Genomic DNA, 111,857 nt, shown 5'->3' with positions numbered 1-111,857 from the left:
ACCGTCACCGCCGAGGCCGACCGCGGTTACAGCGTCGACACCAGCGCCGCAGCCAGCATCAGCCTCGACGCCATCGCCGGCGATGACATCCTCAATGCTGCCGAAGCCGCAGCGGACGTCGCCGTCAGCGGCAGCGTCGGCGGCGATGCCCAAGAAGGCGACACCGTCACCCTGACCATCGGCAGCGAGACCTACAGCGGCGCAGTGCTGGCCGGCAACACCTTCAGCATCAACGTGCCGGGCAGCGTTCTGGCCGCCAACAGCAGCGTCAACGCCAGCGTCACCGCCACCGACAGCAACGGCAACACCGTCACCGCCGAGGCCGACCGCGGTTACAGCGTCGACCTCAACATCGCCCCCACCGGCACCGACGGCGTTATCGCCCTTGATGAAGACAGCGTTCACCACTTCAGCGCGGATGACTTCGGCTTCACCGATGTCAACCTCGGCGATACTCTTCAGGCTGTGCGTATCGACAGCCTGCCGACAGCCGGTTCACTGCAGTTCAACGGCACTGCGGTGAGCGCCGGCCAAGTCATTGCCCTGACCGACCTTAACAACCTGACGTTCACGCCTGCGCACGACGCCAGTGGTGACAGCTACACCGCACTGACCTTCTCGGTCAGCGATCAGGCCGGTCAGTTCGCGCTCGCGCCGAGCACCCTCACCTTCGATGTGACGCCTGTAGCCGATGCCCCTATCGTCACTATCGAACTGGGCGCAGCCAACATCAGTACTACAACTATCAACACCGCCAACGTCACGGCCAGCGGGCAGGGCTTCACCGTCAGCGCCTTTATGCTCGACGGCACTCCAGGGGTGATTTCCATCAACGGCAGCCCCGTTGGCTTTGGGGTCGTGGGGGATGCTTCCGGTGCCAACAACGAACTGGGTCAATCTGACGGCCAGTCCGAACGCATCGTCGTGGACTTCGATGCTCCGGTTGCAAGCGCGACCGTTAGCTTTGCCTGGCTGCACACTGGCGAAAGGGCGACCTATGACCTGTTCGACAGCGCCGGCAACCCCATCGGCAGCGGCACAATCGCCGGGCTGACCGATGCCGTCGACCCGGCCATCACGCTGACCAGTAGCACCGGTGCGGCGATCAGCCGTATCGAGTTCAGCGCTCCGGGCGGTGGCGATAACGACTACCTGATCAACTCGATCGAGTTTGTCTCCAGCATCGACTACCCGTTGACCATCACGGCCACGCCGACGGACATCGATTACTCCGAGTCGATTGCCAGCATCACGGTCGCGGTCCCTGCTGGTGCCAGCCTGTCCGCCGGTACAGCTAACGGTGACGGCACCTGGACGCTGCCCCTGACCAGTGCGGGTGGCTATTCCGTGGTGGTCGATCCGAGCACTAAGGCGGTGACCATCACCGGTCTGAGCATGACCATCCAAGGCAACCCGGTTGGCGATCTGAGCGTGACCGTGACGGCTACGGCTCAAGACGGTGCGGACAGCGCATCGACCGCCACCACCATCACCCTCGGCGATACGGGCGCCCCCGAAGCCGGCGATGTATCCGTCGTCGCCAATGAGGATTCCGGCCCTGTTGCCATCATCCTGAATGCGACCGATACCGCCAGCAGCATTGCCAACTTCACCATCACCAGCCTGCCGGCGAACGGCACACTCAGCTACAACGGCCAGGAGGTGCTGATTGGTCAGGCCATTCCGGCTATCGGCAATCAGGCCAGTCTGAGCTTCACACCGAACGCCAACTGGAATGGCAGTACCGACTTCCAGTACCTCACGAGCGATGTCGCCGGCAACGTGGACCTGACACCAGCTACCGTCTCCATCCTGATCAACGCCGTAAACGATGCGCCGGTCAATCAATTGCCGGCTAGCTACACCACCGATGAAGACACCACGCTCAAGCTGAGTGGACTCTCGGTGAGCGATGTGGACGCCACCACGGGCCTCATCTCGGTAACCCTGGCGGTTGCCAGCGGCACACTGAGCGCGGCCAGTGCCAACGGCGTCGATGTGGCCGGTTCGGGTACTGGCAGCATCGTGCTGAGCGGTACGCTCGATGACATCAACGCCTACCTGGCTGCACCAGCCAGCCAGCCGAGCTACCTGCCAGTGGCGGACGCCAGCGGCTCAGTCACCCTGACCATGACCAGCAGCGATGGCGGCAATACCGGAGCTGGTGGCGTGCTGACCGATAGCGATTCGATCAACATCACCATCAACCCGGTAGCCGATGCGGTACCGGGCAGCGATGTATCCGTGGTGATTGGTGCCCCGATGACCAACACGATCAACTTCGGCAGCAACATCTCCGGGCTGGATGGCCAGTCCAGCTACACCTTCCCGAGCGGCATCACCCTTTCCACGGGAGACTCCGGCAAGGTATTCGACTGGTCGACGGGCAGCCTGCTGTCAGTTCAGACCTCAGGTGTCAATGGCGACAATCGAATCGAAGGCTCGGACACAATCGAGCTGACCTTCCCCTCCGGCATGCAGTACCTGGCGCTGAAGCTGAAGAACGCGGGCGATGACACGGTGCTGATCCGCAGCGACCTGGAAGTTGGCGACCTGACCAGCGGAACGCTTTCCGGGACCATAACCTCGTCGTCGGGGCTTACTGTCTCGTCGTCGAATCTCAAGGTCGACCTGGTGCTGGAAGTGCTCAACGGCGGCACCACCAGTATCGTTACCCAGGCCGCCACGGTGAACCCGGGAGGCATCTGGTCGGTTTCCTACAGCGGCGTGATCGGGACCATTACCCAGGCAACCGTGGTGTCAACCATCGACGGCGACCTGTTCAATCAGGGCGGCAACACCTCGGCGAACGTGAGCTACTCCATCAGTTCCGACATGCAGAGCCTGTCGATCGCTCAGGACACTGCCAATACCTTCTCCGCCAGTCAAACCAACAACGGCTTCCAGATCGAATACATCGCGGTGGACGCCAGCCCAACCGGCCTGACCAGCTACAGCTACCCGGTGGACATCTATGCCGCAATTCAGGATACGGTTGGAACGCCCGAGTCTTTCACCAGCCTGGCGCTCAGTGATCTTCCTGCAGGTTCGACCATCAGCGTGGTGCATGCTGATGGTAGCTACGAGGAAATCGCTCCCAACACCCAGGGTGAGTACGACCTGAGCGCTTACACCTCCTTGCTGAGCACCGAGACGACCCTATCGGGCACCGACAAGCTCTATCTAGTCACCGTCTCGGAACTGCCCAGCGGTTTCGCCCCGACCCTGACACTTGAGGTCAGTGACGGGGCGAGCGTCGCCAAGACGATTATCGGCGGGTCCGGCAACTCGACCTTCACCGGCGGCGCCGGCAACGACTACATCGGCGGCGGCGCGGGCAATGACAGCCTCGATGGCGGTGCGGGTAACGACACCCTGGACGGTGGCACCGGCAACGACATCCTCATCGGCGGAGCTGGCGACGACATTTTGCTCGGCGGAACTGGCGCCGATACCTTTACCTGGAACGCTGGTGACACCGGTCACGACAAGATAGCCGACTTCAACATTGACGAAGGCGATCGCATCGACCTCAGCGACCTGCTGCAAGGCGAAACCGACGGTACTATCGACAACTTCCTGCAACTGGTCACCAGCGCAGGCGGCACCTCGAGCCTGCTGATCAGCACCGAGGGACACTTGAACGATGTCGGCGGCACGCCGGCTGCCAATGCCGACACGTCCATCGAACTCACCGGAGTGAATCTATCCAGCAGCAGTATCAACTCGCTGATCGCCGGAGCAGACCCAGTCATCAAAATCGATCACGCCTGACGGGCAAAACCCCGCTAACATCGGTTAGCGGGGTTTTCGTTCAAGGGAAGCCGTTGATGCTAAGGAGTGATCGATGCTGTATGTGAAACGCGATACCTGGGGCAATCTGCAACAGGTTCAGGCATCACCGTTCGAGGGCATGGATGGTGAGCTTGCCGCCGATGATCAGGAAGCGCTGGCCTGGTTTGCCAATCAGACGGTAGAAAGCAGCCTGCTGCAGCTCAAGCAGAGCGACCTGGACATGATCCGGGTGCTGGAAGACTTGATCACCGTGTTGATCCAGAAAGGGGTTGTGCGCATCACCGACTTGCCCGAAGCGGCGCAAACCAAACTGGTCGGTCGCAGCAAGGCACGGGATGCCCTTGGCGGGTTGAATCGGCTGATCAATGACGACGAGTCCGGGTTGATCTGAGCGTCTCCCGGTTTACCGCCTGTATTCCTGAAGGATGGGGCGAATCCTTTCGCGGACAGGTCCGCGCCCACGGGGTGGCAGTCCCGTAGCCCGGATGAAATCCGGGAATATTTGTTGGTATATCCATCGCTCCCCGGATTACGCTGGAGCTAATCCAGGCTGCTGTCTTGCGAGCGATCCCTGACGGGAATCGCCTCAAGCCCAGGGACCCGGTTCGCCAAACAAGCGGCCCTGTACGCCCTCGATACCCATGTCACGCAAGGCCTGCCACTCGCCATCGGTTTCGACCCGCTCGGCAATCAGTGGCAGATCGATGCTGTTGGCAGCCCGCTGCATGGCCTCGATGAACAGGCGTTTGTCGTTCTCGGCGTCGATGGCGCGGATATAGCTGCCATCCACCTTGAGGTAGCTGAGGCCGAGCTTGGCCAGGTTGCCGATCATGCTGAAGCGTCCGCCGAAGTGCTGCAACCCCAGGCCGAAGCCGAGGCTGCGCAGGCGCACGGTCAACGCCTCCAGGGCCGCGGCATCGGGCAACTGATCTTCGTCCAGCTCCAGGGTCAGACGCGCGCCCAGGTGCGCATGCTGACGCAGCCGTTCATAGAGGTGCTGCAGTGCCTGCGGATCGCGGATGGTGCTGCCGGAGAGACTCAGCGCGACACTGCTGCTGTTGCTCTGCAGCTGCGCCAATACCCAGTCGAGCATGGCCAGGTCGAGACGGGTGGCCCAACCGAAACGCTCCAGCCAGGGCAGGAAGCGCCCCGCCGGTACCGGGTTGTCCTGCTCATCGAGCAGGCGCGCCAGCACCTTGAGGTGCAATACCCGCGCCGGATCAGCCGCACTCACCACCGGCTGCACATACAGCTGGAAACGCCCCTGATTGAGCGCCTGATCCAGCAGAGCATGCCAGCTCTGCCGCTCATCGGCGGCAGGCCGCTGGGCGTCGTGCTCGCTGCAGGCCCAGCTCTGCAGGCTCTGGCTGCTGGCCTGAGCCAACGCCGCATCCAGCGCGGCATAAATAGCCGCGAGCTGATCGCCCGGGGCGAAGGCCGTCATGCCGATATGCGCGACCGGCAAGCAATCGCTGGCGCCGGTCTGCTGCAGGCTGGCCAGGGCGCCGTCCAGACTCTCTGCCAACTGCTCTGCCTCACTGCGATCGAGGCCGGCGGCCAACACGGCAAACTCGCCGCCCCGGTTGCGCGCCAACAGGTAGCGACCCTGGCTGAGTTGCTGCAACTGCACGGCGATGGCCTTGAGCAACTGGTCGGTACGCTGGCCGCCCAGGCGCTGGTTGAGGCCGGCCAGGTCGTTGACCCGCAGCAGCAGCACGAAACCGCTACCGGCGTGCTCATCGACACCCACGCGCGCCTGCAGCTGCAGATCGAAGTAGCGCCGGTTGGCCAGCCCGGTGAGGCTGTCCTGATAGGCCTCGGCACGCAGTTTCTCGCTGCGCGCGGCCTCCTCGGCGAATAGCGCCTTGAGCTTCTCGACCATCTGGTTCATGGCATTGACCACCCGCCGGAACTCGGGGGTCTTGGGCAGTTCGGGCACGCTGAGAAATTCACGCCGGGCGATGGCGTTGGACTGCTCGACCATATAATCCAGCGGCCGCAACTGGCGCTTGAGCAGCAGTACGCCCAAACCGATGCAGAACAGCCCACTGAGTGCCAACCAGAGCAGCACACCGAGGGCGCTTTGCCAGAGTTTGCCGACAGCGAACAGCGGATGGCTGACCACTTGCACCCGCGCCGCCTGACGCCAGCCGTCGCTGACGATGGCATCGCCGCTGGCGGGTGCCAGATCCACCAGGTTGGCGAACCATTGCGGCGCTTCCCCGCTGACCGGCACCCCACTGCGCTCGACTATCACTTGCCCATTCGCCGGGTCGAGCACCCTGATGCTCTCGAAGTAGCCACTGTCGAAAATCGAGCTGACCATCAGTTCGATCATCGCCACATCCTTGACATGCGGGCTCAGCGATAGCCCCAGCGCGGTCGCCGCATCCTGGGCGTGGGCACGCAACTGGTTGACCTGCTGCTCCCGCGAACTCTCCACGCTGACCAGAAAACTGCCGGTGAAACTCACCAGCATCAGCACGCAGATGGCGATAAACAACTGCTTGAACAGTGACATCAGTGACCCCCACTAAGCGCGCTCAAGGGAAACCCTCGGCGCGCATTTTTTTCAACAGATCCTGCCAGCGCGACAGCCGCTTGCTGTCCCCGACTTGCTTGCCACCGCCAGCACCGGACAGCCACAGCCCCTCGGCGTTGAAGGCATAGACCGGCACCAGGTCGCTACGCTGACTGGCAGGCTCGATGGCGTCGATCAGGTTATCCAGCACCAGCGGCATGGCCTGGGGGTGCTGGTAATAGGTAAGCACCATGTGCGCCTGATTCAGCCGCACCGCCTTGACGTAGGTGATGCGCAGCTTCTCACTCGGCACACCCAGCTGGCGCAGGCTGAAGTACTTGGCGAGGGCATAATCCTCGCAATCGGCGGCACCGCGAAACAGCGCCTCGACGGGCGTGGCCCAGTAATCGTTGACCTTCCATATCTGGATATCGTCGCGAAAGCGCAGGCGCAGGTTGAAGAAGCGGTTGACCGCTTGCAACTGCTCCATTTCGCTGACGCCGGCTTGCTCCTGCAGCAGCCTCTGCCAATCATCGATGCGGCCGCGGCCCTGACCAAGCGGCCCGTACAGCTGCTCGGCGCGCTTGCTGATCAGGTTGAAATCCCAATTGGCCTGCAACGCACCGCAGGCCAGCAACACGGCCACCAGCCCGGCCGCCACCCATGGCCAGCGACGATACGCGCGCACAACTTCGATACGACCGGTCTGCAAACTGAGGATTCCACACATCAGGCCCGCGCCATGTTGCGGGCGACGCAGGCAAAACACAATTGCCAACTGCCATCATTCAGGGAATGCGTAGAAGAGGGGTGCACCGATCCCTCCGCCGGCGCAGCTGATGCGCGCAACAAAACGGTCAGGTCGAGGATATGAAGATGGACGAAGCGCCAGGACTGGCGCCGTCAAGGGCTACCGAAACAGCGATGCGATAGTCGAGGTCAGAGGCAGGGGAATATCGAAGGCCATCGCGAGGGCGTCTCCAGGTGTTCGTAGCGCAGGCGAGGTCAGCTGAACCGGCCCCCTGCCCGCAGAACGCACGCTACGGCTCGACCGGTAGCATGCGCTGCGGCAGTTCAACTGGTTGCTAGTTGCGCTGATTTTCCCAACCACGGCGATCACCGCTGCGCGAGCCCTGGTCACGCTGTTGCTGGTTCGACGAGCGCTGTTGCTGCCTATGCTGATTGTTCTGCCTGCCGTCCCAGCCCTGGCGCGATTGCGCTATGCGGTGGTCTTGGCCGCGCTGATCACGACGCCCCTCATGACGCTGATCGCGGCGCCCGTCATGGCGCTGCTCTACGCGATGGTCGTTGTTGTAATAACGCGGCTGCGGTGCAGGCAGGTAGCGGCGCTGGTCATGCCGACGATCATCGTAACGGCGCTGCTGGTAACGGGAGTCACCGTAGTAATGCCGCGGGGTGACATACACCGGGTAGCGCTGCACCCGATAGTGGCTGTCCGAATAATAGTGGCGGTCATAGCCAGAGTAACGGTGACCGTCGCCATACACCGCACAACCGGTTAGGAACAGCCCCAGCAGGGCAACAAGCATGGCTTTATGGAGCATGGAGACCTCCGTGAGCACGATAAGAGGAAGGCCAGCGACTGCTGGCCTTCCGGGTACTCTCTTGGAAAATTGGACAACTGGCCTGGGCAGAAAGTGCCAGATTAGCAGCGGCCTTTCTTGGCCTGCCCTGGCGGGCAATGTGACGGGCCGCCGCTGTCACCGATATCGATGCCAATCCCCGGCAAGCGCAGGCTGCAGGCCTGCAAGCTGACGGCCATGAATGCGACGAGCAACAAGCTCAAGCAGGTTCTCATTAGCAGCGCCCCTGCATACGCAGGCCCGGCGGACAGAAACCTCCACCATGGCCACCTTCATAGCCACCGACATGTACCCGCAGCGGCTCGCCAATGCGAGCATGCACGCCAGGAGCACTGACGCTGCAACCGCCAAGCAGCAGCACTAAAACCATCACAGTTAAAATACGCATTTGCACTACTCCCCGGATATGCCGCAGGCCTCAGGCACTGCGGTTGCTGTTGCTGCATTGAATTGCGGTAATTACCAAATCTGACCCTGAATGCAGCCAGACGTTCCCGCCCCGCAATACAGCACGCCACGGAAATCTCGCACCATTCCAGCGCACAGCAGTGCAGCATCGATGAAGAGTTGGCCGGCGCACCCCGCATGCCAGAGCGGCGGGCACAACTGGCACGATGTTCGCTTAGTCTCAGGTGTGCAGGAATTCCCCGTAGCGCATTCGGTGCTACGGGATCGCGGCACCACAATTTGCAATAGCCGACTAGGGTTCCGGCTCGTTCGATGCGAAAAGCATGAACGAGTGACTGGTCCGAGAGTTGGCGACCTCCTTCGAGGTTACACGGCGGGATAAAAGCCCGGGAGAACGCGCCCCAGTAATGGGGAAACCGCCGCGCACTCCTGCCCGCCCTTTCTCGAACTGGAGGTTCCTTATGCGTACGCCCCGTCTGTTCTCCGTTCTCGCCGCCGGCCTTGCCGCCGTCATCAGCCTCACTAGTCACGCCGCGCCTAAAACCGACTTCAGCGTCTGCTGGACCATCTATGCCGGCTGGATGCCCTGGGAATACGGTGCCGCCGAAGGCATCGTCGACAAGTGGGCGAAAAAGTACGACATCAATATCGATGTGGTGCAGATCAACGACTACGTCGAGTCGATCAACCAGTACAGCGCCGGCCAGTTCGATGGCTGCAGCATGACCAATATGGACGCCCTGACCATCCCGGCAGCCGGCGGCATCGACTCCACCGCACTGATCATCGGCGACTTCTCCAACGGCAACGACGGCATCGTGCTCAAGGGCGAGAAGAAGACCCTGGGCGACCTCAAGGGTCAGCCGGTCAATCTGGTCGAGCTGTCCGTCTCCCACTACCTGCTGGCTCGCGGCCTGGATAAAGCAGGCCTCAGCGAGAAGGACCTGAGCGTGGTCAACACCTCGGATGCCGATCTGGTGGCGGCCTTCGCTACCGACGACGTCAAGGCCGTGGTCACCTGGAACCCGCTGCTGGCCGAGATCGAAGCCACGCCAGATGTGACCAAGGTGTTCGACTCCAGCCAGATCCCCGGCGAAATCATCGACCTGATGGTGGTCAACAGCGCCACCCTGAAAGACAACCCGGCCTTCGGTAAAGCCCTGACCGGCGCCTGGTACGAAATCATGGCGACCATGAGCGCCGACACGGCTGCCGGCAAAGCGGCCCGCGAACACATGGCCAAGGCCTCCGGCACCGATCTGGCCGGTTACGAAGCGCAACTGGCGGTGACCAAGATGTTCTATTCGGCCAAGGATGCCGTGGCCTTCGCCAACAGCCCCAAGCTGCCGGCGACCATGAGCAAGGTGGCAAGCTTCTCCTTCAGCCACGGCCTGCTCGGCGAGGGCGCGCAAAGTGCCGACGCCATCGGCATGAGCTTCGCCCGCGAAGTGGTTACCGGCGACAAGGGCAACCTCAAACTGCGCTTCGACCCTTCGTTTATGCAGATGGCCGCCGACGGAAAACTGTAACCGGATGCCTTCGCGTAAACGGCCCCTCGTAGGGTGGATGACGCTTCACCCATCCACCACGCGGCCTCATGGTGGATGAAAAAAGCGTCATCCACCCTACGCACTACAACGCGGACACGCGAGAAATTGCCATGCGCCTGATCAACCGCCACCCGAATCGCCCCAACCGGTTATTCCTGGTGCTACTGCCATTCGCCCTGCTGCTGTTCGCCTACTTCATGGGGTCGGCGCAGCGCCTGGCGGACAACCCCAACGACAAGCTGCTGCCCAGCGCCACGCAGATGGTCGCGGCGGTCGATCGCCTGGCCTTCAGCGAGGACAAGCGCAGCGGCAAGTACCTGTTCTGGCAGGACACCAGCGCCAGCCTCAAACGCCTCGGCATGGGCCTGGGCATCGCTGCCGTGGTCGGGCTGTGCCTGGGCATCGCCGCCGGCAGCCTGCCGCTGTTCGGTGCGCCGCTGTCGCCGCTGCTCACGGTGCTGTCGATGGTGCCGCCCCTGGCGATCCTGCCGATCCTGTTCATCAGCTTCGGCCTCGGCGAACTGTCCAAGGTGATGCTGATCGTCATCGGCATCACCCCGGTGCTGGCCCGCGATCTGGAACAGCGCGCCCGCGAGATTCCACCGGAGCTGCTGATCAAGGCGCAGACCCTGGGGGCCAGCACCTGGACCCTGATCCTGCGCGTGGTTCTGCCGCACATCATGCCGCGCCTGCTGATTGCCCTGCGCCTGGTGCTCGGCTCGGCCTGGCTGTTTCTGATTGCCGCCGAAGCCATCGCCAGCACCGACGGCCTCGGTTACCGGATCTTCCTGGTGCGCCGCTATATGGCGATGGACGTGATCCTGCCCTACGTGGCCTGGATCACCCTGCTCGCCTGGCTGATGGACCTGAGCCTGCGCCAGCTCGCCCGGCTGTGCTTCCCCTGGTATGAAGGAGCCAAGGCATGAGCGATAAAACAAGCAGCGCCTTCATTCAGGTCAACAACGTCTGGCAGGAGTACGGCGATCAGGTGGTGCTGGAACGCCTGAATCTGAACATCAGCGAGGGAGAATTCTGCACGCTTGTAGGAGCCTCCGGCTGCGGCAAGTCGACCTTTCTGCGCCTGCTGCTGGGTCAGGAGCGTGCCAGCCGTGGCGAGATCCTGCTGGCCGGCGAACCACTCGCCGCCGAACCGGATAGCAGCCGCGGCGTGGTGTTCCAGCGTTACTCGGTGTTCCCGCATTTGAGCGTGCTGGACAACGTCGCCATCGGCCTGGAGTTGCCACGTTCGCCCCTGCTCGGTCGACTGTTCGGCCGTGCCAAACGCGAGGCCCGCGACCAGGCCGCGCAGATGCTGAGCAAGGTCGGCCTCGGCCACGCCCTGGACAAATACCCGACCCAGCTTTCCGGCGGCATGCAGCAGCGCCTGGCCATCGCCCAGGCGCTGATCATGCAGCCGCGGGTGTTGCTCCTCGACGAGCCGTTCGGCGCCCTCGACCCGGGCATTCGCAAGGACATGCATGGCCTGCTGCTGGACCTCTGGCGCGAAACCCGGCTGACCGTATTCATGGTCACCCACGACCTGAGCGAGGGTTTCAGCCTCGGCACCCGCCTGCTGGTGTTCGACAAGGTCCGCGTCGATCCGCACGCGCCGAACGCCTTCGGCGCGCGCATCACCTACGACATCCCACTGAACAGCGACCGCCGCGCCACCCGCGCGGCAGTCGAGGCGTTGCCGCCGCACATCACCGGCAACCTGCAACCTGCTGTGTAAGGAGCATCAGATGACTGCCTCATTAACCCTGCGCCCCACGCTCTATGAAGAACTGCTCCCCGGCGGCGGCCACACCTCGTTCGTACTCAAGCGCGGCCAGTTGCTGCGCCTCAGCGACCTCGAAGGCGGCGCCAACGTCAGCCTGCTGCTGCTCAATGCTGCCGAGAAAAGCGAACGACTGAACCTGCCTGACTCCTTGAAGTGCCAGCACACCGCCAAGCTGACCGCCGGCCACTGCCTGTATTCGGACATGGGCCGGGTACTGGCGGCGATCACCGCCGACACCTGCGGCTGGCACGACAGCTTCGGCGGTGTGCTGAATGCCGACGAGGTCGCCGAGAAATACGGCCAGGGCCGCTATCAGGAACTGCGCAACGGCTTCTTCCGCAACGGCGTGGACAACCTGCTGGTGGAAATGGGCAAGTGGAACCTCAACCTGCAGGACCTGCTGATGTGCCTCAACCTGTTCAGCAAGGTCACGGCCGACAGCGATGGCCGCCTGCACTTCCAGCCGGGCAACTCCAAGGCCGGCGACTACATCGAGCTGTATGCGCCGATGGACACATTGGTGGTGCTCAGCGCCCTGCAGCACCCCATGGATCCCGACCCCGCCTACGCGCCCAAACCGGTGCAGTTGAGCTGGCACAAGGTCGACAGCGACGGCATCAGCGTGCTCTGCCGCAGCTCGCGCCCCGAGAACGCCCGCGGCTTCCACAACACCGAACGTCTGTATATCTGAGGCTTGCCGAGATGAATCTGACCCATAGCGACAAGCACCCCGAAGCGGCCAGCTACCGCGCCACCATCGCTGCCGGCGAACCCTTCCTCTGCGAAGTAAAGGCCGGGCAGACCCTGCGCCTGCTCGATCTGGAAGGCAATCAGGCGGTCGACACCCTGTTCTACAGCGCCGCCAACCCGCGCGAGCGTTACGACGTGCAGCGCACCCTGCGCAAGCAGAACAGCGTCTACCTGACCACAGGCACGGTGCTCTACTCCAACCTGGGCAATCCGCTGCTGAGCATCGTCGCCGACACCTGCGGCCGCCACGACACCCTCGGCGGTGCCTGCGCCCAGGAAAGCAACACGGTCAGGTACGCCCTGGACAAGCGCCATATGCACAGCTGCCGCGACAACTTCCTGCGCGCCAGCCTGCACGACGGCCGGCTGAACAAGGCCGACATCGGCGCCAACATCAACTTCTTTATGAACGTACCGGTGACCCCTGAGGGCGGCCTGACCTTCGAGGACGGCATCTCCGCGCCGGGCAAATACGTCGAGCTCAAGGCGCATATGGACGTGATCGTACTGATCTCCAACTGCCCGCAACTGAACAACCCCTGCAACGGCTACAACCCGACCCCGGCCGAGGTACTGGTGTGGGATTGAAGGCAGCGACCAGCCAGACCGTAGGATGGGTTGAGCCTGCGATACCCATCACCGGCCGCACATGCATTGATGGGTATCGCTTCGCTCAACCCATCCTACGAGAGTGACCCTCTCCACATAAGGGAGAGGGGATAAAGCATCCCAACCCCGGACGACCGGGGTGCAGACCGAATACCGCGGGACGGCCCGCTTTCCCTTTCGAGGGTTTTGCTGATGTTCACCAAACTGCTGATCGCCAACCGTGGCGCCATTGCCTGCCGCATTCTGCGTACTCTCCATGAACTGCGCGTAGGCGGCGTGGCCGTCTACTCCGAAGCCGACGCCGCCAGCCTGCATATCCAGCAGGCGGACGAGGCCCACAGCCTCGGCGAAGGCCCGGCTGCGGGCACCTACCTGCAGGTCGAGAAGATTCTCGCCGTGGCCAAGCAAGCCGGCGCCCAGGCCATCCACCCCGGCTACGGTTTTCTCTCGGAAAACGCCGCCTTCGCCGAAGCCTGCGAAGCCGCGGGCATTGCCTTTGTTGGCCCGACGCCGCAGCAGTTGCGGGTCTTTGGCCTGAAACACACCGCCCGCGCCCTGGCCAAACAGCATGGCGTGCCGATGCTCGAAGGCACCGAGTTGCTGGACAGCCTCGACGCCGCATTGATCGCCGGCGAGCAAGTCGGTTACCCGGTAATGCTCAAGAGCACCGCCGGCGGTGGCGGCATCGGCATGCGCGTGTGCCACAGCGCCGTTGAGTTGAGCGAGGCCTTCGACGCGGTCAAGCGCCTGGGGCAGAACAACTTCAGCGACAGCGGCGTATTCATCGAGAAATACATCCAGCGCGCCCGCCACCTGGAAGTGCAGGTATTCGGCGACGGTCAGGGCGAAGTGCTGGCCCTGGGCGTGCGCGACTGCTCGGTGCAGCGGCGCAACCAGAAGGTGCTGGAAGAAACCCCGGCGCCCAACCTGCCGGCCGGCATGGCCGATGAGCTGTGCGCGGCAGCGATCCAGCTGGCCAAGGCGGTGAACTACCGCAGCGCCGGCACCGTCGAGTTCGTCTACGACAGCGAGGCGGCGCGCTTCTACTTCCTCGAAGTGAACACCCGCCTGCAGGTCGAGCACGGCGTCACCGAACAGGTGTGGGGCGTCGACCTGGTGCGCTGGATGATCGAACTGGCGGCCGGCGATCTGCCGCCGCTGGCCGAATTGGCCAAGGGACTCAAACCCCGCGGCCATGCAATCCAGGCGCGGCTGTATGCGGAAGATCCGGGCCGCGACTTCCAGCCCAGCCCCGGTTTGCTGACCGCCGTGCAGTTCCCGGTGGCCGACGGCCAGGCGCTGCGTATCGATACCTGGGTCGAGGCCGGCTGCGAGATCCCGCCCTACTTCGACCCGATGATCGCCAAGCTCATCACCTGGGCCGCGACCCGCGACGCCGCCAGTGCCGCGCTGGATCAGGCCCTGGCCGACACCATCCTCTATGGCGTGGAAAGCAACCGCGACTACCTGCGGCAGATCCTGGTCGACGCGCCCTTCGCCAGCGGCCACCCCTGGACCCGCTGCCTGGACAATCTCGTCTATAAAGCCGACACCTTCGAGGTGCTTAGCGCCGGCACCCAGACCACGGTGCAGGACTTCCCCGGTCGCCTCGGCTACTGGGCCGTTGGCGTGCCGCCGTCCGGGCCGATGGACGACCGCGCCCTGCGCCTGGGCAACCGCCTGCTGAGTAACGAGCAAGGCGCCGCCGCCCTGGAAATCACCATGAGCGGCCCGACCCTGCGCTTCAACACCGATGCGGTGGTGGCGGTGACCGGCGCACCGATTCCCCTGCAACTCGATGGTATCGAGCAGCCGCTGAACACCGCGCTGCTGGTCAAGGCCGGCAGAACCTTGAGCCTGGGCACCATCAATGGCGCCGGCGCACGCAGCTACCTGTGCCTGCGCGGCGGCATCCAGCTGCCGGACTACCTGGGCAGCAAAAGCACCTTCACCCTCGGCCAGTTCGGCGGCCACGGCGGCCGCGCCCTGCGTGCCGGCGATGTACTGCACCTATTGCCGCTCGCCGATCACACGGCCGGCGCGCAATTGCCCGCCGAGCTGTGCGATGCGCTGCCCGCCGAGCGCGAAATCCGGGTGATCTACGGCCCCCATGGCGCGCCGGAATACTTCACCCCGGCCTATATCGCCACCTTCTTCGCCACCGCCTGGGAAGTGCACTTCAACTCCAGCCGCACCGGCGTGCGCCTGATCGGCCCGAAGCCTGAATGGGTACGCGACAGCGGCGGCGAAGCCGGCCTGCACCCCTCGAATATCCACGACAACCCCTATGCGATTGGGGCGGTGGACTTTACCGGCGACATGCCGGTGATCCTCGGTCCGGACGGCCCGAGCCTGGGCGGTTTCGTCTGCCCGGTGACGATCATCGAGGCCGATTTGTGGCAGCTGGGGCAGCTTAAGGCCGGGGACAAGGTCAGGTTCATCCCGGTGGATATCGCCACCGCGCGACAGTTGGCCAAAGCCAATAATCTGCAGGTCACCACCCTGTGTAGGAGCCAGCTTGCTGGCGATCCTGCGCAATCCCTGATCGCCAGCAAGGGCAATGGTGCCCCCCTCGCTCCTACACAAGCCCATACCCTCACCTCCCCCATCGTCCTCGACATCGGCCACGCCGATAAACGCCTGGTGGCCCGCCTGTCCGGCGACACTCACCTGCTGCTGGAAATCGGCGCGCCGGAGTTGGATCTGGTCCTGCGCTTTCGCGGCCATGCGCTGATGCAGGCGCTGGAGGCCAAGCAGCTCGATGGGGTGATCGACCTCACCCCGGGCATCCGCTCGCTGCAGCTGCACTACCAGCCGGAAACCCTGGCCCTCAACGACCTGCTCGGCATCGTCGCCGGCGAGTGGGACGCGGTGTGCGCCGCGCAAGACCTGAAAGTGCCGTCGCGCATCGTCCACCTGCCACTGTCCTGGGACGATCCGGCCTGCCAGCTCGCAATAGAGAAATACATGACCACGGTGCGCAAGGATGCCCCCTGGTGCCCGAGCAATCTGGAGTTCATCCGCCGGATCAACGACCTGCCCAACCTCGACGAGGTTTACCGCACGGTGTTCGACGCCAGCTACCTGGTGATGGGCCTGGGCGATGTCTACCTCGGCGCGCCGGTGGCCACGCCACTGGATCCACGGCATCGCCTGGTCACCACCAAGTACAACCCGGCGCGCACCTGGACCGCGGAGAACTCGGTGGGTATCGGCGGCGCCTATATGTGCGTGTACGGCATGGAAGGCCCCGGCGGCTACCAGTTCGTCGGCCGTACCCTGCAGATGTGGAACCGCTACCGCGAAGTCGCAGCCTTCGACGGCAAACCCTGGCTGCTGCGCTTCTTCGACCAGATCCGCTTCTACCCGGTGTCGGCGGACGAACTGCTGCGCACCCGTCGCGATTTCCCCTTGGGCCGCTATGACCTGCGCATCGAACACAGCGAGCTGCACCTGGCCGACTACCAGGCCTTCCTCGTCGAGCAAGCCGAGGACATCGCCGCCTTCCGCGCCCAGCAACGCGGCGCGTTCGACGCCGAACGCCAGCGCTGGATCGAATCGGGCCAGGCACATTTCGACAGCGAGGACGTCGCCCCCGACCTGGGTGAGGACGCGCCCCTGGGCAACGGCCAGCACGCCATCGAAAGCCATATCGCCGGCAACCTGTGGCAGGTGCAGGTGGCAGTCGGCGACCGGGTCAAGGCCGGCGATGTGCTGGTGATCCTCGAATCGATGAAGATGGAAATCCCCCTGCTCGCCCCGCGTGACGGCCTGGTCAGCGAGGTGCGCGTGCAACCCGGCTCGCCGGTGCGTGCCGGCCAGCGGGTGGTGGTGCTGGAAGAAGTCTGACGCAAACCAGGATGCAGCCGTAGGGTGCGCCGTGCGCACCATTGAACACCGCGGTGCGCAAGGCCTAGGCGGCCCACGCACCCTACGAGGAAGCCAACATGACCCACGAATTCGACCTGCGCCTCGACGCGCTAAAAGCCGCCTACCAGGCCGGCAGCATCACCCCACGGCAACTGATCGCCGCCCTGCGCGACCAGGCCGCGGCGCTCAACCCCGAGTTCAACCTGTTTATCCACCTGCTCAGCACCGAAGAGCTGGAACCCTACCTGGCCGCCCTCGACGGCAAGTCGCCGGCCGAGCTGCCGCTGTACGGCGTGCCCTTCGCCATCAAGGACAATATCGACCTGGCCGGCGTGCCGACCACCGCCGCCTGCCCGGCCTTCGCCTATGTGCCGGAACGCAGCGCGACCATCGTCGAGCAATTGCTCGCCCTCGGCGCCGTGCCGTTGGGCAAGACCAACCTCGACCAGTTCGCCACTGGCCTCAACGGCACCCGCTCGCCCTACGGCGAATGCCGCAACAGCGTGCACCCGGACTACCCGTCCGGCGGCTCCAGCGCTGGCTCATCACTGGCCGTGGCCCTCGGCCTGGCCAGCTTCGCCCTGGGCACCGATACCGCAGGCTCCGGCCGGGTGCCGGCGGCACTGAACAACCTGATCGGCCTGAAAGCCAGCAAGGGACTGATTTCCACCGCCGGGGTGGTGCCGGCCTGCCGCACCCTGGACTGCGTGACCTACTTCACCGCCAGCGCCCGCGAGGCCAGCCAGTTGCTGGCCCTGACCGCCAAACTCGACCCGCGCGATACATACAGCCGGGCCAATCCGCTGTGGAACGATGCCAGCGCCTTCGGCACAGTGCAGCCGGGCTTTCGTTTCGGCGTGCCCAAACAGCTGGAATTCCTCGGTTGCGCCGAGAGCCCGGTGCTGTTCGCCGCCACCATCGAACGGCTCGAGGCCCTCGGCGGCGAAGCGGTGCAAATCGACTTCGCCCCCTTCCTCGAAGCCGCCCGCCTGCTCTATGAAGGCCCCTGGGTGGCCGAACGCTACAGCGTCGCCGGCGAGCTGATCGAGGCCCAGCCCGATGCGGTACTGCCGGTGATCAAGGCGGTACTCGAGCAAGCCCCGGGCACCAGCGCCGTCCAGCTATTCCGCGCCCAGTACCGTCTGCAGGCACTGAAAGCCCTGTGCGACCGCATCATGAGCGACCTCGACTGCGTGCTGACCCCGGCCTACCCGCGCCCGGTGACCCTCGCCGAGCTGCACGCCGAGCCGGTCAAGCGCAATGCCGACCTGGGCTACTACACCAACTTCATGAACATGCTCGACTACACCGCCGTCGCGGTGCCGGCGGGCTTTATGCAAAACGGCCTGCCCTGGGGCGTGACCCTGTTCGGCCGCGCCTTTACCGATCAGTACCTGCTGAGCCTGGCCGGCGCCTTGCAGCGCCAGACCGGGTTGCCGCTGGCCGGCGACCGTAGCCTGGACCCGAGCGCGCCGAGCGGCATCGCGCGCAACGACCGCGCGCGCCTGGTGGTCTGCGGTGCGCACCTGGATAACTTGCCGCTCAATTGGCAACTCAAGCAGCGCGGCGCGCGCCTGATCGAAGCCACCCAGAGTTCGGCGGACTATCGGTTGTACGCCCTGGCCGGCGGTCCACCCTTTAGGCCCGGTATGCTCCGGGTCGCCGAGGGCGGCGTGGCCATCGTGGTGGAAGTCTGGGAGCTGCCGAGCAGCGAGCTGGGCTCCTTCCTCACCGGCATCCCGGCGCCGCTGGGCCTGGGCAAGGTGCAGCTGGCGGACGGCACATGGGAGAGCGGTTTCATCTGCGAGCCCTGCGGCCTGCAAGGCGCCGAGGACATCAGCCACTTCGGCGGCTGGCGCGCCTATCTGCAGAGCAGGCAATAACCTGTGCAGGAGCCGGGGGACGCCTCGTCCGTGCTGGCGTCCCGGCGATCGTTGTAGGTCAAAAGCATCGCCAGCAAGCTGGCTCCTACGTCATCTACAGAATCGTCAAGGCCGTTAGGCCAGCAAGCGCTGATACTTGAGGATGCGCCCCTTGAACGGCGCATCCGGGTCATCCAGCAGGTTCACCTTGTCGGCCATCTGCTGATAACCATGGCCCAGCATCGAGCGACTGAAGCGCGCCGCATTGCCGCGGCCCGGATCGACGATCACGACCCGGCAGCAGCGCGCGCCGTGGCGGGCGATAAAGTCGGCGAGCTGGGCCGGGTGGGCGGGCTCGTAGAGCAGGTCGCTGCCGATGATCAGGTCGAACAAGCCCAGCCCCAGGTAGTGCTCGGCCCAGTCGCAGTTCTGATAGGGAATCGGCGGCAACTCATTGAGCACGGCGTTACGCAGCAGAAACTCGCCGGCCAGCGGGTGGTAGTCGCTGGCGGTGATATCCGCGCCCAGGCGTTGCAACAACAAGCTGGTCAGCCCCAGGCCGCAGCCCAGTTCGAGGATGCGCAGGCCCTGCACGGCCATGCCGCTCAGGGTCTGTGCCAACACTTCACCGGCGGGCCAGATCTGGCCGAACAGCGGCCAGGTCGCCGAAGAAATCCCCGCCAGTTCGGCCAGGCCGTCCTGGTCGGCGAACTGCTGTTTATCGCGCAGGGAACACAGGTGAAAATCCTCGGCACCGATGCTGAGGGTGGAGTATTTGATGCGGTAACCAGGCATGGGCGGCTCGGGTTGCTGAAAAGGACGTCGCACGGATGTGTTGAAGTCAGAACAGATCAGCAAGGCGCAATGCGATTTCACATTGCAAGTTACCAAGCGCGCACGGTAGTCCTTTACCCGCCATGGCAGCAAGCCCGAACGATCGGTGGTGCAGGCTAGCGTGCCGCCAAAGCAGCGCCAGCCGGTGACGCCATGGCAATTGCACGCTAGCATGGCGCCACCATTTCGCGAGCAGAACCTTGCATGCCGTCCGTTCCCTCGACCACCAGTCAACGCCCCCTGGTCCTGCTGCTGCTGGTATTGCTCGGCTGCGGCTTCCTCGCCACCTCGCTGGCCAGCTACTACGCCGCGCTCGAGTCGATCCGCGACAACATCGTCAACACCGAACTGCCGCTGACCTCGGACAACGTCTACTCCGAGATCCAGAAGGATCTGGTCACGCCGGTGCTGATCTCCTCGATGATGGCCCGCGACACCTTCGTCCGCGACTGGGTGATGAGCGGCGAGCAGGACGTCGCCCAGATGACCCGCTACCTGCGCGAGGTGCAGGAGCACTATGGCGCCGTGACCAGCTTTTTCGTCTCCGAGCAGACCCACACCTACTACCAGGCCAAGGGTGTACTTAAGAGTGTCGCCGCCCAGGAGCCGCGTGACAGCTGGTACTTCCGCGTGCGCGACATGCAGGAACCCTACGAAATCAATGTCGATGTCGACATGGCCAACCAGGACCGCCTGACCGTCTTCATCAATTACAAGGTGTTCGACTACGACCAGCGTTTTATCGGCGCCACCGGCGTCGGCCTGACCGTGGATGCGGTGGTCAAGCTGATCGATGACTACCAAATACGCTATGACCGCAGCGTGTACTTCGTCGACACCGACGGTCGCATCGTGCTCACCGGCGCTACTGGCGGACCAATGGGCGCCAAGGTCGGTCAGGCGCTCAGTGACGTGGCGGGACTGGAAGACCTCCAGGCAAAACTGCCACAGCCGCAAACCGGCGACTTCGAGTATCAGGAACACGGCCGCGGCCACTTTCTCAACGTGCGCTTCATTCCCGAGCTGGATTGGTACCTGTTCGTCGACAAGCACGAAACCGGGGCGCTGGCCGGCATTCGCCAATCGCTGTACCTCAACCTGCTGATCTGCCTGGTGGTCACCGTCATCGTCCTGACCCTGGTCAGCATTGTCCTGCGCCGCTACCAGACACGCATCGCCGCCCTGGCCACCACCGACCAACTCACCGAGTTGCTCAATCGCCGCGGCTTCGACCTGCTGGCCAACCAGGCGATCCAGGAAGCGCGGCGCAACCCCAGTCCACTCTGCGCCCTGCTGCTCGACCTCGACAATTTCAAGGATCTCAACGACAACCACGGCCATCTGGCCGGTGACGAAGTGCTGCGCGGTTTCGCCAACAAACTGCGCGACAACCTGCGTCAGTCCGACATCATCTGCCGCTGGGGCGGTGAAGAATTCATTCTCCTGCTCAAGGACACCTCGCCCGAGCAGGCGCGTCTGCTCGCCGAAAAAGTCCGCCAGCAGACCGAGCACAGCCGCTTCAGCTACAAAGGTGCCAGCCTGCAGATCACCACCAGCATTGGCCTGGCCGAACTGCACCCGGACGACTCGCTGAGCGAGCTGCTCGCCCGTGCCGATGGCGCCCTGTACCGCGCCAAACAGTCCGGGCGCAACCGCACCTGCGAAGCCAGCGCATGAATCCCAGTCGTTGCCCACGCTGCGGCCAGCGCAACCAGTGTGGCCAGGCCGAGTCCGCCACGCCCGTGACCGACTGCTGGTGTTTCAGCGCCCGTATCGACCCCGAGGTGCTCGACAGCCTGCCGCCCGAGCAGCGCAACAGCGCCTGCCTGTGCCCCCGCTGCGCCCGAGGCTTGGCACCGAGCACAACGCCGCCAAGCGCCGACTAGCCATGCGCCTCGACCGTTTTCTCAGCAACCTGCCGCGCTTCAACCGCCAGGACGTGCGCCAACTGCTCGCCAGTGGCCGCGTGCGCGTGGATGGCCAGGTCAGTCGCGACAGCCACGACGAGGTGCGGGTCTTCAGTCGCGTCGAGCTGGATGAGGAGCTGTTGCAGGCCGGCAAAGCCGCACGCTACTTCATGCTGCACAAACCGCTTGGCGTGGTCAGCGCCACCGAACATCCCGAGCACCGCACCGTGCTCGATCTGCTCGACGAGCCGGACAAGCAGGAGTTGCACCTGGCCGGGCGCCTCGACCTCAACACCAGTGGCCTGCTGCTGATCACCAACGACGGTCAGTGGTCGCGCCGGGTAACCGCGCCGACCGGCAAACAACCCAAGGTCTATCTGGTCGATACCGAAGACCCGATCGACCCGGCCTGCATCGAGGTCTTCGCCCGCGGCCTGTACTTTCGCTTCGAGGACCTGCTCACCCAACCCGCCGAGTTGCAGATTCTCGCCCCGCGCCAGGCACGCCTGACCCTCTACGAGGGTCGCTACCATCAGGTCAAGCGCATGTTCGGCCACTTCCAGAACAAGGTCGTCGGTTTGCACCGCCTGAGCATGGGCGCGATCCAGCTCGATGAACTACTCTGCCCCAGTCAGTACCGCGCCCTGACGGCCGAGGAAATCGCCAGCTTCTGCCCTGACTGACGCCAATTTCGCGCCGAGTCACACCCTTAGCAGGCTAACCGATAAACGGTAGTGCACTAACCAAATAAAGCCTTGCCAGCACCGGAGGCCACTGCTTAAATCCAACCATAAGGTCTTGATGTGACCAACCAGTCACAGAAAGCCATCTAAGCGTTCTTTTGGTTACTTGCGCTCTGCGCGAAAGGGTTCCTGCCTGGTAACACGACATCGCTCCAGCCCAGTGAAAAGGCTGCTGCGAATGCTCTATTTCAGCCCTGACCGATTGAAAAATAATTCTTATAAAAACCTCCAGCCTGACATTCGCTTGTCATGTCCAGGCGCTTTGCTATCTGTCCTACTTGCTCGGTAAACGGCCCCGCCCCGCCGTTTGCCATGGTCAATTTGCGCCTGGAGAAACAACATGCAGCCAACCATCGCTGTCGTCGACATTCACGGAACTTACAAGGTTCACACCGAGTTTTACTCCAGCCCCAGCGCCCGCAAGACCATTATCCTGGTCAACGGGTCACTGTCGACCACTGCCGCATTCGCGCAGACGGTCAAATACCTGAATACCCAATTCAACGTGGTGCTCTACGATCAGCCCTACTCCGGCCAATCGAAGCCGCACAACAGCCACAACCAGCCGCTGACCAAGGAAGATGAAGCGCGCATCCTGCTGGAGTTGATCGAGCACTTTAAAGCCGACTACCTGCAGTCGTTCTCCTGGGGTGGCGTCGCCGCCATGCTGGCCCTGGCGCAGCGTCCGCCGCGCATCGAAAAAGCGGTGATCGCCTCGTTCTCGCCGCTGATCAACGCACCGATGCTCGACTACCTGGAAAAAGGCATGGCCAGCCTGCAAGCCGTGGATGGCGTGGGTCTGGGCCACCTGGTCAACAACACCATCGGCAAGCACCTGCCGTCGCTATTCAAGCGCTTCAACCATCGCCACATCAGCAGCCTGGACGAACACGAGTACCGCCAGATGCACGCCCATATCGACCAGGTCGTGCACCTGGAAACCCATTGCCAGATGGACTGCCTGGCGGGCATCGACATTCCAGTGCTGTTCGTCAATGGCGAGCACGACGAATACACCTCGCCCGAAGACGTGCGCGTATTCGCCGAGCACCTCAGCGATTGCAAATTCGCCATCATCGACAATGCCGGGCACTTCCTCGACATGGAACACAAAGCCGCGTGGCAGCAAAGCAGCGAAGTACTGCTGGGCTTCCTGCAAAGCCCAGCACAGCGCCAAACCGGCTACCGTGCGCAGGTAGACATGCAGCATGCGCTGGCCGTATGAACCACAGCCGACCCCGTCCGCACCGAGTCGCACGAAAAAGCACTCGGCGCGGACTTCATTTCAGCCGCGACTTCCGGTATAAAGGCTCCCCCAAGCGGGCGTCGTATAATGGCATTACTCCAGCTTCCCAAGCTGATAACGAGGGTTCGATTCCCTTCGCCCGCTCCAGTCCTCTCTTTCCACATGCCCACGCATGCAGTGAAAGCCCCTGAAAACCGGCCATTGAGCCGGTTTTCTTGCATCTGAACGCTCCCTTTTAATCCCGCGCGGGCATGTATGGCTTTTTGCGTGGCTGCAAAAGCTGTGTCCCAGCGACGTGTCTGTCTCCCTGTTGGTGCCGAGGGGACGAGTTGTCGCCGCTGAGCGAAAACAGACGCTTGTCGCGGCTCAGAAGGAGCCGATGATGCGCCCGAGCACGGCCATCGCCTGTTCGCTCTGGGCGCTCCAGGGGTGGCCGTAGTTCAGGCGCGCGCAGTTGCCGAAGCGCCGGGTGGCCGAGAAGATCGGCCCCGGGGCCAGGCTGATGCCCTGGGCCAGGGCCAGTTGGAACAGCTGCAGCGAGTCGACCTGCTCGGGGAATTCGAACCAGAGAAAATAGCCGCCGCTGGGCCGGGTCACCTTGGTGCTGGCCGGGAAGTGCCGCGCGGCGGAGGCGAGCATCGAGGCCTGCTGGGTTTCCAGGGCGTGGCGCAGCTTGCGCAGGTGGCGGTCGTAGCCGCCGTGCTGCAGGTAGTCGGCCAGAGCGGCCTGGGCGGGCACCGAGGGCGAGATGGTGGTCATCAGCTTGAGCCGGCTGATCTGCTCGGCATAGCGCCCGCCGGCCACCCAGCCGACCCGGTAACCGGGTGCCAGGCACTTGGAAAACGAGCCGCAGTGCATCACCAGGCCGTCGCGGTCGAAGCTCTTCACCGGCTTGGGCGGCTGGCTGCCGAAGTACAGCTCGGCGTAGACATCGTCCTCGATCAGCGGCACCTGATGACGCTGTAGCAATTGATACAGCGCCTCTTTCTTGCTGTTGCTCATGCTCGCGCCGAGCGGGTTCTGCAGGCTGCTCATAAACCAGCAGGCCTTGATCGGCAGGCGGGCCAGGCGCTCGCTCAGCACATCCAGGTCGATGCCTTCGCGCGGGTGCACGGGAATTTCCACGGCCTTGAGCTTGAGCCGTTCCAACACCTGCAGGGTGGCGTAGAAGGCCGGACTCTCGATGGCCACCAGATCGCCCGGCTGGGTCACGCATTGCAGGCACAGGTTGAGCGCCTCCATGGCGCCGCTGGTGATCACCAGTTCCTCCAGCGGCAGCATTACGCCGCTGACCATATAGCGCAGGGCGATCTGCCGGCGCAGGTTGGGATTGCCTTCGGTCATGTCGGCGATCACCGCCTGGGGCGGCATGTCGCGCACAGTCTGCGCCATGGAGCGGGCCAGGCGCTGCAGGGGGAACAGGTCGGGGCTGGGGAAGGCCGAACCGAACGGCACGGTGTCCGGGTCTTTCAATGAGCCGAGCACCGAGAACACCAGTTCGCTGACATCCACCTCGGTGGTCTGCATCGGCTGCTGGCTGGTTTCCGGCTCTGCCAGGGAATGTCGCGCCAGCTCGCGGACGTAGTAGCCGGAGCGGGCGCGGGCCTGGATCAGGCCGCGGTCTTCCAGCAGGTAATACGCCTGGAACACCGTGGACGGGCTGACCCCATGGGTGCGGCTGGCGTGGCGCACCGAAGGCACCTTCTCGCCGGGGGCGAGTACACCGCTGCGGATCAGTTCGGCAATCTGGTCGGCGAGTTTCTCGTAGCGTTTCATCGTGTCCGTGACTGCGGCCAGTGGTGGGCCACAGTCTACTGGGAGTTGCCGATTCACGCCCGTCAGCGCCCGCGCGGGGCGATAAACACGCTTTGGGTTTGTGCGCGCTGATCCGCATCGGCCAGGTTGCTCAGCTCGAAACGCACCGGCCTGGTCGCGCCGGCGGCCTGCTCGACCAGCTGCACCACCGTCACCGGCACATCGAGAATTTCCCCAGGATTCAGCTGCAGCTGCTGCTGCGGTGCATCCAGGCGCAGGCCAGGGCTGTCGACCAACGCCAGGCCATAGAGCTGCGGCTGTTGGGTCTTGTTGATCACCTTGAGCAGGTAGGTGTTCTCGATCTGCCCCAGCTGGTTTTCGCGGAACATGCTGCGGTCCTTGGCCGAGTCGATGGACAGCATCGAGCGCGCGCTCAAGGCCCAGACAAAGGCGGCGAGCATCAGCACCAGCGCGATGCCATAGCCGATCAACCGTGGCCGCAGCCAATGGGTCTTGCCGCCCTGCAGTTCACGCTCGGAGTGATAGCCCACCAGACCTCTGGCATAGCCCATCTTGTCCATCACCCCGTCGCAGGCATCGATGCAGGCGCCGCAGCTGATGCAGTCGATCTGCAGGCCATCGCGAATATCGATGCCGGTGGGGCACACCTGCACGCACATATAACAGTCGATGCAATCGCCCAGGCCCTCGGCCTTGTGGTCACTGTCCTTCCTGCGCGGGCCACGGCCTTCGCCACGCTTGGCGTCGTAGGCGACCAGCAGGGTGTCATCGTCGAACATCGCACTCTGAAAGCGCGAGTAGGGGCACATATGCACGCAGACCTTCTCGCGTAGCCAGCCGGCGTTGAGATAGGTGGCGGCCATAAAAAACAGCACCCACACCAGCGTGCCGCCATCCAGTTGCAGGCGCAGCAGGTCGCTGGCCAGCGTGCGGATCGGCGTGAAGTAACCGATAAAGGTCAGCGCCGTGAGCAGGCTGACCGCCAGCCAGATCCCGTGCTTGGCACTGCGCCGCAGCAGCTTGTTCAGCGACCAGGGCGCGGCGTCCAGCTTGACCCGCTGATTGCGCTCGCCCTCGGTGACCTTCTCCGCCCACATGAATACCCAGGTCCACACACTCTGCGGGCAGGTGTAGCCACACCACACCCGCCCGGCCACCACGGTGATGGTGAACAGGCCGAAGGCGGCGATGATCAGCAGCGCCGAGAGCAGGGTGAAATCCTGCGGCCAGAAGGTCGCGCCGAAGATGTAATAGCGGTGCTCGGCCAGGTTCCACAGCACCGCCTGGCGACCGTCCCAGTCCAGCCAGGCGGTGCCGAAGAAGATCAGAAACAGCAAACCCGCACCGTACAGGCGCAGATTGCGAAAACGGCCGCTAAAACTGCGGGTATGAATCGGCCCGCCAGCCTGGGAGGGCGTCAGGCGGATAGGCTGGCGCGGGTCGATGGTCTCGATGATCTGCGCGGGAATACGTTCGCTCATTACGGGCCTCGTCGGGCTTTATCAGGCGAGGCGAATGATGCGAGCGCGGGGATTTGGATAACAGACTCAGGTTTTCAAATAAAAAGCGGATCAGATGGTGGAGCAGGCGAGGGGCGCTGTGGCCCTGGACGCATAGCAATGTTCTTGACCGCTTTGGTGTCAACCCGAGGGACGTCCGCTCCTGAGCCGAAAGCGAACGTTTACAGCAGGAGAAATCTTCTTTGGCCGACGAACCCAGCCAAGACTGAATACAATGTGCACCCGATTACCCTGGGCCATAGATATGGCTGCATCGCACAAGGAACTCGCCTCCATGGCCTCCCCAGATAAACAGCAAAAACGCGCCCAGCGGGCCAAAGCCAAGGCCAAGCAGAACCGTTCGGGCAAGGCCAAAGCCAATGTCGTCCATCCGCTGCTGGCCAATCCGCTGATCAACGAGCCGTTCGATGATGTCGAAATCGACCTGAGCACCTTCGACTTCAAAGACATCGAAGAGAACGGTTTCGACCCGGCGCACTTCGACGATCTGTTCCAGGCGATGAAATTCGGCGAAGGCATCAGCCTGCTAGCGATGTGCCTGGTGTTCCTGCAATACCCGGTGTTGGAGCTGGTGGTCGCCGAGGAAGCGGAAGACGCGGCCACCGACTTCATGATGGGCCTGCTGATCACCTATCGCGGGATCTTCCACGATGAAGACGAAGACACGGCAGTGGATTGGATCGGCAGCGTCGCCTTCCAGAATGCCTACAACGAAGCGTCGATGATCCTGCAGAAGAAGAACGCGCGCGGCACCCGCGTTTAGCCGCGCGCCGAGCAGCCACTGCTGACCAGGCCATCTGCTCCGTATTTTTCCGCCGGATCTGCAGCTGTTTCGCTATCAGGGCCACGCGCATAGTGTGGCCGTCGATAACAGCCGAGGCCGCCGATGTACCAATACGATGAATACGACCGCGCTCTGGTGCGCGAGCGCGTGGCGCAGTTTCGCGATCAGATAGAGCGGCGGCTCAGCGGTGAGTTGAGCGAGGAAGAGTTTCTGCCGCTGCGTTTGCAGAACGGCCTCTACATGCAAAAGCATGCCTATATGCTGCGTGTGGCGATTCCCTACGGCACCCTGTCCGCGCGGCAACTGCGCACCCTGGCGGGCATCGCCCGGGACTACGACCGCGACTACGGGCACTTCACCACCCGGCAGAATATCCAGTTCAACTGGATCGAGCTGGAGCAGGTCGGCGACATTCTCGAACGCCTGGCCGAGGTCGAGATGCATGCGATCCAGACCTCCGGCAACTGCGTGCGCAATATCACCACCGAGGCTTTCGCCGGGGTCGCCGCCGACGAGCTGCTCGACCCGCGGCCATTGGCGGAGATCCTGCGCCAGTGGTCGACGGTCAACCCAGAATTCCTCTACCTGCCGCGCAAGTTCAAGATCGCCCTGTGCGCGGCGCAGGAAGACCGCGCGGCGGTGATGATGCACGACATCGGCCTGTACCTGTACCGCGACGCGGCCGGCGAGTTGCTGCTGCGGGTGATGGTCGGCGGCGGCCTGGGGCGCACCCCGATCCTCAGCCAGCAGATCCGCGAGGGCCTGCCCTGGCGGCACCTGCTGTCCTACGTCGAAGCCGTGCTGCGGGTCTACAACCGCCACGGCCGGCGCGACAACAAGTACAAGGCGCGGATCAAGATCCTGGTTAAGGCCCTGGGCATCGAGGCCTTCGCCCGGGAAGTCGAGGCCGAGTGGCAGCAGATCAAGGACGGCCCGGCGGAGCTGACTGCGGCCGAGTATCAGCGGGTGGCGGCGGCCTTCGTCACGCCGGCCTACGCCAACCTGGATGAGGTTGATCTGGACTTCGGCAGCGCCCTGGCCCGCGACCCGGGCTTCGCCCGCTGGGTCTCGCGCAATGTGCGCGCGCACCGGGTGGCGGGCTACGCCTCGGTGGTGCTGTCGACCAAGCCGGGGGCCAGTTCGCCGCCCGGGGATGTGACCTCGGCTCAGATGCACGCCATCGCCGACCTGGCCGAGGACTTCGGCTTCGGCGAAATCCGCATCGCCCACGAACAGAATGTGGTGCTGCCGGATGTGCGCAAGGCTGACCTGCATGGCCTCTACCAGCGCGCCCTGAGCCATGGCCTGGGCACCGCCAATATCGGCCTGCTGACCGACATGATCGTCTGCCCGGGCGGCGATTACTGCGCCCTGGCCAATGCCAAGTCGATCCCCATTGCCCAGTCGATCCAGCAGCGTTTCGCCGACCAGGACGCCCTGCACGAACTGGGCGAACTGAGCCTGAACATCTCCGGCTGCATGAATGCCTGCGGCCATCACCACATCGGCAATATCGGCATCCTCGGCGTGGATAAGAACGGCAGCGAGTGGTACCAGGTGACCATCGGCGGTGCCCAGGGCAAGGCCAGCGCCCTGGGCAAGGTGATTGGTCCCGCGTTCAGCGCGGCGGAGATTCCCGAGGTCATCGAAGGCCTGGTCAAGACCTTCAGCGACTACCGCGAGGTCGACGAACGCTTCGTCGATACCGTGCAACGCATCGGCCTCGAACCCTTCAGGGAACAGGTCTATCGCAAGACCCAGGTGCCGGCATGAATAACCTGATTCGCTTGAGCGCGGGCCAGGCCCGGGTGGTTGAGGATGATCCCTGGCAGTGGCTGCGCGAGCCGGACCAGGCGCGGCCCGTCGGCCCGCTGATCTTGCCGTTGGCGGCCTGGCTGGCGCGGCAGGATCAGGCGACGCTCGCGGGCCGGCGCTTCAGCCTGGACGGCCTGTGCTTGGCCCCGGACGACGAGGTCGAGACGATTGCTGCCTATCTGTCGGTGCTGCCGCTGATCGCCATCGAGTTCCCCAGCTTCCGCGACGGCCGCGGTTACAGCCAGGCCTACCTGCTGCGTACCCGGCTGGGCTGGGCCGGCGAGTTGCGCGCGCTCGGCGATGTATTGCGCGACCAGCTCAGCCATATGCGCCAGTGCGGCTTCGATGCTTTCGCCGTGCGCGAGGACAAATCCGCGGCGGACGCGCTCAAGGGCCTGGCCGGCATGAGCGTGCTCTACGGCCGCTCGGCCATCGAGCCGCGGCCGCTGTTCCGCCGCCGTGGCGCGAGTGCGGCCCCTGATGCTTAAAGACCTGACCTGGCTCCTGGCGTTGCAATTGGCAGGCAACCTGCTGAGCGCCTGATGGCTGCCCATGCTGCCGGTGGTCGCGGCGCTGTGCAGCCTGGTGCGCGGGCGCCAGGCCAGCTCGGCCGAGCCCCGCGTGGCAGAGCCGGCTGGAGCTTGAACGCTGCTTGGTGCGCGTAAAGGTGTAAAATTACGCCCAGCATCTTAAGCAGCCGGACGGTAACAGCCCATGCGTTATTCAGAAGACCATAAAGCCCAGACCCACCAGCGCATCATCGACGAAGCGGCCCAGCGCTTTCGCCGCGACGGGGTCGGTGCCACCGGCCTGCAGCCGCTGATGAAGGCCCTGGGCCTGACCCACGGCGGTTTTTACGCGCACTTCAAATCCAAGGACGAACTGGTCGAAACCGCCCTGCGCAGTAGCGCCGAGCAGCTCAAGGCGAGCACGGAGGAGATCTTCGCCGGCGCGGATCCGCTGCCGCAGTTTATCGCCCGTTACCTGTCCACCGCCCACCGCGCCAACCCCGGCGACGGCTGCCCGCTGCCGACCGTGTCCGCCGAACTGGGCCAGCGCGGCCAGCCCAGCCCGATTACCGACGAGGTGGTCAGCGATCGCCTGTGCATGATCGAGTCCTGCCTGGACGGCGAAGACGCCGCCGAGCGCAGCGTACTGCTGCTGTCGGCCATGGTCGGCGCCCTGCTGCTGTCGCGCAGCGTCAGCGATCCCGCCCTGTCCGACCGCCTGCTGCAAACCACGAGAAACGTGTTGCTTGAACAGGTAGGCGGCAAACCCGCTCGCTGAACGCTGAGCGGCGCTTTAGCCGGCGATGGTACCTTCGAAGCAAAAGATCGCCCCCATCGTCCTCGGCAGATCCCGTTGCAACACGGGTTCAGTGAAGCCGGCGAAGCTGACCGTGTCCAAGGCTCATACATGACGCCTCTGTCGGTGGATTTTCCACCTGCCGAGGTGTCCAGGGAAATCAGACCACTACAGACTCGGCTGGCAGTCATCGACTCAAGCCGAGGCGCTCGTGCCACTGGGCGATGGACTCCTCGGGGTAGCCGTCGAATTGTTTATCGCCGGGCCGTATCTCGAGTTCGACCCAGGACGCTTTCGAACCGAGCAGCAGATGCGTGTGTTCCGGCGGCACCGGCAGAGGCGTGTCGATAGCCGAGGCGAAGGGGTGAATGAGATCCGGCCACTCCGGACTGAAGAGCCAGAGGGCGCTGCCACAGAGCCGGCAGAAATGCCGCTCGGCACTGCTGGTATGGGTGCGGCGCTCGCCTTCGCGCTTGATCTTGGCGTGATAGATGGATACCTGCTTGCGCCCCCTGACTTTCAGGCTGTGCGCGTCGCCGCCCAGGTTGATCGAGTAACCGCCGCCGCCCTGGGTCTTGCGGCAAATCGAGCAGTAGCAACGCTGGTAGGGATAGGGATGGGCGCTGGTCAGGCTGAACACTACCGCGCCGCAATGGCAGGAACCTTGAAGGAGCATGGATGACCCTCCTGGCCAACGCGGTCCGTTGGCAAGATCGGTGATTAGGTCTTGGACCCGCACCTCTTCGCTTCGCACGAGGGCATGAGTCGGCTGCAGTTTTCCGCGTTGCCGTCGCCACGACCTCCAGCGGCTCCTGTCTCGGGCGGCTGGTTTGAGTGTCATCCTGTACCTGCGCTGTCCTCCTGCGAGAAAGCGGCCTCCAGCGCGGAATGTGACGGCCCCTTTGAGCCTAGATGACACCGACGCGTAGCGTAGGGCTCAGCCTGCTGTGCGTCTGCAGGCCGTGCCTGGACATACCGCGCAACGCCCGGCCGATGAATGTCGAGCCGGCGGCCAGACTGCTGCCGGGCTGGGTAGTCCCGGCGCAGGTGCTGAGCCACGCCCAAGTGGTTGGCGCAGTGATAGTGATCGGCGCTATCGTGCGGCTGAGCTGTCGTAAACAGACATGAGCCGCCTTGAGCCCCAGGCCGAGGAACAGACGCTCCCTAGCGGCGTCAGATCTACAGCAATCAATTCAGTGCGCCGCCCTGGCGCCCGACCCAAGGACCACCGCATGTATCGCAAACGACTTCCCTGCACCCTGGCCTTGCTCGCCGTACTCACCGGCTGCAGCTCGGTAGACAGCAGCAAGACACCGGCACCACCCGCCAATCCCAACGGCGTGTGTAACGCCGAACTGGTGCAAGGCATGCTGGGCCAGACCGCGACCGCCGAACAGGTCGAACAGGCGCGCCAGCACGCCGGCGCACGTAGCGTTCGCGTACTCGCCCCCGGCGATGCAGTGACCCTGGACTACAACTCGCAGCGCCTGAATATCGATATCGACGAGGCCGAGGTGATCCAGCGGATCAACTGCGGCTGAACCTGAGCCCGTGAGCCGTCAAGGGCCAATACCGCACCAGCGCCCCTCATCCTGTCCAGGCCAAGCGTTATGTTGATCGACGAAGAACTCACCCTGAAGAAGCTGGAAATCTTTCTGGCCTTCATGCGCAGCGGCAACCTGGCGCGGGCGGCGGCCGAACTGGAGACCAGTACGGTCAGCGTGCATCGTGCCATCCATTCGCTGGAGAGCGCCTTGCGCTGCCCGCTGTTCAAGCACGAAGGGCGCAACCTGATCCCGTTGAAAAGTGCTTATGTGCTGGAAGAACGGGCGCTGAAGCTGATCCAGCAAGTGCTCGACAGCGTGCGCCTGACCCGTGAGGCGGCGGGTTTCAGCGCCGAGCGCTTCAAGCTCGGCGCGCTCTACTCGCTGACGGTGAAGACCGTGCCGCAGTTGATCATGGGTCTGAAAATCCGCCGCAGCGAGCTGAACATCGACCTGATCCTCGGCTCCAATGTCGACCTGCTGCACAAGCTGAAGAACATGGAACTGGACGCCATCCTGGTGGCGCTCAACGACAGCGTCAGCGATCCCGACTGCGAACAACTGCAGCTGTTCTCCGACGATATCTTCCTTGCCGTGCCGGTCGACTCGCCCTTCGCCCAGCAGCCGGCGGTGGATCTGGCCGACCTGCGCGAAGCCACCTTCATCACCCTCACCCAGGGCTTCGCCACCCATCAGGACGGCGCGCGGGTGTTCCAGCAGGCGGGCTTCGAGCCAAAAGTGGCGATGCAGGTCAACGACATCTTCACCCTGCTCAGCATGGTCAGTTCCGGAGTCGGCTACGCCCTGCTGCCGGGGCGCATCGCCGCGGTCTATGAAAACCGCGTGAAGCTGATTCCACTGCAGGCCAAATACCACCTGCAACAGCATATCGGCGTGGTGTTTCTCAAGGCCAAGGAGCGCGACCCGAACCTGCTCGCGCTGCTTGCCGAATGCCGCATGTACAGCCTGAGGCACGACGCCTGAACGGGCGGTGTAGAACCGTAGGGGCGGGGGGGACGCCCAGTCCCATACCCGCGAATGATCAGCCCATCAACCCGCGCATGATGAAGAACAGCAGCGACGGCCCGAGCAGGCAGCCCAGCGCGGTATAGAACGCCGCCGTCAGACAACCGTAGGGCACCAGCTTCGGGTCGGTCGCCGCCAGGCCGCCGGCCACGCCGCTGGAGGTGCCGATCAGGCCACCAAAGATCACCGCACTGCGCGGGTTGTTCAGACCGATATAGGGCGCAACGAAGGGCGTCGCCACCATCACCAGGATCGCCTTGACCAAGCCGGCGGCGATCGACAGCGCCATCACTTCCGAACTGGCGCCAATCGCCGCACCGGTCACCGGACCGACGATATAGGTCACCGCGCCAGTGCCGATGGTGGTCAGGCTGACGGCGTCGGTGTAACCGAAGGCCATGGCCACGCCAACCCCGGCAACAAATGAGGTGCCCACGCCGACGAATAGCGCCAGCACCCCGGCAACACCAGCGCGTTTCAGCTCTTCGACACTCACGCCAAACCCGGTGGCGACAATGGCGAAGTCTCGCAGCATGGCCCCACCCAGCAGGCCGATACCGGCAAACAGCGGGATATCCACCAGACCCTTACTCCCGCCGGTGTAGGCGCCGCCGATATAGGACAGCAGCAGGCCGAGCAGGATGGCAATCGCCGAACCATGCAGGCGGCCTTTGGTGAAGGTATCGGAGATCCAGTAGGACACCCACATGGTGAGGCCGACGACGGCGAAGCCGCTGATCAGGCCGTAGCTGGTGATTACTTTCATCAAGGATTCGTACATGGCGATCACCGTGGCAGTTTGGTCAGGGGAGTAGTGTCGAGTTCTTCAGACTTTTTTTGCCCGATACGACTCAGCACCGGCACCAGGGCAAACCCCACGACCACCGCGAGGGTGCCCGCGATAATCGCCATCGGACCGCCACTGAGGGCGCCGTAGACGTTCTGCTGGGCGGCCATGGCGACCACGATGGGGATGTAGATGGCACTCCAGAACGCCACGCCCTTCTCGGACGTAGCGTCGAGCACCCCGCGCTTGTGCAGGTAACTGCCCAGAAAAATCAACAGCATCATGGCGATGCCGACACCGCCGACGTTGGCGGGTACGCCGATGAGTTTGCCCAGCAGTTCACCGATAAAGATGCCTGCCAGGGTGCAGAACGCCAGAAAGGCTACACCGTAGATGATCATTGTTTTTATCCTCATGTTCGGGTCGAAGTTGTTGTTTTTGTCCTTCGCAAATCGGCACGGCTTATCGGCTCCGGCTCACCTCCTGGCGCAGCATGGCGTCCAGTGTATCCAGGCGCGAACCTTGAAAGGCGATGGCCATGCCCGGCTCGAACAGCCGCCGCGCCAGACCGCTCAAGACAGTGCCCGGCGGCAGTTCGAGGTGCAGGCGCACGCCGCGTTCGACGGCGGTTTGCAGGGTGGCGTGCCAGTCGACGACGCGGCACATGTTGTGGGCGAGGTCGTCGCGCAGCCTATCTGGATCGGCAATCAGGCGCGCCGAACTGCTGCTGAGATAACCCGCCCGTGGCCGTTGCAGGCTGACCGCGGCGAAAGCCGCCGCCAACTCGGCAGCCGGTTCAGCGAGCAGCGCGCAATGCGAGGGTACGCTGACCGCCAGCGGCTTGACCGCACCAGCCCCCAGCGCCCTCGCCCGCTCGGCCACGGTCGCCATGGCGGCGCGGCTGCCGGCGATCACCAGTTGATTGTCGGCGTTGATATTGGCCAGGTAGACCGGCATCTCGGCACTGTTTACCTGCTCGAGCAAGCGCTCGATGCTGGCTAGCTCCAGGCCGAGAATCGCAGTCATGCCATAACCGCCAGGATAGGCGCTTTGCATCAACTCACCGCGCAATGCGACCAGGTGCACCGCGTCGGCAAAATCCAGAGCCTCGGCGATCACCGCCGCCGCATAGGCGCCGATGGACAGACCAGCCACATAGTCCGGGCGATGACCACGCTGGATCAGCAGACGGGCGCAGGCCACCCCCGCGATCAGCAGGCAGAGTTGTACGGCGCGGGTGTCTTGCAGGGCGGCGGCCGAATCCAGCGCCAGCACCTGTTCGCCCAGCACAGCGTCGGCTTCAGCCAGGCAGGCGCGAACTGCAGGCGTGTCCGGCAAGCCATGCAGCATGCCGGGCTGCTGCGCGCCCTGGCCGGGAAACGCCCAGAGCGTGCTCATGCCACTGCCTGCCTGGCAGCAGCCCAGGGGTCGCCGACCAGCAGCGGCCCGCTGGCGGTCTTGAGCAACACCCGCGCGGCGCCCTTGGCCCACTCGCGCAGGGCCAGGGCACCGCAGGGAGTTTCCAGTTGCACATCGATCCTGCCCGGCGCGCCATCGAGCTGCGCGCACAAGGCCTGAGCCCAGGCCCGCGACACGGGCTGCGGCGCCCGCAACAACAAATCCAGGTCGCTGGCCGGATGCACCGCGGGCAAACCACTGGCCAACTCGAAACCCAGGCTGCCGGTCACGCCCCAGGCCAGACCGCACTCGGCCAGCCGTGGCGCCACCTGCGCCAGGGCACGCAACGCTGGCCACTGCGGCCGGGCATGGGCGTGCCAACGGCCGGCGCGGACGATGGCCTCGGGGCTGACCTGGCGGCGGATCGCGTCCAGGCGCATCCAGGTGGCGAAGCGCTGCTCACGGGCCTGACCGCGGATGCCCACCGCAATCCAGCCTGGCTCGGCCGGCGCGCGGCGCACCACCACCGGCGCATAGCGGCGCAGAGCCGCATGCGCCCAGGCTGGCGCATCCGCCGCCAGCTGCTCGGCAGTCATGCCCCAGAGCAGGTCGTGGGGGCGTGGCATACTCACTATATTGGTCGTCATGACTACCTCCGGGCGCTCTGCGCTTACCACTGCGCCCGCAACAACTCGCGCACCCGCGAGGACGCCGCCCGATTGGCGGCGCCCAGACGACCGCGCAAGTCCTTGGCGCCGCCGGCGATATCCGCCAGGGCCTGACCCAGGCAGTCCTGCACCCGGGCGATATCCTCTGCAGTCGGTTGAGCGATCTCGGCCACTGCCAAGGTTTCCCAGAGCAGGCCAAGCGAGGCGTAGCTGTCCAGGTCATAGGCCATCGGCGGCACGCAGGCGGCCAGGGCCTCCAGTTCCTCCAGGCTGCGCAGGGTGATGCGCGCCGCCGCGGCCTTGCCCATGGCGTGCACCATCACCCCCGGATCGCGCAAGGCAATCAGGCGCTGCGCCTGGTAACCGTGGGCGAGAAAGGCCCCGGACATGGCCTTGCCGACCAGCAGGCCGACCAGCGCATGCCCGGCCAGGCGGGCGCGGGCGTAGCTGTCCACCGCGCCGGCCAGGGCCTGGTGAATGCCGTAGGCCTCCTCGCGACGGCCGTAGGCCTGGCTCGGCACATCGACTATGGCGATCAGCGCACGCTTGTGCGGGCTGCCGGCGTCGGCCTGGATCGCCTCGTCCACCGCCTTGGCCAGCCCCCAGCCTTCGAGCAGGCCGACTTCACCGTTACGGGCCCGCGGGAAGGAATTGCCGGCGTCGGCCACCACCGCCAGGTAGCGCACCGGCTGGCCGGCCAGCTCGGCATCGGCCACCAGCAGCGAAGCTGGCAGCCCGGCGACGGGCGCCGCAGCGCCAACCAGGGCGTGAAACCAGCTGCGACCGCGTTGTTCGATAGTGCTGCTCATGGCTGTTCTCCTTGATAGGCGCGGCGTACGGCAGCGGCATCGGCCTGGATGGAGGTGTCGACGCCCTGCAGGCGTTCGAGGAACCAGGCATGTTGACGGCTGCGCTGCAGCGCCGGCTTGCCCTGACGGAACAAGGCGATCAGTTGCTGGCGAATCGGCTCGACATCGTCGGCCACATAGGCATCCACCAGGCCACTGGCATAGCGCTGCTCGCCGCCGGTCAGGCTCCAGATGAAGGGCCGGTCGCGCGAATCGTATTCGTCGACGCCGGCTTCCTGTTCGATCACCTGCGGACCGTTGAGGCCCAGGCGCGCCTCGCGGGTGACCAGCAGGTAGCTGCATAGCCCGGCGGCGATGGACATGCCGCCGAAGCAGCCGACCGGTCCGGCGATCAGGGCGATCACCGGCTGGTACTGGCGCAGCTCGACGATGGCTGCCTGGATTTCGGCAATGGCGGCCAGGCCGAGGTTGGCCTCCTGCAGACGCACGCCGCCGGTTTCCAGCAGCAGCACGGCGCGGGTCGGTGTGCCGTTGCGGTTGTCCTCGGCAGCCAGCTCCAGCGCACCGGCGATTTTCGCCCCGCCCACTTCGCCGAGGCTGCCGCCCTGGAACGTACCTTCGATGGCGACGATCAAGGCGGGCTGACCGTCGAGCAGGCCCTTGCCGACCACCACCCCATCATCGGCCTGGGGCACGATGCCCTGCCTGGCCAGCCAGGGCGACATCACCCTGGCAAAGGGATCGATCAGCTCGCGAAAACTATCGGCGTCCAGCAGGGCACGGGCACGCTGGCGTGCACCCAGTTCGGTAAAGCTGCGCTGCGCAAGCAGGCGCTGGATATTGGCGTCATGCATGGGATAGCTCCTCCAGCCCTTGCTCCAGGCGCAGGCGCACCACCCCGGGAGTCGCACCAAAGTCATGAATGGAAATGTTCAGCGCCGGCAGGCTCTGCGCACGGAACATGCGTTCGAACACCTGCTGCCAGCGCGCTGCGCTGCCGTTCACCGAGGTCACCACCTGGATCGTCAGGCTGCCGACGCTGCCGGGCTCGAGCAGCACTTCCAGGTCGCCGGAGCCGACGCAACCGACCAGCGCGCGGCCCTGGGCCGGTTGCCCGGCGGGAAATTCAAAGGACAGGGTTTCCATGCTTACACACTCCCAATCTGCGTCCGCAGCGCAGGCTGCAGACGGTCGAGGAATAAAGACGCGGCGAGCAAATCGGCTGCACCGCCGGGTGAGGCACGCAGCCTCAACATGTCGTAATCGAGTTCACGCAGGCGCCGGCGCCCATCCAGGCTGGCGCAACCGCCGGCCTTGAGCACCGCGCGCGCGCCGCCCTGCATGCTGCTCAGGCCGGCCAGGCCGGCGCGATAGAGCACGCAGGTATCGGTCAAGGTGCTCATGATCGCCAGCAAGGCATCCAGCCGGGCGTTCTGCTCGCCGGCCGCCGCCGCGCGGCTGCGCTGCAATTGCGGCAAGGCCTGCTGGGTTATTGCCGGAAAGCCCAGTTGCGCCTCTTCGCGAGCGCCGCGCACGCCGTACAGGCGGCAGACCTGCGCACCGTGGCTGGCGCCATTGGCTGGCGCGGCACGGTCGTTGAGCAGCGCAATACGCGCCGCGCGCAACGTCACGGCAGCCGGCTTGAGTGCCTGGCTATCCAGCGCAGCGGCAGCCGTCAGCAGGCCCAGGGCCCAGATCGCACCGCGATGGGTATTCACCCCGCCGGTGATGCGCAGCATCTCCACTTCGCCCTCGCGGCCGATACGCCCCAGCGCTTCGCGCAGCGGCTGGCCGACTTCGCCCAGGTCGAGGGCGGTTTCGGCCATGGCCTTGAACGCCGGCCACAGCGCCAGCGCCGAGGCATGCATCAACCCCAGGTGCAGGTCGCTGTGGGCGCCGCTGCCACGGCGGTCGACCAGCCCCGGCTTGGGCGACAGGTCGGCCTCGTCGATCAGCGCCTCCACCGCCAGATCCGCCAGGCACTCGCTCAGGGACAGCTGCGGTTGTCGTGCATTGAGTGCGCTCATCACCAGCTCCTGAATTTGCCGGGCGGGTTGTACAGGCCGCCGGACCAGTCGACCAGCTCGGCGATGCTCTTGGCCGCCAGCAGTTCGCGGCTGGCGTCGGCGCGGCGGATACCGAGGTCTTCCGGCAGGGCGATCAGGCCTTCGCGGCGCATCCGTTCGCTGTCCTTCGGGTTATGACGCAGACCGATGGCGGTGACGCCGGCGACCGCGGCGATCATCGCCTGGCGCTCCTCCAGCGAACGCGCCTTGTACAGGTAGGCGATGCCCTCTTCGGTGAGCAGGTGGGTGACGTCGTCGCCGTAGATCATGATCGGCGCCAGCGGCATGCCGCTTTTCTTCGCCACCTCGACCGCATCGAGCCGATCGACGAAGGTCGGTTTACCGCCCTCCTGGAAGGTCTCGACCATCTGCACCACCAGCTTCTTGCCGCGTTCGAGCATGGCTGCGGGGCTGCCGCTCTGGTCCTGGCGCATGTCCAGCCAGGCCGGGCTGGCATGCCGGCGGCCGCGCGGGTCGTGGCCCATGTTCGGCGCACCGCCGAAACCGGCCAGGCGACCGCGGGTGACGGTGGAGGAATGGCCGTCGCCGTCGACCTGGAGGGTGGCGCCGATAAACAGGTCGACCGCATACTGCCCGGCCAGCTGGCACATCATGCGGTTGGAGCGCAGCGAGCCGTCGCGGCCGGTGAAGAACACGTCCGGGCGCATGGCGATGTAGTTCTCCATGCCCAGTTCGGTGCCGAAGCAGTGCACGCTCTCGACCCAGCCGGTTTCGATGGCCGGGATCAGGGTCGGGTGCGGATTGAGCGTCCAGTTGCGGCAAATCTTGCCCTTGAGGCCGAGCGACTCGCCGTAGGTCGGCAGGATCAGCTCGATGGCGGCGGTGTTGAAGCCGATGCCGTGGTTGAGCGACTGCACCTTGTGCTTTTCGTAGATGCCACGGATCGCCATCATCGCCATCAGCACATGCACCGGCTTGATGTGGCGCGGGTCGCGGGTGAACAGCGGCTCGATATAGAACGGCTTGTCCGCCACCACCACGAAATCCACCCAGGAGGCCGGGATATCCACCCGCGGCAGCTCGTCGACGATCTCGTTGACCTGGAAGATCACGATGCCGTCACTGAAGGCCGTGGGCTCGACCAGCGCCGGAGTGTCCTCGGTGCTCGGCCCGGTGTAGATGTTGCCGGCGCGGTCGGCCTGGAAGCCGGCGACCAGGGCGACGTTGGGGATCAGGTCGACCAGCAGGCGCGAATACAGCTCGATATAGGTGTGGATGGCGCCGACTTCGAGCAGGCCGTCTTCCAGCAACTGGCTGATGCGCAGGCTCTGCGGACCGGCGAAGGAGAAGTCGAGCTTGCGCGCGATGCCCCGCTCGAACAGGTCCAGATGCTCGGCGCGACTGACGCTGGGCATGATCATGTGCAAGTCGTGCAAACGGCCGGGGTCGACCTTGGCCAGCGAGCGGGAGAGAAAATCCGCCTGCTTCTGGTTGTTGCCTTCGAGCACCACCCGATCGCCGGGGGCGATCAGCGCTTCGAGCGCCGCGACTATCTTGTCGCCGGGCAGGACCACGCCATCGGCGAGGCTGCGCACCTGATCGAGACGCCGGGCTTTTTCAGCGCGACGACGCGACCATTGCGGCGGTGGGGATATTGTTGTTGTCATTGAAGACTCCACGAGTTCCGCTGTCGTGGGAGCACCTTAGGAGCGCGACCGGTGCGCCATCAATCAAGCGAACGGCCGTTCTATTACGCTCAGGTTAACGATCGCTCTAGTGCCGCCCCTGCCGCCCGCCCACGGCCGTGACAACCTTCGTTCGGTTAACTAAGCGGCCCAGACCGGGCATACTGCTGCACCTGTAATCGAGCCGGTTCCTCGCCCGTATGCGCATCCACGTCAGCTTTATCGACCGCGTTGGTATCACCCAGGAAGTCCTGGCCCTGCTCGGCGGGCGCAATCTCAACCTGGACGCGGTGGAGATGGTGCCGCCGAACGTCTACATTGATGCGCCAACCCTCAGCGCCGCGGTGCTCGACGAGCTGCGCGAGGCGCTGTTCAAGGTGCGCGGCGTGCAGACGGTGACCATCGTCGACATCCTGCCCGGCCAGCGGCGGCGCCTGCAGCTCGACGCCCTGCTCGCGGCCATGACCGACCCGGTGCTGGCGGTGGATGGCGAGGGCCGCGTGCTGCTGGCCAATCCGGCCTTGATCGCCCTGTGTGAACGCGAAGTCGAAGGGCTGTCGCTCGGTGAACTGTTCGCTGACCCGGCCTTGCACAGCGCGCTGCTGGAGCAGCAATTCCGCCTGCCGCTGCGTGAAGTCACCCTCAACGGCCAGGCGCTGTTACTCGATGCCATGCCGATCAGCGAAACCGCCGGCGCCGGCCAGCGCCAGCTTGCCGGCGGCCTGCTCACCCTGTACGCGCCGAGCCGCATCGGCGAACGCCTGGCGGCACTGCACCACGACCATGCCGATGGCTTCGATTCGCTGCTCGGCGAATCGCTGCCGATCCGCACCCTGAAGACTCGCGCCCTGCGCGTCGCCAGCCTCGATGCACCGTTGTTGATCCAGGGTGAAACCGGCACCGGCAAGGAGCTGGTCGCGCGCGGCTGTCACGCCATCAGCGCACGCCACAACGCCCCCTTTCTCGCGCTGAACTGCGCGGCATTGCCGGAGAACCTCGCCGAAAGCGAACTGTTCGGCTACGCCCCCGGCGCCTTTACCGGGGCTCAGCGCGGCGGCAAACCGGGGTTGCTGGAACTGGCCAACCAGGGCACGGTGTTTCTCGATGAAATCGGCGAGATGTCGCCGTATCTGCAGGCCAAACTGCTGCGCTTCCTCAGTGACGGCACCTTCCGCCGGGTCGGCGGCGAGCGCGAGGTCAAGGTCGATGTGCGCATTCTCAGCGCGACCCACCGCAACCTGGAAAAGATGGTCGGCGAAGGCGCCTTCCGCGAAGACCTGTTCTACCGCCTCAACGTGCTCAACCTGGAAGTGCCGCCGTTGCGCGAGCGCGGCCAGGACATCCTGTTGCTGGCCCGGCATTTCATGCAGCAAGCCTGCGCGCAGATCCAGCGCCCGCAGTGCCGCCTGGCGCCGGACACCTACCCGGCGCTGCTCGGCAACCGCTGGCCGGGTAACGTGCGTCAGCTGCAGAACGTGATCTTCCGCGCCGCCGCCATCTGCGAAAGCAACCTGGTGCAGATCGACGACCTGGACATTGCCAGCACCGCCGTAGCGCCGCAACGGCTCGAAGGCGAGATCGTCAGCCTGGAAGCCGCCGTGGCCGGTTTCGAGAAGGCCCTGCTGGAAAAGCTCTACCTCAGCCACCCTTCCAGCCGGCAACTGGCCGCGCGCCTGCACACCTCGCACAGCGCCATCGCCATGCGCCTGCGCAAGTATGGGATTTCCGGCAAGGGTTGAGAGCTTGTGAAAAAACGCTCGCCTACTGCGATTTTTTCACAAACCCTGAGAGGCTGAAGCCGCGTTCACTGGCACGCAGCGCTTCCTACGGGTTGGCAGTCGCAGCGCTTCTGCAGGGTGCGCCGTGCGCACCCCCATAAAAGCCAAAGGCCGGCATTTAGCCGGCCTTCACCTCAAAGCTCTGCGTCAGGGAAATCAGCCCGCCGGCCGATTCCCCCGCCAGGCTGGCGCGATCAGAGGGTGTATTGCTGCAGATGCTTCATCATCGCCTGCAAGGCCTCGATGTTGTCGGCCGGGTGCACCGCGTCGTCGAAGTTGCAGATCTGTTGCCAATGCTCGGCCACGTCTTCCGGGCTGAAACCGACACGCGGGTCGAAACCGGTGCCCAGGCTGCGCTCCCAGCGCGTCTTGCCGATCCAGCCGCCGCCGACCTCGAACAGGCCGGAGGTTTCTGCGCAGGCCTGGCTGGCCAGGTAGACCACCAGCGGGCTGACCAGCTCGGGCTTGAGCTGCTCGAACACCTGCGGCGGGATCAGCCCTTCGGTCATGCGCGTGCCGCCGGTGGGGGCGATGGCGTTGACCAGGATGTTGTTCTTGCGTCCCTCGATGGCCAGGGTACGGGTCAGGCCGTAGAGGCCGAGCTTGGCCATGCCGTAGTTGGACTGGCCGAAGTTGCCGTAGATGCCGGACGTGGAGGCGGTGAAGATCACCCGCCCGTAGTTCTGCTCGCGCATGTGCGGCCAGGCGGCGCGGGTGACCTTGTAGGCGCCTTCGACGTGCACCTTGTAGACCAGGTCCCAGTCGGCGTCGTCCATCTTGTGGAAGGTCTTGTCGCGCAGGATGCCGGCGTTGTTGACCACCACATCGACACGGCCGAAGCTGTCCAGGGCGCACTGGACGATCTTCTCGCCATCGGTCACCGAGTCATGGTTGGCCACCGCGGTGCCGCCGGCGGCGCGGATTTCCTCGACCACCTTGGCGGCGGCCGATGCATTGGCGCCTTCGCCATGGGTGCTACCACCGAGATCGTTGACCACCACCTTGGCGCCATGTTTGGCGAACAGCAGGGCATGGGCGCGGCCCAGCCCACCACCGGCCCCGGTGACAATCACGACTTGGTCTTGAAAACGGATGGCTTCGCTCATGGGCTAGGTTCCTTGGCAGGTTGGCAATGGCTCGAGTGTCCAGCAGGCATGCACCGCCCACAATAAAGACGCTTGCATCTGAATAGTGTTCGATAAGGCAGCAGGATGATGGCACCGCCCCCATCATGCGCCTTGCTTATAGTGTTTGGCGAAAAGCCAGGTAATGCTCCAGCACTTGCTCGGGTGCCTCGATCTGCGGGTAATGGCCGATGCCATCGAGCAGCACGGTGTCGGGCGCCGGGATCAGCTCGCGGTAACGCGCCAGCATATGCGCACCGGAGATCGGGTCGACTGCGCCGTCGATCACTCGCAGCGGCACCCCGCCGCGCTGCATCGCCGCCAGCCAGCGCTCGCGCTGCACCCGGCGCTCGGGCATATAGCGAATCAGCCGGTGCATTACCCTGGGCCCATCGTTGCGCGCGATCAGGCGCCAGTAATCGTCCAGTTCCTCTGCGCTGGGCTGGGTCTGCGGCCCGAATACCCTGGCGAAATTGGCCGCCAGCTTCTGCCGGTTGAACAGCCGGCCGATCAACGCCCCGATGGGGCTGAGCAGCAGCTTCTGCACCAGCACCGGGCGATGGGTCTCGGGGAACAGGCCGCCATTGAGGAACACGCAACTGGCCAGCTGCAGGCGGCTCTCATAATGCCTTGCCAGCAATTCCTGGGCGACGCTGTCGCCATAGTCATGCGCCAGCACATGCAGCGGCGCCTGAATGCCCAGGTGCACGAACAGCGCCTGCTGCAGGTCGGCCTGCTCCAGCAGGCTGTAAGCATGCCCGCGCGGCTTGGCCGAATCGCCGAAGCCGAGCATGTCGCAGGCGATCAGGTGGTATTTCTTCGCCAGCGACGCCCACAGATAGTGCCAATCCCAACTGGCGGTGGGGAAACCGTGGATCAGCAGCAGCGGTTCGGCGCTGGCCGCGCCCGCCGTCCAGTAGCGCAGGGCATGGCCGCGAAAGTCGAAGTCCCGCCCCTGGGCGCGCCAGTCCGCCAGGGCAATGCCGGCCAGCCGCGTCACTCGGCGTAGCCCGGCATCTGCTGGTCGAGCTTGCGCAACAAGGCCGGCCAGGGCAGCGCGCCGCCCATGCCCTGCGGACTTTTCATCACCCCGGCGACCATCGCCCTGGCGCCATCGAGGATCTGCTGCGGGATCTGGATCAGCTCGGCACCGCCGCTCTGCGCCATCACCTGGATCTCGCAGGCGCGCTGCAGGATGAACATCATCAGGAAGGCGTCGGCGATGCTGCCGGCGGCGGTGAGCAGGCCGTGATTGGGCAGGATCATGAAGTTCTTGTCGCCCAGATCCTGTTGCAGACGAGCCTTCTCGTCATGGTTCAGCGCCACGCCTTCGTAGCCGTGATAGGCCAGGCTGGCGAGCACGAACAGCGACTGCTGCGACAGCGGCAACAGGCCCTGCTTCTGCGCCGACACGGCAATGCCGGCGGCGGTGTGGATGTGCAGCACGCAGGCGACATCATGGCGCACCTCGTGCACCGCGCTGTGGATGGTGTAGCCGGCCGGATTGATATCGAACGGACTGTCCATCAGCTTGTTGCCGGCCAGGTCGATCTTCACCAGGTTCGAGGCCGTGATCTCGTGAAACATCAGCCCGTAGGGATTGATCAGGAAATCCTCGCTGCCCGGCACCTTGGCCGAGATGTGGGTGAAGATCAGGTCATCCCAGCCATACAGGGCGATCAGTCGGTAGCAGGCGGCCAGGTCGACCCGCGCCTGCCATTCGGCGGCGGACACCTGATCCTTGAGATTGAGGCGGGGCAGAGCATGGGCAGCGGTCATGGCATACACCTTGGCACTTGTTGTTATGAGTGCCTAGGAGTCTAGCGAGGGATGGGCAAAAGGTGAGTTGCCCTGGCAGCCAGCTTAGTGACCGAGCAGGCCTTGTCTGCTTGCCGCGTGATCGGGACGGCCGTCCGTTCGCCGTGCAGCACCACGATCAGCTCATGCCCACCTGCGTCCATCAGGCCTGCAGCGCCGCCATGAACTCGGCCAGCCAGGGCTCGGCGTCGCTTTCCGGGGTGACGCTTTCGCTGCTGTCCAGACGCAACATCGGCTGCACTTCGCGAATGCCCAGCTCGGCGTACAACTCGCGCACCAGCTCGCCGCCACCGCAGAAGGTATCGCCGTAGCTGGAATCACCCAGGGCAATCACCCCGCCGGGCAGACCACTCCATGCGGGCAGATGATCGCGGATGGCGAAGTACAACGGCTGCAGGTTATCCGGCAGCTCGCCCATGCCGGTGGTCGAGGTCACAGCCAGAAAGGCGTCGGGGGCAAACGCCTGGACATCGGCCAGGTTGGCGCGCGGGTTGTGCCAGGCGTCGAACCCGGCCTCTTTCATCAGCCGCTCGGCATGCCGGGCGACTTCCTCGGCGGTGCCATAAACCGAACCGGAAAGGATGGCGACTTTCATAAATAACTCCGAAACATGCAGAACACAGTCTGAAACGGCGGGCATTATGCCGCAAGTAGACAGCGTGCCCGGATGTTTTAGAATGCAGCGACAGAGCCCAGGAATCGCCTCATGATCAACGCCAAACTGCTGCAACTGGTGATCAACGCTTCGAACGACGGCATCGTGGTTGCCGAACAAGAAGGCGATGACAACATCCTCATCTATGCCAACCCCGCCTTTGAAAGGCTCACCGGCTATGCCAGCGAAGACATTCTCTACCAGGATTGCCGCTTCCTGCAGGCCGACGACCGCGACCAACCCGGCCTGGCCGCCATTCGTGCAGCGGTGAAGGCCAAGCAGCCCTGCCGGCAGATCATCCGCAATTACCGCAAGGACGGCAGCGCATTCTGGAACGAACTGTCGATCACGCCGGTGTTCAACGAAGCCGATCAGCTGACCTACTACATCGGCATCCAGAAGAATGTCACCGAGCACGTACAAGCCCAGGAACGGGTCAAGGAACTGGAAGCCGAGCTGGCGACCCTGCGTGCGGAATTGACCCAGTTGAAAACCCGACCACTGGCATAAACCAATAACGAACTATGCTGTCCTAAAGGGTCAAGCCTTTCGCGCAGAGTTCGACCATGCAAGAACAGCCATTACTCACCCAGGCCGAGCTGGACTTTATCCAGCGTCTGAATAAAAAATCTGCGGCAAGCAAACGCAAGCCCGCACCCATGCCTGTACCTGTGCCTGACCTGCTGGTCGATGCCGGCGCCCAGCTCAAAGAGCTGCTCGCCTACTGTGCAGCCAATGAGCAGTTGACCATCGAAGCGCACATCGCCAATCAGCGCCTGATGTTTACCCCGCAATTGATCGAGGATGCGCACCACGTGCAGCACCTCGAGCTCGGCACCCCGCAGATCTTCGATGAGGGCCCAGCCAGCCGTGCCTGGCGCCTGCCGCTGGATCCGCCCGTTGCGCTGCGCCAGCGCAATGGCAAACCCAGCGACCTGTGGATACACGAACTATCGCTCAACGGGCTGCTGGTCGAGCGGCGCAGCAAACATGCCGCACCCGAGCACTTCGAACTGATCCTGCCGCTCGCCGGCCAGAAGCCGATTGCCATTGAAGGCAGCCTGGTACGTAAAACCTCTGGCGGGTTCCTGGCCTATCAACTCGACCCGCTCGACAAGCGCGGCAGCGAGCGCTTGCAGCAGTTCATTTTCCAGCAGCACCGCGCCCTCCACCCCCAGGCCGTCCAGGGCTAGCGGGCGATCCTTTAGGCTCTAAGCGTGCGGATCTTCCGTAGGAGATCCCGCCTCGCCTACGACGCCGCGAAATCCCCAGATGAATCCGCTGGCTGGATGTCCATCAAAGAGCTTCAGCCTTTGTCAGGTATCCAGTTGCCCGGCGAGAAACTGCTGCAAACGGCGTTGCATCAGGCGGCCCTCGTTGCCGAGGCAGGCTATCGGCGAGCCGCTCAGGCTGTCCTCGGCGAGTTCGGCGCCATCCCCCGCCAGCACCAGCGGGCAATCCAGCGCCAGCGCCAGGCGCGCCAGCACGCGCGGCAAGTCGTCACTGGGTGGCAGATTGGTGAACAGCACCAGCGCCTGCGGCTGCATGCGCTCGCAAACCAGGGCCAACTCCTCCAGCGGCTGCCCCACCCCCAGCACACTGACCGACACCTCCGAACTGCTCAACAGCAGGCCGGTGACCAGCAATTCCAACTCGCGACAGTGACCCGGCAAGGCCGCCAGCAGGACCCGCTCTTCGACCTGGGTGCGGAAGATCTGCAGGCGCTGCAGGGTGCGCGCGCGCAGAAAGGTATCGAGGAACAACCACTCGCTGGCCTGACCAAACTCGTCCTGACGCAGCAGCAATTCCTGCCAGAGCGGCATCAGAATGTCCTGGAACACCACCGGCAGCGGGTAGCTGGAAAAAACCTGGCCGTACAACCGATCGAGCCTGACATCGTCGAAGGCACTGACCGCGCGGCGCAGTTGCGCTTGCCATTCCGCCCACTCACCGCAGGTGACCTCTTCATAAACCGGCGTGCTGGCCGATCGGGTCGAAATGTTTTTCGCCAGAATCTTGCCGACCTTGCTGACCGACACGCCGCGTTCGATCCACGCCAGAATGCTGCGCACGGACTCGATGTCCGCCTGCGAGTAGAGGCGATGCCCACTGTCGGTGCGTGTCGGCCGGATCAATCCGTAGCGGCGCTCCCAGGCCCGCAAGGTCACCGGGTTGACCCCGGTCAATCGCGATACCTCGCGGATAGGAAACAGCTCCTCCTGCTTGAGGGCACTCGAATCGAGGGACAAGGCACCAACGAGATCGGACATGGGAGAGGCATCACCGCAGAAATGTTGCCGGCATTGTAACTCAGCTGACATCGACCTACATTGTACAAGACCTATACATAGAACTTGACCATGCCTAACGCTCCGCGCTGGCCGCTGACCCTTTACTACGATGGCGACTGTCCGCTGTGCGCCCGGGAGATCCGGTTACTCAGCCGGCATGCCGCCCCCCAGCGCCTGTTGCTGATCGATATCGGCGGCGCAGACTTCCGGGCAGACAGCGTCGGCATTGACAAAGCCACCCTGGCCAACAGGCTGCACGCCCGCTTCGCCGACGGCCAATGGGTGACCGGCCTCGATGCCACGCTCTGGAGCTGGCGCGCGGCGGGACTTGGCCGCTGGGCCACGCCCCTGACCTGGCGGCCGCTGCGCCCGGTTTTCGAGTTGGGTTACCGGCTATTCTGCCGGCTGCGCCCGCAGCTGGCCTGGCTGCCCCATCCGCAAGCCGGCAAACGCTGCCAGCGCGAACAATGCGGGAGCGACCGCCACCCGTGAAGCGGATCCCGGCGGTTGGGAAAACAGCGAGCGCAGCGACAACCCGCCAGCTTTTGTACCGCGTCGATTAACCATTGGTGCACTGCCGGCGGCGAGTGACTGCCTACGGATCGCGGATTGCCCCAGATCGGGCGAATTGCTCGAGACAATTGGTCGGAGCCCTAGGCGCCGGTGAGCGGCCGCAAAGCCTGTGCGCGGCCGCTCAGCGCAATCACCTGCACGGCATAGCCACTGCAAGGCACGGCAAGCACCTCGACCCGCTCGACCTGCCGCCACAGCAGCGCGATACGCAATTGCCACGGACTCATAGCCACCCCAAATAACTGTACATATAAATTTGTATTGTACAGCATAAAATCAACTTTTCCGAACATCCCTGCCCTATACACACGTGAGCAAGCCCAGCAGAATAGGCAAAACAGATCGCACCAGCAGTAACCATGCAGGCCGCATGGTTGTACAAACTCTACAGCTGGTATAACTTTGCCACTGGTTCAGTCGGCGAAGCGCCTTACTGGTCAGGTATCCGGCGTAACGTCGCTGAACCTACTCTTTTCCTCAGCCGAGCCCATCATGAGCGCTAGCGCATCACCTGTTCTGATCACTGGCGCCAGTCAACGCATCGGCCTGTACTGTGCCGAGCGCCTGCTGGACGATGGCCATCGACTGATTGCCACTTACCGCAGTGAGCGCGAGGGCATCAAGCACCTGCGCGCGCGGGGGGCACTGACCATCCAGGCCGACTTTTCCAGTGAAGCGGGGATTCTCGCCTTTATCGCCGAGCTGAAAACCCATACCGACAGCCTGCGCGCCATCGTCCACAACGCATCCGCCTGGCTGGTCGAAACACCCGGCGCTGAGGCGGCGATATTCCAGCAGTTGTTCAACGTGCATATGTTGGCGCCCTACCTGATCAACCTGCATTGCGCGGATCTGCTGCGGCGTTCCACCCCCGCCGACATCATCCATATCAGCGACGATGTCGCGCGCAAAGGCAGCGCCAAGCGCCCGGCCTATTGCGCCAGCAAAGCCGGCCTGGACAGCCTCACGCTCTCGTTCGCGGCGAAACTCGCCCCCTGGATCAAGGTCAACGGTATCGCCCCGGCACTGATCCTGTTCAACCCCGACGATGACGCGGCCTACCGGGCAACAACCCTGGAGAAATCGGCCCTGGGCATCGAACCCGGGCCCCAGGTGATCTACCAGAGTTTGCGCTACCTGCTGGATAACCCGTACGTCACCGGCACCACCCTTACCGTAAACGGCGGCCGCCATCTCAAATGAGGCGCGCCTCGAGGACTGCACCTAATGAACCGACAATTGCCTGATCACTACCGCGACATCCTCCTCGGCATAGGTGAGGACCCCGAACGCGAAGGTCTGCTGGATACCCCGGAACGCGCGGCCAAAGCCATGCAATACCTGTGTCACGGCTACCAGAAAAGCCTGGAAGAAGTGGTCAACGGCGCGCTGTTCGCCTCCGACAATGACGAAATGGTCATCGTCAAGGACGTCGAGCTCTATTCCCTGTGCGAGCACCATCTGCTGCCCTTTATCGGCAAGGCGCACGTGGCCTACATCCCCACCGGCAAAGTCCTGGGGCTGTCGAAAGTCGCGCGGATCGTCGACATGTACGCCCGCCGCCTGCAAATCCAGGAAAACCTGACCCGGCAGATCGCCGAAGCCGTGCAGCAGGTCACCAACGCCGCCGGTGTCGCCGTGGTGATCGAAGCCAAGCACATGTGCATGATGATGCGTGGCGTCGAGAAGCAGAACTCGGTCATGACCACCTCGGTGATGCTCGGCGCCTTCCGCGAGTCATACAATACCCGCCATGAGTTCCTGCAACTGATTGGACGGAGCAACTAGCTATGCCACGACTGGAGCCTGGAATGGCGCGAATTCGGGTCAAGGATCTGCGCCTGCGCACCTACATCGGAATCAAGGAAGAGGAAATCAACAACAAGCAGGATGTGCTGATCAACCTGACCATCCTCTACCCGGCCAACGATGCGGTGCGCGACAACGACATCGATCACGCGCTGAACTATCGCACCATCACCAAGGCGATCATCCAGCATGTCGAAGGCAATCGCTTCGCCCTGCTCGAACGCCTGACCCAGGAAATCCTCGACCTGGTGATGCAGCAGGCGGCCGTGCGCTATGCCGAAGTGGAAGTGGACAAACCCCACGCCCTGCGCTTTGCCGAGTCGGTCTCGATCACCCTGGCCGGGCACCGCTGAACACCGGCCAACCCGGCAAAGGCTCGACCAACGAGCCAGCCAAGCATTGCCGCAAGCCGGCGGGGCTTTTATCATCCTCGCCACCGTAGCCTGCCAGTCTGTCGGAGTCGCCCGCCGCGTCCGACAGAGGCCCTGTCCGCCCCTGAGAACATCACCATGACCGATCAAGAACGCCTGGAACTCGAAGCCGCCGCCTTCCGCAGCCTGCTGCAACACCTGCGCAGCCGCCCCGATGTGCAGAACATCGACATGATGAACCTCACCGGCTTCTGCCGTAATTGCCTGTCCAAATGGTACAAGGCCGCGGCCGATGACATCGGCATTGCGGTTACCCCGGACCAGGCGCGCGAAGAAATCTACGGCATGCCGTACAGCGAGTGGAAAAGCAAATACCAGAAAGAGGCCAGCGCCGAACAGCAGGCCGCGTTCAACAAGACCGGCGACACAGGCCACAAGGCATGAGCGCCCTGAACGACTTCCGCGCCCACCTGCACAGCGACGAATTTGCCTTTAGCGAGACCCTGGCCTTTATCGCCGAACACTATGACTATCGGCCGAGCGCCTTCAGCAATGGCACGGTGGAAAATCCTGCCGGACAGAATGAAGGCTCCTGCAAGACCCTCGGCCTGGCTCTGCTCGAAGGCCTGAGCCTGGAAGAAACCCTGCGCTGCTTCGGCGAACACTATCGCAGCGTGCTGGCCAACCCGGACGGCAACGACCACGGCAACATCCGCGCACTGATGGCCACCGGCCTCGCCGGCGTGCGCTTCGAGCAACAGCCGCTCAAGCGCAAGGCCTGAGAGCCTACTGCGGCCACCTCCAAACGCCCGCAGCTCCGGCCAATCACCTCGAACAATCGGTGATCCGTAGGCAGTCACTCGCCGCCGGCAGTGCACCAATGGTTAATCGACGCGGCACAAAGCCGGCGGGTTGTCGCTGCGCTCCGAAGCCGCCCTACCCGCAGCCAGTACAATCATCCGATCGTACCCGCGCGCCGCGCGGGCACCATCATCACCGCCCAGGGTATTACTGACCGTCGAGGAAACGCTCCACATCCAGAGCCGCCATGCAGCCGGCGCCGGCCGAGGTGATCGCCTGACGGTAGACGTGATCGGCCACGTCACCGGCGGCGAACACGCCCGCCACACTGGTGGCGGTGGCATTGCCGTCGCGGCCGCCGTTGACCACCAGGTAGCCGTCCTTCAAGGCCAACTGGCCGTCGAACAGCGCGGTGTTGGGCGTGTGGCCGATGGCGACGAACAGGCCATCGACCTTCAGCTCGTCGCTGCTGCCGTCGTGGTTCTTCAGGCGCACACCGGTGACGCCCATGGCGTCGCCCAGCACTTCGTCGACCTCGGCGTTGAGCTTGAGCACGATCTTGCCTTCGGCGACCCGCGCCTGCAGCTTGTCCTGCAGGATCTTCTCGGCGCGGAAGGTCTCGCGGCGGTGCACCAGAGTCACCTTGCTGGCGATATTGGCCAGGTACAGCGCCTCCTCCACCGCGGTGTTGCCGCCGCCGACCACCGCCACCTCGCGGTTGCGGTAGAAGAAGCCGTCGCAGGTGGCGCAGGCCGAAACGCCCTTGCCCATGAACGCCTCCTCGCTCGGCAGACCGAGGTAGCGGGCGCTGGCGCCGGTGGCAATGATCAGCGCATCGCAGCTGTAGGTGGCGCTGTCGCCGACCAGGGTGAACGGCTTGCCGGCCAGGTCCACCGCGTTGATGTGATCGAAGACGATCTCGGTCTCGAAGCGCTCGGCGTGCTCGTGCATGCGCTGCATCAGCGCCGGGCCGGTCAGGCCATGCACGTCGCCCGGCCAGTTGTCGACTTCGGTGGTGGTGGTCAACTGGCCGCCGGCCTGCATGCCGGTGATCAGCAGCGGCTTGAGGTTGGCGCGCGCGGCATAGACCGCGGCGCTGTAACCGGCAGGGCCGGAACCGAGGATGATCACGCGGGCATGGCGTATTGCAGACATATGAGACTCCTGCCGGGCACTGTGCCGGGCGAATAAAAAAGGGGCTAGCCAAGCACTTCAACAGTGCCGTGGGCGGCCGGCCCCAAAATTTGATCAATCGTTGAACTGCTGCGCAGCCTACGCAGGTGCTGGCCATCGCGGAAATACCCTTTGCCAATTCCATGCATAGCGAATCCCTATGACGCCTCGGCCGGCAGCGGCGGACTTTCCCCTGCCGCGCAAAGTCGGTAAGGTCGGCGCGACTTTCACCTCGCGGAGAACCCCATGCCTGCTCCTGTGCTATCCGGACCGCAATACCTGCGCGAAGGCCTGAACCTGGTACTGAGCCCGGGGTTGCGGCTGTTCGTACTGCTGCCATTGACGATCAACCTGATCCTCTTCGTCGCCCTGGTCGGCTTTGCCGTGCAGCAGTTCAGCGGCTGGGTCGATGCCTTCATGCCGAGCCTGCCCAGCTGGCTGAGCTTTCTCGAATACATCCTCTGGCCGCTGTTCGTGGTGCTGGTGCTGCTGATGGTGTTCTTCACCTTCACAATGCTGGCCAACATCATCGCCGCGCCGTTCAACGGCTTCCTCGCCGAGAAGGTCGAGGTGGTGGTGCGCGGCGAAGACACCTTGCCGCCTTTCAGCTGGGCCGAACTGCTGGCCATGGTGCCACGCACCCTGGGTCGCGAGGCGCGCAAGCTGGGGTACTTCCTGCCGCGCGCCATCGGCCTGCTGATCCTCAGCTTCATCCCGGTGGTCAACCTGGTCGCCGCGCCGCTGTGGCTGCTGTTCGGCGTGTGGATGATGGCCATCCAGTACATCGACTACCCGGCGGACAACAACAAGATGAGCTGGCAGGACATGCTCGCCTGGCTGCGCGAGAAGCGCTGGCAGTCCCTGGGTTTCGGCGGTATCACCTACGCGGTGCTGTTGATTCCGGGGGTCAACATTCTGATGATGCCGGCGGCGGTGGCCGGCGCCACGCTGTTCTGGGTGCGCGAAGGTGGCGATCGAGCGGTCACGATAACGCCACGTTAATGTCACATCCGCTACATGGCGGCGGCCGACACTGCCGTCATGAATACAGCACCGCTCGCTATCGCACTGATCACGGAAACCTTCGGCCCGGAAATCAACGGCGTGGCCAACACCCTCGGCCACCTGGTCGATGGCCTGCGCGCGCGCGGCCATCGCCTGCAACTGGTGCGCCCACGGCAGGGTAGCGATGACGGGCGCAAAAGCGACGAGCAACTGCTGCTGACCCGCGGCTGGCCGCTGCCCGGCTACCCCGGCTTGCAGTGGGGCCAATCGTCCCTGCACAAGTTGCTGCGCCACTGGACCCGGCAGCGCCCGGACGTCCTCTATATCGCCACCGAAGGCCCACTCGGACTGTCCGCCCTGCGCGCCGCGCGGCGCTTACAGATCCCGGTGATCAGCGGCTTTCACACCAATTTCCAGCAATACGCCGGGCATTACGGTATCGCCCTGCTGACCCGCGTGCTGACCAACTACCTGCGCTGGTTCCACAACCGTTCGCACATGACCCTGGTGCCCAGTGCCAGCCAGCAGATCGAACTGCAACGCCGCGGTTTCGAACGCCTGGAACTGCTCGCCCGCGGGGTCGATAGCCGGCTGTTCCACCCCGGCAAACGCTCGCCCGCGCTGCGCAGCGCCTGGGGCCTGGCAGAGAACGAGATTGCCGTGCTGCATGTCGGCCGCCTGGCGGCGGAGAAGAACCTCGGCCTGCTGGCCAGGAGCTTTCGCGCCCTGCAAGCCCGTTATCCGCAACACCGGCTCAAGCTGATCCTGGTCGGCGACGGCCCGCAACGCGCCAGCCTCCAGCAGCAACTGCCGGACGCCCGGTTTTGCGGCCTGCAGCGCGGCGAGGCGCTGGCCGCGCACTACGCCTCGGGCGACCTGTTCCTGTTTCCCAGCCTCGCGGAGACCTTCGGCAATGTGCTGCTCGAGGCGATGGCCTCGGGCCTCGGCGTGGTGGCCTTCGACCAGGCCGCGGCGGCGCAGCATATTCGTCACGGCCACAACGGCGCCCTGGCCGTGGCACAGGACGAAGCGGGTTTTATCGAGGCGGCCACCTGGCTGCTGGATGAGCCAGAAAACCTCCGGCGGGTACGCCTGAATGCCCGCCAGCACGCCGCGCGACAGGGCTGGCCGGCGATCATCGAACTGTTCGAGCAGCATCTGCGCAGCGCCCTGGCGCCAGCGCTCGATGGAATCAGGGCCCCAGCAACGGGCGCCTAGGCCACCCGGATCCGCCAATCTCTCGCGCCCCCTGGGCACTTGTCCGCGAATAGTTGATGGGCTTGCGGCCCTTCGCGGCCATGGGCCACTCCTACGCTGCGGCGGTGCTCTTGTGGGAGGGAACTGCTCCCTCGACCCCCGACCTGCCCATCGGGCAAGACGTGAATAAAAAACGTTTACACAATCAAACGATAAATATTATCATTTGATAATCAGTCATATCACGGAACCTCCATGCTGCGTCCCTCCCCCATCTTCACCCGCCTGGATCGCGGCGAAGAGGTCTACGGCCTGCTCAACTCCGTACCCTCGCCGCTGCTCTGCGAAATGATCGGCTACGCCGGTTATCACTTCGTGATCCTGGATCTGGAGCACCTGCTGCGTGGCGGCGATGAGCTGATGCATTGCCTGCGCGCCTGCGAATCGGCCGGCGTCTCGCCCTGGGTGCGCGTGCCGGAGGTCGACGAGAAGCTGATCGGCCGGCTGCTCGACGCCGGCGCCGAGGCCATAGTGCTGCCGCGGGTCGAAAGCGCCACCGAGGTCGCCCGCGCCATAGCCGCCGCGCAGTTCCCGCCGCTTGGCCGGCGTGGCATCACCGGCGGGCGCAGCACCGGTTTTGGCACCTTGGCGCTGGGCCAGTACATCGAACTGGCCAACCGCCAGGCGTTCATCGTGCCGATGATCGAAAGCGCCGCCGGGATCAAGGCGCTGCCGGAAATCCTCGCCCTGCCGGGGGTCGGCATGCTGCTCGAAGGTGCCCTGGATCTGGCCCTCGACCTGCAACTCGGCCCCGACCCGCTACACCCCGACGTCTGGCAAGCCCTGCAAGCCATGGCCGCCGCCTGCAACGCCGCCCGCATCCCCTTCTGCGCCAACCCGCGCACGCTCGAACAACAGCAGTACTGGCGCGCCCAGGGCGTACGCAGCTTTCTCGCCGGCGAAGACCGCGGCCTGCTGCACAACGCCCTGAAGGCGCGTCTGCATGACCTGAAAACCCACCCCTAACCCCTGATGAAGTCCTCTATGAATAACAATGCCCGTTTGTTTTCTCTGCCACTGAGCCTATTGTCGCTGGCCATCGCCCATTCCGCGCTCGCCGCAGAGCAGGAGGACCAGGCGACCCTGGCCCCCATGGTGATCAAGGGCGATGTACTGGGTAGCGCCAGCGACAAAGAAGTGCGCAGCTATGCCGGCAGCCGCAGCGTGGTCGACAGCGAAGAACTGAGCAAGGCCAGCGTGCGCGGCCTCGACGACGCCTTGCAGCGCGTCCCCGGGATCAAGGTGTTCGACGAGACCGGCACCGGCGCCCTGCCGCAGATTTCCGTGCGCGGCCTCTACGAGAGCCGCAGCGGCCGCGCCCAGGTGCTCTCCGACGGCATCCCGCTGGCGCTGGCGCCTTACGGCCAGACCAGCCTCTCGCTGTTCCCGCAGACCCTGGCGACCGTCGAGCGCATCGATATCGTGCGTGGCGGCGCGGCGGTGCAGTACGGGCCGAACAACGTCGGCGGGGTGATCAACCTGATCAGCAAGCCGATCCCTCGCCAATGGCAGACCACCCTGCAGGAAAAGGCCACCTTCGCTCCCGCCGGGCGCAGCCTGTGGGACAGCTACATCGGTACCGGCGGCTACCTGACCGACAACTTCGGCCTGCAACTGGACCTCAACACCATCACCGGCGAGTATGGCCGCGAGCATTCCGACAGCGAAGTGCAGAACTACCGCCTGCGCGGCCAGTGGGACATCGACGACACCCGCAGCCTGAGTTTTGGCGTGCAGCGCTACAAAGCCGACCTGGACCTGGCCGGCGCCCTCAGCGTCGCCGATTACAAGGACGACCCGCGCCAATCGACGCGCGAGCTCGACCGTTTCGAGGGCGATACCGACCGCGTCTGGGGCACCTACAGCCAGTACCTCGGCGCCATCGGCCCCTTCGATGCGGTGGAGTTCAGCTGGACCAATTTCGCCCACCACAGCTACCGCAACTTCCTGGTCGGCCTGCCCTTCACCCCGGACGCCACCCCGACCACCTTTCAGGACGCGCCGCGCGACTTCCGCGTCTGGGGCAGCGAGCCGCGCCTGAGCCTGAGCATCGACGGCGATAGCGTCAGCCAGACCTGGCTGCTCGGCGCCCGCCTGGTCAAGGAAGACGTCGACTTCAAGGTCGACCGGCAGAACCTGGCCACCGGTGTCGTCAGCGTGAACCGCGACTGGACCTTCGACGACGAGGCCAAGGCCGTCTACCTGAGCAACGAGATCAAGCTGCTGGACGAGCGCCTGACCCTGACCCCCGGCGTGCGTTACGAACACGCACGCATGGAGTACGCCGACGGCGTCAGCGGGGCCGAGCAGCAAACGGTCGCCGAGGAATGGCTGCCCGGCCTGAGCGCCGGCTACCAGCTCACCGACGAGTGGTTCGTCTACGCCAACGCCCAGCGCTCGCTGCGCGTGCCGCAGATCACCTCGATCGTCAAGGACGGCGACGTCGCCGCCGAGCTGGCCTGGAACTACGAGAGCGGCGTGCGCTATACGCCCTGGGCCGGGCTGCGGGTCGACCTCGGCCTGTACCGCATCGATTTCGACGACCAGATCGAATACAACCGCAGCAACGACCGCTTCGAGAACCTCGGCAGCACCCGCCACCAGGGCATCGAAACCGAGGTGTTCTGGACCCCGGCCGCACTGCCGACCCTCGACCTGCACGCCGGCTATGCCTACCTCGACAGCGAACAGCGCAGCGGCACCTTCAAGGGCAACGAAGTGCCTTTCGCCTCCGCACATCAGTTGACCGTCGATGGCCGCTACCGCTTCGCCGAAGCCTGGAGTTACACCCTCGACGGCCTCTACGTCAGCAGCGCCTACACCGACGCGGCCAATAGCCACGCCGAAGATGCTGCCGCGACCGTCGGCGAGCTGCCTGCCTACTGGCTGTGGAACACCGCCATCGAGCGCGAGTTCAAGCTCGACGACGGCAGCCTGCTGACCGCCTCCGCCGGGGTCAGCAACCTGTTCGACCGCCAGTACTACTTCCGCGGCATCGACACCAGCCCCTGGGGCCGCCAACCGGCACCCGGCCGCACCCTGACTCTGGGGGTCAACTACACCTTCTGATCCATCCATTCACACCTCGGCCCCTTGTTCTGGGGGCCATTACCCCAACCCCCGCCACCCGCACCCGGTCGTCATCGACGACTCGGACGGGAGGCGGCTGCCCCAAGGAGACACGCCATGCACAGCAGGACTGCACAACAACGGCCCATCGTCATCCTCAGTCACATCGTCCACCTCGCCGTCACCGAGGGTTTTTTGCCCGCCGCGAGCAAGCGTGGCCAGCCGTTGGTACTGATCACCGACCAGGCCCAGGAGCATCGCCGGCAACTCGCCGCCGCCGACTATCCGGCCGAGGGTCTGCAGATTCTCGAGTGCGACGTGTTCAACCCGCTGGCGGTGGTCGAGCTGCTCAACGCCCATGACCTGCGCCCGGCGGCGGTGTTTTCCAACAGCGATCACCTGCAGACCAGCACCGCGCTGGTCGCCGAACTGTTCGGCTGCCCCGGCAAGGATTGGCGGCTGTGCTACGCGGCGAAGAACAAGGCGGCGATGCGCGAACGCCTGCAACGCCTGGGCCTGCCCAGCCTCTGGTTCCAGGTCCTGACGCCAGGCGCCGAACCGCCGGGCGACGCGCCCTACCCGCTGGTGGCCAAGCCGCGCGAAGGCGTCGCCAGCCTGGACGTGCGCCTGTGTCATAACGCCGCCGAGCTGGCCGACTATTGCGCGCAGTTCTGGCAGCAGCACGGCAACCGCAGTCTGCTGCTCGAAGCCTACCTCGAAGGCCCGCTGTTCACCCTGGAGACCCTCGGCGACGGCCATACGCTGCAAGCCATCGGCGGCTTCGATGTCAGCCTGTCGCCGGCGCCGCACTTCGTCGAGCTGGCGGCGCGCTGGAACGGCCCGATCAGCAGCGCGCAACGCGGCGCGGCGCTGGCCCAGGTGGCCGCGTTCGGCATCAACTTCGGCGTTTGCCACAGCGAATTCATCCTCACCGCCAGCGGCCCGGTGCTGGTCGAGATCAACTACCGCAGCATCGGCGACGGCCGTGAATTCCTCCTCGAGCGCCTGCTGCCGCAGGGCTGGTTCGAACGCATCCTCGCCGTGCATCTGGGCGAGCCACTGCAAGCGCTGCAAGGCAGCGACTCTGCGGCCCTGGTGCACTACCTGGTCGCCGAAAAATCGGGCCGCGTGCAAAGGGCCGCCGCCAGTGTCGCCGAGCAACAGGACGGTCACTGGAGCGACTACCGCGCCCTGCGCCAGGTCGGCGACCAAGTGCGCCTGAGCCACTCGAACAAGGATTACCTCGGCGTGCTGCGGCTGATCGCCCCGGATGCCGCCAGCCTGGACGCGCGCTTCGCCGCGACCATCGCCGACCTGCACTGGGAACTGGTATGAACGGGCCGCAGCGCGACGCCGATCAGGCGGTCATCGGCCAACGCATCATCGACTGCTGCCTGCGCGAGGATATCCGCGGCCTGGTCAGCCAGGGCCAGGCGCACGCATTGCCGGCCGAACTCGCCACGCATTGGCCGCAGGCGCCGGCGGCGCTGTGGCTGTGCATCGGCCATCTGCTCGACGGCGAGCTCTGGCTGCCGGTGCGCCGGGGCGGCGCGTTGCAGCCGCTCAGCGCACTCGGCGATAGCTGGCTATTCCGGCGCGGCGAGCGGGTGTGCGTGGAGCAAGGCTATCCGCGCTGGCTGGAGCACCTCGGCACTGGCCTCGATGGCGCCAGCCTGGTGCTGTTCGCCGATTACCGAGAGGAGGCCGACTGTGCGGTGGCGCAGCGCAAGCTCTGTCGCGCCGCCTATCGACAGCACGCACCGCGCCTCGCTCGAGTGCTCGAGCAGGCCGACTGGGGCCAGCGGCTGCTCGGCATCGACCGTCTGGCCAGCTACCTCGACCACCCCTTCTATCCCACCGCGCGGGCCAAGAGCGGTTTCGACGCGGCCGCGCTCAAGGCCTACGCCCCGGAATTCGCCCCGCGCTTTCGTCTCAACTGGCTGGCCCTGCCGCACAGCGCGCTGAGCCTGAGCAGCGCGCCGCCGGCAGATTGGCCGAGTTTCAACGAGCTGGGGCTGGCCGACAGCCTGGCGAGCAGCCATGCATTGCTGCCGGTGCATCCGCTGACCTGGGCCGAACTGGACAGCCACGGCCTGCCCGAGGGCGCGATCAAGGCGCCGCTGACGGCGCTGGAGGTTGAGCCGACCTTGTCGGTGCGCACGGTGGCGCTGGTGCAACAGCCCGACCTGCATATCAAGTTGCCGCTGCTGGTGCGCACCCTCGGCGCGCGCAACCTGCGCCTGATCAAACCCAGCACCCTGTATGACGGCCACTGGTTCCAGACCTGTCTGCAAACCCTGGCCGCCCGCGACCCCGAGCTGGGCCGGCGCTACCTGCACGTGGACGAGCAGCATGGCGGGCATGCCGCCGAACAACGCCACCTGGCCTATATCGTGCGCCGCTACCCCGGCGAGCTGAGCGCCGCCACCCTGGTGCCGGTGGCCGCCCTGGCAAGCCCGCTGGCGGATGGCCGGCTGTTTATCCAGCAACTGGTCGAGCGCTTCTACGGCGGCGACTTGCACGGCTGGCTGGACGACTACCTAGAGCTGCTGTTGCAGGTGCATCTGCGCCTGTGGCTGGGCTACGGCATCGCCCTGGAGGCCAATCAACAGAACGCCGTGCTGATTTTCGAGGCGGACCAACCGCTGCGCCTGCTGATGAAGGACAACGACTCGGCGCGCCTGTGGCCCGAGCGCTTCGCCGCCGCCTGCCCAGACCTGGCGCAATGGCCCGCGGCGCTGCGTGACGAGCGCATCCGCGTCGACGGTTTCCAGGCCCTGGCGGAAATGTTCTGCACCATCACCCTGCAACTCAACCTGGTCGCGCCGCTGGAGGCCATCGCCAGCGCCGGCCTGGCGCCACGCGCGCAGCTCTACGCCAACCTGCGCGAACAGCTCGACAGCTGCCTCGACCAGCTCCAGCGCGAAGGCTTGCCCACTGCCGAGGCGCGGCGCTTTCTGCTCGACAGCCCGCTCCTGCCGGTGAAATACCTGCTCAGCGCCGGCAGCCTGTTCAGCAAAGATCGCTTGAATAAAGAAGGGGGGGGCGCTGCGGACATCAACAAGTTCTATGGCTACAGCGCGGCGAACTTCCTGCTGGAGGTTCCATGCAGCGTCGACTGATCGCCAGCGTCCTGCTCGGCCACTACCTCTCGGCGTTCACCGCGCTGGGGATTCCGCTGTTCATGCCGCGCATCCTCGCCGATCTGGCGCCGGATGCGCCGCTCTGGAGCATTGGCGTGCTGTTCGTCCTGCCGACCCTGTGCACCGCGCTGGCGGCGCCGCTGTGGGGGCATTTCGCCGATAAGCACGGCTGTCGCCTGTCGCTGCTGCGCGCCCATGCCGGACTGTTCGGCGGCTTTCTGCTGGCCGGCTTCAGCCCCAACCTGGAACTGTTCGTCCTGGCGCTGATCATCCAGGGCAGCTTCGGCGGCGCCATGGCGGCCTCCAATGCCTACCTGGCGACCCAATTGACCGAGGGCGAGCTGTCGCGCGCGCTGAACTGGACCCAGTACTCGGCGCGCCTGGCCTTGATCAGCGGGCCGATCCTGCTCGGCCTGCTCACGGCCCAGGGCATGGGCCTGGAACTGTATCGCTACCTGGCCTGGCTGCCGTTGCTGGCGTTGCTGCTGATTGTGCCGTTGCCGGTCGATACGCCGCAGCCCAAACCGAGCACCGCCGAGGCGACGGGCAGGCTCGCCGAGCTGCCGGCGGATTTGCTGCGCCTGCTCGGGGTGCAGTTCCTGTTCAGCTTCGCCATGGTGGTGACCCTGCCCTACTTCATCCCCTACGGCGAAGGCCTGGGACTGGCTAACGACGCGCTGATCGGCCTGCTCTACAGCCTGCCGCATCTGGTCTATCTGTTGGCCTTGCCCTGGGTCCAGCGACAGACCAGCAACACCTTGCTCGCCGGCCTGCTGCTACTGGCCCTGGGCAACGCCCTGCAATTCTTCAGCAGCCAGGCGGAGTTGCTCTTCGCCCTGCGCCTGCTCAGCGGCGCCGGCATGTTGCTCGGCTTCGTCGGCTTGCACCGCTGCCTCAGCCAACGCCGCCGCCAGGGCGCAGCCGGGCGCCTGTTCGGCTGGTTCGATGCCAGCGGCAAATGGGCCGGCAGCGTCGCCGGCCTCGCGGCGGGCCTGGCCAGCCAGCACTACGGTAGCGCTTCACCCTTCCTCGTCGCCTGTGTGGCCGCTTGCGCGGCACTGTTGTTGGCGCGTCCGTTAGTCCTCTTTCCACGGGAGCTTCCAGCATGAATTTTGCCCTGAACAGCCTGTCCTCACATGAACACGCCCTCGACGGCGACGCCCAGCGCCACGCCATCGAAAGCCTGCTCAACTGTTACCTGCGCGAATACGCCCTGCCACGCGGCGAAGCGGACCTCGATTGCCAGGCGCAGGATTTGCCGATGAGCCTGCGCCAGCTCGCCGGGCGCTGCGTCAGTATCCGCCTGCCACAAGGCGAGCGGCTGGTGCTGCGCAGCGAGCGCACCAGCGTGCTCGGCCGCTGCCGCTTCGTCAGTGCGCCCTATCTGAAACGCAACGGCCAGGGCTGGCATCCGCTCAACGCCGGCGATCTGGCGCGCCTGTTGCTCGCGCCGCTGAACGGCCCGGAGCGTCATGGCGAACTGCTGCAACAGATCGACAACAGCCTGCAAATCACCCGGACCTTTCTGCGCCATGCCGGCGCGGCCAACCAGGAGCCTAGCGACAGCCTGCTGGCCTCGGAGCAGCACCAGATCTGGGGGCATGCCCTGCACCCGACGCCGAAAAGCCGCGAAGGCGTGTCCCACGCCGACCTGCTGGCCTGCTCGCCGGAAGTCGGCGCGCAATTCGCCCTGCATTGGTTCCGCGTCGATCCGGCGCTGATCCGCCATCAGGGCCAGGACCCGCGCGCGACCCTACAGCAGCTGTGCGGGCGCGACGACCTCTACCCCTGCCACCCCTGGGAAGTCGAACGTGTATTGGCCGACCCGCTGGTGCGCCGCGCTCAGCAGCTCGGCCTGCTCGAGCACCTGGGACAACAGGGCCTGGCGCTGTACCCGACCTCCTCGGTGCGCACCCTCTATCACCCCGACCTGGCCTACTTCCTCAAGTTCTCGGTGCATGTGCGGTTGACCAACTGCGTGCGCAAGAATGCCTGGTACGAGCTCGACAGCGCGGTCGCCCTGACTCAATTGCTGCAGCCGCTGATGGACGAATTGGCCGAGCTGCAGCCGGGCTTCGAACTGATGCCGGAACCGGCCGCCAGCACCCTCGACCTGAGCGCCCTCGGCAACCTGGAGCAGGCCCGTGAAGTCACCGAATGCTTCGGCATCCTCTACCGCCAGAACCTCGACGCGGCCAGCCGCCAACGCTACCAGCCGCAGGTGGCCATGGCCCTGTTCACCTGGACCCTGGACGGCCACAGCGTCTGCCAGGCCCAGGTGCAACGCTGTGCTGCGCGGCTCGGTGTCGACTACGCCGAAGCCGCCCTGCGCTGGCTCGACGGCTATGCCGAACAATTGCTCGGCGGCGTACTGCATTGCCTGTTCCGCCGCGGCGTGGTGCTGGAACCGCACCTGCAGAACACCCTGCTCGGTTTCGACGCCGACGGCCTGCCCTGCCGTGTATGGATTCGCGACCTCGAAGGCACCAAGTTGGTGCCCGGCCACTGGACGCCCGAGCAACTCGGCCACCTCGGCGAACGCACCCGCGCCTCGCTGTATTACGACGCCGACAAGGCCTGGAAGCGCGTGGCCTACTGCGCCCTGGTGAACAACCTGGGCGAGGCGATCTTCCACCTGGCGGGTACCGACGCCGACCTGGAAAAGCGCCTGTGGCGGCAGATCGCCGAGCTGCTGGAACGCCACTGCCGGCAGCTCGGCGACCCGCACGCCCTGCGCGAGCTGTGCGCCGGGGCGCCGCTGCCGAGCAAGGAAAACTTCATGACCCGCCTGTTGCTGCGCGCCGACCGCGAGGCCGGTTACACCGCCCTGCCCAACCCGCTGACGGCCGCGCGCCTGGGGCAACAACCATGAGCCTGCCGCCACGGATCGAGCAGGCCATCGCCCGCTTGCGCGCCCAGCAGCAGGAGCAAGAGCAGCAGGAGCCGCTGTGCGCCTATCTCTATGACCTCGACGCGCTCGCCAAGCATGTCCGCGCCATGCGCGCCCTGCTGCCGGCCAACTGCGAGCTGTTCTATGCCGCCAAGGCCAACCCCGAGGCGCCGATCCTGCACACCCTGGCGCCATTGGTGGATGGCTTCGAAGCGGCCTCCGGCGGCGAGCTGCGCTGGCTCTATCAGCACTGCCCAGAGCAGCCGCTGATCTTCGGCGGGCCCGGCAAGCTCGACAGCGAACTGGCGGCCGCCATGGACTGCAACGTCGATGCCTTCCACGTCGAAAGCCTCAACGAACTGCGCCGCCTGGCGCGCATCGCCGCCGCCCGGGGCCAGCGTGCGCCGGTGCTGCTGCGACTGAACCTGAAGCTCGCCGAAGCGCCGGACAGCCGCCTGGTGATGGGCGGCAAACCCACGCCCTTCGGCCTCGACGAGGCGGCACTGCGCGAAGCCCTGGCGCTGCTGCGCGACGAGCCCTGGCTGGAGTTGCAGGGTCTGCATTTCCACCTGCTGTCCCATCAACTGGACGTCGCCGCCCACCTGCAATTGATCCGCAGCTACATGCGCAGCTTTCGCGCGCTGTGCGCGGAGCATCGGTTGCCGTTGTCGCTGCTCAACGTCGGTGGCGGCATGGGCATCAATTATCAGGATGCCCAGCGCTCGTTCGATTGGCCGCTGTTCTGCCAGGGCTTGCGCCAGCTGATCGACGAGGAGGACATGGCCGCGGTGCGCATCCGCTTCGAGATCGGCCGCTTCATCAGCGCGGCCTGCGGCTATTACCTGATGCAGGTGCTGGATATCAAACGCAACCACGGCCAGTACTTCGCCATCGGCCGTGGCGGCACCCATCACTTCCGCACCCCAGCAGCCCAGGGCCACGACCATCCCTTCGTGGTGGTGCGCGGCGGGCAGCCGGCGGAAATCACCGATCAGCCGGTGACCCTGGTCGGCCAGCTGTGCACGCCCAAGGACGTGCTGGCCAGCCAGCAGCCGGTGACGGCATTGGCGGTCGGCGATCTGCTGGTGTTTCCGCTGGCCGGGGCCTACGCCTGGAACATCTCGCACCGGGATTTTCTGATGCACGAACCACCGCAGATGCTGTTTCTCCCGACGGCCTGATCGGCTTAGCAGACGCAGGAGCGGCGGGGACGCCCAGTTCCATGGCCGCGATAGGCCAAGCCTGCCAAAGCATCGCGGGCATGGCCCGCTCCTACGCCCCCTCTCCATAAAAACCGTAGCGCCGATGCACGAGCCGCCGACCATGGTGTTTCTGCAAGGCGAAAAAAAGCCCCGATGTGCCGGGGCCGAGGGAGTGTTGCGCCGTTTTGCAGCGCACACTTAAAAGGGGAATCAGACCAGCGTGGTCAGGGCCTCGCGGCTGAACGGCAGAATGTCCTGCTCGCGGCCTTCGCGCACCTTGAGTGCCCAATCCGGGTCGACCAGCAGTGCGCGGCCCACGGCCACCAGGTCGAATTCCTGGTTGTTCAGGCGCTCCAGCAGGTTTTCCAGGCTGGCCGGCTCGGCGACCTTGTCGGTGTTGACCATGAACTGCAGGAACTCGCCATCGAGGCCGACGCTGCCGACGGTGATGGTCGGCTTGCCGGTAAGCTTGCGCGTCCAACCGGCCAGGTTAAGGTCAGAGCCTTCGAATTCCGGTTCCCAGAAACGCCGGGTCGAGCAATGGAAGATGTCCACGCCGGCGTCAGACAGCGGCTTGAGGAAGGCTTCCAGCGCTTGCGGAGTTTCCACCAGACGGGCGCTGTAGTCCTGCTGCTTCCACTGCGAGAAGCGCAAGATGATCGGGAAATCCGGGCCGACCGCGGCGCGTACGGCCTGGATCAGCTCGATGGCGAAGCGCGAACGCTGGGCCAGGTCGCCGCCGTATTCGTCACTGCGCTGGTTGCTGCCGGCCCAGAAGAACTGGTCGACCAGGTAACCATGGGCGCCGTGGATTTCCACGCCGTCCATACCGATGCGCTGGGCATCCTTGGCGGCCTGGGCGAAGGCGGCGATGACTTCCTGGATGTCGTCCCGGGTCATGCCGTGGACCACGACATTGCCTTCCTTGATCTTCTCGCTCGGGCCATAGCCCGGCACGCTGGCGTCCGGCTCGGTGCCGAGCTTGCGCACATTACCCACGTGCCACAGCTGCGGCACGATCTTGCCGCCTTCGGCGTGCACCGCCTCGACCACTTTCTGCCAGCCGGCCAGGGCGTCTTCGCCGTAGAAGCGCGGCACATTGGGGTAACCGTTGGCGGCCTTGTGGCCGACGGTGGTGCCTTCGCTGACGATCAGGCCGACACCAGCCGCGGCGCGGCGACGGTAGTACTCGATGACCTTGCTGTTGGGCACCCCACCCGGCGAGAAGGAACGGGTCATGGGCGCCATCACCACACGGGTCGGCAGCTCCAGCGCGCCCAGGCTGAAGGGTTGAAACAAGGCTTTTACCGGGTCGTTCATCGTCGTTCCTCTGCCGGCCAGGTGACCGGTCGTCTACTAAATGGAGTTTTAAAAAATCAGGTGCGCAACAACAGCTGCAACCGCTGCATGAAGTCTGCGAGGGCGCGGGTGTTGTTCGCCACTTTCAGGCGCGTTAGGGCGCCCTGCCAGGCGCTGGTGATGAAGCTCGCCAGGCTGCGGCAATCCTCGTCGGCGGCCAATTCGCCGGCGCGCTGCGCCTGTTGCAGGCAGGCCTGCAGAATGTCCGCCGAGCGCTGCAAGATGGCGTCGACCTCGGCGCCCAGGGTGGGCGACAGCTCGGCCATTTCGAAACTCAGGCTGCCGATAAAGCAGTGGTATTCGAGTTTTTCCTGGCGGGCGAAGTGCTCCACCAGCTCGCCGTAGTAGCCGACGATGCGCGCCCGCGGGCTCAGCGCCGGGTTTTCCAGCGCCTGGGCATAGCGCTGCAAGCGCGGGCCATAGACCTGCTGCAAGGCCTGCAGGGCAAACTCTTCCTTGCTGGCGAAGTAGTGGTAGAAGGAGCCCTTGGGTACGCCGGCGGCCTGCACGATTTCCTGTACACCGGCGCCGTGATAACCGCGACGGGTCATCACCTCGGCGCCTTTGGCGAGGATCAGGTCACGTTTGTCGAGTCGTTGGTTGGCGTTCATACCGGCAAGGATATGACCGGTCGTCTCGCCCCGCCCAGCACTATAGATTTACGTGATAAGCGCCTACAACGAAGGAAGAAGGGGCAGCCCGTAGCCCGGATGCAATCCGGCGCACGATATTCCCCCGGAATGCATCCGGGCTACGGGACTTGAGGGTTTTCAGCTCAGGGCTTTTTCGATGGCCTGGATCAATGCGGGGTCATCCGGCGCGGTACGCGGTGAGAAGCGCGCCAGCACCCGGCCGTCCTGACCGACCAGGAATTTCTCGAAATTCCAGGTGATGTCGCCGGGAAACTCCGCCCCCTCACCGGCCAGCAGGCGGTACAGCGGATGACGATCATGACCATTGACTTCGATCTTGCTGCCCAGGGGAAAGGTCACCCCGTAGTTGAGGCTGCAAAACTCGCGAATGGCTTCTTCGCTGTCGGGCTCCTGCCCGGCGAACTGGTTGCACGGCAAGCCGAGCACGGTAAAACCCTGCGCGCGGTATTGCTGATGGAGTTTTTCCAGTCCGGCGTACTGCGGAGTCAGGCCGCACTTGGAGGCGACGTTGACCACCAGCACAACCTGCCCCTTGAATGGGGCCAGCGGCAGATCCTGACCATCCAGCGCACGCAGATTGAGGTCGTGAAAGGCACTCATGACTAGCTCCTTGGGAACGCTTCGAATTATCTACAAAAGACAAAAAAGGCGCCTCTATGAAGGCGCCTTTATTGTTCAACTCAGCTTAGCAGTCGGCGGCGCAGTTGCTACAACCATAAGTCGTATTGCGCCCTCGACATTGCGGCAATGGATCAGTGGTGGTGACCACCTTCGCCATGCACGTGGCCATGAGCAACTTCTTCCTCGCTGGCGTCGCGCACTTCGACCACTTTGACTTTGAAATTCAGGCGCTGACCAGCCAGGGGGTGGTTGCCGTCGACGATCACGTCATCGCCGTCCAGGTCACGAATGGTGACGATCTGCATGCTGCCGTCCGGGCCGGAAGCGTGAAACTGCATGCCGACTTCCAGTTCGTCGACGCCTTCGAACATCGTGCGATTGAGGGTCGCGACCAGCTCGGCGCTGTACTCGCCGTAGGCCTCTTCCGGCTCGACGGACACATCCAGCTCGTCACCGGCCTGCTTGCCGAGCAGGGCTTTTTCCAGACCGGCGATGATGTTGCCGGCGCCTTGCAGATAAACCAGCGGCGCGCCGCCAGCGGAGCTATCGATCACCTCACCGGCATCGTTGGTCAGGGTATAGTCGATAGAGACAGCCTTATTGGGGGCGATCAGCATGGGGCGAGACCTTCTGCATAGAAATAAAGAACGGACAAGTTTAACCAAGGGTGCGTGCGAAAGCGAACCCAGCCCTGACGGACGGCCGGACGCGGCCCTGGTGCGACTGATTGACTTTGGTCAGGACGCCGACGGCCATTGGCTGGCAATCTTGTCTTGTGGTCATACTCAGCACCTGCGCCATCAGCCGCCCTGGCAAAATCGCGCCTGGGTGCTTGACGCCCAACAACGCACTGCACGCCTGGGCCAACCGTTCGCCTGCGGCTGGTGCACGGCAGCTGTCGCGCCCGACGCAGCCAACCCGAGCGGCACAGACAAGGAGCGGTAAATGCAGGCACGCAATATTCTGGTAATCAACTGCGGCAGTTCGTCGATCAAATTCGCCCTGGTCAATGAAGCCCACTCGCAATTCACCCTCAGCGGCCTGGCCGAACGCCTCGGCAGCCACGCTGCGGTGCTGCATTGGCAGCGCGGCGGCGAGAAGGACAGCCTGATGATCCCCAATGGCGATCACCGCGCCGCCCTCGCCCAATTATTGCCGCTGGTACAGGGTGCATCCGGCGGCAAGCTGCACGGTATCGGCCACCGCGTGGTGCATGGCGGCGAGCATTTCACCGCGGCCAGCCGCCTGGATGAAGCCACCTTGCGCGCCATTCGCGCCACCGCCCCGCTGGCACCGCTGCACAATCCGGCCAATCTGCAGGGCATCGAGGCGGCGATCAAGCTGTACCCCAACCTGACCCAGGTAGCGGTGTTCGATACCGCCTTCCACCAGACCCTGCCCGAGCATGCCTTTCGCTATGCACTGCCGGACAGTCTCTACCGCGAGCATGGCGTGCGCCGTTACGGCTTCCACGGCACCAGCCACCGCTACGTCAGCCATCGCGCGGCCGAACTGGCCGGGCTGGCGGCCGGCGACAGCAGCTGGCTGGTGGCGCACCTGGGCAACGGCTGCTCGACCTGCGCCATCGTCAACGGCCAGAGCCGCGACACCAGCATGGGCCTGACCCCGCTGGAAGGCCTGGTGATGGGCACCCGCAGCGGCGATGTCGACCCCAACCTGCACAGCCACCTGGCGCGCACCCTGGGCTGGAGCCTGGAGCGCATCGACCAGTTGCTGAACCAGGAAAGCGGCCTGCTTGGCCTGTCCGGGCTGTCCAACGACATGCGCAGCCTTGAGCAGGCCCGCGAACAGGGCCATGCTGGCGCCACCCTGGCCATCGAGGTGTTCTGCTACCGCCTGGCCAAATCCCTGGCGGCCATGAGCTGCGCCCTGCCGCAGCTGGACGGACTGATCTTCACCGGCGGCATCGGCGAGAACTCGCCCTTGATCCGCAGCAAGACCGTGGCCCACCTCAAACTGTTCAACCTGGCCCTGGACAAGGAAGCCAACGCCCGCACCATCCGCGGCGTTGCGGGCTCGATCCAGGCCTATGGCCACCCGCGCGTGCTGGTGGTGCCGACCAACGAAGAACGGCAGATCGCCCTGGACACCCTGGCCCTGCTCGATAACTGAATGCTCATGACCGGGCAGATTGGATTGAACAGCGCAGCGAACAAGCCCAACCGGCGCCCCGCCAGCCACGCCCCGACCACGACCAACATAGCCTGCTGCTCAGCGCCCACCTACCGGTAAGCGCTCGCCCGACACGATTGGAGATTTCATGCACACCTTCTTTATCTCGCCCACCGGTTTTGGTGTCGGCCTCACCTCCATCAGCCTCGGCCTGGTTGGCGGCCTGGAGCGCGCCGGCCTCAAGGTCGGCTTCTTCAAGCCGATCGCCCAGCCCCACCAGGGCGACGACGGCCCGGAACGCTCCAGCGAACTGATCGCCCGCACCCACGGCCTGCACTCGCCGAAACCGCTGGCCCTGGCGCATGTCGAGCGCATGCTCGGCGACGGTCAACTGGATGAGCTGCTCGAAGAAATCATCAGCCTGTACCACCAGGCCGCCGCCGGCAAAGATGTGGTCATCGTCGAAGGCATGGTGCCGACCCGCCAGGCCAGCTATGCGGCGCGGGTCAACTTCCACTTGGCCAAGAGCCTGGATGCCGAGGTGATCCTGGTTTCGGCACCGGAACAGGAAAGCCTCGGCGAGCTGTGCGACCGGGTGGAAATCCAGGCGCAGCTGTTCGGCGGTCCGCGAGACCCGAAAGTGCTCGGGGTGATCATCAACAAGGTGCGCAGCGAAGATGGCGTCGCGGCCTTCTGCGAGCGCCTGATGGAACACTCGCCACTGCTCAAGAGCGAAGACTTCCGCCTGCTCGGCTGCATTCCCTGGCAGGACGAGCTGAACGCCCCGCGCACCCGCGACATCGCCGACCTGCTCGGCGCACGCGTGCTCAATGCCGGCGACTACGAACAGCGGCGCATGCTCAGGATCATGCTCTGCGCCCGCGCCGTGGCCAACACCGTGCAACTGCTCAAACCCGGCACCCTGGTGGTGACCCCCGGCGATCGCGACGACATCATCCTCGCCGCCAGCCTGGCGGCCATGAACGGCATGCCGCTGGCCGGCTTGTTGCTGTGCAGCGACTTCGTGCCCGACCCGCGGATCATGGAACTGTGTCGTGGCGCCCTGCAAAGCGGCCTGCCGGTGATGACGGTGCGCACCGGTTCCTACGACACCGCCACCGACCTCAACCGCTTGAACAAGGAAATCCCGGTGGATGACAAGGAGCGCGCCCAGAAGGTCGCCGACTTCGTCGCCAGCCATGTCGACCACGACTGGCTGCGCACCCGCTGCGGCACCCCGCGGGAACTGCGCCTGTCACCCTCGGCATTTCGCTATCAATTGGTCCAGCGGGCCAAGGCCGCGGACAAGCGCATCGTCCTGCCGGAAGGCAGCGAACCGCGCACGATCAAGGCGGCCGCCATCTGCCAGGCGCGCGGCATCGCCCGCTGCGTGCTGCTGGCCAAACCGGAACAGGTGCATGCCGTGGCTCAGGCCCAGGGCATCGAGCTGCCGGCGGGGCTGGAAATCCTCGACCCGGATCTGATCCGCGAGCGCTACGTCGAGCCCATGATCGAACTGCGCAAGGGCAAGGGCCTCAACGCGCCCATGGCCTTGGCGCAACTGGAAGACAACGTGGTGCTCGGCACCATGATGCTGGCCCTGGACGAGGTCGACGGCCTGGTCTCCGGCGCCATCCACACCACCGCCAACACCATTCGCCCGGCCTTGCAGCTGATCAAGACCGCGCCGGGCTACAACCTGGTGTCCTCGGTGTTCTTCATGCTGCTGCCGGATCAGGTCCTGGTCTACGGCGATTGCGCGGTCAACCCGGACCCGAGTGCGGCGCAGCTGGCGGAGATCGCCGTGCAGAGCGCCGCCTCGGCCACTGCCTTCGGCATCGAGCCGCGGGTGGCGATGCTCAGCTACTCCACCGGCGACTCGGGCACCGGCGAGGAAGTCGAGAAAGTCCGCGAGGCCACGCGCCTGGCCAGGCTGATCAAGCCGGACCTGCTGCTCGACGGCCCCCTGCAATACGACGCCGCCGCGATCGACAGCGTCGGTCGGCAGAAGGCGCCGAACAGCCCGGTGGCCGGTCGCGCCACGGTGTTCGTATTCCCCGACCTGAACACCGGCAACACCACCTACAAGGCGGTGCAGCGCAACGCCGACTGCATCAGCGTCGGCCCCATGCTGCAAGGCCTGCGCAAGCCGGTCAACGACCTCTCGCGCGGCGCCCTGGTCGACGACATCGTCTACACCATCGCCCTGACCGCGATCCAGGCGGCCAACTTGCCGCGGTAGCGGCCCGTTCACCCGTGCCCGGATGCAATCCGGGCATGAGGATGACGCCTTTTTCACCCATCCCCGTCCCTGTATGACCAAGCGGTCAGCTCCAGCACTTGCAGTCCGGTGCCCAGACGCTACCCTGTGCGCCGACCGACCCGCGGTGGAGCACCCCGGGCCATGAACGATCCGGGGCATGCCGCCCCCTTTGCGGAGGCATCGGCCCCCATGCTGCATTTTCTGCCCGCTGCCCTGCGCGGCCTGATCGGCGCAAGCCTGCTGGCCCTGAATACCCTGTTCTGGTGCTGGCCGTTGTTTTTCCTCGCGCTGCTCAAACTGCTGCTGCCAATCCCGGCGCTACAGCGCTGGTTGCGCGACCTCATGCACGCGATCGCCGAGGCGTGGATTTCCACCAATAAGTTCTGGATGGATCTGCTTTCCCAGACCCGCTGGCACATCACCGGGATCGAGCGCTTCGACCAACAGCACACCTACCTGGTGACGAGCAACCACCAGAGCTGGGTCGACATACTGGTGCTGCAATATCAACTCAACCGGCGCATGCCGCTGCTCAAGTTCTTCCTCAAGCAGGAGCTGATCTGGGTGCCGGTCATCGGCCTGTGCTGGTGGGCTCTGGAGTTTCCCTTCATGAAGCGCTTCAGCAAGGAATACCTGGCCAGGCACCCGGAGAAACGCGGCGAGGATCTGGCGACCACCCGCAAGGCGTGCGAGCGCTACAAGTGCAACCCGGTGTCGGTCTTCAACTTCCTCGAGGGCACACGCTTCACCCCGGCCAAGCACGCCGCGCAGGGCTCGCCATTTCGCTACCTGCTCAAACCCAAGGCCGGCGGCATTGCGTTCGTACTCGACGCCATGGGCGAACAGTTACACAGCATCGTCAACGTCACCATCCATTATCCGCAGGGCAACCCGGGCTTCTGGCAACTGCTCAGCGGCGAGATCAGCGACGTGGTGGTGAACTTCAATGAATTGCCGATCCCGCCGCAGTTCATCGGTCGCAACTACGATCAGGACGAAGCCTATCGCCTCGGTTTTCAACAATGGGTCAACCAGTTGTGGCAAGACAAGGACGCCGAACTGACTCAACTGCACCGGCACTACGGGCCACCACCCGATACTGAGAACCCATAAAAAAACGCCCGTTTACGGCGACCGCTGGGCGACGGCGTGCACCATTTGCATAACTTCCGCGAACAACAAAAAAGGCCTCCTGTACAGGAGGCCTTCTCTAATACCGCGACTGGTTACTGCAGCGGACGCAGGTTGATCTCGACCCGGCGATTCTGCGCGCGGCCGGCTTCGCTGTCGTTGCTGGCGATAGGCTGGCTTGGCCCCGCACCGTAGGAGGAAATCCGCGCCGCCGCTACGCCATTGGCGGACAGGTAGGAGGCAACGCTTTGCGCGCGGCGATTCGACAGGTTCTGATTCAGCTCCAGCGAACCGGTGCTGTCGGTGTGGCCGACGATGTCGATGCCGTTCTTGTCGAACTCCTTGAATACCGTGACCAGGGAATTGAGGGTCGGGTAGAAGCCGCTGGAAATATCCGCCGAGTTGCTGGCGAAGGTGATATTGCCCGGCATGATCAATTTCAGGTCATCGCCATTGCGCTGCACCTGCACACCCGTGCCTTGCAGGGTCTGGCGCAGTTTGGCTTCCTGGGTGTCGACGTAGTAGCCATAGCCACCGCCTGCCGCGCCGCCAACTGCCGCGCCGATCAATGCGCCTTTGCCCCGGTCTTTGCTGCTCGAAGTGGCCGCCCCGATCACGGCGCCGGTTACCGCACCAATACCGCCGTAGATCCCGGATTTACCGGCTTCACGCTCGCCTGTATAGGGATTGGTGGTACAGCCAGCCAGGAGGGTAATGCCAGCTGCTGCGAATGCCAGATTGCGCCATTTAGTCATGCTTATTCCTTTATTTTTTCGTGTTGAGACAGAGCTTTATCCGAGTTTTCGAACCTGGATTGGACGTTAAGTTCCGCTCCAGCTTAGCAAGATCCGCCACGCAGAATTGCCAATCATGCCCGCACGAATGGGTTCTCGCGCATTTCATCGCCCAAACGGGTCTGCGCCCCGTGCCCGGTAATCACGGTGGCATCCTCGTCCAGGCTGTACAGGCGCTGCTTGATCGAACGCTCGATGGTCGGGTAATCGCCGCCCCACAGATCGGTACGGCCGATACCACGCTTGAACAGGGTATCGCCGGCGATCAGCAACTTGTCCTGGGGGAACCAGAAGCTCATCGAACCCGGCGTGTGCCCTGGCGTGTGCAGCGCCACCCCGCAACCGCAGTCCAACGCCTGATCGTCGACCAACCACTGGTCCGGCGCGGGCACCGGCACATAGGGCACGCCGAACATGCGGCATTGCATCTCCAGACCGTCCCAGAGGAACTGATCGGCCTTGTGCAGGTGCAGGGTCGCGCCGGTCTTCTCCTTCATCTGCCCGGAAGCGAGGAAGTGATCCAGATGGGCATGGGTGTGAATGATGCTGACCACCTTGAGGCCATGGGCCTCGAGACGCGCCATGATCAACTCCGGATTGCCACCCGGATCGACCACGATGGCCTGCTTGGTCACGGGGTCACCGATGATCGTGCAGTTGCACTGCAACGGCCCGACCGGGAAGGTTTCGCGGATTAGCGCGGGTTTTACGGGCTCCATAGAGACTCCTGTAGGGTGTTTGGCACAACTCTGGCGCAGTGCGGTTGACGATGGTGACGCTCAGGAAAAAAGCCCCACACCAGCGGCACGCCCAAATCAGGGATAAAGGGTGACCGCAACAGCCCCGCACATTCAATACCCAGACGGAGGCAAAAACCTGGGCAAGCATGATCGGGCGCGCTGAAACTGTAAGCCAGAGAGGTGACCAGCAAGCGCATTAAGGGGTCAGGTCTTGCCTTTTGTTCATCCTCGACCGCCGGTTAGCGGCTTGCCGAAGCCAGTGCCGCGCCGAAGCCTATAAAGGTCACCCCAGCGGTTTTATTGACGATGCGCCCGCCACGCGGCGAGGTCAGCCAGGACTTCGCCCGCCGCGCAAATAGCGCATAGGTGCAGTGAATGCACACGACCAGCGAACTGTAAGTCAGCACCAAGGTGGCGAACTGCAGCGAATAATCGCGTGCCGGGTCGATGAATTGCGGAAAGATCGACAGGAAGAAAAACACCGCCTTGGGGTTGGTCAACTGCAACGACAGCCCCTCGACGAAGCGTCGGGGAAAATTCGCGCTGTGTGCCGCTTGCGTGGAGAAGTCGAACGGCGTTGCCCGCCACAGGCGAATGCCGAGGTAAACCAGGTAGGCCGCACCGATGAACTTGAGCAGAGTGAAGGCCTGCGCCGAGGTCGCGAGCAGCACGCCCAAACTGGTGGCTGAAATCGCCGCGACCACCAGGGCGCCGAAGGCGATGCCGAGAATTCCGCCAAAGGTGCCGCGCAAGCCGTAGCGCAGGGCATTGCTCAGGGTCATGACCACGCCAGGGCCAGGGCTGGCCACGGTGGCGGCGGCCATCAGCAGAAAGAGCAGGTAGAGTTCCATCAATGACTCCTTGTCGCTGGCGTTGGGCTCGATTGCCGTTCGCCGGGGATATCTGCGGCGCGCTGGCCGCTCAGGCTACGGGCCGCCGCAAGGCTAACAGTGCGGTGCCGAACGAGATGAATAGCGCGCCTATCACGCGATTCAGCCATTTGGCGAATGCGGCCTGCGCCAACAAATTTCTGGCCCGTGCTGCAACCATGGCATAAGCGATCAGGGTGGCGAAAGGCAACACCATGAAAATCCCCGTGAGCGCGAAAAATTGCGCCAATAAGGGCGTGCTGACATCGATGAACCGGGGGACCAGCGCGGTAAAGAACAGGATGGGTTTAGGGTTGAATCCCGCCATAAGAAAGGCTTCGCGGTATAGCGCCAGCGGACCAGGTCGCGCCATTGCGAAGCGCCAGCAGGACCGCGGGGCCGGGGCTGAGAATGGCGATGCCGGCAACTGCGGAAAAGCTGAGAAGCGTTTGAATGTCCATGAATGAGCAAGCTCCAATGATCGGAATTACATCAACGCCCCGGCTGCCATTGCGGGTATGCCACAACCCCCTGGTACTCGAGCCAAGGCGCGTCATGGGCAGTCCAGATATGTTGTTGGGGCCTAACCCCTGGATCGTCATCAAGGGTGGCGATGCGCACGATGACATGGGCTTGCCGTGGGCGCTCGGCGATCAGCTGCGAGCCGCATACCGAGCAGAAGTGGCGCAGCTTCCCGGGAGAAGACTCGAAAGTCGACAGGCGCTCCTGGCCTTTGATCCAGCGGAAATTCTCACGTCTGACCCCAGCGGTGGTGGCGAACGCAGCGGCGTGTGCTTTCCTGCAACTGCGGCAGTGGCAATGGCTGATAGGCATATCGATGCCCTCGATGGCGTACTCGATGGCGCCACATAGACAACTACCTTTCATTGCTTCCTCCTTGAACAACGACCAGCAACACGGGGAATATTAGGGGGCGCCCATTAGCCGGTCCTGCATCTTCGACGAGTTGAGAGATCCTGCCGGCAGCTAATGCCCCTGCCCCCGCCCCCGCCGAAACAACCGCCCAGATACGCCAGCCTGAAGTGGCGCAGGTGCGTCGGGGCCGACCGCGGCTCGCAGCGGCGGCCGCATGCTCACTCCACGGCCGGCGCGCCCTCGGCTACGCAGCGCACTGCCCGCTTGCGCTGGTCGACCAGCACGCCACTGAGGCCTTTCTGTTCCAGATCGAACAACACCACGACGCCGTCGATGCACTGCGCCACCTGGTTGGCCGGTTTCAGCGAAACCTTGTAGTCCTCGCCGGGAACGGTCTTGAGCATGGTGTAGTCGGAGAGCAGCAAGGCATCCTCCGGCTGGGCGATGTGCAGGTAGCCGTAGTAGCCGAGGGCCGCCACGGTGGCGCAGATGCTGGCGATGCCGGTGAGGATCAGGGGGATGGGGTTCAGTTCACTCATTACAGGCTCTCGAGGTTGGACGTTTCCGCAAAAATAATCGCCTGGCGAACCAGATGGCTGGCTGACAGGCAAGCTACAAAGTGGCATTGACAATAGCGACAGGCGGCGCAGCTTGCTACAAACGCGGGCGCTTGCCCAGCCTCGATCATTTACCGCCGGCGCGCACTTCCTCGCGCGCCTTGAAGGTCGCCTCGTAGATGCGTTCGGCCAGGCGCGAGAACGGCAAACTCTGCACCCAGACCGTGCCGGTGCCCTTGAGGGTTGCGAGGATGATGCCTTCGCCGCCGAACAGCATGCTTTTCAGCCCGCCGGCCAGGGCGATGTCGTAATCGATACCGCTGGTGAAGGCCACCAGGCAACCGGTGTCGAGGCGCAGGGTCTGGTTGTTCAGCTCCTTGCGGATCACCGTGCCGCCGGCGTGCACGAAGGCCAGACCGTCGCCTTCGAGCTTTTGCAGGATGAAGCCCTCGCCACCGAAGAAACCGGCGCCCAGGCGCTTGTTGAAGCTGATACCGACGGCCGTACCCAAGGCGGCGCAGAGAAAGGCGTCCTTCTGGCAGATCAGGCTGCCGCCGTGCTCGGCAAGTGGGATCGGCACCACTGTGCCCGGATAGGGCGCGGCAAAGGCGACCCGCGCCTGGGTCTTGCCGGCGTTGGAGAAGTGCGTCATGAACAGCGACTCGCCGGTCAGCATGCGCTTGCCGGCGCTCCACAACTTGCCCAGCACGCCGCTCGCGGCGCCGTCGCCCATGCGCGTCTCGAAGCGCACGCCCTCGGTCATGTAATTCATCACCCCGGCTTCGGCGATCACCGTCTCGCCGGGATCGAGGATGATCTCCACACTCTGCGCCGAGGCGCCAAGGATTTCGTAGTCGAGTTGGTGACTGGGCATCTGGGACTCCTGGCAATTCGAGTGGGATGCTTGCCCGGATTACATCCGGGCCTACTGTTCACTGCAGCTGGCATAGGCAGCGCCATGCGTACCAGCCTTGGTGCGCACGGCGCACCCTACGACTTGCAGCTTTACAGGATATTCGAGTAGTCGGCTTCGATGCGGTCGAGACTCAGGTGATTGAGGAAGTTGGAGAAGCACATCCAGGCCGACAGGGCATTCAGGTCCTGGAACTGCTGCGGCAGGTACTTGGGCGGCTGCACCAGGCCTTCGTCCACCAGTTTGCGCAGGGTGCGCATGTCTTCCAGGGTGGTCTTGCCGCAGAACAACAAGGGGATCTGCTCCAGCTTGCCTTTGCGTACGGCCAGCTGGATGTAGTTGTAGATCATGATGAAGCCCTTGAGGTAGGACAGGTCCTTGGTAAACGGCAGACCTTGCGGTACCGAACCGCGGAACACCCGGCTGGCATTGCTGTAACCCTCTTCCAGGCCATAGCCCTGCTCGCGGAAGAAGCCGAACACCTCGAGAAAATCCGCGCCCTCCTCGGCCATGTGGATGGCGCGAGTACGGTTGGTGAGTTTGCGCAGGCGGGTCGGGTAGGAGGCGAAGGTGATGACCTCCATCAGAATCGCCAGGCCTTCCTGGGTCACGGTGGAGGATGGCGGCCCCTTGGACAGGAAGGTGCAGATCGGCTGGTTCAAGCCATTCAGGGTGGTGCCGACATGCACCAGGCCCTCATGCACTTCCAGCGCCCGCACGTCACGCTCGTTGAACATGGCATCGCTGCGAATCTTGATGTAGTCGGCACCCGCCGCCGCATCGGCGAGAATGCCATCGGACTCGAACACCCGAATGGTGCCTTCCGCTTCGCCGAATACCTTGTTCAGGCGACTCTGCAGCAGGTTGACCGCGGTCTTGGCATCGAGGGTTTTCGCTTCGTCCTTGAGGTCGCCACGGTCGGCGATGTTATTCAGGTAGTCGGACAGCATCAGGCCCAGGTCGGCCAGGGTCGGGTCGCCGGCATGGAAGGCATCGGAGGCGGCGCCATAGAGCTCCTGGGAGATCAGGCCGAAATCCTCGGTACCGCGCGCTTCGAGCATGCGGATGACCATGCGGTATTCGCGGCACATGCGCCGCATGATTTGCCCGACCGGATTGAACTGACCAAGCTGGCGGGTGATATCACGCTCGATGTTCTGGAACTCGAGCTTTTTCGCGCTGGAGTCGAAGCCCAGTGGCCGGTTCAGGTAGTAAGCCTGATCGACCGCCGGCATCGCCTTGCCCTTGGCCTTGAGAAAACCCTCGCGAATGCTGTCGTCCCACTTCACCGCGTCCAGCACCCGAATCGGGGTCTGCGCCTCGACGATCCGCTCGGATAACGCCCGCACGATCAGTTGATAGTCGTCCAGCCCTCTATGACTGTTCATCGATCCCTCATTGTTTCTGACATTGACTGAGAGCTTGTGAAAAAACTCTCGCGACGGCGCTCGATATTTTCACAACCTCTGACTATGGACCGGCGCGCTGATAGCGCGCGACCTCGATAAAGACATCCGAATTGGCTTGGTCGTCGAGGTAGGCGAATACCACGTCCAGCGGGCTGCTGATCAATACCCCCACACCCTGCTGCGTATCGACGGGTTTGCCTTGCATCCGGCCCGCCTCGAGCTCCTGCAGGACGCGATCGACATCGAGGTTGTAGATCACCAGCTCATTGTCGGCGGTCAGCTCGAAGCCGGCGATGGCGAAGTTGCCGCCCAGGCTTTCCGGCAGACCGGCCGACAGGTACCAGCGCCGGCCATGATGGGCCACGGTGAAGCCGTACTTTTCCAGGCTATCGAGGTTGTCCGGGCTGCCCTCGTAGGTTCTGGCCTCGTAGAGGTTGGAGCCGGCACGGGTGATGTCCAGATAGAACCGCTCGCCCCACTCGTCCTTGCGCGACCATTCGCCGAGCAACGGGATGGGCGCCGCTTCGTTGGCCGGAATCGGCTCGTTGAAGGTCACCAGACAGCCACTCAACAGCAGACAGGACAAGGCGATCACTACGCGCCAGGCTTTCATTTGGCTATGTACCCGTTAACTGGTGCAAACATGCCTGGGGGGGAGGATCTATCCGCAGGCGCGCCCGGTTTAGCCGCGAAATTCGCGGGATAAAGACCAGGCGTCCCCTGCGCTCCTACAAAAGCGCTATCACTCATGCAACACCCAACGGGTACATAGCCTTGCATTTCGCTCTCCTTGTGAAAACAGTTCGACCAAGCCTGCAGATACCCAGTGAGAGGCCCCCACGGCGGCGCACGACTCAGAGCGCCAACACTACATGCATATAACGTTTAAGAATGGCCAACATGTCTTCATTATCCAACTGCTCGATCCCATCGAGCAGGCCCTGATACTCCATCCAGCCGATAATCGCCGTCAACAGCTTGGCATCCTGCTCCGGCTGTCGCGAACCCAGCACCTGGCAGAACTGGCTGACGCCCTGCAAGAGAATCTGCCGATGGGCACGCACCAACTCATGCAAGCGCGGATTGAGCAAGGCTTCCTGCTCGAAGGCCTGCTCGGCGAGCAGATGCTCGCGACGGCTAAGCAGCTGATGGCGCACATACTCCAGCGCCAGGCGGGCGATCTCGTCGGCCAGCTGCTGGCGTGCCTGCACGCTGCCGTCGAGCGCACCGACCAACTCCTGCAACTGGCTCTGGGTGCTGCTCCAGAATTTGGCCATGTAGGCCGCGCTACGCTCGACGAACTGGGCGAAGGTATCGGTGATCAGGTCATCGATATCGTTGAAGTAATAGGTGGTGGCCGAGAGCGGCACCCCGGCTTCGGCGGCTACCGCGCGATGGCGCACGGCACGCACACCGTCGCGCACGATAATGCGCATGGCGGCATCGAGAATCGCCTGACGCCGCTGCTCGCTGCCCCGCCGGCTGGCTTTGCGTCCCTGGTACTGGACACTCTGGGCAACGGCATTGGCCACATTGGTGGCGCTATCGGGGATGGGAGTGGAGCTCACGGCTGGATAGTCCTCGCGCACACTAAAAAGCAGCGACATCTCATGTTAGGCATTTATTGCGCAAAATAAATCCAGCGTCAGACAGCAAAAAGCCGCCCGAAGGCGGCTTGGCTTTATGCTTGCGGGCGCATGTGCGGGAAGAGGATCACGTCGCGGATCGACGGCGCATTGGTGAGCAACATCACCAAACGGTCGATACCGATGCCTTCGCCGGCGGTCGGCGGCATGCCGTATTCCAGGGCACGGACGAAATCGGCATCGAAATGCATGGCTTCGTCGTCGCCGGCGTCCTTGTCCGCCACCTGGGCGTGGAAGCGCTCGGCCTGGTCTTCCGCGTCGTTCAACTCGGAATAGGCGTTGGCTATTTCACGGCCGCCGATAAACAGCTCGAAGCGGTCGGTGACGCTCGGGTCCTGGTCGTTACGCCGGGCCAGCGGAGAGACTTCGAACGGGTACTGGGTGATGAAGTGCGGCTGCTCCAGCTTGTGCTCGACCAGTTCCTCGAAAATCATCACCTGCAGCTTGCCCAGGCCTTCGAAACCCAGCACCTTGGCGCCGGCCTGCCTGGCAATCTCGCGGGCCCGGTCTATGTCCTGCAGATCGGCAGCGGTAATTTGCGGGTTGTACCTGAGGATCGAGTCGAACACCGACAGGCGCACGAACGGCTCGCCGAAGTGGAACAGCTTGTCGCCGTAGGGCACGTCGGTGGAGCCCAGCACCAGCTGCGCCAGCTCGCGGAACAGCTCCTCGGTCAGGTCCATCATGTCTTCGTAGTCGGCGTAGGCCTGGTAGAACTCGAGCATGGTGAACTCGGGGTTGTGCCGGGTCGAAACGCCTTCGTTACGGAAGTTGCGGTTGATCTCGAAGACCCGCTCGAAGCCACCAACCACCAGGCGCTTGAGGTACAGCTCCGGGGCGATGCGCAGGAACATCTGCATGTCCAGGGCGTTGTGGTGGGTCTCGAACGGCTTGGCCGCAGCGCCGCCGGGGATGCTCTGCAGCATCGGCGTTTCCACTTCGAGGAAGTCGCGCTGCATCAGGAAGCTGCGGATATGGGCGATCACCTGGGAACGTACGCGGAAAGTCTCGCGCACCTCCTCGTTGACCATCAGGTCGACGTAGCGCTGGCGGTAGCGCTGTTCGGTGTCGGTGAGGCCGTGGTGCTTGTCCGGCAGTGGGCGCAGCGACTTGGTCAGCAGCCGCACCTCGGTCATTTCGACGTACAGGTCGCCCTTGCCGGAACGCGCCAGGGTGCCTTCGGCGGCGATGATGTCGCCCAGGTCCCAGTGCTTGACCTCGGCGAGTTTTTCTTCCGGCAGGGTCTTGCGGTTGACGTAGACCTGGATGCGTCCGCTCATGTCCTGGATGACCATGAAGGAGCCGCGGTTGAGCATGATGCGACCCGCCACCTTGACCGGGATAGCGGCTTCGGCCAGCTCTTCCTTGGTCTTGTCGACGTACTTTTTCTGCAAGTCCGCGCAATAGCTGTCGCGGCGGAAATCGTTGGGGAAGGCGTTACCCAGCTCACGCGCGGCGGCAAGCTTTTCCTTGCGCAGGGCGATCAGCTTGTTTTCTTCCTGTTGCAGTTCGTGGTGGTCGAGTTGTTGGTCGCTCATGGTCATCAAGTTCCGTCACTGATTCATTCCCTCTCCCCACTGGGGAGAGAGTTAGGGTGAGGGGGCGGGCTGGAAATGGCAGAACTCCAGCCCCTCACCCCCGCCCTCTCCCCGGAAGGGAGAGGGAGTCAAAAGTCTTACAGCCCCTGTTTCAGGCTGGCGACCAGGTACTCGTCGATATCGCCGTCGAGCACGTTGACGCAATCGCTGCGCTCGATATTGGTGCGCAGATCCTTGATCCGCGACTGATCGAGCACGTAGGAGCGAATCTGATGGCCCCAGCCGATATCCGACTTGGTGTCTTCCAGTGCCTGCGAAGCCGCATTGCGCTTCTGCACTTCCTGCTCGTACAGGCGCGCCCGCAACATCTTCATCGCGGTGTCCTTGTTGGCGTGCTGGGAGCGTTCGTTCTGGCAACAGACCACGGTATTGCTCGGCACGTGGGTAATCCGCACGGCCGAGTCGGTGGTGTTGACGTGCTGGCCACCGGCGCCGGAGGAGCGGTAGGTGTCGATGCGCAGATCCGACGGATTGATCTCGATCTCGATGTTGTCGTCGATTTCCGGCGAGACGAACACCGCGGTGAACGAGGTGTGGCGACGGTTGCCGGAGTCGAACGGACTCTTGCGCACCAGGCGGTGCACGCCGATCTCGGTGCGCAGCCAGCCGAAGGCGTACTCACCCTTGATATGTACGGTGGCGCCCTTGATCCCGGCGACTTCGCCGGCGGACAGTTCCATGATGGTGGCGTCGAAACCGCGCTTGTCGGCCCAGCGCAGGTACATGCGCAGCAGCATGTTGGCCCAGTCCTGGGCTTCGGTGCCGCCGGAGCCGGCCTGGATGTCCAGGTAGGCGTTGTTGGCGTCCATTTCGCCGCTGAACATGCGGCGGAATTCCATCTTCTCGAGGATGTCGCGCAGGCGCTCGACCTCGGCCGCGACATCGTCGACGGCGCCCTGGTCTTCCTCTTCGGCGGCCATCTGCAGCAGATCGCGGGAGTCGACCAGGCTGCCGTCGAGGTCGTCGATGGTGTCGACGATCAACGCCAGGGCGGCACGCTCACGCCCCAGGTTCTGCGCGTATTCGGGGTTGTTCCAGACGTTCGGGTCTTCCAGTTCGCGGTTTACTTCGACCAGCCGATCATGCTTTTGATCGTAGTCAAAGATACCCCCGAATAGTCTGGGTGCGCTCGGATAGGTCCTTGATGCTGTTCAGGATCGGGTTGATTTCCATGGCTGGCGGCACTCGCAGGTGAAACTTTCGGAAAAGCCGGCGAGTATACCGTAGTCGCAGTGGCTCTGGCAGCCCGCAAGCGCCCATGACTGGCTAGGCAGCAGACCAGCGGGCGCTCAGCCGGCAACGCCCTCGCCCAGCGACGGCGCCAGGGCAACCGCCTGGCCCGACCGAGGTGGAGGGCGGAGAATCAACTCTGCAGCTTTCTCGGCGATCATCAACACCGGCGAACAGGTGTTGCCCGAGACGATGCTCGGCATTACCGAGGCATCGGCGATGCGCAGCCCCGGCACGCCGTGCACGCGCAGCTGCGCATCAACCACCGCATCGCGCCCCTGGCCCATCTTGCAGGTGCCGACCGGATGGAAAATCGTCGTGCCGATCTCCCCCGCCGCCCGCTGCAAATCCTCCTCGCTCTGGTAACTCGGCCCCGGCTTGTATTCCTCGGGCTTGAACGCCGCCAGTGCCGGCGCGGCGACGATGCGTCGGGTCAGGCGGATGGCATCGGCCGCCACCCACAGGTCGCGTGCGTCACTCAGGTAATTGGGCTGGATCAATGGCGCCTGCGCGGCATCCAGCGAACGGATTTCGACCTTGCCGCGGCTGTGCGGGCGCAGGTTGCACACCGAGGCGGTGAAGGCCGGGAAGCCATGCAGCGGCTCGCCGAAACGCTCCAGCGACAGCGGCTGCACGTGGTATTGCAGGTTGGCCGACGGCTGCTCGGCACTGGAACGGGCGAACGCGCCCAACTGGCTCGGCGCCATGGCCAGCGGGCCGCTGCGCTTGAGCAGATACTCCAGGCCCATACCCAGCTTGCCCCACAGGCTGCCGGCGATCTGATTGAGGGTCGGCACACCGCTGACCTGGTAGATCAGGCGCAGTTGCAGGTGATCCTGCAGGTTCTCGCCCACCCCGGCCAGCTCGTGCTGCACGCCGATGCCCAGGCGCTGCAATAACGGCCGCGGACCGATGCCCGAGCGTTGCAGCAGCGCCGGCGTGCCGATCGCGCCGGCACACAGGATGATCTCGCGGCGCGCCCGGATCACCCGCTCGCGCCCCTGCCAGCGCAGACTCAGCGCCTCGGCACGGCCTTCGGCGAGCACCACCCGCTGCACCTCGGCATCGGTCAAGACGCGCAGATTGGGGCGCTGGCGGATATCGCGGAGGAAGGCCTTCGACGCGTTCCAGCGCACGCCGCGGCGCTGATTGACCTGGAAGTAGCTGCAGCCTTCGTTATCGCCGCCATTGAAATCCTCGATGCTGGCGATGCCGCTCTGCCCGGCCGCCTGACGGAAGGCTTCCAGCACCTGCCAGGACAGGCGCTGGCGTTCGACCCGCCACTCGCCCGCCGCACCATGCACCGCGCTGCTGCCGGCGAAATGGTTCTCCGTGCGTTTGAACAGCGGCAGGACATCGTCCCAGGCCCAGCCGGGATTGCCGGCCGCCGCCCAGCCATCGTAGTCGCGGGCCTGGCCGCGCATGTAGATCATGCCGTTGATCGACGAGCTGCCACCCAGCACCCGACCACGCGGGTAGTTCAGCGCGCGCCCGTTCAGCCCGGGCTCGGCCACGGTTTCGTAGCACCAGTCGGTGCGCGGGTTGCCGATGCAATACAGATAGCCGACCGGAATATGGATCCACGGATAGTTGTCACGCCCGCCGGCCTCCAGCAGCAACACCCGTACCGCCGGGTCGGCAGACAGGCGATTGGCCAACAGGCAGCCGGCCGGGCCGGCACCGACGATCAGGTAGTCGTAGCTGTCCTCGAGTTGCTGCATCGGTGCCCTCGCTGTCGCCATTGCTGTTCGAATGGACAACAGCCTAGCCGCCCGGCAACCGAGCGGCATGATCTTTTGGTCTGAGATAGACGCGGTGAATGACAGCGCCCGGATGCAATCCGAAGATAGCTGCCCCGGATTGCATCCGGGCTACAGGGTCGAATTTCAGCCGGCGTTCAGCTCCACGCGCACCTGGGCTTCCAGCTCGCTTTTCAGCGCCGGGTCGAGCTTGAGCTGACGGGCCAGCTCCTCCAGGTAGGCGCGCTCCATGAAGTGCTCCTCATCGACCATCAGTACGCTGGCGATATACATCTCGGCGGCCATCTCCGGACTGGTCGCCGCGCGCGCCACGTCGGCCGGATCCAGCGGCTTGTTCAGCTCGGCCTCGAGCCAGCGCTGCAGTTCGGCGTCATTGGTCAACTTGACCAGCTCGCCTTCGATCAGCTGGCGCTCACGCGCATCGACATGCCCATCAGCCTTGGCCGCGGCCACCAGCGCCTTGAGAATGCCCTGGCTATGCACCTCGACCTGCGGCGCTGGCAAGCGATCGAGGGTTTGCGGTTCGCCTTGCGGCGCTTGCGCCTGCTGCGCCTGCCAGTTGCCATAGGCCTTGTAGGCGATCACCCCGAGCGCAGCCAGGCCGCCATAGGTCAGCGCCTTGCCGCCCAGCTTGCGTGCACTCTTGTTGCCCAGCAGCAAACCCATGGCACCGCCAGCCAGAACGCCGCCACCCGCACCGGAGAGCAGACTGCCCAGACCGCCGCCACCACCTGACAACAAACCGCCCAAACCACCGGCGGCGGAACCCTTGCCGGGGGTTTGCCCAGCCTTGTTTTGCAGCAGATCCTGACCGGACTTGAGTAGCTGATCGAGCAATCCACGAGTATTCATCGACAAGTCTCCTGGGTAACAAAGGTGCAAATAAGACCGCCAGACCAAATGGAAAATCCCTGCAGTCGCCGGCGGATTGCGTCGAGATGTTGCCGCCGCGCAACCTTGCGAGTCGCACGCCGCGCGTGCATAAAGGAAAACATTTAGCGTTCTACAAAAACGAACGCAATGATGTATTTTCGACAAACAGTACCGCAAGCCTGCCCAGCACCCGGTTGGTAGCCCACGATGATGACCCTGCGCCAGATCCGCCATTTCATTGCCGTCGCCGAGACCGGCTCGATCTCCGCCGCTGCCCAGGCCGTGCACATCTCCCAATCGACCCTGACCCTGGCCATCCAGCAACTGGAGGACGAGATCGGCGTCAGCCTGTTCAACCGCCACGCCAAGGGCATGTCACTGACCCACCAGGGTCACCAGTTCCTGCGTCAGGCGCACCTGATCCTGGCCACGGTGGACAACGCCAAGCGCAGCCTGCAACAGAGCACCGACCAGGTTGCCGGCAGCCTGACCATCGGCGTCACCAGCCTGGTCGCCGGCTACTACCTGGCCGACCTGATCACCCGCTTCCAGCGCGCCTACCCCAACGTCGACATTCGCGTGATGGAAGACGAACGCCCGTATATCGAGCACCTGCTGGTCAGCGGCGAAATCGACGTCGGCGTGCTGATCCTGTCCAACCTGGAAGACCGCCACGCCTTGCAGACCGAGGTGCTGACCCACTCGCCGCTGCGCCTCTGGCTGCCGCCGCAACACCCGCTGCTGGAGCACGACAGCATCAGCCTGGCGGACATCGCCAGCGAACCGCTGATCCAACTGAACGTCGACGAGATGGACCTGAATGCCCAGCGCATCTGGTCCGGCGCCGGCCTGCAGCCGCACATCACCCTGCGCACCGGCTCCACCGAGGCGGTGCGCAGCCTGGTCGCCGCCGGCCTGGGCCTGTCCATTCAACCAGACATGACCTACCGCCCCTGGTCCCTGGAGGGCGACATCATCGAAGCCCGCGCCGTGGTCGACCTGACCCAGACCCTCGACGTCGGCCTGGCCTGGCGCCGCGGCAGTGCACGACCGGCGCTGGTCGACCCCTTCCTCAGCGTTGCCCGCGAGCAACCCGCTGGCCGCAAGCCATCTATTTAATAGAACGCAGCGTTCAGTATTAAGAATTTGTGAGCCTCACGCTTGGGATCTAGTCTCTTCTTCGCACAACGAGAAGAGCGCATCGGGCCTGAGTCCTCTAGCAGCCCGCTGCCCAACAAGAAGAACTGAGAGCACACCGAATGGCTGGCACAACGACCTCCATGTCCTTTTGCAGTGAACTGTTGATCGACGGGCAACTGCTGGCCGGCGCGGGCGCGGATGAGGCGATCCTCAACCCGGCCAGCGGCGAGGTCCTGACGCAGATTGCCGAAGCCTCAAGCGAACAGGTCGAAGCCGCCATCCTGGCCGCGCACCGAGCGTTCCCCAGCTGGTCGCGGACCACTCCGCAGCAGCGCTCGCTGATCCTGCTCGGCATCGCCGACGCCATCGAGGGGCGCGCCGACCAGCTCGCCGGCCTGGAAGCCCTGAACTGCGGCAAGCCGCTGCACCTGGCCCGACAGGACGACCTCAGCGCCACGGTGGACGTATTCCGCTTCTTCGCCGGCGCGGTGCGCTGCCAGACCGGCCAGCTGTCCGGCGAATACCTGCCGGGCTATACCAGCATGGTGCGCCGCGACCCGATCGGCGTGGTCGCCTCCATCGCGCCCTGGAACTACCCGCTGATGATGGCGGCGTGGAAAATCGCCCCGGCCCTGGCCGCCGGCAACACCCTGGTATTCAAACCCTCCGAACACACCCCGCTGTCGATCCTGGCCCTCGCCCCGGTGCTCGCCGAACTGTTGCCACGCGGCGTGCTGAACATCGTCTGTGGCGGCGGCGAAAGCGTCGGCAGTCACCTGGTCAGCCACCCGCGGGTGCGTATGGTGTCGCTGACCGGCGACATCGTCACCGGGCAGAAAATCCTCCAGGCCGCGGCCAAGACCCTCAAGCGCACCCACCTGGAACTCGGCGGCAAGGCGCCGGTAATCGTCTGCAACGATGCCGACCTGCAAGCGGTGGTCGAAGGCGTGCGCAGCTATGGCTATTACAACGCCGGCCAGGATTGCACGGCCGCCTGCCGCATCTATGCTCAAACAGGTATCCATGACCGTTTAGTCGCGGAGTTGGGTGATGCCGTGAGCAGCCTGCGCTTTGCCCGCAAGACCGACGCGGACAACGAGATCGGCCCGCTGATCAGCGCCCGCCAGCGCGATCGGGTGGCCAGTTTCGTCGAGCGTGCCCTTGGCCAACCGCATATCGAGCGGGTGACCGGTGCCGCCGTGCATTCCGGCCCCGGCTTCTATTACCAGCCGACCCTGCTCGCCGGCTGCAAGCAGGGCGACGAAATCGTCCAGCGCGAAGTGTTCGGCCCGGTGGTCACCGTCACCCGCTTCGACGAGCTGGCGCAGGCGGTGGACTGGGCCAACGACTCCGAATACGGCCTGGCCTCGTCGGTGTGGACCGGCAATCTGGACAAGGCCATGCAGGTTGCCGCTCGCCTGCAGTACGGCTGCACCTGGATCAACAGCCACTTCATGCTGGTCAGCGAGATGCCCCATGGCGGCCTCAAGCGCTCCGGCTACGGCAAGGACCTGTCCAGCGATTCGCTGCAGGACTACAGCGTGGTGCGCCACATCATGGCCCGCCATGGCCAGCAACTGGATCGCCAGCCGCTGGATTGAGTGAGCAATACCGACAACTAGCCCTGACAGGCTGTGCAACGCGACGTTCAACTGCCCCGAGCCCGACAATAGACAAGAGGGAACCCCAATGTTCGTGCAAAAAACCGCTTTGTTGAGTGCGCTGGCCAGCGCACTGCTGGCCAGCGCCAGCCTGCAGGCCGCCGAAACGCTGAAAGCGCTCGGTGACGGCGAAGGGCGCCTGGATATCGTCGCCTGGCCCGGCTATATCGAGCGCGGCGAGACCGACAAGGGCTACGACTGGGTCACCGGCTTCGAGCAGCAGACCGGTTGCAAGGTCAACGTCAAGACCGCCGCCACCTCCGACGAGATGGTCAGCCTGATGGCCAAGGGCGGCTACGACCTGGTCACCGCCTCGGGCGATGCCTCGCTGCGCCTGATCGCCGGCAAGCGCGTGCAGCCGGTCAACATCGACCTGATCCCCAACTGGAAGAGCGTCGACGAGCGCCTCAAGCAGGCACCCTGGCATACCGTTGCCGGCCAGCATTACGGCACCCCTTATCAGTGGGGGCCGAACGTGCTGATGTACAACAGCAGCGTGTTCAAAGAGCCGCCGACCAGCTGGAAGGTGGTGTTCGAGGAGCAGACCCTGGCCGACGGCAAGAGCAACAAGGGCCGGGTGCAGGCCTATGACGGGCCGATCTACATCGCCGACGCAGCGCTCTATCTGAAGGCCAGCAAGCCGGAACTGGGGATCGACGACCCCTACCTGCTCAACGAAACCCAGTACGCCGCGGTGCTCGAGGTGCTGCGCGCCCAGCAGCCGCTGATCCACCGCTACTGGCACGACGTCACCGTGCAGATGAACGACTTCAAGAACGAGGGCGTAGTCGCCTCCGGAGCCTGGCCGTACCAGGTCAACGCCCTGCAACTGGAGAAACAGCCGATCGCCTCGGTGGTGCCGGTAGAGGGGGCCACCGGCTGGGCCGACACCACCATGCTGCACGCCGAGGCCAAGCACCCGAACTGCGCCTACAAGTGGATGAACTGGTCGCTGGAGCCCAAGGTGCAGGGCGACCTGGCGGCCTGGTTCGGCTCCCTGCCAGCGGTGCCGGCGGCCTGCCAGGGCAATGAGCTGCTCGGCGCCGAGGGTTGCAAGACCAATGGCTTCGACAACTTCGAGCGGATCGCCTTCTGGAAAACCCCGCAGGCCGAGGGCGGCAAGTACGTGCCCTACAGCCGCTGGACCCAGGACTACATCGCCATCATGGGCGGGCGCTAAACGCTGATCGGGTGAGGTGCGGACGCTCGCGGTAGCAGGCCCCCGCCCTCACCTGTAGGAGCCAGCTTGCTGGCGATCCGCTCTTGCGGGCGAATCAAAAGCATCGCCAGCAAGCTGGCTCCTACAGCCCCCTCGCGATGAGCGTCGAGCGGCGCAATCCGACTCACGCCGCGAACCCATAGTTTTCACTGTTGTACATCCACCGTCGACGCCCTTACCTCGTGTCGGCAACCCCCAGGACGGGGGCGGAATGGTTTTCCTCCTGGAGTTTTTGAGATGACCCTTGCAGTGCAATTTACCGGTGTGTCGCGCGTGTTCGGCGAGGTCAAGGCCGTCGACCGGGTGTCCATCGACATCCAGGATGGCGAGTTCTTCTCCATGCTCGGCCCCTCGGGCTCGGGCAAAACCACCTGCCTGCGCCTGATCGCCGGTTTCGAGCAGCCCAGCGCCGGCAGCATCCGCATTCATGGCCAGGAGGCCGTCGGCCTGGCGCCCTATCAGCGCGACGTCAACACGGTGTTCCAGGACTACGCGCTGTTCCCCCACATGAACGTGCTGGACAACGTCGCCTATGGCCTCAAGGTCAAGGGCGTGGGCAAGAGCGAGCGCTATGCCCGTGCCGAAGAGACCCTGGCCCTGGTCGCCCTGGACGGCTACGGCGCCCGCAAACCGGCGCAACTGTCCGGCGGCCAGCGCCAGCGCGTGGCCCTGGCCCGCGCCCTGGTCAACCGACCGCGGGTGCTGCTGCTGGATGAACCACTCGGCGCGCTCGACCTCAAGCTGCGTGAACAGATGCAGGGCGAACTGAAGAAGCTGCAACGTCAGCTCGGCATCACCTTCATTTTCGTCACCCACGACCAGACCGAGGCGCTGTCGATGTCCGACCGGGTGGCGGTGTTCAACAAGGGCCGCATCGAGCAGGTCGACAGCCCGCGCAATCTCTATATGAAACCGGCCACCGCGTTCGTCGCCGAGTTCGTCGGCACCTCCAACGTACTGCGCGGCGAGCTGGCCAAACGGCTCACCGGCCAGGCCCTGCCCTTCTCGATCCGCCCCGAGCACATCCGCTTCGCCGACGCTCAGGCGGCCGCCAGCGGCGAAGTGGAAGTCTGCGGCCTGCTCCACGACATCCAGTACCAGGGCGCCGCCACCCGCTATGAAATCCAGCTGGAAAACGGCCAGAACCTCAGCATCAGCCAGGCCAACGATCAGTGGCAGGCCGGCGCGCCGCTTTACCAGCCCGGCCAGCCAGTCACCGCACGCTGGGCGCGGGCGGCCATGATTGCGTTGCAGGATGCGATCCCCGGCGAGGGTCGCTGAGATGGAGGCGTCGCTGAAGGCCCGCGCACCGCGGCCAGCCCATGGCCCGCTGCACCGCCTGTCCAACCTGCTGTACCGCAAGCCGAACCTGTACCTGGCGCTGCTGCTGATCCCCCCGCTGCTGTGGTTCGGTGTGATCTATTTCGGCTCGCTGCTGACCCTGCTCTGGCAAGGTTTCTATACCTTCGACGATTACAGCATGACGGTGACCCCGCAGCTGACCCTGGACAACCTGGCGGCGCTGTTCCTGCCGGCCAACTACGACATCATCCTGCGCACCCTGAGCATGGCCATCGCCGTATCGCTGGCCAGCGCCCTGCTGGCCTTTCCCATCGCCTATTACATGGCGCGTCACACCACGGGCAAGACCAAGGCGTTCTTCTACATCGCGGTGATGCTGCCGATGTGGGCCAGCTACATCGTCAAGACCTACGCCTGGACCCTGCTGCTGGCCAAGGGCGGGGTGGCCCAGTGGTTCGTCGACCAGCTCGGCCTGGCGCCAGTGCTGCACTTCATCCTGAGCATCCCCGGAGTCGGTGGCAGCACCCTGTCGACCTCGCACCTGGGGCGCTTCCTGGTGTTCGTCTACATCTGGCTGCCGTTCATGATCCTGCCGATCCAGGCCGCCCTGGAGCGTCTGCCGCCCTCATTGCTGCAGGCCTCGGCCGACCTTGGCGCGCGCCCCTGGCAGACCTTCGTCCAGGTGATCCTGCCGCTGTCGATTCCGGGCATCGCTGCCGGCTCGATCTTCACCTTCAGCCTGACCCTGGGCGATTTCATCGTGCCGCAGCTGATCGGCCCGCCCGGCTTCTTCATCGGCAGCATGGTCTATGTGCAGCAGGGCGCAGTCGGCAATATGCCAATGGCCGCCGCCTTCACCCTGGTGCCGATCGTGCTGATCGCCATCTACCTGTCCATCGTCAAACGCCTGGGGGCCTTCGATGCACTCTGACTCTTCATCCTGGGGCCTGAAGCTGGCGGCCTGGGGCGGACTGGTGTTCCTCCACTTCCCGATCCTGATCATCTTCATCTACGCCTTCAACACCGAGAGCGCGGGCTTCAGCTTTCCGCCGCGGGGCTTCACCCTGAACTGGTTCAGCGTGGCCCTGGCGCGCCCGGACGTGCTCGAAGCGATCACCCTGTCGGCGCAGGTCGCCTGCCTGGCCACTGCCATCGCCATGCTCCTCGGCACCCTGGCGGCCGCCGCACTGTACCGCCGCGACTTCTTCGGCAAGGAAGGCATCTCGCTGATGCTGATCCTGCCGATCGCCCTGCCCGGCATCGTGACCGGCCTGGCCCTGCTCGCCGCGTTCAAGACCCTGGGCATCGAGCCGGGCATGTTCACCATCGTCGTCGGCCACGCGACCTTCTGCGTGGTGATCGTCTACAACAACGTGATCGCGCGCTTCCGGCGCACCTCGTACAGCCTGATCGAAGCCTCGATGGACCTCGGCGCCGACGGCTGGCAGACCTTCCGCTACATCATCCTGCCCAACCTCGGCTCGGCCCTGCTGGCCGGCGGCATGCTGGCGTTCGCCCTGTCGTTCGACGAGATCATCGTCACCACCTTCACCGCCGGTCACGAACGCACCCTGCCGCTGTGGCTGCTCAACCAGTTGAGTCGGCCGCGCGACGTGCCGGTGACCAACGTGGTGGCGATGCTGGTGATGCTGGTGACCATGCTGCCGATCCTCGGCGCCTATTACCTGACCAGGGGCGGTGAAAGCGTGGCCGGCAGCGGCGGCAAATAGCTCAGGGCTTGTGTACCTGGGCAGCCCAAATAATTTTCGTGGAAAGCCTAACCAGAGGATTTCGCAATGCAAAGCAAACTGCTGATCAATGGCCAACTGGTCGCCGGTGAAGGTGCCAGCCTGGCAGTCCTCAATCCGGCCCTAGGCGCGCCGCTGCTGCATATCAACGAGGCCAGCGCCGAGCAGGTCGACGCGGCCGTGCGCGCCGCCGACGCCGCCTTCGCCGGCTGGTCGCAGACCGCGCCGAAAGACCGTGCGCTGTTGCTGCTGCGCCTGGCCGACAAGATCGAGGCGCATGCCGAGGAGTTGGCCAAGCTGGAGTCGGACAACTGCGGCAAACCCTACGCCGCCGCACTCAACGATGAGATCCCGGCCATCGCCGATGTGTTCCGCTTCTTCGCCGGCGCCAGCCGTTGCCTGAGCGGCAGCGCTGCCGGCGAGTACCTGGCGGGCCACACCTCGATGATTCGCCGCGATCCGATCGGCGTGGTGGCCTCGATCGCGCCCTGGAACTACCCGCTGATGATGGCCGCCTGGAAGCTCGCCCCGGCCCTGGCCGCCGGCAACACCGTGGTGCTCAAGCCGTCCGAGCAGACCCCGCTGACCGCGCTGAAGCTGGCCGAGTTCCTCGCCGAGCTGTTCCCCGCCGGGGTGGTCAATATCGTCTTCGGCCGCGGCGCCAGCGTCGGCAGCCCGCTGGTGAGGCACCCCAAGGTGCGCATGGTGTCGCTGACCGGCTCGGTGGCCACCGGCTCGAACATCATCGCCAGCAGCGCCGCCTCGGTGAAGCGCCTGCACATGGAGCTGGGCGGCAAGGCGCCGGTGCTGATCTTCGACGACGCCGACATCGCCGCGGCGGTGGAAGGCATCCGCACCTTCGGCTTCTATAACGCCGGCCAGGACTGCACCGCCGCCTGCCGCATCTATGCGCAGAAAGGCATCTACGAGAAGTTCGTCGCCGAGTTGGGCGCCGCCGTCGGCTCGATCAAGCACGGCACCCAGGGCGACGCCAGCACCGAGCTGGGCCCGCTGATCACCGCCGAGCACCGCCAGCGCGTGGCCGGTTTCGTCGAGCGGGCCAGCGCCCAGGCGCATATCGAAGTGGTCACCGGCGGCAAGGCGCCTGCCGGTGACGGCTTCTTCTTCCTGCCCACGGTGCTGGCCGGCGCCCGGCAAAGCGACGAGATCGTCCGCCGCGAAGTGTTCGGCCCGGTGGTCTCGGTCACCCCGTTCGACGACGAAGCCCAGGCGCTGGCCTGGGCCAACGACTCCGACTACGGCCTGGCCTCCTCGGTGTGGACCAGCGACGTCGGCCGTGCCCACCGCCTCGCCGCACGCCTGCAGTACGGCTGCACCTGGGTCAACACCCACTTCATGCTGGTCAGCGAAATGCCCCACGGCGGCCTCAAGCTGTCCGGCTACGGCAAGGACCTGTCGATGTATGGGCTGGAGGACTACACCGCCGTGCGCCACGTGATGTTTAAGCATTGAGCGTTACGTTCTAAACGTAGGAGCCAGGGGACGCCTAGTCCTTGCTGGCGATCCACAGCGATGATCGCCAGCAAGCTGGCTCCTACGAACAACAACCCGCATCAGGAGCAATCAGAATGAAAACCGCACTGCGCAGTATCAGTTTGTTCATGCTGTTCGCCGCCGCCGGGCTGGTTCAGGCCGCAGACGACGCCAAGGCCATCGTCGACGGTTACATGGCCGCCTGGAACGCCCATGACGCCGAGCAGGCCGCGACCTTCCTGGCCGAGGACGCGGTGTACTTCGACGCCACCGTCGGCACCCCGCAGAATGGCAAGGCGGCGGCGCGCGACAATGTGATCAGGGTGTTCATCACCGCGGTGCCGGACCTGACCTGGAAGATGACCAGCGCACCGATCGTCGGCCCCGACGGCATCGCCTTCCAGTGGACGTTCAGCGGCACCAACAGCGGCGCCTGGGGCCCGGACACCCCGGCCACCGGCAAGCCATTGAGCTTCGAAGGGGTCAGTTTCATCCGCATCAAGGACGGCAAGATCGCCTACCAGGGCGACTACTACGACGCCCTCGGCTTCAACAAGCAGCTGGGGTGGTAAGGCCTGCGCACCGCCGGTTCGAACCGGCGGCGCCATGTGCACAGCCGCATCCTGCCCCCGCAACAGGGGCCCGTCACCAGCGCCATGCAGTTGGTCGGTTACTCGGGGGAAAATCCACAAATAGTGTTTTGCATCACACCCCGCCTCTATGCGCTTACTAATTGACGTCGGTAGGATGGCGTCAATCCGAGTAGAACTCGAGTCAGGCTATGGAAGGCTCAATCGTCCAGCGCAGACAGCCCCGACAATGTCCCGACCTGCAGCCGCCCGCAACCCCATCCTGACCGCGACCCTGGCCATCCTGCTGGCCATGGCCTGCACCCCCGGCAATGCCCAACTGCGGCCCGAGAGTTCCCTGGGGCAGGCCATCGAGCAAGCCCGCCTGACCAGCTGGCGCGGCCTGATCGAGCAGAGCGGCAGCCTGGACGAGCGCAGCAAACTGCAGGCGGCCAACGACTTCATCAATCGCTCGGTGAGCTACGGCACGGATCGCCAGATCTGGGGCGTGGACGATTACTGGGCGACGCCGCTGGAGACGCTATCGCGCGGCCGCGGCGATTGCGAAGACTTCGCCATCGGCAAGTATTTCAGCCTGGTGCAGATGGGCGTCCCCAGCGAGAAGCTGCGCCTGACCTTCGTCAAGGCCCTGTCGCTCAATCAGGCGCACATGGTCCTGGCCTACTACCCGAGCCAGACGGAACAGCCGCTGATCCTCGACAACCTCGAGCCGCGGATCAAGCCGGCCACGGAACGCCGCGACCTGCTGCCGGTGTATGCCTTCAACAACCACGGGATCTTCCTGGCCAAAGCGCCGCAGCAGAAATCCGCACAATCGCCGCAACTGCTCTCGCGCTGGAGCGATGTCAGCGAGCGCGTCCTCGCCGATGAGCGGCGCCAGCAGGCCAACCAGGGCTGAGCGACACCTCAGCGTGGCGCCAGGTGCGCCACCATCAATTGCACGCTTTCCCGACCGCGGTACTCGTTGACGTCCAGCTTGTAGGCCAGCTCGACCCAGCGCACGGTGGGATTGGGCCAGATCTCGCGGTCGATATTGAAGGCGATGCCGTCCAGGGTCTGCCCGCCGCACTCGGTCTTCAACACCAGCTTGAGGTGCTTGTCGCCGACCAGGCGCTGCTGCACCACCTGGAACAGCCCATGGAACAACGGCTCGGGGAAGTGCTGACCCCAGGGGCCGGCATTGCGCAGCTCCTTGGCCAGGGGCAGGTGAAACTCTTCGACCGACAGGGCGCCATCGGAGAGCAAGCGCCCGGTCAGGTCGTCTTCGCAAAGCTGGCGCCGCACCTCGGCATCGAAGGCGGCGGCAAAGGCACCGAAGTTGGCTTCGGGCAGCGACAGCCCCGCCGCCATGGCATGCCCGCCGAACTTGCTGATCAGCTGCGGATGCCGAGCCGCGACGGCATCCAGCGCATCACGGATATGAAAGCCCGGCACCGAACGCGCCGACCCTTTGAGCACGCCGTCGCCGGCATCGGCAAAGGCGATGGTCGGTCGGTGGTAACGCTCCTTCATGCGCGAGGCGAGAATGCCGATGACGCCCTGGTGCCAATCCGCCTCGAACAGGCACAGACCGAACGGCATGTCTTCCAGCGGCAGATCCTTGAGCTGGGCCAATGCCTCGCGCTGCATGCCCTGCTCGATGGCCTTGCGGTCCTGGTTGAGCTGATCCAGCTCCACCGCCATGTCGCGGGCCAGGGCCTGGTCTTCGCAAAGCAGGCATTCGATACCCAGGCTCATGTCGTCCAGACGCCCGGCCGCATTCAGGCGCGGGCCGAGGATAAAGCCCAGGTCGGTGGAGGTGATGCGTTCCGGCTGCCGCCCGGCCACCTCGAGAATCGCGCGCAGGCCCGGCCGCGCCCGGCCGGCGCGAATCCGCGCCAGGCCCTGATGGACCAGAATGCGGTTGTTGGCGTCCAGCGGCACCACGTCGGCGACGCTGCCCAGCGCCACCAGGTCGAGCAGCTCGGCCAGGTTCGGCTCCGGCCGCTGCGGACTGAACCAGTTCAGCTCGCGCAGCCGCGCGCGCAGCGCCAGCAGCACATAGAAAATCACCCCGACCCCGGCCAGCGCCTTGCTCGGGAACCCGCAGCCCTGCTGGTTGGGATTGACGATGGCATCCGCCGCCGGCAGCTCGGCCCCCGGCAAGTGGTGATCGGTGACCAGCACCATCAGCCCCGCCGCCTTGGCCGCCGCCACGCCCTCGACACTGGAGATGCCGTTGTCCACGGTGATCAGCAACTGCGGCTGGCGCTGCAGCGCCACCGCGACGATTTCCGGGGTCAGGCCGTAGCCATACTCGAAACGGTTCGGTACCAGGTAGTCGACATGGGCCGCGCCAAGCATGCGCAAACCGAGCATGCCAACCGTGCTGGCGGTGGCGCCATCGGCGTCGAAGTCGCCGACGATCAGCATGCGCTGGCCTTGCTCCAGGGCCCGCACCAGCAGCTCGACCGCCGCCTCGATGCCCTTGAGCTGCTGATAGGGCAGCAAACGCGCCAGGCCCTTGTCCAGTTCGACCAGCGACTGCACGCCACGGGCGGCATACAGACGGGTCAACAGCGGCGGCAGATTACCCAGGTCGGGCAGGATGGCGGGTAGCGGGCGGGCTTCGATGCGCATGTTCATTCTTTTTTGTCTAGGGCGGGTGCAACCCGCCGGGTTCCTTGCTTGGCGGGTTGCACCCGCCCTACGCTGGCTCCTGCATAAAGGCTCAGCGCTGGCCGATCAGCCACTCGATCGGCACTTCATGCTGACCACGCTCGTCGGTGACGAACAACTCACCGTCGCTGATCATCACGCTCCAGTTCAGCGAGCGCGGCAGGTCGAGGGCCAGGCTGGCCAGCGCTTCCTGGTCCAGCGCCACCACATTGATATTCTTCAGGCTGCGCACCGGGTCGAGCACCTTGGTCTGCCAGACGCGCAGGTTGCCGTAGGCCACCAGGCTGAACTTCTCGGTACGCCGCGAGCACCAGGTGATGCGATCGCTGTCGGGCTGGCCGACTTCGATCCAATGCAGCACCCGACCATCCAGGCTCTTTTCCCACAGCGCCGGCTCATCGACATCCGACAGGCCGCGGCCGAAGGCCAACTGCTCGTCATAGAACAGCGCATAGGCGATCAGTCGCGCGGCCAGGCGCTCTTCAGTCTCCGACGGATGCTTGGCCACGGTAAAGCGCAGGTTTTGATAGATGCTGCGATCGATATCGGTGAGGTTCAGCTCGATTTTGTAGGTGGTGGACGGCAGGGCCATGGGCGGGCTTCTTGACTGGGCAAATAAGCTGGCAAGTCTACCCGATGCCACCCCACTCACGTTAGAGTCGCGACCATCCCCAGATAGATGGACGCCTTATGAGCCTGCCCAGCAAACCCCTCGCCGGCCTCAAAGTGATCGAACTCGGCAGCCTGATCGCCGGCCCCTTCGCTGCGCGCATCTGCGCCGAATTCGGTGCCGAGGTGATCAAGGTCGAATCGCCGGATGGCGGCGACCCGCTGCGCAAGTGGCGCAAGCTCTACGAAGGCACCTCGCTGTGGTGGTTCGTGCAGGCGCGCAACAAGCGCTCGATTACCCTCAACCTCAAGCATGCGCAAGGGCTTGAGGTGCTAAAGAAGCTGCTGGAAGGCGCCGACATCCTGATCGAGAACTTCCGCCCCGGGGTGCTGGAAAAGCTCGGCCTGGGCTGGGAGGTATTGCACGAACTCAACCCGAAACTGGTGATGGTGCGCCTGTCCGGCTTTGGCCAGACGGGCCCGATGAAGGATCAGCCGGGCTTCGGTGCGGTGGGCGAAGCCATGGGCGGGCTGCGCTATATCACCGGCTTCGAGGACCGCCCGCCGGTGCGCACCGGGATTTCCATCGGCGATTCGATTGCCGCCCTGTGGGGCGTGATCGGTGCGCTGATGGCGCTGCGCCATCGCGAGGTCAACGGCGGCCAGGGTCAGGTGGTCGACGTGGCGCTGTACGAGGCGATCTTCGCCATGATGGAAAGCATGGTGCCGGAGTTCGACGTGTTCGGCTTCATCCGCGAGCGCAGCGGCAATATCATGCCCGGCATCACCCCGTCCTCGATCCATACCAGCGGCGACGGCAGGCACATCCAGATCGGCGCCAACGGCGATGCGATCTTCAAGCGCTTCATGCAGGCCATCAACCGCCACGACCTGGCCGATGACCCGGCCCTGGCCAGCAACGATGGCCGCGACGCACGGCGCGACGAGCTGTATGGGGTGATCGACCGCTGGGTTGGCGCGCTGCCGCTGGAGCAAGTGCTGGCCACCCTGAACCAGGCCGAGGTGCCGGCCAGCCGCATCTTCAGCGCCGAGGACATGTTCGGCGACCCGCAATACCTCGCCCGCGAGATGCTCCTCAGCGCCAAGCTGCCGGACGGCAAGCCGTTCAAGATGCCCGGCATCGTGCCCAAGCTGTCGGACACCCCGGGTGGCGTCGAGTGGACCGGCCCGCAACTGGGCGAACACACCGAGCCGGTGCTCGCTGCGCTAGGCTATTCAAGTGAGGCGATTGCCGAACTGCGCCGCAACGGCGCCATCTGAGTCCGACCAGGAGCAGCGCCATGCGTGCCGATGAACCCGCACTCCCCGAGGATGTGCTGCTGGTTTTGCAGCAGGACAGGCGCGAGGAGGCCATCGAACTGCTCCAGGCCCGCCAGGGGATAAGCGCGCAAGAAGCCGAACAACGGATCAACCGCTACCTGGAGGAAAACCCGCCGATTTGCCTGCGCGGCCCCGGCATAGTCGCCCGCAGCAAGCTCAATGCGCTGATCTGGCTGGGCCTGATCGTGCTCATGGCCTTGACCTACCTGCTGCTGATTGGCTGAGACAGCAGCGCGCCAAGCTCTCACACCCACGAAAAAGGCCGGCACCTTGCGGTGACCGGCCTTGGCCCAATCGAGCGCGCCCTTACAGCGGCTTGCCGCGGTTGCCGTGCTGGGTGACAAAACCCTGCACCGTTTTCAGGTCATTGGCCAGCACCGTGCAACGCTCTTCGCGCTCGAACAGATCAGCCAGGTGCGGCGGCAGCGCCGGGGACTGGCCGACGCCGGCCTGCTCCACCGCCTCGGGGAACTTCACCGGGTGCGCGGTTCCCAGGATGACCATCGGCGTGGCCAGGCTGCGCCGGCATTCACGGGCGGCACGCACGCCGATGGCGGTGTGCGGATCGAGCAGCTCGCCGGATTCCTCGAATACCTCGGCGATGGTTTCGCAGGTCGCCTGGTCGTCGACTGCCAACGAATCGAACAGCTTGCGCGCCTCGGTCCAACGGTCTTCCTCGACGCTGAAGCCGCCGCCCTGCTTGAAGGTCGCCATCAGCTCGGCGATGGCGGCGCCGTTGCGCCCGTGCAGGTCGAACAGCAGACGCTCGAAGTTGGACGAAACCATGATGTCCATGGACGGCGACAGCGTCGGGTGCAGCGTGTCCTTGACGTACTGATTGCCGCTCATGAAGCGGTGCAGGATGTCGTTGCGGTTGGTCGCGACGATCAGCTGGCTGATCGGCAGGCCCATGTTGCGCGCCAGGTAGCCGGCGAAGATGTCACCGAAGTTGCCGGTCGGCACCGAGAAGGCGATGGAGCGCGCCGGCCCACCGAGCTGCAGGGCGGCGTGGAAGTAGTAGACAATCTGGGCCATGATCCGCGCCCAGTTGATCGAGTTGACCGCCACCAGCCGCGTACCCTTGAGGAAGCTCTGGTCGGCGAAGCTGTCCTTGACCATCTCCTGGCAGTCGTCGAAGTTGCCTTCAACGGCGATGTTGTGGATGTTCTCGCCGAGAATGGTGGTCATCTGCCGGCGCTGCACCTCGGACACCCGGTTGTGCGGATGGAGGATGAAGATGTCGACGTTGTCGCAGGCCTTGCAGCCTTCGATGGCCGCCGAACCGGTGTCACCCGAGGTGGCCCCCATGATCACCACGCGCTCGTTGCGCTTGGCCAGCACATAGTCGAGCAGACGCCCGAGCAACTGCAGGGCGAAGTCCTTGAACGCCAGGGTCGGGCCGTGGAACAGTTCGAGCACCCACTCGTTGCTGTTCAGCTGACGCAGTGGCGCCACCGCGCTGTGGGCGAACACGCCACCTGAGCCGGCCGCGTAGGTTTCCTCGAGAATCTTCTTGAAATCGGCATCCGGAATGCTGCCGCTAACGAACGGACGCATCACCCGGAAGGCCAGCTCGTGGTAGGGCAAGCCGGCCCAGGAGGCAATTTCTTCCTGGGTAAAGCGTGGCAGGTTTTCCGGTACGTAGAGACCGCCATCACTGGCCAGGCCAGCCAGCAGAACGTCTTCGAAATTCAGGGCCGGTGCCTGGCCGCGGGTACTGATATAGCGCATGTTTGGCAAACCTTCGGTTTGAGCTGCAAGCTTCAAGCGGTAAGCCGCACGCGCCTGCTGCGCGTGCGGCCTGCTGCTGGTTAGTTCAACTGTTCGACGCGGATGCGCATGACTTTGCCGACGACATCGTCCAGCGCTTCCAGGGCGGCCAGCGCCTCGTCGATGCGCGCCTCGACCACCCGGTGGGTCACCAGAATCATCGGCACCAGGCCGTCGTGTTCTTCGACTTCCTTCTGCATGATCGACTCGATGTTGATGCCGCGCTGCGACAGGATGCTCGCCACCTGAGCCAGCACGCCGGGATGATCCTTGGCCTGAATGCGCAGGTAGTAGGCGCTCTCGCAGGCCGCGATCGGCAGAATCGGGTGATCGGACAGCGAATCCGGCTGGAAGGCCAGGTGCGGCACACGATTGGTCGGGTCGGTGGTCAAGGCGCGCACCACATCGACCAGATCGGCGATGACCGAGGACGCGGTCGGCTCCATGCCGGCACCCGCGCCGTAATACAGGGTCGACCCCGCCGCGTCGCCATTGACCATCACCGCGTTCATCACGCCGTTGACGTTGGCGATCAGGCGATCGGCCGGGATCAGGGTCGGGTGCACACGCAACTCGATACCGGCGTCGGTGCGCCGCGCCACACCCAGGTGCTTGATGCGATAACCCAGGGCCTCGGCGTAGTTGACGTCAGCCGTGGTCAGCTTGGTGATGCCTTCGGTGTAGGCCTTGTCGAATTGCAGCGGGATGCCGAAGGCGATGGAGGCGAGGATGGTCAGCTTGTGCGCCGCATCGATGCCTTCGACGTCGAACGTCGGATCCGCCTCGGCATAGCCCAGGGCCTGGGCTTCCTTGAGCACGTCATCGAAGGCACGGCCCTTCTCGCGCATTTCGCTGAGAATGAAATTGCCGGTGCCGTTGATGATCCCGGCCAGCCAGTTGATGCGGTTGGCGGCCAGCCCCTCGCGGATCGCCTTGATCACCGGAATACCACCCGCCACCGCCGCCTCGAATGCCACTATCACGCCCTTCTCGCGCGCCCGGGCGAAGATCTCATTGCCATGCACGGCGATCAGCGCCTTGTTGGCGGTGACCACATGCTTGCCGTTGTCGATGGCCTTGAGCACCAGGTCACGGGCCAGCGTGTAGCCGCCGATCAGCTCGATGACGATATCGATTTCGGGGTTGTCGACCAGCGCGAAGACATCGTTGGTAATGGGGGTACCGGTAATGTCGCACAGCGGGTTCTGCGAACGCAGCGCAATCTGCGCCACTTCAATATCACGCCCGGCACGCCGCGCGATTTCCTCGGCGTTGCGCTTGAGCACGTTGAAGGTACCGCCACCGACGGTACCTAGCCCACAGATGCCTACTTTGACCGGTTTCACACTGAACTCCCCATCTGCACTGCGTAAAACGGCCGGAGCTAGCTCCGGCCGCAGAAAAGAAAAAAGAGCCGCACCTTACGAAGCGGCTGTTTATTAGTCAATCGGCCCCAGGGCCGCAATCACTTGGCTCCGAGCGCCAGCTTGGCCAGTTGCGGCGCCGGCTGGTAACCGGGTATCAGCTTGCCGTTTGCCAAGACGATCGCCGGCGTGCCACTGACCCCGATCATCTGCCCCAAGGCGTACTGCTTGGCCACCGGATTGTCACATTCAGCAGCGGGTACCTCCTGGCGCGTCTTGGCCAAGTTCATGGCCCCCTGGCGATCCTTGGCGCACCAGACACTGACCAGCTCCTTGTAGGCCGGGCTTTGCAAACCCTGGCGCGGGAAGGCCACGTAGCGCACCTCGACGCCCAGGCGATTGAGCTCCGGGACTTCGCTGTGCAGTTTCTGGCAGTAACCACAATCGGTGTCGGTGAACACGGTGATGTGGGTCTTGGCCTGCTCCGCCGCGAAGATCACCATTTCCTTGGCCGGAATGCTGTTGATCTCTTTGGCAATCTCTTTGGTTTCATGCTGTTCGGTCAGGTTGACCGCCTTGCCGTCCTTGATCTGGAACAGATAGCCCTGCAGGAGGAACTGACCGTCGCCACTGGCATACAACTGGCGGCCGCCCTTGAGCTGAATCTGATACAGACCGGGCATCTGACTCTCGGCAATCGCTTCGATTGGCAGGTCTGGCTGAATCGACTGCAGGCTCTTGCGGATCACCTGATCGGGGTCGGCGGCCAGGCTCAAGCTGCTGGCAAGACCGAGGGCCACGGCTGCGAAAATGCGGGTCACGCGCATGGATACTCCTAACGAGCGTCGGACAAACAAAGGTTGCAACAGCCTACCATAGATGCCCGCAAAGGCAGACCACGGCAGGCCGGACGGCCACCTCAGCCCCGCGGATGGTGCTGGGCATGCAACTCTTGCAAACGCGCTCGCGCGATATGGGTATAAATCTGCGTGGTCGACAGATCGCTGTGCCCTAAAAGCATCTGCACCACTCGCAGATCGGCACCATGATTGAGCAAATGGGTAGCAAACGCATGACGCAACGTGTGCGGCGACAGGCTCTTGGCGATACCCGCGACTCTGGCCTGCAGTTTGATCCGATGCCAGAAGGTCTGCCGGGTCATTTGCTCGCCGCGCAAGCTGGGAAACAGCACATCACTAGGCTTGCCGCCCAACAATAAGGGCCGCGCCTCTTTACTGTAGCGCTCGATCCACAAGATCGCCTCTTCGCCCAGTGGCACCAGGCGTTCCTTGCTGCCCTTGCCGAACACGCGCAGCACACCCTGGCGCAGATTGACCTGCTCCAGGGTCAGGCCGATCAACTCGCTGACCCGTAGACCGCAGGCATACAGCACCTCGAGCATGGCACGGTCGCGCAGACCGATCGGATCATCCAGTTCCGGCGCCGCCAGCAGCGCCTCTACATCCGCCTCCGAGAGGGATTTGGGCAACGACCTGCCGAGCTGCGGCAAATCGACCTGCAGGGTCGGATCGGCGCCAATCACCCCTTCACGCAGCAAAAATCGATAAAAACCGCGCAACCCCGAGATCAACCGCGCCGTCGAGCGGGCCTTGTAGCCCTCATTCAAGCGCCAGGCCAGATGATCGAGTATCAGCTCGCGCCCGGCGCTGGCCAACTCCAGATCGCGTGCCTGCAGCCAACCATTGAACAACGCCAGATCGCTGCGGTAGGCCGCCCGCGTGTGCACGGACAAGCCTTTCTCCAGCCACAGGGCATCGAGAAAACGGTCAATCAGCGGGTGGTCGATAGCGGGCATCGGACAGGACCATGTGCAAGTGGGCAGCGCTAGTTTTCCACAGCGCTGCCCGTGCAGGCCAGGGCTACCGCACGCGAGAAAAAATGCAGCACAACTCTGCACCTGCGCCACGCGCCAACCCCTGCCCGGCAAGGACGGGCTTCACTCTGCCCAGAAACGCAAAAAGCAGCCCGAAGGCTGCTTTTCATAAGGAAACTGAGGCTTAGCCCAGTTTTTCCTTGATACGTGCTGCCTTACCGGACAGGTCACGCAGGTAGTACAGTTTGGCTTTGCGTACGTCACCGCGACGCTTGACGGCCAGGCTGTCGACCAGCGGGCTGTAGGTCTGGAAAGTACGCTCTACGCCGACACCGTTGGAGATCTTGCGAACAGTGAAAGCACTGTTCAGACCACGGTTACGCTTGGCGATTACCACGCCTTCGAATGCCTGCAGACGCTCACGGTCGCCTTCCTTCACTTTAACCTGGACGACAATGGTGTCACCCGGGGCGAACGGAGGGACTACTTTGCCCATCTGCTCAGCTTCGATCTGCTGAATGATCTTGTTGGTCATGCTGCGCTCCTAAGACCAGCCGTCTGGCCGATCATCGATACATTAACTATCGTCCCGCTGGCGGATGTATTCCTCCAGCAGCTTTTTCTCTTCCCCAGAAAGCGAGCGGCTATCCAGAAGATCGACACGGCGTTCCCAGGTCCGACCGAGGGACTGCTGTAAACGCCAGCGCCGGATGTGTTCGTGATTGCCGCCGAGCAGCACCTCAGGAACACGTTTATCCGCATACACCTCCGGACGCGTGTAATGCGGGCAGTCGAGCAGGCCATCCGTAAAGGAATCCTCCTCGGCCGAACTTGCATGACCCAATGCACCAGGCAAAAGGCGCGTTACCGCATCGATCAGCACCATGGCCGGCAGCTCACCGCCAGACAGGACGTAATCCCCGATCGACCATTCTTCATCGACATGCGTTTCAATGAAACGCTCATCGACGCCTTCGTAGCGCCCGGCAATGAGGATCAACGCCTCCTCGTTCGCCAGTTCGCGTACGGCTGACTGCGTCAGCTGACGACCCTGCGGCGAAAGGTAGATCACCTTCGCTTTTACACCTGCGGCCTGCCTGGCATCGAGCAAGGCATCCTCAAGCGGCTTGATCTTCATCACCATGCCCGGACCACCACCGAAGGGCCGATCATCGACAGTGTGATGACGGTCCGTGGTGTAGCTCCGCGGGTTCCAACAGGTCAGTTGCAGCAAGCCCTGTTTCACCGCACGGCTGGTGATGCCGTAATCGCTGATTGCGGCAAACATTTCCGGGAACAGCGTAATGACTTCAACGCGCAGATTTGGCATCAGGCTTAGAAGTCCGCATCCCAGTCGACCCGCATTTCGCCAGCACCAAGGTCAATCGACAACACGCATTGTTCCGTATAGGGCAACAGGCGCTCACGATCATCCAGGCTGTCGGTGCAGGGTTTGACCACAATCACATCGTTGGCGCCGGTCTCGAACAAATGGTCGATCTTGCCGAGCAACTGCCCTGCCTGATCGATAACCTTGAGACCTTCCAACTGATACCAGTAGAACTCGCCTTCACTCAGATCAGGCAGCTGGCTGCGCGGCACACAAATCTCGAAACCGGCAAAGGTACGCGCTACCTCGCGATCATCGAGACCCTTGAGCCTCGCCACCAGGACCTTGCCTTGCAGGCGTCCACTGGCCACTTCGACTTGCTTCACCTCGTTGTCACGCCTGAGCGTCCAGCGAGGGTAATCGAGCACGTTGGTCAAAGGATCAGTAAAGGAAAACACCTTCACCTCGCCTTTTATGCCATGCACCGAGACAATCTTGCCAAGGACCACTAAGTCCTCGGCGGGAGCTGGCGTCATGCTCATAAGGTTGCTTAGGCAGCAGCCTTGGCAGCTTCCTTGAGCAGCTGAGCAACACGCTCAGACGGCTGCGCACCCTGACCGAGCCAGTAAGTGGCACGCTCTTGGTCGACAGACAGCTTGATTTCGGCACCCGAAGCAACCGGGTTGAAGAAACCAATACGCTCAACGAAGCGACCATCGCGCGCATTGCGGCTGTTGGTCACGGTGAGGTGGTAGAACGGGCGCTTTTTGGAGCCGCCACGGGCAAGACGGATGGTTACCATTGAACTTCTTTCCTGTAGTCGGTGCTGCAAACTAGAAAATGCATGCATAGGGCACTAGGCCCGAAAGGCCGCATATTCTAAGGATTATCGCTACTTTTGCAAAGCCTTTTTCCGAGGACCGGAAAAGCGCTGCAAAAAAAACGGCTGCGAGCTGCAAGCCTCAAATCACCACTCTGGCCTGCAGCCTTGCTACTCACGCTTACATCTTCGGCATACCGCCCGGCATCATACCGCCCATGCCACGCATCATCTTGGCCATGCCGCCCTTGGCCGTGAATTTCTTCATCATCTTCTGCATCTGCTTGTGCTGCTTGATCAGGCGACCGATGTCCTGCACCTGAGTGCCGGAGCCCATGGCGATGCGGCGCTTGCGCGAACCGCTGATGATTTCAGGATCGCGTCGCTCGCCCGGGGTCATCGAATTGATGATGGCCTCCATCTGCTTGAACTGCTTCTCGGCCGCGCCCTGAGCGTTACCCATCTGCGCCAGGTTGACGCCACCCATCTGCGGCAACTTGTCCATCAGGCCGCCAAGACCGCCCATGTTCTTCATCTGCTGCAACTGATCACGGAAGTCTTCGAGATCGAAGCCCTTGCCCTTCTTCAGTTTCTTGGTCAGCTTGTCGGCTTTCTCGCGATCGAGGGTCTGCTCGGCCTGCTCGATCAGGCTGAGCACATCGCCCATGCCGAGGATGCGCGAGGCGATCCGCTCGGGATGGAACGGCTCCAGCGCATCGCTCTTCTCGCCCATGCCAATGAACTTGATCGGCTTGCCGGTGACATGCCGCACCGACAAAGCGGCACCCCCGCGGGCATCGCCGTCGACCTTGGTCAGGATGACCCCGGTCAGCGGCAATGCATCACCGAAGGCCTTGGCGGTGTTGGCGGCATCCTGACCGGTCATCGCATCGACCACGAACAGGGTCTCGACCGGCTTGATCGCGGCGTGCAGCTCCTGAATCTCCGCCATCATTTCGGCATCGATGGCCAGACGACCGGCGGTATCGACGATCACCACATCGATGAATTTGAGCTTGGCTTCCTTGATCGCCGCCTCGGCGATCGCCACCGGCTTCTGGCTGATATCGGACGGAAAGAAGGTCACGCCGATATCGGCGGCCAGGGTTTCCAGCTGCTTGATCGCTGCCGGACGGTAGACGTCGGCCGACACGACCAGCACGGTCTTCTTCTTGCGTTCCTTGAGAAAGCGCGCCAGCTTGCCGACCGTGGTGGTTTTACCCGCGCCCTGCAAACCCGCCATCAGCACGACGGCCGGCGGCGTGACATTCAGCACCAGGTCTTCGTTGGCCGCACCCATCAGCGCTTCCAGCTCGGCACGCACGATCTTCACGAAGGCCTGACCCGGCGTCAGGCTTTTCGACACCTCGGTACCGACCGCACGGTCCTTGACCTTGCTGACGAAGTCCTTGACCACCGGCAACGCGACGTCAGCTTCGAGCAACGCCATACGCACTTCGCGCAAGGTGTCCTTGATATTGTCTTCGGTCAGCCTGGCCTTGCCAGTGACATTGCGCAGCGTCTGCGAGAGGCGGTCGGTAAGATTTTCGAACATGCACGTTCCTTTCGGGCCCTATCGAGCCGAGGGTGGGCTTGCAACAGACCGGCGATTATATCGGAGACTCCCAGTCGCCGACACTGTCAGCGGTCTTTCGTGAAATGCTCGTTGTATGCCACACTCAGCGCCTTTCGGGCTTGCCTAACAAGGATTTATGCACCCTCTGCTTCCCAGCCTCGCTGCTGCCAGCCTTTATGCCGGCGCCACCTTCTATCAGGGCCTGCGCCTCAGCCAGCGCAGCACGCCCGACAAACGCCTGCTGGCGCTACTCGGCGTGCTCGCCCTGCTCTTCCATGGCGCCAGTCTGTTCTTGCAGATGAGTCAGGCATCCGGCCTGGCGCTCGACTTTTTCAATGCCGCCAGCCTGATTGCCTATGCCGTGATCGCATTGACCCTGCTCGCCTGCATCCGCATTCCGGTGGAAAACCTGCTGCTGCTGCTATTCCCGCTGGGCGGCCTGACGGTATTGCTGGCGCAGTTCATGCCGTCCGGCACCCTGCAGTCGATCAACGAAGCGCCGGGCATCCTCGCTCACATCCTGCTGTCGATCATGGCCTACGGCATGCTGACCATCGCCGTGTTCCAGGCGCTGCTGCTGTTGCTGCAGGATCATCAGCTCAAGCACAAGCACCCATCCGGACTGATCAAGAACTTCCCTCCCCTGCAAACCATGGAAAGCCTGCTGTTCGGCTTTCTCTGGGCCGGCTGGATCCTGCTGTCGCTGTCATTGCTGTCCGGCGCGATCTTCATCGATGACCTGCTCGCACAGCACCTTGTGCACAAAACCATCCTCTCCAGCTTCGCCTGGATCGTCTTCGCCGTACTGCTCTGGGGCCGGCACCAGCTTGGCTGGCGCGGGCACAAGGCGATCCACTGGACCCTGGCCGGTTTCTGCCTGCTGATGTTGGCGTACTTTGGCAGCAAGCTGGTTCGCGAATTCATTCTGCATATCTAGGCCATTTCCGTGGACAACGCTCACCCTGGCTTTCTGATTGGCCTGCTGATCTTCCTGCTCGCCTGCTCGGCGTTCTTCTCCAGCTCGGAAACCGGCATCCTCAGTCTCAACCGTTACCGCCTGCGCCATCTGGCCAAGGAAGGGCACCGCGGCGCCAAGCGGGTCAGCGACCTGCTCAGCCGCCCGGATCGCCTGCTCGGCACCATTCTGATCGGCAACAACTTCGTCAACATCCTCGCCTCGTCCATCGCCACCGTACTGGCGATTCAACTCTGGGGCGAAGCCGGGATCGCGATCGCCACCATAGGCCTGACCCTGGCATTGCTGATTTTCGGTGAAATCACCCCGAAAACCCTGGCCGCCCTGCGCCCGGAAATGATCGCCTATCCGTTCAGCCTGCCGCTGCTGCTGCTGCTCAAACTGTTCTATCCCCTGGTCTTACTGCTGAGCTGGATCAGCAACGGCCTGCTCAGGCTGCTGGGAGTCGACCCGGCCAGTAAAAGCAGCGACAGCCTGACCACAGAGGAACTGCGCAGCGTGGTGCGCGAGTCCGGCCATGAACTGCCGAAAAACCGCCAGAACATGCTGCTCGGCATCCTCGACCTGGAGAATGTCACGGTCGACGACATCATGATCCCGCGCAACGAAGTGACCGGCATCGATCTGGAAGACGATCTCGAAACCATCATCAACCTGCTCACCACCACGACCCACACGCGCCTGCCGGTGTTTCGCCACGACATCAACCAGATCGAAGGCATAGTGCACATGCGTCAGATCGCGCGTCTGATGAGTCACAACCAGCTGACCAAGGAAGACCTGCTCGCCGCCTGCAACGAACCCTATTTCGTACCGGAGAACACACCGCTTTCGACTCAGCTGATCAACTTCCAGAAACAGAAACGCCGGATCGGCATCGTCGTCGACGAGTACGGCGACGTGATCGGCATCGTCACCCTGGAAGACATCCTCGAAGAAATCGTCGGCGACTTCAGTAACCAGAACACCCTGCGCAGCCCGGACATTCACCCGCAAGAAGATGGCACTCAGGTCATCGATGGCGCCGCCTACATCCGCGAAGTGAACAAGACGCTGGGCTGGCACCTGCCCTGTGACGGCCCCAAGACCCTCAACGGCCTGATCACGGAAGCACTGGAGAGCATTCCCGACAGCGCCGTATGCCTGAAGATCGGCCCTTACCGCCTGGAAATCCTGCAATCGTCGGAGAATCGGGTGAAGAGCGTACGGGTCTGGAAGACCAGCGCCACGGCGCCGAGCGAAACACCAGCAGACCAGTGACCTCTGCGTTCAGCGGGGCAACTCGAGTGCAGATGCCTGAGGTTGCTGCGACCTGTCATCGTCCGCCATGGCCGGGAGCAGCAACGCAGTAGCCGGGCCTCAGGCGCCAAAATCGACTAATCGGACCGACCAAACAGGCCACTATCCGCCAGGCCATC

109 protein-coding genes, 1 tRNA gene and 1 riboswitch (1 of these 111 cut by a window edge) are annotated in these 111,857 nt (G+C 64.2%); of the genes, 55 read left to right on the top strand and 55 right to left on the bottom strand.

What is annotated here, in order from left to right:
• Both G9C89_RS03890 and G9C89_RS03885 read left to right on the top strand, forming a co-directional pair.
• Positions 1-3,774, top strand: a 3,774-nt coding sequence (locus G9C89_RS03890) for a beta strand repeat-containing protein (protein ID WP_172144701.1), incomplete at its 5' end; no start/stop codon positions are given.
• A gap of 73 nt (positions 3,775-3,847) precedes the next feature.
• Positions 3,848-4,186 (top strand): tryptophan synthase subunit beta, encoded by a 339-nt coding sequence (locus G9C89_RS03885; RefSeq protein WP_172144698.1) that lies wholly within the window; start codon positions 3,848-3,850, stop codon positions 4,184-4,186.
• Between the two features lie 195 nt (positions 4,187-4,381).
• Here the strand turns inward: G9C89_RS03885 and lapD are convergent, their stop codons facing one another.
• The 5 genes from lapD to G9C89_RS03860 all read right to left on the bottom strand — a co-directional run bounded on the left by lapD (position 4,382) and on the right by G9C89_RS03860 (position 8,308).
• Positions 4,382-6,316 carry a cyclic di-GMP receptor LapD gene (lapD, locus tag G9C89_RS03880; RefSeq protein WP_172144694.1) on the bottom strand — a complete coding sequence of 645 codons (1,935 nt, stop codon included), beginning with the start codon at positions 6,314-6,316 and terminating at the stop codon, positions 4,382-4,384.
• Positions 6,317-6,338: 22 nt separating this feature from the next.
• Positions 6,339-7,046 (bottom strand): cysteine protease LapG, encoded by a 708-nt coding sequence (gene lapG / locus G9C89_RS03875; protein WP_172144691.1) that lies wholly within the window; start codon positions 7,044-7,046, stop codon positions 6,339-6,341.
• Between the two features lie 355 nt (positions 7,047-7,401).
• Entirely contained in the window at positions 7,402-7,881 is a 480-nt protein-coding gene (locus tag G9C89_RS03870) for a hypothetical protein (RefSeq protein WP_172144688.1), read from the bottom strand.
• Between the two features lie 101 nt (positions 7,882-7,982).
• The gene (locus G9C89_RS03865; protein WP_390623759.1) at positions 7,983-8,099 is read right to left on the bottom strand and encodes a hypothetical protein; all 117 of its coding nucleotides are present in this window, start codon (positions 8,097-8,099) and stop codon (positions 7,983-7,985) included.
• A gap of 35 nt (positions 8,100-8,134) precedes the next feature.
• Positions 8,135-8,308: a hypothetical protein gene (locus tag G9C89_RS03860; protein ID WP_172144685.1), complete on the bottom strand. Its 174-nt coding sequence runs from the start codon at positions 8,306-8,308 to the stop codon at positions 8,135-8,137.
• Positions 8,309-8,609: 301 nt separating this feature from the next.
• Positions 8,610-8,723, top strand: a riboswitch (guanidine-I (ykkC/yxkD leader).
• Positions 8,724-8,789: 66 nt separating this feature from the next.
• Between G9C89_RS03860 and G9C89_RS03855 the strand changes: the two genes are divergently transcribed.
• The 7 genes from G9C89_RS03855 (at position 8,790) to atzF (ending at position 18,770) form a co-directional block, all read left to right on the top strand.
• A complete protein-coding gene (locus G9C89_RS03855; RefSeq protein ID WP_172144682.1) occupies positions 8,790-9,857 on the top strand; it encodes a putative urea ABC transporter substrate-binding protein in 1,068 nt (355 codons plus the stop codon).
• Between the two features lie 131 nt (positions 9,858-9,988).
• The gene (locus G9C89_RS03850; protein ID WP_172144679.1) at positions 9,989-10,804 is read left to right on the top strand and encodes an ABC transporter permease; all 816 of its coding nucleotides are present in this window, start codon (positions 9,989-9,991) and stop codon (positions 10,802-10,804) included.
• Positions 10,801-11,610: an ABC transporter ATP-binding protein gene (locus tag G9C89_RS03845; RefSeq protein ID WP_172144676.1), complete on the top strand. Its 810-nt coding sequence runs from the start codon at positions 10,801-10,803 to the stop codon at positions 11,608-11,610. Before G9C89_RS03850 ends, G9C89_RS03845 begins: the two co-directional genes overlap by 4 nt.
• A gap of 10 nt (positions 11,611-11,620) precedes the next feature.
• Complete coding sequence (locus G9C89_RS03840) at positions 11,621-12,349, top strand: urea amidolyase associated protein UAAP1 (RefSeq protein ID WP_172144673.1); 729 nt, start codon at positions 11,621-11,623, stop codon at positions 12,347-12,349.
• 11 nt (positions 12,350-12,360) lie between these two features.
• Entirely contained in the window at positions 12,361-12,996 is a 636-nt protein-coding gene (locus tag G9C89_RS03835) for an urea amidolyase associated protein UAAP2 (protein WP_172144670.1), read from the top strand.
• Positions 12,997-13,209: 213 nt separating this feature from the next.
• Positions 13,210-16,866, top strand: coding sequence for an urea carboxylase (uca, locus tag G9C89_RS03830; RefSeq protein WP_172144667.1), 3,657 nt, complete (start codon positions 13,210-13,212; stop codon positions 16,864-16,866).
• A gap of 98 nt (positions 16,867-16,964) precedes the next feature.
• Entirely contained in the window at positions 16,965-18,770 is a 1,806-nt protein-coding gene (gene atzF, locus G9C89_RS03825) for an allophanate hydrolase (protein ID WP_172144637.1), read from the top strand.
• A 114-nt stretch (positions 18,771-18,884) separates the two neighbouring features.
• Here atzF and G9C89_RS03820 read toward each other — a convergent pair whose 3' ends face one another.
• Positions 18,885-19,544, bottom strand: coding sequence for a class I SAM-dependent methyltransferase (locus G9C89_RS03820; protein WP_172144618.1), 660 nt, complete (start codon positions 19,542-19,544; stop codon positions 18,885-18,887).
• A gap of 243 nt (positions 19,545-19,787) precedes the next feature.
• On the opposite strand from G9C89_RS03820, the gene G9C89_RS03815 reads away from it, so the two are divergent.
• The 5 genes from G9C89_RS03815 to G9C89_RS03795 all read left to right on the top strand — a co-directional run bounded on the left by G9C89_RS03815 (position 19,788) and on the right by G9C89_RS03795 (position 23,626).
• Positions 19,788-21,260: a sensor domain-containing diguanylate cyclase gene (locus G9C89_RS03815; RefSeq protein ID WP_172144615.1), complete on the top strand. Its 1,473-nt coding sequence runs from the start codon at positions 19,788-19,790 to the stop codon at positions 21,258-21,260.
• A complete protein-coding gene (locus tag G9C89_RS03810) occupies positions 21,257-21,469 on the top strand; it encodes a cysteine-rich CWC family protein (RefSeq protein ID WP_172144603.1) in 213 nt (70 codons plus the stop codon). Before G9C89_RS03815 ends, G9C89_RS03810 begins: the two co-directional genes overlap by 4 nt.
• Positions 21,470-21,471: 2 nt before the next feature.
• Complete coding sequence (locus G9C89_RS03805; protein WP_172144601.1) at positions 21,472-22,173, top strand: pseudouridine synthase; 702 nt, start codon at positions 21,472-21,474, stop codon at positions 22,171-22,173.
• 400 nt (positions 22,174-22,573) lie between these two features.
• Positions 22,574-23,458: an alpha/beta fold hydrolase gene (locus G9C89_RS03800; RefSeq protein WP_172144599.1), complete on the top strand. Its 885-nt coding sequence runs from the start codon at positions 22,574-22,576 to the stop codon at positions 23,456-23,458.
• A 94-nt stretch (positions 23,459-23,552) separates the two neighbouring features.
• Positions 23,553-23,626: transfer RNA gene (locus G9C89_RS03795), tRNA-Gly, on the top strand.
• Positions 23,627-23,845: 219 nt separating this feature from the next.
• Here the strand turns inward: G9C89_RS03795 and mapR are convergent.
• Together mapR and ccoG are read right to left on the bottom strand one after the other, a co-directional pair.
• Complete coding sequence (mapR, locus tag G9C89_RS03790; RefSeq protein WP_172144597.1) at positions 23,846-25,255, bottom strand: GntR family transcriptional regulator MpaR; 1,410 nt, start codon at positions 25,253-25,255, stop codon at positions 23,846-23,848.
• A 62-nt stretch (positions 25,256-25,317) separates the two neighbouring features.
• Positions 25,318-26,736, bottom strand: a complete 1,419-nt coding sequence (gene ccoG / locus G9C89_RS03785; RefSeq protein ID WP_172144595.1) for a cytochrome c oxidase accessory protein CcoG — start codon at positions 26,734-26,736, stop codon at positions 25,318-25,320.
• A gap of 313 nt (positions 26,737-27,049) precedes the next feature.
• Between ccoG and G9C89_RS03780 the strand changes: the two genes are divergently transcribed.
• From G9C89_RS03780 to G9C89_RS03765, 4 genes are all read left to right on the top strand, one after another.
• Positions 27,050-27,538: a hypothetical protein gene (locus tag G9C89_RS03780; RefSeq protein ID WP_172144593.1), complete on the top strand. Its 489-nt coding sequence runs from the start codon at positions 27,050-27,052 to the stop codon at positions 27,536-27,538.
• Between the two features lie 123 nt (positions 27,539-27,661).
• Positions 27,662-29,332, top strand: a complete 1,671-nt coding sequence (locus G9C89_RS03775) for a nitrite/sulfite reductase (protein ID WP_172144591.1) — start codon at positions 27,662-27,664, stop codon at positions 29,330-29,332.
• A complete protein-coding gene (locus tag G9C89_RS03770; RefSeq protein ID WP_172144589.1) occupies positions 29,329-29,862 on the top strand; it encodes a DUF934 domain-containing protein in 534 nt (177 codons plus the stop codon). Before G9C89_RS03775 ends, G9C89_RS03770 begins: the two co-directional genes overlap by 4 nt.
• Before the next feature lie 226 nt (positions 29,863-30,088).
• Positions 30,089-30,661: a TetR/AcrR family transcriptional regulator gene (locus G9C89_RS03765; protein ID WP_172144587.1), complete on the top strand. Its 573-nt coding sequence runs from the start codon at positions 30,089-30,091 to the stop codon at positions 30,659-30,661.
• Positions 30,662-30,866: 205 nt separating this feature from the next.
• On the opposite strand, the gene G9C89_RS03760 is transcribed toward G9C89_RS03765, so the two are convergent.
• Positions 30,867-31,355, bottom strand: a complete 489-nt coding sequence (locus tag G9C89_RS03760; protein WP_172144585.1) for a GFA family protein — start codon at positions 31,353-31,355, stop codon at positions 30,867-30,869.
• A gap of 556 nt (positions 31,356-31,911) precedes the next feature.
• Here G9C89_RS03760 and G9C89_RS03755 point away from each other — a divergent pair.
• On the top strand, positions 31,912-32,220 hold the full coding sequence (locus G9C89_RS03755; RefSeq protein ID WP_172144582.1) for an I78 family peptidase inhibitor: 309 nt from the start codon (positions 31,912-31,914) through the stop codon (positions 32,218-32,220).
• A gap of 69 nt (positions 32,221-32,289) precedes the next feature.
• Positions 32,290-33,207 carry a LysR family transcriptional regulator gene (locus G9C89_RS03750; protein WP_172144580.1) on the top strand — a complete coding sequence of 306 codons (918 nt, stop codon included), beginning with the start codon at positions 32,290-32,292 and terminating at the stop codon, positions 33,205-33,207.
• 58 nt (positions 33,208-33,265) lie between these two features.
• On the opposite strand, the gene madM is transcribed toward G9C89_RS03750, so the two are convergent.
• The 9 genes from madM to mdcA all read right to left on the bottom strand — a co-directional run bounded on the left by madM (position 33,266) and on the right by mdcA (position 40,605).
• The gene (gene madM / locus G9C89_RS03745) at positions 33,266-34,030 is read right to left on the bottom strand and encodes a malonate transporter subunit MadM (RefSeq protein ID WP_172144578.1); all 765 of its coding nucleotides are present in this window, start codon (positions 34,028-34,030) and stop codon (positions 33,266-33,268) included.
• A gap of 5 nt (positions 34,031-34,035) precedes the next feature.
• A complete protein-coding gene (gene madL, locus G9C89_RS03740; RefSeq protein WP_172144576.1) occupies positions 34,036-34,437 on the bottom strand; it encodes a malonate transporter subunit MadL in 402 nt (133 codons plus the stop codon).
• A gap of 61 nt (positions 34,438-34,498) precedes the next feature.
• On the bottom strand, positions 34,499-35,434 hold the full coding sequence (gene mdcH, locus G9C89_RS03735) for a malonate decarboxylase subunit epsilon (RefSeq protein WP_172144574.1): 936 nt from the start codon (positions 35,432-35,434) through the stop codon (positions 34,499-34,501).
• A complete protein-coding gene (locus G9C89_RS03730) occupies positions 35,431-36,081 on the bottom strand; it encodes a malonate decarboxylase holo-ACP synthase (protein ID WP_178115413.1) in 651 nt (216 codons plus the stop codon). The genes mdcH and G9C89_RS03730 overlap by 4 nt, the downstream gene beginning before the upstream one ends.
• A 23-nt stretch (positions 36,082-36,104) precedes the next feature.
• Positions 36,105-36,911: a biotin-independent malonate decarboxylase subunit gamma gene (gene mdcE, locus G9C89_RS03725; RefSeq protein ID WP_172144572.1), complete on the bottom strand. Its 807-nt coding sequence runs from the start codon at positions 36,909-36,911 to the stop codon at positions 36,105-36,107.
• A complete protein-coding gene (locus G9C89_RS03720) occupies positions 36,908-37,765 on the bottom strand; it encodes a biotin-independent malonate decarboxylase subunit beta (RefSeq protein ID WP_172144570.1) in 858 nt (285 codons plus the stop codon). Before G9C89_RS03720 ends, mdcE begins: the two co-directional genes overlap by 4 nt.
• Entirely contained in the window at positions 37,758-38,057 is a 300-nt protein-coding gene (locus tag G9C89_RS03715; protein ID WP_172144561.1) for a malonate decarboxylase subunit delta, read from the bottom strand. The genes G9C89_RS03720 and G9C89_RS03715 overlap by 8 nt, the downstream gene beginning before the upstream one ends.
• A 2-nt stretch (positions 38,058-38,059) precedes the next feature.
• Positions 38,060-38,938: a triphosphoribosyl-dephospho-CoA synthase gene (locus tag G9C89_RS03710; protein WP_172144559.1), complete on the bottom strand. Its 879-nt coding sequence runs from the start codon at positions 38,936-38,938 to the stop codon at positions 38,060-38,062.
• Entirely contained in the window at positions 38,938-40,605 is a 1,668-nt protein-coding gene (mdcA, locus tag G9C89_RS03705; RefSeq protein WP_172144557.1) for a malonate decarboxylase subunit alpha, read from the bottom strand. Before mdcA ends, G9C89_RS03710 begins: the two co-directional genes overlap by 1 nt.
• A 218-nt stretch (positions 40,606-40,823) precedes the next feature.
• Between mdcA and G9C89_RS03700 the strand changes: the two genes are divergently transcribed.
• Positions 40,824-42,362: a sigma-54-dependent transcriptional regulator gene (locus tag G9C89_RS03700; RefSeq protein WP_172144555.1), complete on the top strand. Its 1,539-nt coding sequence runs from the start codon at positions 40,824-40,826 to the stop codon at positions 42,360-42,362.
• Positions 42,363-42,595: 233 nt separating this feature from the next.
• Here G9C89_RS03700 and G9C89_RS03695 read toward each other — a convergent pair whose 3' ends face one another.
• From G9C89_RS03695 to G9C89_RS03680, 4 genes are all read right to left on the bottom strand, one after another.
• A complete protein-coding gene (locus G9C89_RS03695; RefSeq protein ID WP_172144553.1) occupies positions 42,596-43,507 on the bottom strand; it encodes an SDR family oxidoreductase in 912 nt (303 codons plus the stop codon).
• 136 nt (positions 43,508-43,643) lie between these two features.
• The gene (locus G9C89_RS03690; RefSeq protein ID WP_172144551.1) at positions 43,644-44,525 is read right to left on the bottom strand and encodes an alpha/beta fold hydrolase; all 882 of its coding nucleotides are present in this window, start codon (positions 44,523-44,525) and stop codon (positions 43,644-43,646) included.
• A complete protein-coding gene (locus G9C89_RS03685; RefSeq protein ID WP_172144549.1) occupies positions 44,522-45,304 on the bottom strand; it encodes a class II aldolase/adducin family protein in 783 nt (260 codons plus the stop codon). The genes G9C89_RS03690 and G9C89_RS03685 overlap by 4 nt, the downstream gene beginning before the upstream one ends.
• Positions 45,305-45,485: 181 nt before the next feature.
• The gene (locus G9C89_RS03680) at positions 45,486-45,938 is read right to left on the bottom strand and encodes a flavodoxin (RefSeq protein ID WP_172144547.1); all 453 of its coding nucleotides are present in this window, start codon (positions 45,936-45,938) and stop codon (positions 45,486-45,488) included.
• A 111-nt stretch (positions 45,939-46,049) separates the two neighbouring features.
• Between G9C89_RS03680 and G9C89_RS03675 the strand changes: the two genes are divergently transcribed.
• Positions 46,050-46,508, top strand: a complete 459-nt coding sequence (locus G9C89_RS03675) for a PAS domain-containing protein (RefSeq protein WP_172144545.1) — start codon at positions 46,050-46,052, stop codon at positions 46,506-46,508.
• A 56-nt stretch (positions 46,509-46,564) separates the two neighbouring features.
• Positions 46,565-47,191, top strand: coding sequence for a PilZ domain-containing protein (locus G9C89_RS03670; RefSeq protein ID WP_172144543.1), 627 nt, complete (start codon positions 46,565-46,567; stop codon positions 47,189-47,191).
• Positions 47,192-47,314: 123 nt separating this feature from the next.
• Here G9C89_RS03670 and G9C89_RS03665 read toward each other — a convergent pair whose 3' ends face one another.
• A complete protein-coding gene (locus G9C89_RS03665; RefSeq protein WP_172144541.1) occupies positions 47,315-48,268 on the bottom strand; it encodes a MerR family transcriptional regulator in 954 nt (317 codons plus the stop codon).
• A gap of 90 nt (positions 48,269-48,358) precedes the next feature.
• Here G9C89_RS03665 and G9C89_RS03660 point away from each other — a divergent pair, with 90 nt between their 5' ends.
• Positions 48,359-48,781, top strand: coding sequence for a thiol-disulfide oxidoreductase DCC family protein (locus tag G9C89_RS03660; protein WP_172144539.1), 423 nt, complete (start codon positions 48,359-48,361; stop codon positions 48,779-48,781).
• Positions 48,782-48,942: 161 nt separating this feature from the next.
• Here G9C89_RS03660 and G9C89_RS03655 read toward each other — a convergent pair whose 3' ends face one another.
• Positions 48,943-49,089, bottom strand: a complete 147-nt coding sequence (locus tag G9C89_RS03655) for a hypothetical protein (protein WP_172144537.1) — start codon at positions 49,087-49,089, stop codon at positions 48,943-48,945.
• Between the two features lie 265 nt (positions 49,090-49,354).
• On the opposite strand from G9C89_RS03655, the gene folM reads away from it, so the two are divergent.
• The 5 genes from folM (at position 49,355) to G9C89_RS03630 (ending at position 51,824) form a co-directional block, all read left to right on the top strand.
• A complete protein-coding gene (gene folM / locus G9C89_RS03650; RefSeq protein ID WP_172144535.1) occupies positions 49,355-50,065 on the top strand; it encodes a dihydromonapterin reductase in 711 nt (236 codons plus the stop codon).
• 24 nt (positions 50,066-50,089) lie between these two features.
• Positions 50,090-50,650, top strand: coding sequence for a GTP cyclohydrolase I FolE (gene folE, locus G9C89_RS03645; protein WP_172144533.1), 561 nt, complete (start codon positions 50,090-50,092; stop codon positions 50,648-50,650).
• Between the two features lie 2 nt (positions 50,651-50,652).
• On the top strand, positions 50,653-51,024 hold the full coding sequence (gene folX, locus G9C89_RS03640) for a dihydroneopterin triphosphate 2'-epimerase (protein WP_172144530.1): 372 nt from the start codon (positions 50,653-50,655) through the stop codon (positions 51,022-51,024).
• Positions 51,025-51,180: 156 nt separating this feature from the next.
• A complete protein-coding gene (locus tag G9C89_RS03635) occupies positions 51,181-51,486 on the top strand; it encodes a DUF1244 domain-containing protein (RefSeq protein WP_172144527.1) in 306 nt (101 codons plus the stop codon).
• Positions 51,483-51,824 carry a HopJ type III effector protein gene (locus G9C89_RS03630; RefSeq protein ID WP_172144525.1) on the top strand — a complete coding sequence of 114 codons (342 nt, stop codon included), beginning with the start codon at positions 51,483-51,485 and terminating at the stop codon, positions 51,822-51,824. The genes G9C89_RS03635 and G9C89_RS03630 overlap by 4 nt, the downstream gene beginning before the upstream one ends.
• Before the next feature lie 226 nt (positions 51,825-52,050).
• On the opposite strand, the gene trxB is transcribed toward G9C89_RS03630, so the two are convergent.
• Positions 52,051-52,998, bottom strand: coding sequence for a thioredoxin-disulfide reductase (gene trxB / locus G9C89_RS03625; RefSeq protein WP_172144523.1), 948 nt, complete (start codon positions 52,996-52,998; stop codon positions 52,051-52,053).
• Between the two features lie 264 nt (positions 52,999-53,262).
• Between trxB and cysZ the strand changes: the two genes are divergently transcribed.
• From cysZ to G9C89_RS03580, 9 genes are all read left to right on the top strand, one after another.
• On the top strand, positions 53,263-54,018 hold the full coding sequence (gene cysZ, locus G9C89_RS03620; RefSeq protein ID WP_172144521.1) for a sulfate transporter CysZ: 756 nt from the start codon (positions 53,263-53,265) through the stop codon (positions 54,016-54,018).
• 15 nt (positions 54,019-54,033) lie between these two features.
• Complete coding sequence (locus G9C89_RS03615) at positions 54,034-55,239, top strand: glycosyltransferase family 4 protein (RefSeq protein ID WP_172144519.1); 1,206 nt, start codon at positions 54,034-54,036, stop codon at positions 55,237-55,239.
• A gap of 234 nt (positions 55,240-55,473) precedes the next feature.
• Positions 55,474-56,244 (top strand): HpcH/HpaI aldolase family protein, encoded by a 771-nt coding sequence (locus G9C89_RS03610; RefSeq protein WP_172144517.1) that lies wholly within the window; start codon positions 55,474-55,476, stop codon positions 56,242-56,244.
• An 18-nt stretch (positions 56,245-56,262) separates the two neighbouring features.
• Positions 56,263-58,347, top strand: coding sequence for a TonB-dependent receptor family protein (locus G9C89_RS03605; protein ID WP_172144515.1), 2,085 nt, complete (start codon positions 56,263-56,265; stop codon positions 58,345-58,347).
• A gap of 117 nt (positions 58,348-58,464) precedes the next feature.
• A complete protein-coding gene (locus G9C89_RS03600) occupies positions 58,465-59,682 on the top strand; it encodes a siderophore biosynthesis protein PvsA (RefSeq protein ID WP_172144513.1) in 1,218 nt (405 codons plus the stop codon).
• Positions 59,679-61,469 carry an IucA/IucC family protein gene (locus tag G9C89_RS03595; RefSeq protein ID WP_172144511.1) on the top strand — a complete coding sequence of 597 codons (1,791 nt, stop codon included), beginning with the start codon at positions 59,679-59,681 and terminating at the stop codon, positions 61,467-61,469. Before G9C89_RS03600 ends, G9C89_RS03595 begins: the two co-directional genes overlap by 4 nt.
• Positions 61,454-62,599 carry an MFS transporter gene (locus tag G9C89_RS03590; RefSeq protein ID WP_172144509.1) on the top strand — a complete coding sequence of 382 codons (1,146 nt, stop codon included), beginning with the start codon at positions 61,454-61,456 and terminating at the stop codon, positions 62,597-62,599. Before G9C89_RS03595 ends, G9C89_RS03590 begins: the two co-directional genes overlap by 16 nt.
• Positions 62,596-64,362 (top strand): IucA/IucC family protein, encoded by a 1,767-nt coding sequence (locus tag G9C89_RS03585; RefSeq protein ID WP_172144507.1) that lies wholly within the window; start codon positions 62,596-62,598, stop codon positions 64,360-64,362. Before G9C89_RS03590 ends, G9C89_RS03585 begins: the two co-directional genes overlap by 4 nt.
• Positions 64,359-65,561 (top strand): type III PLP-dependent enzyme, encoded by a 1,203-nt coding sequence (locus tag G9C89_RS03580; protein ID WP_172144505.1) that lies wholly within the window; start codon positions 64,359-64,361, stop codon positions 65,559-65,561. The genes G9C89_RS03585 and G9C89_RS03580 overlap by 4 nt, the downstream gene beginning before the upstream one ends.
• Before the next feature lie 231 nt (positions 65,562-65,792).
• Here the strand turns inward: G9C89_RS03580 and G9C89_RS03575 are convergent, their stop codons facing one another.
• The 4 genes from G9C89_RS03575 to G9C89_RS03560 all read right to left on the bottom strand — a co-directional run bounded on the left by G9C89_RS03575 (position 65,793) and on the right by G9C89_RS03560 (position 68,832).
• Complete coding sequence (locus tag G9C89_RS03575) at positions 65,793-66,902, bottom strand: NADH:flavin oxidoreductase (RefSeq protein ID WP_172144503.1); 1,110 nt, start codon at positions 66,900-66,902, stop codon at positions 65,793-65,795.
• A gap of 56 nt (positions 66,903-66,958) precedes the next feature.
• Complete coding sequence (locus G9C89_RS03570) at positions 66,959-67,552, bottom strand: TetR/AcrR family transcriptional regulator (RefSeq protein WP_172144501.1); 594 nt, start codon at positions 67,550-67,552, stop codon at positions 66,959-66,961.
• A 159-nt stretch (positions 67,553-67,711) separates the two neighbouring features.
• Entirely contained in the window at positions 67,712-68,194 is a 483-nt protein-coding gene (locus tag G9C89_RS03565; protein ID WP_172144499.1) for a glutathione peroxidase, read from the bottom strand.
• A gap of 152 nt (positions 68,195-68,346) precedes the next feature.
• A complete protein-coding gene (locus G9C89_RS03560) occupies positions 68,347-68,832 on the bottom strand; it encodes an FKBP-type peptidyl-prolyl cis-trans isomerase (RefSeq protein WP_172144497.1) in 486 nt (161 codons plus the stop codon).
• Between G9C89_RS03560 and G9C89_RS03555 the strand changes: the two genes are divergently transcribed.
• The 4 genes from G9C89_RS03555 to G9C89_RS03540 all read left to right on the top strand — a co-directional run bounded on the left by G9C89_RS03555 (position 68,831) and on the right by G9C89_RS03540 (position 73,724).
• The gene (locus G9C89_RS03555) at positions 68,831-69,160 is read left to right on the top strand and encodes a DUF3565 domain-containing protein (protein WP_172144495.1); all 330 of its coding nucleotides are present in this window, start codon (positions 68,831-68,833) and stop codon (positions 69,158-69,160) included. The two genes, G9C89_RS03560 and G9C89_RS03555, sit on opposite strands and share 2 nt — an antisense overlap.
• Complete coding sequence (locus G9C89_RS03550) at positions 69,161-70,348, top strand: acetate kinase (RefSeq protein ID WP_172144493.1); 1,188 nt, start codon at positions 69,161-69,163, stop codon at positions 70,346-70,348.
• 148 nt (positions 70,349-70,496) lie between these two features.
• Positions 70,497-72,590, top strand: coding sequence for a phosphate acetyltransferase (gene pta / locus G9C89_RS03545; protein WP_172144491.1), 2,094 nt, complete (start codon positions 70,497-70,499; stop codon positions 72,588-72,590).
• A 210-nt stretch (positions 72,591-72,800) separates the two neighbouring features.
• Positions 72,801-73,724 carry an acyltransferase gene (locus G9C89_RS03540; protein WP_172144489.1) on the top strand — a complete coding sequence of 308 codons (924 nt, stop codon included), beginning with the start codon at positions 72,801-72,803 and terminating at the stop codon, positions 73,722-73,724.
• Positions 73,725-73,837: 113 nt separating this feature from the next.
• On the opposite strand, the gene G9C89_RS03535 is transcribed toward G9C89_RS03540, so the two are convergent.
• The 14 genes from G9C89_RS03535 to G9C89_RS03470 all read right to left on the bottom strand — a co-directional run bounded on the left by G9C89_RS03535 (position 73,838) and on the right by G9C89_RS03470 (position 86,986).
• Entirely contained in the window at positions 73,838-74,497 is a 660-nt protein-coding gene (locus tag G9C89_RS03535) for an OmpA family protein (protein ID WP_172144487.1), read from the bottom strand.
• 113 nt (positions 74,498-74,610) lie between these two features.
• Positions 74,611-75,255, bottom strand: a complete 645-nt coding sequence (locus G9C89_RS03530) for an MBL fold metallo-hydrolase (RefSeq protein WP_172144485.1) — start codon at positions 75,253-75,255, stop codon at positions 74,611-74,613.
• A 260-nt stretch (positions 75,256-75,515) separates the two neighbouring features.
• The gene (locus G9C89_RS03525) at positions 75,516-76,127 is read right to left on the bottom strand and encodes a LysE family translocator (protein WP_172144483.1); all 612 of its coding nucleotides are present in this window, start codon (positions 76,125-76,127) and stop codon (positions 75,516-75,518) included.
• Between the two features lie 70 nt (positions 76,128-76,197).
• Positions 76,198-76,518, bottom strand: a complete 321-nt coding sequence (locus tag G9C89_RS03520; RefSeq protein WP_256674091.1) for a LysE family translocator — start codon at positions 76,516-76,518, stop codon at positions 76,198-76,200.
• Positions 76,519-76,637: 119 nt separating this feature from the next.
• The gene (locus tag G9C89_RS03515; protein ID WP_172144481.1) at positions 76,638-77,033 is read right to left on the bottom strand and encodes a GFA family protein; all 396 of its coding nucleotides are present in this window, start codon (positions 77,031-77,033) and stop codon (positions 76,638-76,640) included.
• A gap of 206 nt (positions 77,034-77,239) precedes the next feature.
• Complete coding sequence (locus tag G9C89_RS03510; protein WP_172144479.1) at positions 77,240-77,560, bottom strand: hypothetical protein; 321 nt, start codon at positions 77,558-77,560, stop codon at positions 77,240-77,242.
• 145 nt (positions 77,561-77,705) lie between these two features.
• Positions 77,706-78,452 carry a TIGR00266 family protein gene (locus G9C89_RS03505; protein ID WP_172144477.1) on the bottom strand — a complete coding sequence of 249 codons (747 nt, stop codon included), beginning with the start codon at positions 78,450-78,452 and terminating at the stop codon, positions 77,706-77,708.
• A gap of 131 nt (positions 78,453-78,583) precedes the next feature.
• The gene (locus tag G9C89_RS03500) at positions 78,584-79,879 is read right to left on the bottom strand and encodes a flavohemoglobin expression-modulating QEGLA motif protein (protein WP_172144475.1); all 1,296 of its coding nucleotides are present in this window, start codon (positions 79,877-79,879) and stop codon (positions 78,584-78,586) included.
• 82 nt (positions 79,880-79,961) lie between these two features.
• Positions 79,962-80,513, bottom strand: a complete 552-nt coding sequence (locus tag G9C89_RS03495; RefSeq protein ID WP_172144473.1) for a hypothetical protein — start codon at positions 80,511-80,513, stop codon at positions 79,962-79,964.
• Positions 80,514-80,754: 241 nt separating this feature from the next.
• Positions 80,755-81,468, bottom strand: a complete 714-nt coding sequence (locus tag G9C89_RS03490; RefSeq protein ID WP_315852749.1) for a TetR/AcrR family transcriptional regulator — start codon at positions 81,466-81,468, stop codon at positions 80,755-80,757.
• A 113-nt stretch (positions 81,469-81,581) separates the two neighbouring features.
• Positions 81,582-83,084: a lysine--tRNA ligase gene (gene lysS, locus G9C89_RS03485; protein WP_172144469.1), complete on the bottom strand. Its 1,503-nt coding sequence runs from the start codon at positions 83,082-83,084 to the stop codon at positions 81,582-81,584.
• Between the two features lie 137 nt (positions 83,085-83,221).
• Positions 83,222-84,317 (bottom strand): peptide chain release factor 2 gene (gene prfB, locus G9C89_RS03480; protein WP_172144467.1). Its coding sequence is split into 2 segments (ribosomal slippage): positions 83,222-84,244 and positions 84,246-84,317, totalling 1,095 coding nucleotides; the frame shifts between segments, so codons are not numbered across the junction.
• Positions 84,318-84,433: 116 nt separating this feature from the next.
• Positions 84,434-86,095 (bottom strand): GMC family oxidoreductase, encoded by a 1,662-nt coding sequence (locus G9C89_RS03475; protein ID WP_172144465.1) that lies wholly within the window; start codon positions 86,093-86,095, stop codon positions 84,434-84,436.
• A gap of 165 nt (positions 86,096-86,260) precedes the next feature.
• Positions 86,261-86,986: a tellurite resistance TerB family protein gene (locus G9C89_RS03470; protein ID WP_172144463.1), complete on the bottom strand. Its 726-nt coding sequence runs from the start codon at positions 86,984-86,986 to the stop codon at positions 86,261-86,263.
• Between the two features lie 228 nt (positions 86,987-87,214).
• Between G9C89_RS03470 and G9C89_RS03465 the strand changes: the two genes are divergently transcribed.
• From G9C89_RS03465 to G9C89_RS03425, 9 genes are all read left to right on the top strand, one after another.
• Positions 87,215-88,126, top strand: coding sequence for a LysR family transcriptional regulator (locus G9C89_RS03465; protein ID WP_172144461.1), 912 nt, complete (start codon positions 87,215-87,217; stop codon positions 88,124-88,126).
• A 161-nt stretch (positions 88,127-88,287) separates the two neighbouring features.
• Complete coding sequence (locus G9C89_RS03460) at positions 88,288-89,748, top strand: gamma-aminobutyraldehyde dehydrogenase (RefSeq protein WP_390623752.1); 1,461 nt, start codon at positions 88,288-88,290, stop codon at positions 89,746-89,748.
• 88 nt (positions 89,749-89,836) lie between these two features.
• Positions 89,837-90,988 carry a putative ABC transporter substrate-binding protein YdcS gene (ydcS, locus tag G9C89_RS03455; RefSeq protein WP_172144457.1) on the top strand — a complete coding sequence of 384 codons (1,152 nt, stop codon included), beginning with the start codon at positions 89,837-89,839 and terminating at the stop codon, positions 90,986-90,988.
• A gap of 276 nt (positions 90,989-91,264) precedes the next feature.
• Complete coding sequence (locus G9C89_RS03450) at positions 91,265-92,308, top strand: ABC transporter ATP-binding protein (protein ID WP_172144455.1); 1,044 nt, start codon at positions 91,265-91,267, stop codon at positions 92,306-92,308.
• Position 92,309: 1 nt separating this feature from the next.
• Positions 92,310-93,260, top strand: a complete 951-nt coding sequence (locus G9C89_RS03445) for an ABC transporter permease (RefSeq protein WP_172144453.1) — start codon at positions 92,310-92,312, stop codon at positions 93,258-93,260.
• Positions 93,250-94,059, top strand: a complete 810-nt coding sequence (locus tag G9C89_RS03440) for an ABC transporter permease (RefSeq protein WP_172144451.1) — start codon at positions 93,250-93,252, stop codon at positions 94,057-94,059. The genes G9C89_RS03445 and G9C89_RS03440 overlap by 11 nt, the downstream gene beginning before the upstream one ends.
• A 66-nt stretch (positions 94,060-94,125) precedes the next feature.
• Positions 94,126-95,550, top strand: a complete 1,425-nt coding sequence (locus G9C89_RS03435; protein ID WP_172144449.1) for a gamma-aminobutyraldehyde dehydrogenase — start codon at positions 94,126-94,128, stop codon at positions 95,548-95,550.
• Positions 95,551-95,666: 116 nt separating this feature from the next.
• Positions 95,667-96,143, top strand: coding sequence for an ester cyclase (locus G9C89_RS03430; RefSeq protein WP_172144447.1), 477 nt, complete (start codon positions 95,667-95,669; stop codon positions 96,141-96,143).
• Between the two features lie 247 nt (positions 96,144-96,390).
• Positions 96,391-97,059: a transglutaminase-like cysteine peptidase gene (locus G9C89_RS03425; protein WP_172144445.1), complete on the top strand. Its 669-nt coding sequence runs from the start codon at positions 96,391-96,393 to the stop codon at positions 97,057-97,059.
• Positions 97,060-97,067: 8 nt separating this feature from the next.
• Here the strand turns inward: G9C89_RS03425 and recJ are convergent, their stop codons facing one another.
• The gene (gene recJ, locus G9C89_RS03420) at positions 97,068-98,780 is read right to left on the bottom strand and encodes a single-stranded-DNA-specific exonuclease RecJ (RefSeq protein ID WP_172144443.1); all 1,713 of its coding nucleotides are present in this window, start codon (positions 98,778-98,780) and stop codon (positions 97,068-97,070) included.
• Positions 98,781-98,871: 91 nt separating this feature from the next.
• Positions 98,872-99,411, bottom strand: coding sequence for a YaeQ family protein (locus G9C89_RS03415; RefSeq protein ID WP_172144441.1), 540 nt, complete (start codon positions 99,409-99,411; stop codon positions 98,872-98,874).
• Between the two features lie 98 nt (positions 99,412-99,509).
• On the opposite strand from G9C89_RS03415, the gene G9C89_RS03410 reads away from it, so the two are divergent.
• Entirely contained in the window at positions 99,510-100,709 is a 1,200-nt protein-coding gene (locus G9C89_RS03410) for a CaiB/BaiF CoA transferase family protein (RefSeq protein WP_172144439.1), read from the top strand.
• A 20-nt stretch (positions 100,710-100,729) separates the two neighbouring features.
• The gene (locus G9C89_RS03405) at positions 100,730-100,993 is read left to right on the top strand and encodes a hypothetical protein (RefSeq protein WP_172144437.1); all 264 of its coding nucleotides are present in this window, start codon (positions 100,730-100,732) and stop codon (positions 100,991-100,993) included.
• A gap of 82 nt (positions 100,994-101,075) precedes the next feature.
• Here G9C89_RS03405 and thrC read toward each other — a convergent pair whose 3' ends face one another.
• From thrC to ffh, 9 genes are all read right to left on the bottom strand, one after another.
• Positions 101,076-102,500, bottom strand: a complete 1,425-nt coding sequence (gene thrC, locus G9C89_RS03400) for a threonine synthase (protein ID WP_172144435.1) — start codon at positions 102,498-102,500, stop codon at positions 101,076-101,078.
• Positions 102,501-102,580: 80 nt separating this feature from the next.
• Positions 102,581-103,885: a homoserine dehydrogenase gene (locus G9C89_RS03395; RefSeq protein WP_172144433.1), complete on the bottom strand. Its 1,305-nt coding sequence runs from the start codon at positions 103,883-103,885 to the stop codon at positions 102,581-102,583.
• Positions 103,886-104,004: 119 nt separating this feature from the next.
• A complete protein-coding gene (locus G9C89_RS03390; protein WP_172144431.1) occupies positions 104,005-104,730 on the bottom strand; it encodes a thioredoxin fold domain-containing protein in 726 nt (241 codons plus the stop codon).
• Between the two features lie 92 nt (positions 104,731-104,822).
• Positions 104,823-105,719 carry a site-specific tyrosine recombinase XerD gene (xerD, locus tag G9C89_RS03385; protein ID WP_172144429.1) on the bottom strand — a complete coding sequence of 299 codons (897 nt, stop codon included), beginning with the start codon at positions 105,717-105,719 and terminating at the stop codon, positions 104,823-104,825.
• Between the two features lie 202 nt (positions 105,720-105,921).
• Positions 105,922-106,272, bottom strand: coding sequence for a 50S ribosomal protein L19 (gene rplS, locus G9C89_RS03380; protein ID WP_172144427.1), 351 nt, complete (start codon positions 106,270-106,272; stop codon positions 105,922-105,924).
• Between the two features lie 42 nt (positions 106,273-106,314).
• Entirely contained in the window at positions 106,315-107,067 is a 753-nt protein-coding gene (gene trmD / locus G9C89_RS03375; RefSeq protein ID WP_172144424.1) for a tRNA (guanosine(37)-N1)-methyltransferase TrmD, read from the bottom strand.
• 5 nt (positions 107,068-107,072) lie between these two features.
• Positions 107,073-107,609 (bottom strand): ribosome maturation factor RimM, encoded by a 537-nt coding sequence (rimM, locus tag G9C89_RS03370; RefSeq protein ID WP_172144422.1) that lies wholly within the window; start codon positions 107,607-107,609, stop codon positions 107,073-107,075.
• A gap of 8 nt (positions 107,610-107,617) precedes the next feature.
• Positions 107,618-107,869, bottom strand: a complete 252-nt coding sequence (gene rpsP / locus G9C89_RS03365) for a 30S ribosomal protein S16 (protein ID WP_172144420.1) — start codon at positions 107,867-107,869, stop codon at positions 107,618-107,620.
• A gap of 199 nt (positions 107,870-108,068) precedes the next feature.
• The gene (gene ffh, locus G9C89_RS03360) at positions 108,069-109,442 is read right to left on the bottom strand and encodes a signal recognition particle protein (protein ID WP_172144418.1); all 1,374 of its coding nucleotides are present in this window, start codon (positions 109,440-109,442) and stop codon (positions 108,069-108,071) included.
• A 157-nt stretch (positions 109,443-109,599) separates the two neighbouring features.
• Between ffh and G9C89_RS03355 the strand changes: the two genes are divergently transcribed.
• Positions 109,600-110,400 (top strand): cytochrome C assembly family protein, encoded by an 801-nt coding sequence (locus G9C89_RS03355; protein WP_172144416.1) that lies wholly within the window; start codon positions 109,600-109,602, stop codon positions 110,398-110,400.
• Positions 110,401-110,409: 9 nt separating this feature from the next.
• Positions 110,410-111,699 carry an HlyC/CorC family transporter gene (locus G9C89_RS03350; protein ID WP_172144406.1) on the top strand — a complete coding sequence of 430 codons (1,290 nt, stop codon included), beginning with the start codon at positions 110,410-110,412 and terminating at the stop codon, positions 111,697-111,699.
• A gap of 116 nt (positions 111,700-111,815) precedes the next feature.
• Here G9C89_RS03350 and G9C89_RS03345 read toward each other — a convergent pair whose 3' ends face one another.
• Positions 111,816-111,857, bottom strand: the final stretch of a protein-coding gene (locus tag G9C89_RS03345) for an SGNH/GDSL hydrolase family protein (RefSeq protein WP_390623751.1). 693 nt of this gene lie beyond the right edge of the window; only the last 42 of its 735 coding nucleotides appear in the window; the start codon falls outside the window, past its right edge; its stop codon occupies positions 111,816-111,818.

This window comes from Pseudomonas tumuqii, assembly GCF_013184545.1.
Lineage (GTDB): Bacteria > Pseudomonadota > Gammaproteobacteria > Pseudomonadales > Pseudomonadaceae > Aquipseudomonas > Aquipseudomonas tumuqii.
The sequence above is the reverse complement of the archived record's forward strand: the minus strand, read 5'-3'. Positions and strand labels throughout refer to the sequence as shown.

Coding starts and splice junctions, on each gene's coding strand:
- G9C89_RS03770 (WP_172144589.1), top strand. CDS start 29,329: ATGAATAACCTGATTCGCTTGAGCGCGGGCCAGGCCCGGGTGGTTGAG.
- G9C89_RS03500 (WP_172144475.1), bottom strand. CDS start 79,879: ATGAACAGTCATAGAGGGCTGGACGACTATCAACTGATCGTGCGGGCG.
- G9C89_RS03475 (WP_172144465.1), bottom strand. CDS start 86,095: ATGCAGCAACTCGAGGACAGCTACGACTACCTGATCGTCGGTGCCGGC.
- G9C89_RS03505 (WP_172144477.1), bottom strand. CDS start 78,452: ATGCCCAGTCACCAACTCGACTACGAAATCCTTGGCGCCTCGGCGCAG.
- uca (WP_172144667.1), top strand. CDS start 13,210: ATGTTCACCAAACTGCTGATCGCCAACCGTGGCGCCATTGCCTGCCGC.
- G9C89_RS03840 (WP_172144673.1), top strand. CDS start 11,621: ATGACTGCCTCATTAACCCTGCGCCCCACGCTCTATGAAGAACTGCTC.
- G9C89_RS03535 (WP_172144487.1), bottom strand. CDS start 74,497: ATGACTAAATGGCGCAATCTGGCATTCGCAGCAGCTGGCATTACCCTC.
- G9C89_RS03630 (WP_172144525.1), top strand. CDS start 51,483: ATGAGCGCCCTGAACGACTTCCGCGCCCACCTGCACAGCGACGAATTT.
- rpsP (WP_172144420.1), bottom strand. CDS start 107,869: ATGGTAACCATCCGTCTTGCCCGTGGCGGCTCCAAAAAGCGCCCGTTC.
- G9C89_RS03520 (WP_256674091.1), bottom strand. CDS start 76,518: ATGGCGCGACCTGGTCCGCTGGCGCTATACCGCGAAGCCTTTCTTATG.
- G9C89_RS03605 (WP_172144515.1), top strand. CDS start 56,263: ATGAATAACAATGCCCGTTTGTTTTCTCTGCCACTGAGCCTATTGTCG.
- G9C89_RS03600 (WP_172144513.1), top strand. CDS start 58,465: ATGCACAGCAGGACTGCACAACAACGGCCCATCGTCATCCTCAGTCAC.
- G9C89_RS03590 (WP_172144509.1), top strand. CDS start 61,454: ATGCAGCGTCGACTGATCGCCAGCGTCCTGCTCGGCCACTACCTCTCG.
- G9C89_RS03575 (WP_172144503.1), bottom strand. CDS start 66,902: ATGAACGACCCGGTAAAAGCCTTGTTTCAACCCTTCAGCCTGGGCGCG.
- ffh (WP_172144418.1), bottom strand. CDS start 109,442: ATGTTCGAAAATCTTACCGACCGCCTCTCGCAGACGCTGCGCAATGTC.
- G9C89_RS03560 (WP_172144497.1), bottom strand. CDS start 68,832: ATGCTGATCGCCCCCAATAAGGCTGTCTCTATCGACTATACCCTGACC.
- mdcA (WP_172144557.1), bottom strand. CDS start 40,605: ATGACAACAACAATATCCCCACCGCCGCAATGGTCGCGTCGTCGCGCT.
- G9C89_RS03440 (WP_172144451.1), top strand. CDS start 93,250: ATGCACTCTGACTCTTCATCCTGGGGCCTGAAGCTGGCGGCCTGGGGC.
- G9C89_RS03410 (WP_172144439.1), top strand. CDS start 99,510: ATGAGCCTGCCCAGCAAACCCCTCGCCGGCCTCAAAGTGATCGAACTC.
- trmD (WP_172144424.1), bottom strand. CDS start 107,067: ATGCCAAATCTGCGCGTTGAAGTCATTACGCTGTTCCCGGAAATGTTT.
- G9C89_RS03515 (WP_172144481.1), bottom strand. CDS start 77,033: ATGAAAGGTAGTTGTCTATGTGGCGCCATCGAGTACGCCATCGAGGGC.
- mdcH (WP_172144574.1), bottom strand. CDS start 35,434: ATGAGCACGCTCTGGGCGTTTCCCGGCCAGGGCGCGCAGCAGCCCGGC.
- ydcS (WP_172144457.1), top strand. CDS start 89,837: ATGTTCGTGCAAAAAACCGCTTTGTTGAGTGCGCTGGCCAGCGCACTG.
- cysZ (WP_172144521.1), top strand. CDS start 53,263: ATGCCTGCTCCTGTGCTATCCGGACCGCAATACCTGCGCGAAGGCCTG.
- rplS (WP_172144427.1), bottom strand. CDS start 106,272: ATGACCAACAAGATCATTCAGCAGATCGAAGCTGAGCAGATGGGCAAA.
- folE (WP_172144533.1), top strand. CDS start 50,090: ATGAACCGACAATTGCCTGATCACTACCGCGACATCCTCCTCGGCATA.
- G9C89_RS03495 (WP_172144473.1), bottom strand. CDS start 80,513: ATGAAAGCCTGGCGCGTAGTGATCGCCTTGTCCTGTCTGCTGTTGAGT.
- G9C89_RS03855 (WP_172144682.1), top strand. CDS start 8,790: ATGCGTACGCCCCGTCTGTTCTCCGTTCTCGCCGCCGGCCTTGCCGCC.
- G9C89_RS03800 (WP_172144599.1), top strand. CDS start 22,574: ATGCAGCCAACCATCGCTGTCGTCGACATTCACGGAACTTACAAGGTT.
- trxB (WP_172144523.1), bottom strand. CDS start 52,998: ATGTCTGCAATACGCCATGCCCGCGTGATCATCCTCGGTTCCGGCCCT.
- G9C89_RS03570 (WP_172144501.1), bottom strand. CDS start 67,552: ATGAACGCCAACCAACGACTCGACAAACGTGACCTGATCCTCGCCAAA.
- G9C89_RS03765 (WP_172144587.1), top strand. CDS start 30,089: ATGCGTTATTCAGAAGACCATAAAGCCCAGACCCACCAGCGCATCATC.
- madL (WP_172144576.1), bottom strand. CDS start 34,437: ATGATCATCTACGGTGTAGCCTTTCTGGCGTTCTGCACCCTGGCAGGC.
- G9C89_RS03835 (WP_172144670.1), top strand. CDS start 12,361: ATGAATCTGACCCATAGCGACAAGCACCCCGAAGCGGCCAGCTACCGC.
- lysS (WP_172144469.1), bottom strand. CDS start 83,084: ATGAGCGACCAACAACTCGACCACCACGAACTGCAACAGGAAGAAAAC.
- G9C89_RS03845 (WP_172144676.1), top strand. CDS start 10,801: ATGAGCGATAAAACAAGCAGCGCCTTCATTCAGGTCAACAACGTCTGG.
- mdcE (WP_172144572.1), bottom strand. CDS start 36,911: ATGAGCAGCACTATCGAACAACGCGGTCGCAGCTGGTTTCACGCCCTG.
- G9C89_RS03850 (WP_172144679.1), top strand. CDS start 9,989: ATGCGCCTGATCAACCGCCACCCGAATCGCCCCAACCGGTTATTCCTG.
- G9C89_RS03680 (WP_172144547.1), bottom strand. CDS start 45,938: ATGAAAGTCGCCATCCTTTCCGGTTCGGTTTATGGCACCGCCGAGGAA.
- G9C89_RS03760 (WP_172144585.1), bottom strand. CDS start 31,355: ATGCTCCTTCAAGGTTCCTGCCATTGCGGCGCGGTAGTGTTCAGCCTG.
- G9C89_RS03435 (WP_172144449.1), top strand. CDS start 94,126: ATGCAAAGCAAACTGCTGATCAATGGCCAACTGGTCGCCGGTGAAGGT.
- G9C89_RS03715 (WP_172144561.1), bottom strand. CDS start 38,057: ATGGAAACCCTGTCCTTTGAATTTCCCGCCGGGCAACCGGCCCAGGGC.
- G9C89_RS03425 (WP_172144445.1), top strand. CDS start 96,391: ATGTCCCGACCTGCAGCCGCCCGCAACCCCATCCTGACCGCGACCCTG.
- G9C89_RS03540 (WP_172144489.1), top strand. CDS start 72,801: ATGCTGCATTTTCTGCCCGCTGCCCTGCGCGGCCTGATCGGCGCAAGC.
- G9C89_RS03525 (WP_172144483.1), bottom strand. CDS start 76,127: ATGGAACTCTACCTGCTCTTTCTGCTGATGGCCGCCGCCACCGTGGCC.
- ccoG (WP_172144595.1), bottom strand. CDS start 26,736: ATGAGCGAACGTATTCCCGCGCAGATCATCGAGACCATCGACCCGCGC.
- G9C89_RS03555 (WP_172144495.1), top strand. CDS start 68,831: ATGGGGCGAGACCTTCTGCATAGAAATAAAGAACGGACAAGTTTAACC.
- thrC (WP_172144435.1), bottom strand. CDS start 102,500: ATGCGCTATATCAGTACCCGCGGCCAGGCACCGGCCCTGAATTTCGAA.
- G9C89_RS03885 (WP_172144698.1), top strand. CDS start 3,848: ATGCTGTATGTGAAACGCGATACCTGGGGCAATCTGCAACAGGTTCAG.
- G9C89_RS03750 (WP_172144580.1), top strand. CDS start 32,290: ATGTTGATCGACGAAGAACTCACCCTGAAGAAGCTGGAAATCTTTCTG.
- G9C89_RS03780 (WP_172144593.1), top strand. CDS start 27,050: ATGGCCTCCCCAGATAAACAGCAAAAACGCGCCCAGCGGGCCAAAGCC.
- lapG (WP_172144691.1), bottom strand. CDS start 7,046: ATGTGTGGAATCCTCAGTTTGCAGACCGGTCGTATCGAAGTTGTGCGC.
- G9C89_RS03415 (WP_172144441.1), bottom strand. CDS start 99,411: ATGGCCCTGCCGTCCACCACCTACAAAATCGAGCTGAACCTCACCGAT.
- G9C89_RS03405 (WP_172144437.1), top strand. CDS start 100,730: ATGCGTGCCGATGAACCCGCACTCCCCGAGGATGTGCTGCTGGTTTTG.
- G9C89_RS03670 (WP_172144543.1), top strand. CDS start 46,565: ATGCAAGAACAGCCATTACTCACCCAGGCCGAGCTGGACTTTATCCAG.
- G9C89_RS03470 (WP_172144463.1), bottom strand. CDS start 86,986: ATGAATACTCGTGGATTGCTCGATCAGCTACTCAAGTCCGGTCAGGAT.
- G9C89_RS03635 (WP_172144527.1), top strand. CDS start 51,181: ATGACCGATCAAGAACGCCTGGAACTCGAAGCCGCCGCCTTCCGCAGC.
- G9C89_RS03675 (WP_172144545.1), top strand. CDS start 46,050: ATGATCAACGCCAAACTGCTGCAACTGGTGATCAACGCTTCGAACGAC.
- G9C89_RS03755 (WP_172144582.1), top strand. CDS start 31,912: ATGTATCGCAAACGACTTCCCTGCACCCTGGCCTTGCTCGCCGTACTC.
- G9C89_RS03665 (WP_172144541.1), bottom strand. CDS start 48,268: ATGTCCGATCTCGTTGGTGCCTTGTCCCTCGATTCGAGTGCCCTCAAG.
- lapD (WP_172144694.1), bottom strand. CDS start 6,316: ATGTCACTGTTCAAGCAGTTGTTTATCGCCATCTGCGTGCTGATGCTG.
- G9C89_RS03720 (WP_172144570.1), bottom strand. CDS start 37,765: ATGCATGACGCCAATATCCAGCGCCTGCTTGCGCAGCGCAGCTTTACC.
- G9C89_RS03655 (WP_172144537.1), bottom strand. CDS start 49,089: ATGAGTCCGTGGCAATTGCGTATCGCGCTGCTGTGGCGGCAGGTCGAG.
- xerD (WP_172144429.1), bottom strand. CDS start 105,719: ATGCCCGCTATCGACCACCCGCTGATTGACCGTTTTCTCGATGCCCTG.
- G9C89_RS03820 (WP_172144618.1), bottom strand. CDS start 19,544: ATGCCTGGTTACCGCATCAAATACTCCACCCTCAGCATCGGTGCCGAG.
- G9C89_RS03660 (WP_172144539.1), top strand. CDS start 48,359: ATGCCTAACGCTCCGCGCTGGCCGCTGACCCTTTACTACGATGGCGAC.
- mapR (WP_172144597.1), bottom strand. CDS start 25,255: ATGAAACGCTACGAGAAACTCGCCGACCAGATTGCCGAACTGATCCGC.
- recJ (WP_172144443.1), bottom strand. CDS start 98,780: ATGCGCATCGAAGCCCGCCCGCTACCCGCCATCCTGCCCGACCTGGGT.
- atzF (WP_172144637.1), top strand. CDS start 16,965: ATGACCCACGAATTCGACCTGCGCCTCGACGCGCTAAAAGCCGCCTAC.
- G9C89_RS03460 (WP_390623752.1), top strand. CDS start 88,288: ATGTCCTTTTGCAGTGAACTGTTGATCGACGGGCAACTGCTGGCCGGC.
- G9C89_RS03585 (WP_172144507.1), top strand. CDS start 62,596: ATGAATTTTGCCCTGAACAGCCTGTCCTCACATGAACACGCCCTCGAC.
- G9C89_RS03615 (WP_172144519.1), top strand. CDS start 54,034: ATGGCGGCGGCCGACACTGCCGTCATGAATACAGCACCGCTCGCTATC.
- G9C89_RS03870 (WP_172144688.1), bottom strand. CDS start 7,881: ATGCTCCATAAAGCCATGCTTGTTGCCCTGCTGGGGCTGTTCCTAACC.
- G9C89_RS03610 (WP_172144517.1), top strand. CDS start 55,474: ATGCTGCGTCCCTCCCCCATCTTCACCCGCCTGGATCGCGGCGAAGAG.
- G9C89_RS03550 (WP_172144493.1), top strand. CDS start 69,161: ATGCAGGCACGCAATATTCTGGTAATCAACTGCGGCAGTTCGTCGATC.
- folX (WP_172144530.1), top strand. CDS start 50,653: ATGCCACGACTGGAGCCTGGAATGGCGCGAATTCGGGTCAAGGATCTG.
- G9C89_RS03865 (WP_390623759.1), bottom strand. CDS start 8,099: ATGGCCGTCAGCTTGCAGGCCTGCAGCCTGCGCTTGCCGGGGATTGGC.
- G9C89_RS03685 (WP_172144549.1), bottom strand. CDS start 45,304: ATGACCGCTGCCCATGCTCTGCCCCGCCTCAATCTCAAGGATCAGGTG.
- G9C89_RS03810 (WP_172144603.1), top strand. CDS start 21,257: ATGAATCCCAGTCGTTGCCCACGCTGCGGCCAGCGCAACCAGTGTGGC.
- folM (WP_172144535.1), top strand. CDS start 49,355: ATGAGCGCTAGCGCATCACCTGTTCTGATCACTGGCGCCAGTCAACGC.
- G9C89_RS03815 (WP_172144615.1), top strand. CDS start 19,788: ATGCCGTCCGTTCCCTCGACCACCAGTCAACGCCCCCTGGTCCTGCTG.
- G9C89_RS03700 (WP_172144555.1), top strand. CDS start 40,824: ATGCGCATCCACGTCAGCTTTATCGACCGCGTTGGTATCACCCAGGAA.
- G9C89_RS03775 (WP_172144591.1), top strand. CDS start 27,662: ATGTACCAATACGATGAATACGACCGCGCTCTGGTGCGCGAGCGCGTG.
- G9C89_RS03355 (WP_172144416.1), top strand. CDS start 109,600: ATGCACCCTCTGCTTCCCAGCCTCGCTGCTGCCAGCCTTTATGCCGGC.
- G9C89_RS03860 (WP_172144685.1), bottom strand. CDS start 8,308: ATGCGTATTTTAACTGTGATGGTTTTAGTGCTGCTGCTTGGCGGTTGC.
- G9C89_RS03430 (WP_172144447.1), top strand. CDS start 95,667: ATGAAAACCGCACTGCGCAGTATCAGTTTGTTCATGCTGTTCGCCGCC.
- G9C89_RS03445 (WP_172144453.1), top strand. CDS start 92,310: ATGGAGGCGTCGCTGAAGGCCCGCGCACCGCGGCCAGCCCATGGCCCG.
- G9C89_RS03390 (WP_172144431.1), bottom strand. CDS start 104,730: ATGCGCGTGACCCGCATTTTCGCAGCCGTGGCCCTCGGTCTTGCCAGC.
- pta (WP_172144491.1), top strand. CDS start 70,497: ATGCACACCTTCTTTATCTCGCCCACCGGTTTTGGTGTCGGCCTCACC.
- G9C89_RS03805 (WP_172144601.1), top strand. CDS start 21,472: ATGCGCCTCGACCGTTTTCTCAGCAACCTGCCGCGCTTCAACCGCCAG.
- G9C89_RS03710 (WP_172144559.1), bottom strand. CDS start 38,938: ATGAGCGCACTCAATGCACGACAACCGCAGCTGTCCCTGAGCGAGTGC.
- G9C89_RS03530 (WP_172144485.1), bottom strand. CDS start 75,255: ATGGAGCCCGTAAAACCCGCGCTAATCCGCGAAACCTTCCCGGTCGGG.
- G9C89_RS03595 (WP_172144511.1), top strand. CDS start 59,679: ATGAACGGGCCGCAGCGCGACGCCGATCAGGCGGTCATCGGCCAACGC.
- G9C89_RS03695 (WP_172144553.1), bottom strand. CDS start 43,507: ATGAGCGAAGCCATCCGTTTTCAAGACCAAGTCGTGATTGTCACCGGG.
- G9C89_RS03730 (WP_178115413.1), bottom strand. CDS start 36,081: ATGACGACCAATATAGTGAGTATGCCACGCCCCCACGACCTGCTCTGG.
- rimM (WP_172144422.1), bottom strand. CDS start 107,609: ATGAGCATGACGCCAGCTCCCGCCGAGGACTTAGTGGTCCTTGGCAAG.
- G9C89_RS03580 (WP_172144505.1), top strand. CDS start 64,359: ATGAGCCTGCCGCCACGGATCGAGCAGGCCATCGCCCGCTTGCGCGCC.
- G9C89_RS03510 (WP_172144479.1), bottom strand. CDS start 77,560: ATGAGTGAACTGAACCCCATCCCCCTGATCCTCACCGGCATCGCCAGC.
- G9C89_RS03465 (WP_172144461.1), top strand. CDS start 87,215: ATGATGACCCTGCGCCAGATCCGCCATTTCATTGCCGTCGCCGAGACC.
- G9C89_RS03565 (WP_172144499.1), bottom strand. CDS start 68,194: ATGAGTGCCTTTCACGACCTCAATCTGCGTGCGCTGGATGGTCAGGAT.
- madM (WP_172144578.1), bottom strand. CDS start 34,030: ATGTACGAATCCTTGATGAAAGTAATCACCAGCTACGGCCTGATCAGC.
- G9C89_RS03450 (WP_172144455.1), top strand. CDS start 91,265: ATGACCCTTGCAGTGCAATTTACCGGTGTGTCGCGCGTGTTCGGCGAG.